Raw genomic sequence first — 90,577 nt, 5'->3', positions numbered from 1 at the left:
CCTCAACGCCCTTATCCTCGCCTACGGCGACCGGATCGCCATCTAACAATCTCGATCACACCACAGGCCCAAACACGGAAATCGACACACTCCCGCACCCGAGAACGGGTGCCGGCCTTCACGCGTCCGGGTGAAAGGTCCCGGGTAGCCGGGGTGCGGCCGGCGGCGGCAGGGGTTGGATGCGGGCATGGACGAGGTGGACGCGACCGACCTCCGGCGGGCGTACGACGAGGTGCTCGCGGAGGTCGACGCGGGCGGGTTCGGGCCGCCGCCGGACGGCGAGCTGAGCGCCGAGCAGATCGTGGCGCACCTCGCCGCCAACGACGAGTTGATGAGCGAGGCGACGGAGGCGGTGCTGGCCGGCTCGCCGTTCGCCTACTACGACGTGGACACCATCCACCGGCCGCAGCTCGACGCGTTGGTCTCCGAGTGCGGCGGGCTGGACGGTCTCGCCGCGCTGCTGCGCGGCACCAGTCAGAAGCTCTGTGCGCTCGCCGCGCGGCTCGGCCCGGCCGCCGAGACGCCCGTGGAGACCGTGCTGCGGGAGGGCTTCGACCTGGACGTGGACGAGTCGCTGCCCTGGGGGCGGGCGTTGGACCTGCACATGCGGGTGCACCTGCCGATGCACCTGACCCAGCTACGCGCCTTGCGCCGCCAACCCCACCTGGCCTGAGGGCACGGGCGCCCGGAAGGTGCGGCGGTAGGCCGTCGGGGCGACGCCCACCCGCGCCTGGAAGTGCTGGCGCAGGGCGGCGGTGGTGCCGAAGCCGGCGTCGCGGGCCACCCGGTCGACGCTGAGGTCGGTGGTCTCCAGGAGCACCCGGGCGTGTTCGGTGCGCTGCTGGAGCAGCCACTGGGCCGGGCTGAGCCCGGTCTCGGAGCGGAAGCGCCGGGTGAACGTGCGGACGCTCATCCGCGCGTGCGCGGCCAGCTCGCGCAGCGTGACCGGCTCGTGCAGCCGCTGCCGGGCCCACTCCCGGGTGGCCGCGGTGCCGGTGTCCGCGGTCCGGGGCACCGGCCGTTCGATGTACTGCGCCTGACCGCCGTCGCGCCACGGCGGCACGACGCAGCGCCGGGCCGCCCGGTTGGCCACCGCGCTGCCGTGGTCGGTGCGGATCACGTGCAGGCAGAGGTCGACGCCGGCGGCCACCCCGGCCGAGGTGAGCACCCGGCCGTCGTCGACGAACAGCACCTCCGGGTCGAGGCGTACGCCGGGGTGAAGCCTGCGGAAGCGGGACGCGTACGCCCAGTGGGTGGTGGCGGGGCGGCCGTCGAGCAGGCCGGCGGCGGCGAGCACGAACGCGCCGGTGCAGATGGACATGATCCGGGCTCCCCGGTCGTGGGCGGCGCGCAGCGCGGACGCCACCTCGGCGGGCACCGTGCCGTCATCGAGCGGCGGGCCGGCGTGAATGCCGGGGACGAGCACCGTGTCGGCGGTCTCCAGCAGGTCGAGCCCGTGGTCGGGGAGCACCTGGAAGCCGGCGGTGCTGCGGACCGGCCGGCCGCCGGTGGTGCAGGTGCTCACCGCGTACAGCGGGGTCCGGTCCTCGGTGCGGGCGGCGCCGAGGACCTGGGCGGGGGTGCCGAGGTCGAGGGCGACGACGCCGTCCAGGGCGAGCACGGCGACGCGGTGCGGTACGACGGTCATGGCCCGATTATTGCGCACAATGGCTTTCCGGCCACTCGTCCGGCACCCACCGGTGGACCGAGACTCGACGGGTGAGAAGACTGCATCCCGCCTGGCTCGTCGCGGCGGTCGCCTTCGTGGCCCTGGTCGGCGCCGCCGGCTTCCGGGCCACCCCGGGCGTGCTGCTGCACCCGCTGCACGCCGAGTTCGGCTGGCCGCTCGCCACCATCTCCGCCGCCGTCTCGGTCAACCTGCTGCTCTACGGCGTCACCGCCCCGTTCGCCGCGGCGCTGATGGACCGCTTCGGGATCCGCCGGGTGGTGGCCGGCGCGCTGGCGCTGGTGGCGGCCGGCAGCGGCCTGACCGTGGCGATGACCGAGAGCTGGCAGCTCGTCCTCTGCTGGGGCGTGCTGGTCGGGTTGGGCACCGGCTCGATGGCGCTGGCCTTCGTGGCGACGGTGACCGGACGGTGGTTCGTCAAGCGTCGGGGCCTGGTCACCGGGGTGCTCACCGCGGGCGGGGCGGCCGGTCAGCTCGTGTTCCTCCCGCTGCTCGCGGTGCTGGTGCGCGACCACGGCTGGCGCACGGCGGCACTCGTCGTCGCCGGGGCCGCGCTGGCGGTCGTACCCCTGGTGGTGTGGTTGTTGCGCGAGCATCCGGCGGACCTGAGCCGACCGCCCTACGGCGCGGCCGCTGTCGTCCCGCCGGCCCGGCCGGAGGGCGGCGCGGCGGCCCGCGCGGTGGGCGCGTTGACCGCCGCCGCCCGGACCCGGCCGTTCTGGCTGCTCGCCGGCGGCTTCGCGATCTGCGGCGCGACCACGAACGGCCTGGTCGGTACGCACTTCGTGCCGGCCGCGCACGACCACGGCATGCCGGAGACGACGGCCGCCGGCCTGCTCGCCGTGGTCGGGCTCTTCGACATCGCCGGTTCGATCGCCTCCGGCTGGCTCACCGACCGGGTCGACCCCCGGCTGCTGCTCGGCGCCTACTACGCGTTGCGCGGGGCGTCGCTGCTGGTGCTGCCGAGCCTGTTCGCCGGCTCGGCCCGGCCGAGCATGCTGGTGTTCATCGTCTTCTACGGGCTGGACTGGGTGGCGACGGTGCCGCCGACGGTGGCGTTGTGCCGGGAGTGGTTCGGCGCGTCCGGCGCGGTGGTCTTCGGCTGGGTGTTCGCCGCGCACCAGGCCGGCGCCGCGGTGGCCGCGACCGGCGCCGGGCTGGTCCGCGACCGGCTCGGCGACTACGCGGCGGCCTGGTACGCGGCCGGCGCGCTGTCGATCGGCGCGGCCGGGCTTTCCCTGCTGCTGCGCAGGCGCGGCGGGGAGCCGGCGTTCGCGCTGCCGGTGCCGGCCGGCCGGCGGGCCTGGAGCTATCGGGGCTGACCGGTCAGCCGAGCGCCCACTGCTGCTCGGCGGCGCCGGTGCACGGCGCCTGTTCGAGTTCCCGGCCGGCCTCGGTGCCGGCGTCGTCGACCTGCGCGCACTTGCCGCTGTGCACGGCGACCAGGAGCACCGGGCCGGCGCCCGTCGGGTTGAGCTTCCACTGCTGGTTGGCCTGCCCGGTGCAGGACCACTGGAGCACGTCGGCCCCGTCGTCGCCGCTGGCGCCGTTGACGTCGAGGCACTTGCCGCTGGCGGCGTTGACCAGCAGGTAGGTGTCGGCGGAGACCGGTGTGACCACCCACTGCTGCTCCGGGCCGCCGGTGCAGTCGGCGAGCGCTGCCTGCGCGCCCTCGGGGTCGTCGCCGACCACGCCGACGCAGCGCCCGGACGGCACGCCGCGAACCACCTTCGGGGTGGCCACCGGCGCGGCGGGCGTGGTCGGCGCGGCGCTCGGGGTGGGTGACGGCGCGGCCTGCGTCGCCGGCGGCGGCGCACTCGACTCGCTCTCCGCCGGGGTCGGCACGGCCGCCGCCGGCACCACCTGCCGGTCGGCCCCGCCGCCCAGCACGCCGGTGGCGAAGAAGGCCCCGAGGAGTACGCCGACCAGGGCGACGCCCAGCGCGATCCGCATCAGCGGGTCTCCGGGCAGCCGGACGCCACGGGCGCGGCGGGCGCCGTAGACGGTGCCGGACGGGTCGGTGTGCTGCTCGGCCATGGGGGCATCCTGACCCACCGGGGCGTCCCAGGGCCAGCCGACCCGGCGGCCGGGTGACTCAGTCGACGACCCGGACGTCCTTCCAGAAGGCCACCCGGTCGCGGACCATCTCCGCGTCCGGCTTCGGCTCCGGGTAGTACCAGACCGCGTCCGCGCTGGTGGCGCCCTCGTGTTCGAGCGAGTAGTAGGAGGCGGTGCCCTTCCACGGGCACACCGTGTGCGTGTCGGAGGGGCGGATCAGGTCGTCGCGCAGGGCGGACCGGGGAAAGTAGTGGTTTCCCTCGACCAGCACGGTGTCGTCGCTCTCCGCGACGACCAGGTCGTTCCAGACTGCTTTCGGCATGCCCTCCACGCTATGCCGGTGGCCGGGCGTCGGCCACCGGTCAGCGGACGGGTTCCGGGTCGGTCACGTCGGCGACCGTCGCGTCGAGCGCGGCCAGCGCGGCGTCCGCCGCGAGCGCGACGGCGATGCCGTGCTCGCCCGCGCCGAGCGTGATCTCCCGGCCGCGCAGCCGCTCGTCGGCGATCACCGGCCAGGCCGTGCTGGCCCCGAACGGCGTGATGGTGCCGCGCGCGTAGCCGGTGGCCTCCTTCGCGGCGGCGGCGTCGGGCAGGGACATCCGCTTCACCCCGAGCAGGGCGCGCAGCTTCGGCCAGGAGACCACCCGGCCGCCCGGGGTGAGCACGAACAGGTGGTCGCCCTCGCCGCGGCGGACCACGATCGTCTTCACCACGTCCGGCACCTCGACGCCGCGCGCCGCGGCGGCCTCGGCCAGGCTCGTGACCGGTCCGTGCCGGATCACGCGGTACGGCAGTCCGGCGGCGTCGAGGGCGTCGAGCGCGGGGTTGACCATGGCCGTCACGGTAACCCGCGCGTCGCCGACGGGTCGGCGGAAGGCCACCGTGGACATCCCACGAATTGTCGTGCCCGGGCGTAAAGTGATCTCATGCGAGCTGTCCGTGATCATGAACGGGCGGTGGACGCGCTCCGGCGGTCCTACGCCGCGGTGCCCGCCGGCGAGACGGTGCGGCTGGCCAAGCAGACCTCGAACCTCTTCCGCCCCCGTTCCGCGCCGCGCGCGCCGGGGCTGGACGTGAGCGGGCTGACCGGGGTGCTGGCCGTGGACGCGGCGGCCCGCACCGCCGACGTGCAGGGCATGTGCACCTACGAGGACCTGGTCGACGCCACCCTGCCGCACGGGCTGATGCCGCTCGTCGTGCCGCAGTTGCGCACCATCACGCTGGGCGGCGCGGTGACCGGGCTGGGCATCGAGTCCACCTCGTTCCGCAACGGCCTGCCGCACGAGTCGGTGGTGGAGATGGACGTGCTCACCGGGGCGGGGGAGCTGGTCACCACCCGGCCCCGGGGCGAGCACGCCGACCTGCACCGGGCGTTCCCCAACTCGCTGGGCAGCCTCGGCTACGCCACCCGGCTGCGCATCGAGCTGCAACCGGTGGGTCGGCACGTGGCGTTGCGCAACATCCGGTTCACCCGGCTGGAGGAGTTGGTCGACGCGATCGGCGAGGTGGTCGACAAGGGCGCCTTCGCCGGCGAGCCGGTCGACGCGATGGACGGCGTGATGTTCAGCCCCGGCGAGTCCTACCTGGTGCTCGCCACGTTCACCGACGAGGCCGAGGGCCACCCGTCCGACTACACCGGCCAGGAGATCTACTACCGCTCCCTGCGCCGCCGCACCCGCGACGTGCTGACCGGATACGACTACCTGTGGCGGTGGGACACCGACTGGTTCTGGTGCTCGTCCGCGTTCGGCGTGCAGCACCCGGTGGTCCGGCGGCTCTGGCCGCAGCGCTACCGGCGCAGCGACGTCTACCACCGGATCGTGCGACTGGAGCACCGGCACCAGGTGGCGGCCCGGGTCGACAGGTGGCGGGGCCGCCCGGCCCGCGAGCGGGTGGTGCAGGACGTGGAGATCCCGCTGGACCGGACACCCGAGTTCCTCCGCTGGTTCGCGGGGAACGTGAAGATGAATCCGGTGTGGCTCTGTCCGCTGCGACTGCGGGAGCCGGCCGGCCCGGGTTCGGCCCGGGCCTGGCCGTTATATCCGCTCCAACCGGGCGAGACGTATGTGAACATCGGCTTCTGGGGGAGCGTGCCGATCGCGGCGGGCGCGGCCGACGGCGACGTCAACCGGCGGATCGAGCACATGGTGTCGGAGTCGGGCGGGCACAAGTCGCTCTACTCCGACGCGTACTACGACCGGGCCGCGTTCGACCGGCTCTACGGCGGGGAGACCTGGCGCGCCGTGAAGGACCGCTACGACCCGGATCACCGACTCACCGGACTGTACGAGAAGGCGGTATCCCGAGCATGAGTCTGACCGACCGAACACCGGGGGCGGCGAGCGCCTCCGCCGGACCGCCGCCGGCGGGCGGCCGGCGCACCGGACCCACCGTGGCGGACGTGATCCGCGCGGTCACCGCCGGCGACCTGCCCGTGCGGGTCACCGGCTACGACGGCAGCGCGGTGGGCCCGGCCGACGCCGGGATCACCCTGTCGATCCGCACCGAGCGGGGCCTGTCCTACCTGCTCACCGCGCCGGGTGACCTGGGCATGGCCCGCGCCTACGTCAGCGGCGACCTGGGGCTCGACGGCGTGCACCCGGGCGACCCGTACGAGGCGTTGCGGGTGCTCAAGGACGAGATGCCGTTGCGGATGCCGCCGGTCGCCGACGCGGTGGCCCTGGTCAAGGGGCTGGGCTGGGAGCGGCTGCGGCCACCGCCGCCCCCGCCGCAGGAGGCGGCGCCGCGCTGGCGGCGGGTGATGACCGGGCTGCGGCACTCGAAGGTCCGGGACAGCAGCGCGATCTCGCACCACTACGACGTGTCGAACGCCTTCTACGAGAAGGTGCTCGGCCCGTCCATGACGTACACCTGTGCGGTCTTCCGCAGCCCCGGTGACACGCTGGAGGAGGCGCAGCGGGCCAAGTACGACCTGGTCGCCGGGAAGCTGGCGCTCAAGCCGGGGATGCGGCTGCTCGACGTGGGCTGCGGCTGGGGCGGCATGGTCCGGCACGCGGCCCGGGAGTACGGCGTGAAGGCGCTGGGCGTGACGCTGTCCCGGGCGCAGGCCGAGTGGGCGCGGGCCGCGATCGAGCGGGAGGGGCTGGGCGACCTGGCCGAGGTGCGCCACCTCGACTACCGGGACGCGCCGCGCGAGCAGTTCGACGCGATCTCCTCGATCGGGCTGACCGAGCACATCGGGGTGCGCAACTATCCGGCCTACTTCGGCGCCCTGCGGTCCCGGCTGAAGCCGGGCGGGCGGCTGCTCAACCACTGCATCACCCGCGCCGACAACCGGGCGCCGCACCGCTCCGGCGCGTTCATCGACAGGTACGTCTTCCCGGACGGCGAGCTGGCCGGCCCGGGGCGGCTGATCAGCGAGATCCACGACGCCGGGTTCGAGGTGCACCACGAGGAGAACCTGCGCCAGCACTACGCGCTGACGCTTGCCGGCTGGTGCCGCAACCTGGTCGACAACTGGGACTTCTGCGTGAACGAGGTGGGCGCGGGCACCGCCCGGGTGTGGGGCCTCTACATGGCCGGCTCCCGGATGGCGTTCGAGCGCAATGGCATCCAGTTGCACCAGGTGCTCGCCACGCACAACGGACCGCAGGGCGTCAACGGCTACCCGTTGCGTCCCGACTGGACGCCCTGACCCGTACCGACGAGAGGCCGCGCCGCCCGCGCGGCCTCTCGTCGTTCCTATTGACAAGGAAGTTTTGTACGTACAAACTGATTTTGCCATGAGAGACGTCCTGTACCTGGAAGAACGCGAGCAGGCCGAAGCCCTGCTCAAGCCGCAACGCATCGAGGTGCTGCGGCAACTCGCCGAGCCCCGCACCTGCACCGAGGTCGCGGCCCGGCTGGAGCAGACGCCGCAGCGCGTCTACTACCACGTCAAGCAACTGGTCGCGGCCGGCCTGGCCGAGCAGGTCGCCGACCGGCGGGTGCGCGGCATCACCGAAGGCATCTACCAGGCCGTCGCCCGGTCCTACTGGCTGTCCCCCCGGCTGGTCGGCCGCATCGGCGACGGGCGCCGGGTGCGCGACGAGCTGAGCCTCGGCTACCTGCTCGACCTGATGGAGGAGGTCCAGGCCGACATCGCGGCGCTCGACCGGGCCGCCCCCGAGCTGCCCTCGATCGGGGTGTCCGGCGAGATCCGGGTGCCCGCCGAGCGACGCCAGGAATTCCTGCACGACCTGCAGTCGACGCTGCGGGACCTGTTCACCCGCTACGGCGGCGCCGAGGGAGAAGCCTTCAAGCTCGCCGTGGCCTGCTACCCGAAAGGGGACAACCATGAGTGAGCCGCTGACCGTCCGCGCCCGCCTCGCCGCCGACGTGGCGACCGTCCGCCGCGCCCTGACCGACCCGGCCGAGCTGCGCGTGTGGCTCGCCGAACACGCCGAGGTCGACCTGCCCCGGCGCTACGAGTTCTGGGGCCGCTACACGCCCGAGGGCGACGCGCCGCACCAACGGCTGCTGCACGCCGACGACAAGTCGCTGCGCTTCGCGTGGACGCTCGACGGGGTGGAGACCACCACCGAGTTCGAGCTGGCCCCCGACGGCGACGCCACCGTCCTCACGCTGCGGCAGAGCCACTTCTCGTTCGAGGAGGCGATGAGCGGCAGCACCATCCGGGGCGTCCTCCAGACCTACTGGGCGCTGTGCGTCGCCAACCTCAACGCCCACCTGGAGGGGCGGCCGCTGCTGCCGCGCACCGACTTCACCTCCGCCGACCTGCGCGGCGAGCTGCTGATCGACGCCCCGGTCGACAAGGTGTGGACCTCGCTTACCGACTCGGAGCAGGCGAGCGCCTGGTTCGGCTACCCGATCGGGATCGAGCCGTGGGAAGGCGGCCGCTACGCGATGGGCGGCTTCGACACCGGCTACGCGGCCAAGGTGCTCGACGTGACGCCCGGGCGGGCCCTCTCGGTCGACTGGGGACCCACCGGCGTGACCAACTGGGAGCTGGCCGAGTCCGACGGCCGGACCAGGCTGACGTTCGTGCAGTCCGGCTTCGACGAGGGCAACCCCCCGTACGCGGCCTGGACCGGCACGGTAGCCGGCCTGGCCGAGCTGCGCCGCTTCCACGAGCTCCCCACCTGGCGCCCCATCTGGCTCTGAGGTGAAAGGAGGGGCCCCCTGTTAACGCCTCAGGTATAGGAGGGGGCCCCGCTTAACGCCTGCCGCGCACCGCCGATCCACAGGAAGGGCACAAGCACGGCCCAGATCCCCGCGACACGGTGGAGACGTCACCGACCGAGGAGGATCCCGTGCACGATCTCGCCGAGAGGCCCCGGCCCGCCGCGCTCGCCCCCGCGCCCCGCACCGTGAGCGCGTCGCCGGCCGCCGGTGCCCCACCCGCCCCGCCCACTCGGGTCACCCCGTCCGGCGGGGCAGTCGATACCGGTCCCGGCCGTCGCCGTACCCGCCGGCTCGCCGCGGCCGGCCTCGCGCTGGTACTCATGCTCGGCGGTGGCGCGAGCGGCGCACTGGTCACCGACCGGCTCCTCGACGACGGCTCGGTCGCCACCGCGATCCGGGTCGTCCCGGCCGCCACCGGCACCATCGACTCGCTCTCCACGGTGGTGAGCGGGGTGTCAGCGAGCGTCGTCACGGTCACCGCCGCCACCGCCGACGGCACCAGTCTCGGCTCCGGCATCGTCCTCGACGCCGACGGGCTGATCGTCACCAACGCGCACGTCGTCTCCGGCGGCAACCGGTTCTCCGTGCAGCTCACCGACGGACGTACCGCCTCGGCCACGCTTGTGGGCAGCGACGCGGCGGCGGACATCGCGCTGCTGCGTGCCGACGGCCTCACCGGCCTGACCCCGGCGGTGCTCGGCTCGGACGCGACGCTGCGGGTCGGTGACGCGGTGCTCGCCTTCGGCAGCCCGCTCGGCCTGGCGGGCACGGTGACCTCGGGCATCGTCTCCGCGCTCGACCGGTCGGTGGACGACATGACCGGACTGATCCAGACCGACGCGGCGATAAACCACGGCAACTCCGGTGGCGCGCTCGTCGACACCGCCGGGCGGGTGGTCGGCATCAACGTCGCGATCGCCACCACCGGTCAGGACGAGGGCAGCATCGGCCTCGGATTCGCCATCGGCGTCGACACCGTGCGTGGCGTCGTGGACCGCCTCACCCGTGACGCGGGCCCGGCTTAACACGTGTCCCGGGTGGGTAATGGCGGGCGATGTTCTTCATCTTCGGGCTGCGGACCAAGGTCGACCGGTCCGGCGTCGTCACCCAGGTCTGCCGCCACTGCGGCAACCAGGCCGCGCAGGTGATCACCCGGCGGTCCACCAAGTTCAGCCTCTTCTTCATCCCGCTGATCCCGATCCGCACCCGCTACGCGCAGCAGTGCACGTTCTGCGGCGCCCAGTACGACATCTCCCGCGCCGAGGCCGAGCGCCTCCCGGTCGGCTGACCGTGACCCGCTTCCTCTGCTGGCTGATCGGGCGGCAGCCGGTCACCCCGCCCGCCGTACCGGTGCACACCGCCGCCCGCCCGCCGTGCACGCCCGGCCGCCGGCACCGTCGCCGCAGCCGCCCGACGGCGGGCGCGCTGTCCCCCCGCTCCCCGTGGAACCGTTCCGCCGGTCGCTGAGTCGCCGGCGCAGGTGTTAACAAGGGCCCCCTCCTCTACCGGAGGCGTTAACAGGGGGCCCCTCCTTACACTTCACCGGGTGGAAGATCGGCTGGGGGAGATTCGGGGTGGGGGGCCGCCGCGGCGGCACAACGCCCGCACCATCGCGGCGCTGACCGGCAATCCCGGGTGCACCCGCCGGGCCGTGCTGGACAGCGCCGGCGCGGACAAGCCGGCGCTGGCCGAGCGGCTGGGCTTCCCGGCCCGCTTCGGCCGGTCCCGGTTCGCCATCACCCGCGGCAACGTGTTCGAGGCGCAGCTCAAGGCGGACGGCGGGGTGGAGCTGCTGCGCCTGGTGGCGGAGCGGCTCGGCGTACCGGTCCCACCCGGCGCGACCTGGACGGATCTCGGTGGTGACGACGACCGGCCGGAGCGGTCCCGCGCGGCGATGACCGCGCCCGGCGACGGCCCGGCGCTGTTCGACCATCCGCTGCTCGGGCTGGACGTGGCCGGCCGGCGGGTGCACCTGGAGCCGGACCTGGTCGCCGCCCGGCTGGCCGGCCGGTTCCACGTGGTGGAGATCAAGTCGTTCCCGGTGATCGACGGGCAGGCCGACCCGGCCAAGGTGGCCGCCGCCGCGATCCAGTCCGCGGTCTACGTGCTGGCACTGCGTGAGCTGCTCGCCGCCGAGGGCCGCGATCCGGAGCTGGTCTCGCACGAGGTGGTGCTGGTCTGCCCGCGCGACTTCGGCAACCGACCGGTGGCGAGCCTGCTCGACGTTCGCAGGCAGTTGCTGGTGCTGCGCCGCCAACTGGCCCGGATGGCCCGCGTCGACGACCTGCTGGCGACCGTGCCGGCCGACTTCACCGCCGATCCGGCCGCCGACCCGGCGGCGCTGGCCGCCGCGCTGCACCGGGTGCCGGCCCGCTACGCGCCGGACTGCCTGGCCGTCTGCGAGCTGGCCGCCTTCTGTCGGCACGAGGCGCGCGGCCAGACCGGGACGCTGGGCCGCCCGGTGCGGGAGGCGCTCGGCGGCGTGGTCGAGGTGGCGGACGTGCTGGCGCTCGCTGAGGGCGGGCGCGCCCCGGAGCCGGAGCAGGCGGAGGCCGCCGCGTTGCTGCGGGCCGCCGCGCGCCTGCGCGCCGACGCCCTCACCGGAGACCCCGCATGAGTACGCCCCGAAGCGCGCCCCCGTGTACGGGGCGCCCTCGACGCCGAGCCGGTGGTGCGCGGTGAGCACGCTACGCGCGCTGGCCCGGGCGCAGGCGGTCGCCACCGGCCGGGCCCAGCCGGTGGCCACGGTCCGGCACCTGCACCTGTCGGACCGGCCGCTGGTGCTGGTGCCGCTGGCGCTGGCCGGGGAGGCGAACGCCCCGCTGGCCGCGCTGGTCGGGTCCGCGCCGGACGACGCCCGGCTGCTGGTCGTGCCGCAGCCGCGCAACCGGGACCAGCGGTTCGCGTTCGCCGCCGAGCTGGCCGGTGTGCTGCTGCCCTGGCTGGACTCGTTCCGTCAGGTGACCGAGGCGGTGGCGGTGGACCGGGGCCGCGACGTCCGCCACCGGTACGTGGACGCGCCGCAACTGCTGGTGCCGAACCCGGCCGGGATCACGTTCCTGCGGTTGTTCGGCCGGTCCACCCGGTTCCGCCGCCCGGACGGCGACCACCCGGTGCACCCGTCGGTGCCGGTGCTGGGCCGCTGGCTGACGTTCTTCGCGGAGCGGGCCGAGCAGCCCGGCTCGTCGGCGTTGCTGGCGATGACCGACGCGTTGACGGTGCACTGGGCGACCGGGCAGAGCGCCGTGGAGGATCTGCACCTGCCGGCGGTGCTGGGCTGGCTCGATCCGCCACCGGGGTGGACCGGGGCCGAGGCGGCGGCGCGGGCCGAGGACCCTGCGGTGTGCCCGCCGGCCGGGCCGGCCACCGACCCGGACTTCGACAACCACCGGCTCGCCCCGGCGATCGAGGCGTACGCGGCGGCCGAGGACGACCCGGTCGCCCGCGCCGAGGCGTACGACGTGCTCCGTGGGCTGCTGCGCGGGCAGCTCGCGCCGACCTGGGAGCTGATGTGGCGCGGCGTCGGGTTGTTGCGGGCGGTGCCGCCGGGCGCGCGGGTGGCCGGTCGGTGGGCCGGGGACCGGGACGCCTTCACCGGGTTCGCCGAGCACGTGGACGCCGGGGGTGGGCCGCAGCCCCGGCGCGACGGTGCGGTGGCGGCGGCGGTGCGGTTGCAGCGGCTGGAGCGGGCGTCGACCGCGTGGGCGGTGCAGCGGGCGTACGACGATCCGCTGGTGATGGCGGAGCACCGGCTGGCCGGGGAGGCGTTCGTCGGCGAGGTGACGCTCGCCGACCCGAGGCGGGTGGACGACTCGGGTAGGCGGCCGGTGCTGCGGCCCCGGATCCAGGTGGTGACCACGGAGCCGGTGCCGATGCCGGTGGGCGCGACGTTGTATTCGCCGGCCCGGCCGGGGCAGAAGGCGACTGTGGTGTTCGTGACGCCGGGCGCGGACGGCAAGACCGATGTGGTGCTGGAGTTGTCCGGTGGGATGGGGCGGGGGTTGACCGCGCCGGCGGGCAGCGTGCCGGAGGTGGGGGAGCGGATCTGCCTGACCGTCCTGTCGGACGGCTTCCTGCCGGGTGGCGCGTTCCCGGCGCCGGAGGAGACGCCGTGGACGCACGGCGGCCCGCCGGCCCACCACGAGGAGTAGTGGTATCAACTCATTTACATGCTTGAAACTTAATCGGTTCAGTAGTGCACTGGGGGCACCACCGTCCCGACCCGAAAAGGTGACCCATGCGACGAAGCAGGTTCCGCCTCGCGTCGACCGCCGCCGCCACCGTCCTGGCCGCCGCCACCGCGCTCTCCGTCATCACCCCGGCCGAGGCGCACACCGTCTCCCCGGTCAACGCCAACGCCTCCACCGCCACCCGCGCCGTGCTGAACTGGCTGGCCCACCTGCCCAACCGGAGCAGCAACCGGATCGCCTCCGGCTTCTTCGGCGGCTACAGCAACAGTGGCTTCTCGCTGACTCAGACCGAGGAGCTGCGCAACGCGACCGGCCAGTACCCGGCGATCCTGAGCTGCGACTACGGCTCCGGCTGGGCGACGAACAACGACATCACCGCGCTCGTCGACTACTCCTGCAACTCGTCGCTGAAGTCGTGGTCCGCCGCCGGTGGCCTGGTCACCATCAGCGTGCACCTGCCCAGCCCGGCCAACGCCAACGGCGGCGGCCTGAACACGCCGATGGGCAACTTCGCCGACCTGCTCAACCCGTCCACCGCGGCGGGCGCCCGCTGGCGGCAGCTCCAGGACAAGATGGCCGCCGGCCTGCAGGACCTGGAGAACGCCGGGGTGCCGGTGCTGTTCCGGCCGTTCCACGAGGTCAACGGCGACTGGTTCTGGTGGGGCAACCGGGACCCGAACACGTTCAAGCAGGTCTGGCAGCAGATGTACACCTACCTCACCGGCACCAAGGGGCTGGACAACCTGCTCTGGGTCTACTCCGCCGACTTCAGCCGGGGCAACCGCACCGCCTACTACCCGGGCGGCTCCTACGTGGACGTCGTCGGGATGGACGCCTACGACGACAACCCGCAGGTCTCCGGCATCCAGTCCGCGTACAGCGAGCTGGTCGGGCTGGGCAAGCCGTTCGCGTTCGCCGAGATCGGGCCGGACAGCCAGGGCTCCTTCGACTACGGGCGCTGGGTCACCGCGTTCCAGCAGAGCTACCCGAAGACGTCCTACTTCCTGGCTTGGAACGACGGCTGGGGCCCGGCTCGTAACTCCGGTGGCAGCACGCTGTTCAACAACTCCTGGATCGCCAACCGGGGCGAGGTCGACCTGGGCAACGTGACCGAGCCGGGTGGCGGCACCACCACCCCGCCCCCGTCCGGCGGGACGCTGCTCAACGGGTTCGAGACCGGCGCCGAGGGCTGGACCGGCGCAGGAGTCACCGGCGGGCCGTGGCAGGTCACCGAGTGGGCGTCGCAGGGCACCCGCTCGCTCAAGTCCGACGTCAACCTGGCCGCCGGGGCCGCGTACCTGAAGAAGACCGCCACCACGAACCTGAGCGGGCGCGCTACGCTGCGGGCCACCGCGCGGGTCGCGCCGTGGGGCAGCTTCGGCGCCGGCAGCCAGGCCAAGCTGTACGTCAAGACGGGCGCCGGCTGGCAGTGGTTCGACGGCGGCACGGTGGCCGTGACCTCGGCCGGGGTGAACCTGTCGCTGTCGCTGTCCGGGGTGGCCAACCTCGGTGACGTGCGGGAGATCGGCGTGCAGTTCGTGCCGGCGGCCGGCGCGAGCGGCACCTCGGCGGTCTACGTGGACAACGTCACCGTGCAGTGAGGACGCCGGTCCGGCCCGGCCACGTGCCGGGCCGGGCCGGGCCTCAGGCCAGTGCGGCGAGGGCCGCCCGCACCTCGTCCGCCGCCGGCCGGTCCGGGTCCGCCGCCAGCATCGCCTCCAGGCTCCTGGCGTACGCGACGTCGCGTGCCCGGTCGGCCGCGACCTCGACGTCCGGGGCCACTCCGCAGCCCTCCCAGTTGGTGCCGCTCACCGCGTGCACCGGCCGGGCCACCGGCACGGTCAGCTCCAGGTGCCGGTGCAGCCGGTGCCCGATCCGCGGATGCGCCCCACCCCGGGTCCGCTCGCCGACCACCGTGGCGCGGCCGAGCTGTTGCAGGTCGTACGCCAGCTCCTCGCCGCCGGAGAAGGTGCGCGGGCCGGTGAGCACGTGCACCGGCTTCTCCGGCGCGTAGCGGGGGACCGGCAGCCAGGCGGCGCTCCAGAACTGGCGGGTGGCCCCGGACCGCTCGTGCATGGTGTGCAGGTGCACCGGCTCGGCGAAGAACCAGCCGCAGATCAGGGCCACGCCGTCCGGGCTGCCACCCTCGTTGCCGCGCAGGTCGAGCAGGAGCGCGTCGGTGCCGGCGAGCAGCCGCAGCGCGGCGGTCAGCGCGTCGCCGGCCAACTGCGGCGGGAACACGTACGGGGCGATCTCCAGCAGCCCGACGTTGCCGGGCAGTCGTTGCACCCGGGCCACGCCGCCCATGGTGCGCGCGGCGAGCCGGGCGAAGTGCTCGTCGGTCGGGTCGTCGGCGGCCTCGGGCAGCGGTTCGTCGTGGTGCTTGAGCCGCAGGTGCAGGTCGTCGTTGACCGATTGAAGGTCGGCGGTGACCAGCGCGCCGAGCGCGGCCGGGTCGGCTGCCCCGGCGTACGCGCCGGCGCGCAGGCGCTCGCCGAGGTGCGCGGCGATCCGGTCCGCCACGTCGGGCAGGACGTATTCGGCGGCCACCAGCGCGGCGGCCCGCTCGACGATGTCGGTGATCTCGTCCGGAAGCATGCGGTGAGTAGAGCAGCCGGTTGACAAAGCGTCAATGGAACTAGACGCTTTCGCGGTGACCACCGACCCGCTGGAGATCCGCACCCCGGTCCAGTTCAAGGCGCTGGCCCACCCGTTCCGACACCGGCTGCTGTTCGCGCTCGGCGCCGGCCCCGCCACGCTCAGCCAGCTCGCCGCCCGCCTCGGCGCGGCCAAGGGCACTGTCGCCCACCATCTCAAGGTGCTCACCGAGGCCGGCATGGTCCGCGAGGCGCACCGCCGGCAGGTGCGCGGAGGCACCGAGCGCTACCACGAACGCGCCTTCCGCCGGCTGGTCGGCGAGGCCGCCGACGCCGGCGCCACCGCCGCGCTGTTCGGCGCGTTCGCCGAGGAGGTGGCCGGCGACCCGGACCCGCTGGTCCACCTGCGCCAGCTACGGCTCACCCCGACCCAGGCGCGGCGGCTGCGGTCCACCCTGGACACGCTCGTCGGCGACGCCGAGGAGGCCCCGCCCGGTGAGGCCCGCTACGGCGTCCTGGTCTCCCTCTACCGACACCCCGCCCAGGTCAGGTGACCGACAGCGAACGACTCTGGCGGCGACCTCCGGCGCTGACTAGGCTTGCGCCGTTCGTCGTCCGCCGTCCGGTCCTCCTCGCCGAGGGCGCACGTCTGGAAGAGAGCCGGAGCGCATCGTTGTCCCCCAGCACGACGTGAGCCTCGCCGTCGCCGCGCCGGCCCGTCACCCGCTCGCCGGCCGTGTCGGACTCGTCGCGGCCGCCGTCGTCGTCCTCGGGGAGATGGTCTGGCTCGTCGTCGGCCTGCCCGGCGCGGCGCTGGTCAGCGACCTCGGCGCGATGGCGGTGTCGAGCTGGGCGGCGGTGCTCTGCGTCCGCGCGGCCCGCCGGCACCCGCTCGCGCTGCGACGGTTCTGGGGCCTGCTCGCGATCACCATGCTGCTGGCCGCGCTCGGCCGTGCGGTGTGGACCGTCGAGCGGCTCGGCGGGATCGACCTGCCGCACACCCCGTTGGTCGGCGCGCTCTTCGCCGCCGGCATCGTCACCGGCACCGCCGCGCTGCTCTGCTCCCGGGCCGGTCCGCGCAGCCTGGTCGGGCAGGCCCGCACGCTGCTCGACGGCGTGATCGTCGCGCTGGCGCTCATCCCGGTCGGCTGGGTGGTGGTGTTCCGCGACCTCGCCGACGCCGACCTGTCCGACCCGCTGCGCACGTTCGGGCTGCTCTACCCGATGTTCGACCTGATGCAGCTCACCATCCTGGTGGCGGTCGCCGGGCCGGGCCGGCAGATGTGGCGGGCGCTCACCGTGATCGGCGCCGGCCTGGCGATCCGGGCCGGCGCCGACGCGGTCTACGTCTCCCTCGTCGCGCACGGCAACTACGCCCCCGGCCACCCGGTCGACGTCTGCTGGCCGTTGAGCTACCTGCTGGTCGGCCTCGCCACCCGCTACCCGCCGCCCGGCGTCGGCGACGCCGACGACGACGCCGGCGAGTCGCCGCTGCCGCCGTGGTGGCGGGTGGCCCTGCCCTACCTGCCGGTGGGCGGCGCGATCGTCGCGGTGATGCTGTCCCGGCGGCCCACCGGGCAGACCCCGCACCTGGTCTTCGTCGGCATGATGGCGTTGCTCGGCGTGCTCGCGCTGCGGCAGGGGCTGGCCGCCAACGAGAACCTGCGCCTGGTCGCCCGGCTGCGCCGGCTCGCCTACTCCGACCAGCTCACCGGCCTGCCCAACCGGCTGACCTTCATCCGGCGGCTGCGCCGCGCGCTGCGCGAGGGCGGGCCGGTCGCCGTGGTGCTGCTCGACCTGGACGGCTTCAAGCAGGTCAACGACAGGTTCGGGCACGCCGCCGGGGACCGCCTGCTCACCACCATCGCGGAGCGCATGCGGGACGCGATCGGCCCGGACGGGATGATCGCCCGGCTGGGCGGCGACGAGTTCGCCGTGCTGGTCGCCGGCGACCGCCCGGTCGCCCCCGAGCGGCTCGCGGTCCGGCTGCTCGCCGCGCTCGAACCGCTGCCCGGCGAGGAGGAACTCGGCGTCCACCCGTCGGCGAGCATCGGCATCGCCGAGTACGGCCCGCAGCACAGCTCCCACACCGACCTGCTCCGCGACGCCGACATCGCGATGTACGCGGCCAAGGCGGCCGGCAAGTCCGCGTGGCGCACCTGCACGCCGGAGCTGCGCGAGTCGGCCGTCAGCCGGGCCGAGCTGATCGCCGACCTGCGCCGCGCGGTCGACGAGGGGCAGCTCCTGATGGAGTTCCAACCCATCGTCGACCTGTCCACCGGCACGGTACGCAGCGCCGAGGCGCTGGTCCGCTGGCGGCATCCCCGCCTCGGCGTGCTTCCCCCGGCGAGGTTCCTGCCGCTCGCCGAGGAGACCGGGCTGATCCTGGCCATCGACCGGTGGGTGATCCACGAGGCGTGCCGGTCGGCGGCGACGTGGCGCGAGCGGGCGCCCGAGGTCACCGTGGCGGTCAACATCGCCGCCGCCCACCTCTGCCGCCCCGACCTGATCGCCACGGTCACCGGCGCGATGGGCGCGGCCGGGTTGCCGCCCCGCGCGCTCACGCTCGAACTCACCGAGTCGGCGCTGATCGAGGGCAGCGAGGCGGTGCTCGACCGGTTGGCGCAGCTCCGTGACCTCGGCATCCGCATCGCCATCGACGACTTCGGCACCGGCTACTCGTCGCTGAGCTACCTGCACCGCATCCCGGCGACCGAGCTGAAGATCGACCGCTCCTTCGTGTCCCGGCTGGACGCCGGCGACGCGCGCGCGTACGCCACCGTGGAGATGGTCAACCGGTTGGCCGGCGCGTTCGACCTGACGGTGGTGGCCGAGGGGGTGGAGACCGGCGAGCAGCACGCGGCGGTCACCGCGATCGGCTGCCGGCAGGGTCAGGGCTGGCGGTACGGCCGCCCGGCCGCCCTCGCCGAGCTGCTGCCCACGCTGGCGCCCGCCGACGTCACCCGCTGACCGGCCCGGCCCGGCGCGGGTCGAAGGTCCCGGGCGGTACGGGGGCTTCGACCCTGCTCCCGGCCGCCCGACCGCCGCCACGATGGTTCTCGTCGATCCCCCTCCACCCGGGAGCCAGAGATGAAGCGACGGACGCTCGACCTGTTGTTCAGCATCGGCGGACTGGGCCTCGCGGTCCTGCTGCTCGTCGTCGGCGTGGTCCTGACGACGAACGCCAACTTCGCCAACACCTACGTGCACGACCAGCTCGCCGCCCAGCACATCAGCTTCAAGCCGGCCGCCCAGCTCACCGACGAGGAGAAGAAGTCGGACTGCCTGCGCGCGTACGCCGGCCAGCAGCTCACCAGCGGCAAGCAGGCCGAGTGCTACGCCAACGAGTTCATCGGCCTGCACCTGACGTCCATCGCCGGCGGCAAGACGTACGCCGACCTGGGCGAGCCGCAGGCCGCGCTGCGCGAGCAGGTGGCGCAGGCCGAGCAGGCCAAGGCCGCCAACCTGGCCGACCTGCAGAAGCAGCTCGCCGACGTCAGCGCCCAGCGGGACACCGTGTTCAAGGGCGAGACGCTGCGCGGCCTGCTGCTCACCTCGTACGGCTTCAGCGAGTTCGGCCGCAAGGCCGAGCAGGGCGCGCTGGCCATGTACCTCGGCGCGGCGCTGCTCCTGCTGCTGTCGGCCGCCGGCCTGGTGCACGCGGTGCGCACCCCGGCGAACGCCGCCTTCGCCGCCCCGGAGCAGGAGAGAATCACCAACTGACTTGACCCTCACGCTGCGGGAGGCGGGAGCCTTGGTCGCGGAAGGGAGGGAACCGATGGCGTACACGGTGGGACAGGTGGCGCGTGCGGCCCGGGTGACGGTCCGCACGCTCCACCACTACGACGAGATCGGGCTGTTGCGGCCGAGCGGGCGCACCGCGGCGGGCTACCGCCGCTACGACGACGCCGACCTGGACCGCCTGCAACTCGTCCGCTACTACCGCGAGCTGGGGTTCCCGCTGGACGAGATCGCCGAGATCCTGGACGACCCGGCCGCCGACCCGGTGGCGCACCTGAGCCGGCAGCGCGAGCTGCTGTCCGGGCAGATCGGCAGGCTCCAGGAGATGGTGGCGGCGATCGAACACGCGATGGAGGCGAGGAAGTTGGGGATCCAGTTGACGCCGGAGGAGCGGTTCGAGGTGTTCGGTGACGTCGACCCGGACGAGCACGCCGACGAGGTGGAGCGCCGCTGGGGCGACACCGAGGCGTACCGGCAGTCGCAGGAGCGGGCCGGTCGCTACTCGAAGGAGGACTGGCTGCGCAACAAGGAGGTGAACGAGGACTGGGGCCGGCGGTTCGCCGCGCTGATGGACTCCGGCGCGCCGGCCGACGGTCCGGAGGCGATGGCGCTGGCCGAGGAGCACCGGCAGCTCATCACCGAGTGGTGGTACGACTGTCCGCTGGAGATGCACACCGGGCTGGCCGACATGTACGTGGCGGACCCTCGGTTCACCGCGTACTTCGAGGCCATCCGGCCCGGCATGGCCGCCTACCTGAACGAGGCGATCCACGCCAACGCGATCAGCCGGGCCTGACCCCGCGACGCCGGCACTCCTGGCACGATGACCGGATGCTCATCGTCGCCGGCACCCTCTACGTCGATCCGGCCCGGCGGGACGCCTACCTGGCGTCCTGCGTGGAGGCCGTCCGCGCGGCCCGGGCCGCGCCCGGCTGCGTCGACTTCGCGGTCAGCGCCGACCTGGTCGAGCCGGGCCGGATCAACGTGTACGAGCGGTGGGAGTCCGACGCGCAACTGCTCGCGTTCCGGGGCTCCGGCCCGGACGCCGATCAGGTCGCGGAGATCCTCGGCGCCGAGGTGCACAAGTTCCGCATCGCCGGCGTCGAGGCCCCCTGACCGCCACAGCCCCGGCCCGGGCGGGCCGGGCGGCTAGACGAAGACGTCGAGCAGGAGGACGCCGAGGAAACCGACCACCGAGATGATGGTCTCCATCACCGACCAACTCTTGATGGTCTGCCCCACGGTCAGCCCGAAGTATTCCTTGACCAGCCAGAAGCCGGCGTCGTTGACGTGCGAGAAGAACAGCGACCCACAGCCGATGGCCAGCGCCAGCAGCGCCACCTCGGGGCCCTGGAGCGTGGCGGCCAGCGGCGCGACGATGCCGGCGGCGGTGATGGTGGCGACGGTGGCCGAGCCGGTGGCCACCCGGATGCCGACCGCGACCAGCCAGCCCAGCAGCAGCGGTGACAGGTTGGCGCCCTCGGCCGCGTCCGCGACCAGGTTGCCCACGCCGGCGTCCACGAGCACCTGCTTGAAACCGCCACCGGCGGCGACGATCAGCAGGATGCCGGCGATCGCCGGCAGCGAGCCGCCCAGGAAGCCGGAGACCTGGCTGCGGCTGAAGCCGTTGCGGTAGCCCAGGAAGATCATGGCGAAGATGACGCCGGCGAGCAGCGCGACGATCGGGGTGCCGATGATGTCCAGCGCCTTGCGGCCGGCGGTGTCCTCGCCCAGGGTCAGCTCGCCGATCGCCCGCAGCAGCATCAGCACCACCGGCAGCAGCACGGTGACCACGGCGGCCCAGAGCGCGGGCGCGCGGCGCGACCGCCTGTCGACCGGCTCCTCGATCGACGCGCCGGGACGGCCGGCGCCCGGGTTGACCAGGTCGTCCTCGGTGACCAGGTCGCCGTCGGCGTCGGCCCGGCCGTCGCCCGGTCGGGTCGGGCTGCGGTCCCCGGCGACCGCCACGTCACGGCGGGTGGGCAACAGCGACGCGGGCGCGGTGGCCGGCACGTAGCGGGCGATGAAGTTACCGAACACCGGGCCGGCGATGATCACCGTGGGGATCGCCACCAGCAGGCCGAAGGCGAGCGTCTGGCCGAGGTTGGCGCCGAGCGCGTCGATCGCGACCAGCGGGCCCGGGTGCGGCGGCACCAGGCCGTGCAGCACCGACAGGCCGGCCAGCGCCGGGATGCCGATCTTCATCAGCGGCACGTTCACCCGGAGCGAGACCAGCAGCACGATCGGCACCAGCAGCACCACGCCGACCTCGAAGAAGAGCGGTAGGCCGATGAGCGCGGCCACCCCGGCCATCGCCCAGGGCAGCGCGCCGCCGGAGACCCGGCCGACCACCCGTTCGACGATGCTGTCCGCGCCGCCCGACTCGGCGAGCATGCCGCCGATCATCGCGCCGAGCGCGATCAGCAGGCCGACGCCGCCGACCGTGGAGCCGACCCCGCCGCTGAACGACGTGACGATCTTGTCGGCGGGGACGCCGGCCACCACGCCCAGCACCGCCGCGCCGAGGATCAGCGACAGGAACGGGTGCACCTTGCCCCAGGCGATGAGCAGCACCACCGCGGCGATGCCCAGCAGGGCGGCGACGACGAGTTGGGTGTTGCCGGCGTTCGTGAGTGGTTCCGCCGGAGCGGCGAGCAGTGTTACCACGGCAATCACGACCTCTGGTTGGTCATCGGGGAGGAGCGGTCGGTGGTGGCTCCGGCGGCAGGCTCGGGGCCAGCCGTCGCAGCGACGCGAACGTGGGCACGAGCGCGTCGTACAGCTCGGAGAAGAGTGGGAGCAGCGCCGCGTAGGTGGCGGCGGCGGCCGGATCGGGGTGCACCGTCTCCTCGATCCGGACCAGGTCGGCGGCGACCTCCACCGACTCGATCAGGCCGAGTGCCTGCATGCCGAGCAGCGCGGCGCCGAAGCCGGAGCCCTCGTGCCCGGCCGGGAAGCGCACCGGCATGCCCAGCGCGTCGGCGAGGATCTGCCGCCACAGAGGGCTGCGCGCGAAGCCGCCGCTGGCGCGGACCTCGCGGACCTCGTTGCCGGCCGCGCGGACCGACGCCAGGACCAGCGCGAGCTGCTGGCAGACCCCCTCCAGCGCGGCCCGCACCAGGTGCGGGCGGCCGTGGCCGTGGGTCAACCCGATGTACGCGCCGCGCGGCAGCGCGCTCCAGTGCGGCGCCCGCTCGCTGAGCAGGTACGGCAGCATGATCAGCCCACCGGAGCCGACCGGCGCCTGCGCGGCCAGGCCGAGCAGTTCCTCCTCGGCGTCCTCGCCCAGCTCCGGGGCGAGCGCCTCGTGCGCCCACTGGAGCACGATCCCGCCGTTGTTGATCGCGCCGCCGACCACCCAGCGGTCCTCGGTCAGCGCATAGCAGAAGACGCCGCCCAGCGGGTCGACGCCGGGGCGTTCCACCATCACCCGCATCGCGCCGCTGGTGCCGATCGAACAGGCGACCACGCCGGGGCGTACCGCGCCGAGGCCGAGGTTGGCCAGCGGCCCGTCGCCGGCGCCGACCACCAGCGGGGTGTCCGCCGGCAGCCCGGTGGCCCGGGCCGCGTCGGCGGTCAACCCGGGCAGCACGTGCGTGGTGGGGACGAGCTGGGGGAGCTGTTCCTCGGTGATGCCGGCGACGCGCAACGCCTCGGTGTCCCAGGCCAGCCGGTGGATGTCCATCAGGCCGGTGGCGGAGGCGACCGAGTGGTCGGTGACCAGCGCCTCGGCCAGCCGCCGCAGGACGAGGTCCTTGATGCCGACCCAGTGCGCGACCCGCTCGTGCAGCTTCGGCTCCTGCTCGGCGAACCAGACCAGCTTGGGCAGCGGCGCCATCGGGTGCACCGGGGTGCCGGTGCGCCGGTGCAGGGCCAGCCCGGACGGCGCGGCGCGCAGCCGCTCGGCCTGCGCGCTGGCCCGGGAGTCGGCCCAGGTGATCGACGGGGTGAGCGGGTTGCCGTCGGCGTCCAGCCCGATCAGGCTGTGCATGGCGGTGCTGAAGGACAGGCCGGCCACCGGCCGGTCCAGCTCGTCGACGACCGCGCGGATCACGCCGAGCACGGCCTGGTAGATCACGTCCGGGTCCTGCTCGGCCCAGCCCGGGTGCGGCTCCTCCAGCGGGTAGCCGATCGAGTGGCTGGCCAACTGCCGGCCGTCGGTGTCGAACGCGACCGCCTTGCTGCTGGTGGTGCCGATGTCCACGCCCACCACGACGGCCGGGTCGCCCACCGGTGCACCTCCGCTCGCCGCCGGGGCCGCGTCGCCCCGCTCTGCGGCTGACGTTACCGACGAGCCCAGCGCCCCGCATGGCGAAGCGGAGCGCCCGGAAGCGGCCCGGCACGAAACGTGAATCGACGCACGAATTTCGGCCGATTGCTACCGTCAATCAGCCAATCGGTCTAATTAGTGACTTTCGCGTGTCTTCGTACCCCTGCCGCGCCGTTGTTCCGGGTGACACCCCGGTTGGTGGGCTCGCGCGGCGGAGGAGTCGGCGTGGCGATGACTGATTCGACGGGTTCCACATGGCGTTACCGGTGGGCGCACCGGCAGAACGAACGGCGGCAGCGCGCGTTCCGCGCGGCCGACGAGGCGTGGCGACGCCGCGACGACGAACTGCGTCGCCTGCGTACCCTCGCGGTGTCCTTCCACGGGTCGGAGCGGGCCGGCGTCGGCCTGCCGATGGAGCTGACCCCCGGCGAGGTGGTCTTCTGGACGCTGCCGGCCGCGCAACTGGTCGAGGTGCGGCACACCGCCGTGCTGCCGGCCCCCGACCTGACCGTCGACCCGGACCCGCCGGTGCTGCGCCCCCGCCGCCCCGAAGGGGTCAGGGTCGTCGACGCCGGGCTGGCCGTGCTCACCAACCGGCGGCTCGTGCTGCTCGGCGGCCGCGGCCGGCGCGACTGGACGTACGGCCGGATGACCGGCCTGTCCCACGACCCGGCCGCACCGGTCACCCTGATCCAGGTGCTCGACCGGCGGCGGACCTCCGGCCTGCTGCTGCCCACCGGCGCGGTGGCCGACTTCCGGTTCACGCTCACGTTGGCCTTCGCCGACGCGATCGAGCAGCGCGGTGCGGTCGTCGCCGAACTGGACGAACTGCTCGCCGAGCACGCGGAACTGCGCCCGGAACGCCCGGCCGTGCTCACCCCCGCCCAGGCCCGGTTCTCCGCGCGGCTGCCCGGCGGCCGGCGGACCGTGGCGGTCGGCGCGGCGCTCGCGCTGGCCGTGCCGGCGATGCTCGTCGAGTCCAATCCGCCCACCCGGGCCGGCTCGGAACGCGCCGCCGCCGCCACCCCGGCCGCCACCGCCACGCCCGCGCCGCCGTCGGTCGCCCCCGCCGTCCAGGCCCGGCCCAGCACCAGCCCGCAGCCGCACCGCAGCCGGTCCGCGCCGCGCGGGCCCGACCCGCAGCCGCCCGTCGAGCGGCGCTGCGGCGCCCCGCCGAACCCCTTCCGGTACGACTTCTGCGGCGGCAACCGGATCCGCAGGCCGGCCGCCGGGATCTGCGACTGGTTCGAGTGCGTGCCCGGGTTCTGGTCCGGTCGGGGCTGGCTGGTGCAGTGCCGCGACGGCGCCCTCAGCCGCACCGGCGGGCAACGCGACGTGTGCGCCGGTCACCAGGGGCTGCGTCGCACCCTCTGGAGCTGAGGTGTAAGGCGGGGCCCCCCGTTAACGCATTCGGTACGGGCGGGGCCCCCGCTTAACACCCGCCCGACGGCGGGCGCGGCGAACGCGAGCACGCCGACCAGGAACAGCTCAGACCGTCCGCCACCCGTCGCCAGCACATCGAGGTGCCGTCCCGCGGCGCTGCTCGGCGGAATCCGCTCGCCTCCCGTCAGGGTGCCCGGTTAGCGTCCGGTCGTGTCCCGCACCGTGACCGTGGTCCTGGTCGACGCCGACGGACGGCCGCTCGGCGTGCTGCCCGCGTTCGAGGTGCCGGATCCGTGGTGGCAGCAGGTCGCGTCGATCGTGGACGGCGTCCGCCGCCGCCACCGCGTCGACGTGGCCGTGCTGCGCCTGCTCGACGCCGACCGCCCGCACCCGCCCGGCGGTCACGTCCGCTACCTGGCCCAGCTCCTCGGTCCGCCCGCCGGCAACGGCACGTCGACACGCGATCTCACCAGGCACGGCTCGCCGGAACGCGATCCCGCCGACGGCGTACCCCGGGAACCGGCGGCCGTGGACCTCGCGCCGCATCCGTTGCGCCAGCCGTGGGCGGAGCCCGGCGGCCCGGCCCGCAGCGTCGCCTGGGCCGTCGCGGAGCTGCGCCGCCTCGGCCGCCCGGTGACCGCCGTGGCGCAGCAGCGCACCTGGAACCTCTCCGCGATCTGGCGCCTGGACACCCCGCGGGGCCCCGCCTGGCTGAAACAGCTCCCGCCCTTCGCCCGCCACGAACCCGCGGTCCTGACCTGGCTGGCCCACCCTGCCGGCCCGACCGTCCCGACGGGAGCGGGGGTGCTGGCGGTGGGCGGGGAGGGGCGGGTGCTGCTGGCGCACGTGGCCGGGGAGGACCGGTACGGGGCCGGGGAGGCGGAACGCGCGGCGATCATGGCGGACCACCACGCGCGGCAGCGGCACGCCGTGGGGGCGGTGGATCGGCTGGTGGCGGCCGGGGTGCCCGATCTGCGGGGAGCGCGGCTGGCGGAGTGGATCCGGGCGCGGCTGGCCGGGCACGACGTGTCGGTCGCGACACGGCTGCTCGACGGGCTCGACGAGCGGCTGCGGCGGCTCCGCGACTGCGGGCTGCCCGACACGCTCGTGCACGGCGACCTGCACCCCGGGAACGTACGCGGCGACGGCACCCGCCGGGTGGTCATCGACTGGGCGGACGCGTTCGTGGGCCACCCCGCGTTCGACGTCCTGCGCCTCACCGAGGGCCTCGACCCGGCCGCTGCCGGCCGGCTGGTAGACGCGTGGGCCCAGCGGTGGCGGGCCGCCGCGCCCGGCAGCGACCCGCACCGGGCGGTCGACCTGCTCCGGCCGGTCGCGCCGCTGCGGCTGGCCGCCGTGTACGCGATGTTCCTCGCCGGCATCGAGCCGAGCGAGCACCCCTACCACGCACACGACGTGCCGGCCGCGCTGGCACAGGCCGCCGCCGAGGCGCCCTAGACCCGGCGCACCGGGATCCACAGCTCCGCGTCGGCGGTGGCGCCGCCCTCGGCGATCCGCACCTGGGAGATCTCCGGCCCGGGGCGCGTCTCGTACGGGTTGGACGGGAACCACTGGGTGAACACGTCCCGCCACAGATGTTGCAACGCCTGCGGGAACGCGCCGGAACTGCGGAACACCGCCCAGTCACCGGCCTCCACGGGCAGGCCGTCCAGCCCGTCCGGCACCTGTGCGCCGGTCACCACCCCGTGCCAGTAGTCCAGCTCGGTGCCCTCCGCGCGGTCACCGGCCAGGTCGTCGCTGACGTTGACGATCCCGTGCGGCTCCTGGTCCGACAGCGCCTCGATCCGGCGTACCGTCTCCGGTTCCAGGCCCTTGAGGAACGCCACGATGTGCGGGTTCATCCCCTCGTGGACCAGCGGCACCCGCGCCTTCACCCCGACGAGCCGGAAGGCATCCTTCGTCACGATCCGATAGTCCATGCTGCTGCTCCCTTCGACGACGAGCCGGAAGGACATCCGGGGCTGGGACCGCAACACCGACCCGTCGCGCCGCGCCTGAGCCGGGCCCACCCCGTGCACGGCCCGGAACGCGCGGGCGAACGCCTCGTTCGAGCCGTACCCCCAGCGGACCGCCACGTCGAGCAGCGACTCCCGGTCGGCGAGCACGTCGGCGGCGGCCAGGGTGAGCCGGCGGCGGCGCACGTACTCCGACAGCGGCATCCCGGCCAGCGCCGAGAACAGCCGCCGGAAGTGGTGCTCCGACACGCAGGCGACCCGGGCCAGCGCGGCCACGTCGAGCGGCTGCTCGAGCCGCTGTTCGAGGTGGTCCAGGGCCTGGTTGAGTCGATCCAGCACCCGATGCTCCTTCCTGGTTACGCCTACGACGCTAGGGTGCCGCCCACCCGCCGACCCGACCTCGCCGGACCCGTTCCGGTCGGCCGACCTCGGGGTGGCGGGGGTGTCGCATCATGGCGTCGTGATCATGTGGAAGCGACGCCACCGCAAGAACAAGCGGCACCGGGACTGGTGCGACTGCGACTGCGACCTGGTCGACTGCGACGGCCCCGGCTGCTGCGACCTCGGGCTCTTCTCGACGCTGCTCACCCTCGGCTCGGTGACCGCCGGTGTCGCGCGGACACCTGTCGTGGACCGGGCCGGGCGGGCCGCGATCCTCGGCTACCGCTGCTGGCTGTCGCACCGCTGGCCGGGGACCTGCCGCTACACGCCGACGTGCAGCGCGTACGGGCTGGCGGCGGTGGAACGGCACGGGCTGGCGGTGGGCGGGCGGATGGCCGCCGAGCGGGTCCGCCGATGCCGCCCCGGGGTGCCGCGCGGCACCCACGACCCGCTGCCCTGACCGGGCTCAGGGGAGCGCGGTGGGGCCGCCGAAGACGACCGGGACGCCGGGGGAGTGGAGCACGCTCACCGGCGGCCCGTCCGGCGCGGGCAGGCCGGCGGCGGTGACCAGCTCGTCGTCCAGGTGCAGCAGCTCGGCGCGGTGCAGCGGCCACCGCGGGTGCCAGTTGGGCAGGTGCCGGGTGTGCCCGTAGGCCCGGGTGTGCAGGCCCCAGCGCGCGGTGAGGAAGTGCTCCAGCGGCGTCGGCTCGGGGATCGGCGCACCGACGCGGACGGTCATCCGGCTGGACGCGCCGGCCGGGCCGGGCCAGCGCCGCCGGCAGCGGTAGGTGAGCGTGTCGCCGGCGCGGTCCAACCGCATCGCCGACCACTTGTAGGGCAGGCGCAGGCTCAGTTGGGCGACCAGCACCGGCACCAGCCGGGACGCGTCGAGCGAGCGGAACACCACCGCCCGCCGGCCGGCGCCGTCGACCGAGTAGAGCCGCACGTTGGTCTCCCAGAACGTGCCGAAATAAGGGATGCCCGGCCCTCGGCCGAACCCCAGCCCGACCATCCGGAACCCGATCAGCCCCACGTAGGTGAGCCCGTCGATGGTGTCGGGACGGGTGCCGGCCGGCAGCAGCGGCGCGACCCGCTCCGGCGGGACCGCCCAGTGCAGGAACGTCAGGTCGTGCCACCGCTGCGCCAGCCAGGCCGGGCGGATGGCGCGCACGGGCGAGTGCTCGACCGGCTCGATCTCCACCGGTCCATCCTGCCTCCCGCCGCGCCGGCGCGTCACTCCGGCCGGTGGCAGACCGCCTCGACGTTGTTGCCGTCGGGGTCGCGGACGAACGCGCCGTAGTAGCCGGCGTGGTATTCCGGCCACACCTTCGGCGCGTGCAGCACCTCGGCGCCGGCGGCCACCGCCGCGTCGTGGAACGCCCGCACGGCCGACCGGTCGGGCGCGGTGAACGCGATGTGCAGCGGCGCCGGGGCGGAGTCGGCCGGGGCGGGCTCGACCCAGAAGTCGGGCGCGTCGACGCCGTAGCCGATCGGGCCGGGCTCCATGATCCGCCGCCCGCCCAGCGGGGCGAGCACGGCGTCGTAGAACGCGGCGCTGGCCGCCAGGTCGCGCACCGCTACGGAGAAGTGGTCGAGCACGTCGCCTCCCTGTGAACGTCGAGGAACCGGCCCAGGCTACGAGCCACCTCTGACACCCCCACGCCTAGCGGCCGGGCGACGGCGTGGTGGTCGGCGACGCGGAGGGCGGGCCGGACGGCGGGGCGGGTGTGGGCGCCGGCGGCCCGGGCGTGGACAGCAACGCGGCGACGGCGGTGCCGGCCAGCGCCGTGCCCAACGCGGTGGCGACCGCCACCACCACCGTCGTGGCGGGCGTGGCCAACGTGCGCAGGCTCCGCACGTTGCGCATGCGGTCCCAGCCGTACCCGGCGAGCCGGGCCAGCCGGCGCTCCCACGCGAGCCCGAGCACGACCGAGAAGACGATCACCTGCCCGAGGCGGATCGCGAGGCCGAGCAGCAGGCTCCCGTACGTGCCGTCGCGGTCCAGCGGCGGTGTGAAGTCGAACGCGCCCACCACGGACAGCAGTTCGGACGGCGCGATGAGCAGCGCGAGCGCGAGCGCCTTGGCGACCGGCGTGCGGCCCCGGACTATCGGGTAGAAGAAGCCGAAGATCGCTGCGTAGCCGATCCAGCGGAACGTCCGGACCAGCGTCCAGGTGAGTTCCAACCCGGAGGAGTACGCCCAGGGCTCGTCCGGACTCGACAGGAAGTTCCACAGGTCCACGCCGGCGATGGCCGCCGCGACCGGGATCGCGCAGGAGACGGCGGCGAGCGCGTTGGCCGACGGCGTCTCTCCCGCGTTCGTGGAGAGCGCCGCGGAGAGCGGGATCCCCCGCGTCCGCTTGCCCCGCAGCGTCGCCGCCTCGTCGAGCTTGCGCTGGTTGCGGTCGTACTCCTCCAGGGTGACGGTGCGTTCGCGTAGCTGGGTGCGGGCCGACCGGTAGTGGTCGTGCGCGCCGAGCTCGGCGATCCGGCGGCGGATCTCGGCGCGCATCAACCGGCCGTGGGTCGCCGGTGCGACGAGGGCCAGGGAGCGGACTTTCTCGGACCGCCGCCGTCCGGTGATCCACGGCCAGAGCGCGGCGGTGACGGCCACCCCGAGCAGGTTGAACCAGGCGCTCGGCCCGATGTCGGTGGTGAGGCTGAGCAGGCAGGCGAACGCCAGCGCCCACGGCCACGGCGCGACGGCGGCCGACCACCGTCGGCCCACCCGCGCCAGGTAGCACCAGGTGCCGGCGAGCAGCGCCAGTTGCAGCAGCCGGGCGCCGTCGACCGTCGGCCCCACCGAATCCTGGAAGTCCGTCCCGTACCAGGGATAGCGGATGTCGTACGCGCCGATGCCCCAGAACGGCACGAACAACCCGGCACCGAGCAGTGGCACGGCGACCCGCAGCAGCCGTGGCGCGCGGGGTAGCAGGGCGGCGGTCATCGGGCTCAGGAACAGCGCCACCCCGACTCCGGCGAGCACGGCCGCCGTCACGGTGCCCTCGACGTCGTCGCCGCCGCCCATCAGCGTCACCGTGGCGAGCGACCACGAGGCACAGGCGACGGCGCCGCCCGTGGGGGCCCAGCGCGGGCCACCGGCCAGCCCACCGGCGAGCGCGCCCGCGGTGACCGCGATCAGCAGGGTGACGAGGAGGTCGCTCTCTCGGTGGTCGGCCGCGACGGCGTCGCCGCTCAGCACGAGCGAGATCGCGGCCACGGCGAGCAGGGCCGCACCTCCCGCCGGTTGCCACCCGAGTGGGCGGCGCCGTGCCCTCCCGGTCAGCGCCGTGCCGGCGAGCAGGACAGCGGTCACGGCGACGACCAGGGGCAGCGAGGTGAGGGCGACGATCGCGTCGTTCACCGCGTCCCCGTCCGGGGGACGGCTGAGGAAGACCAGGACGCCGCCGGCGAGAATCGCGCCGCCGACGATGCGGCGCAGCGGCCACGCCTGTCGCAGGAGCCGGGCGGGGGCGCCGCGCCGTCGGGTCGACGCGGACAGGACCAGCCAGGGCAGCGCCAACGCGAGCGCCGAGACGAGACTGGGCCAGCCGGCGGCCGACCGGAGCAGCACATTGGGCCGGTCATCGGTGACGCGCGCCGGCGTGGACGCCTCGGGCGACGGCTCGGGGCCGCGGTAGACCGCGATCTCCACCCCGGTCGGTGGGCCGTCGAACTCGGCCTCGTGATCGTTCTGGCGGACGAGCCCGCTTCCCCGGTGGCCCACGATCGTGAGGTCCGCCGGGGCGATGACCGTCAGGTGCTGACGGGCGATCGCCGGGGCGTTCGTCCAGTCCTGGAGCGTGACGGTCCGCCGTACCCCGGCCGGCAGCATCAGCCGGGCGTGGGCGGTGAAACGCAGGGTGCAGGTGGGTTGACCGCTCGCCCACGTCACGGTGGGCGGAGTGGCGTCGACGCTCCTCGCTTCGTAGCTCAACGTCTCGTTGAACAGCAGGCGGGCGTACTCGCCGTTGACCAGCCCGGCCCGGGCCGCCTCCGCGAGCGGGTCGTCGGCCCGGGTCGTGACGGTGTGGTCGATCCGGATCACGAGGCCGTCGTCCTCGATCGACAGTCGGGCCGTCGTCGTCGCCCCGCGTCCGGGATGCGGCTGCAGCCAGTCGGGCGCCGTCGGGCTGGGGTTGTAGACGGTGGTCGCGGTCGGGGGGCGGACGACTGCCGACATGAGGAGCACGGCCAGGAGGCAGGCGCCGACCGCGGCGCCCGCGCCCACCTTCCGCGCTACCGAACCGACCGGTCCCATGAGGAGGACTCTATCGAGACCGGTCCACCGGCCATGGCCGTCCGACGGCGTGCCGTCGTGAAGACGACAAGCAGGCCGGGCAGCGCCCCGAGCAGCCAGATCACGCCCACCGGCCAGTGGATCAGCGCGCCCACCGCACCCCGGATCCGCGGCGCGTCACCCACCACGTAGGACGCCTGCGGATCCGACGAGCGACAGCTCATCGCCCACTCACCGGGCGCCGGCACCCGCACCGAGGCGATCCAGGCGAACGTGGCGGCGTCACCGCCGTAGCCGCCGGGTGGCACGGAGACCGGATCGTCCGCCCGGACCGTCGTGCCCGCGCCGGTCAGCCGGCAGTCCGCGCCCGCCGGGGCGTCACCCACCCCGAAGACGGCGTACGCCCCGGGCGCCGGCACCACGACCCGCCCGGCCGACGCGGCGTAGGGGCCGGTCCCGCCGTACTCCCGGGGGTTGTCGCCGACCGTGCTGCCCTCGGCGCCGAGCCGGACCGTGGACTGCGCCAGCAGCGCCCCGAACACGACGGCGAGCCCACCGACCAGGTAGCCACGCCGCGACGCCGGGCGGGCCCGGTGGGCGAGGCGACCGCCGGCGGCGTACCCGATCAGGGCGCCGACCACGGCGAGCGCCAGGCCGCCGAGCAGCGCCCGCCCCCAGCGGGCCCCGCCGGCCAGCGGCGCCACCCAGCGGATGAACGCCAGCGACGCGGCCAGCAGCACGGCGGTGACCAGCGTGGACACGGCCACCGCGAGCGCGACGCCGGCGGGCCCGCGACGGCGGGGCTGACCGGCCGCGACCACGGCGGCGAGCACCGGCGACGCGAGCACCGGCCACCACAGCGCGGGGGCGACCGTCGGGTCCTCCACCCAGCGGTGAGTCCACGCGAAGACCAGCAGCGGAGCCGGCACGGTCACCAGCAGCCACGCCGCCAGCAGCTCCGCGCGTGCCGTCCGAAAAGGATTGGTCACCGACGGTAGGATACGCGGTGACACAGTCGAACACACGGGGGAAACGATGTTCGAGCGACTGGGCAGGTTCGTCGTCGGCAAGGCCTGGTGGGTGATCGGCGGCTGGGTGCTCGCCGCCATCGCGATCGTGGTCACCAGCCCGTCGCTGAGCGACATCACCTCCGCCGACCAGGAGAGCTTCCTGCCGCGCTCCTACGAGTCGGTGCAGGCCACCGAGCTGGCCACCAAGGCGTTCCCGCAGGCCGCGACCGCCACCGCCACCGTCGTGGTGAAACGCGGCGACGGCAAGCCGCTCACCCCGGCCGACGAGGCGCGCGTCGGGCAGCTCGCCCAGGCGCTCAAGGGGCGGAACATCCCGCAGACCGCCGGCTACCTCACCGGGCCGCAGGCCGTCGCGCCGGACAAGTCGGTGCAGATCATCTCCGTCGGCCTGGACGCCGACACCCCGGACGACCCGAAACTGCTCGACGCGGTACGCGACCTGCGCGGCGCCCTCGGCCCGGAGCTGGCCGGCAGCGGCCTGACCGCCGGCGTGGCCGGCGACGTGGCCAGCTTCGTCGACAACGAGGACACGTTCAACTCGGCGTTCGCGGTGGTCGGCGTCGCCACCATCATCCTCATCATCGGACTGATCCTGATCATCTTCCGCAGCCCGATCGCCGCGCTGCTGCCGGTCGTGGTGATCAGCGTGGTCATGTCCGTCACCACCGGCCTGGTCGCCGCCGCCGGCAAGGCGTTCGACCTCAACGTCAGCCAGGACCTCCAGACCATCCTGCTGATCGTGCTGTTCGGCATCGGCACCGACTACATCCTGTTCCTGCTGTTCCGCTACCGCGAACGGCTGCGCGCCGGCGACGACAAGCGCACCGCCATGATCGTCACCGTGCAGCGGGTCGGCGAGGTCATCACGTCCGCCGCCGGCGCGGTCATCGTCGCGTTCCTGGTGCTGCTGCTCGCCTCGCTCGGCTTCTTCGGCTCGCTCGGCCCGGCGCTCGCCATCGCCGTCGGCGTCATGCTGGTCACCTCGCTCACCCTGATCCCGGCGATCGTGTCGCTGCTCGGGCGGTGGGTGTTCTGGCCGTCGAAGGCGTGGCAGCGCACCCCGAAGGCGAGCCTGTCCCGCCGGCTCGGCGGCGCTGTCGGCCGCAAGCCCGCCCTGGTCGCCGCGGCCTCCGGCGCGCTGCTCGTCGCGCTCGCCGCCGGGGTGCTCAGCTATCAGGCCGACTACGACTTCAGCGCCGGCTTCCCGCAGGACACCGAGTCGGCGCGCGCCGCCAAGGACCTCCAGCGCGGCTTCGCCGCCGGGGCGCTCGCGCCCACCGAGGTCTACCTGACCACCGGCAACGGCACCCCGCTCACCGACCAGCAGGTCACCGACTTCGTCGCCGCCTCCGCCGACGCGCCAGGCGTCGCCCGCGTGCAGCCGGCCGAACGCAGCACCACCGACCCGAGCGTCGCCCGGATCAACCTGCTGCTCGACGAGAACCCGGTCTCCAACGAGGCGATCACCCTGGTCCGCGACGACCTGCGCGACGCGCTGCACGCCAAGGCCCCATCGGGTACGAAGGCACTGGTCGGCGGCCCGACCGCGATCTTCGCCGACATCAACTCGGCGAACAACCGCGACCTGTCGGTGATCCTGCCGGTCGCCGCCGGCCTGATCGCGCTGATCCTCGCGCTGCTGCTGCGCAGCCTCGTCGCGCCGATCTACCTGGTGATCGCCGTGCTGCTCAACTTCGCCGCCACGCTGGGCGCGACCGTCTACCTGTTCCAGGGCCTTCAGGGCAAGCCGGGCGTCACGTTCCAGCTCCCGATCATCCTCTACCTGTTCGTGGTGGCGATCGGCACCGACTACAACATCCTGATGATCGCCCGACTACGCGAGGAGGCCCGGGAGGGACACGAACCCCACCAAGCCGCCGCGATCGGCGTGGAACACGCCGGGCCGACGGTGGCCGCGGCCGGGCTGATCCTGGCCGGCACGTTCGGGGTGCTGATGCTGGCGCCGATCTCGTTCCTCCAGCAGATGGGGTTCGCGGTGGCGATCGGGATCGTGCTGTCGGCGTTCGTGATGTCGATGTTCTTCGTGCCGGCGTTGACGGGGTTGATCGGGCACAAGGCGTGGTGGCCGGGGCATGGGGATGAGCGGCGGGACGGTGGGGCGGCGAACCCGCCACCGGAGCCGGTGGCCGCCGCTCAGGTGTGATCGCGGTCAATCACCACCATCACACGCCGCCGTGGGGTCCGGTCACGCGCGAATGACGCAACCAAGACGACGATTGGCCCCTTGTTCAACGCGGGTCGAGGAGTGATCCGCATGCGTAACATCAGGTCGAACCGTCCTCGTTGCGGAGCCCAGGATCGGTCTCGATCGTCGGGGCGGCGGTGCTGGGCGCTGCGTCGTTCGTCTTGGGCGTGTCGATTGCTGGCGGTGCGCCCCGCGAGGCGCTGGCGACCACAGCGCGGCCGCGCCGGAGCCGGCACAGCACAGATGCCACGGCTCGCTTCACGCTCACCCTCGTCCGGATGTCCTACAGGCGGCTCCAGAAGTTGGGCTGCTGCCGAGCCCGGCGAGGATCTGAGGTCAACCTTCCCGAGGCGTCGACCCTCAGACCACTGACCACCGACGTCGGCCTGATCAGAAGCTCGGCGGCTTGGGGCCGCTCCGCTCTTGCCCGGACGGGTTGCGGCGAGAGTCGAACGGATGATCGAATGATCACAGATGGGTGTCGTGGCTAGGGGCGAGCATCCTCCCCGCTATAAGCTGCGACGATGATGGGCGAGAGGGACAGCATGGAGAGCACGCCCATCCGGGCAGCAGAGTTCTTCGCTGGCATCGGCCTCGTTCGGACCGCTCTGGAGCGAGTCAAGGGCGCTCAGGTGCAAGTGGTGTGGGCTAACGACATCAAGCAGGCCAAACGTGATGCATACGTAGCTAACTACCCAGATGCTGAAGATCACTTCATTGTCCGCGATGTCCGACGAGTGGAGGCTGAAGACCTTCCGGCCGGCATCGAATTGGCTACTAGCAGCTTCCCTTGTGTTGACCTATCACTCGCTGGAAATCGGCGCGGTTTGGTCGGCGAGCAGTCAGGCATGTTTTGGGAATTTGCCAAAGTTTTGAAGGGCATGTCCCCGAGGCCGTCGGTTGTGCTCCTTGAAAACGTCCATGGTTTCGCTACGAGCCATGGTGGGAGGGACCTCGCCGACGCTCTGGCCTGTTTGGCTGATCTAAAATATTCAGTGGATGTGCTCGCCGTTGACGCACGCCATTTCGTCCCGCAGTCGCGTCCTCGCATGTTTATCGTGGGTATCCAAAAGGATAAGCTTCCTGCGCGAGCGAAGTTTGACGTTCCGCCTATCAGCGACTCGCGACCGGCTTGGGTGCAGTCCATTCACAAAATGCACCGCCAGGTGCTGGATATGCACTACCTTGACCTGCCGACATTGCCGGAGGGTCCACAGGACCTAGAGGGTTTCGTGGAGACGGACGCAAGTCCATCTCTTTGGTGGGATCGCGATCGAGTAGCAGCATTCGTTAACTCGCTCAGTGATGTGCAGCGGCTCCGCTTCAACTCCCTCCTCACCGGCGAGGCAATCACATACAGAACGGCCTACCGGCGAACGCGGCAGGGCGTGTCAATGTGGGAACTGCGGAAAGACGCTATCGCTGGGTGCCTCCGAACAACCGGTGGGGGGTCGAGTAGGCAGGCTCTAGTGCGCCTGGGCAAGGGTAGTCAGGCAATCCGATGGATGACTCCTCGTGAGTATGCCAATCTAATGGGTGCCCACGATTACAAACTCATCGCCGGTACGCCGAACCAACAGCTCTTTGGATTCGGAGATGCTGTGGTAGTAGATGTCATCGAATGGATCGGCAATCACTACCTCGCCCCAACCCTGAGACCGGACAGCCCCATTTGCGGGGCTTGATTAAACGGCTTCATTTTTAACGCGATGGTTTTACCTCCTTCTCCGCCGCCGTCATCAGCTTCTAAGGCGATGCGCTCAAATCGAAGTACCGACACGAAGCCCGAACTCGCTCTCCGGAGCCAACTCTTTCGACGAGGACTTCGCTACCGGGTAGGTTATCGAATCGAGCTCGCCCAACGCGCGGTTCGACCCGATATCGTATTCACGCGACGCAAAGTGGCGATTTTCGTCGACGGCTGCTTCTGGCATGGATGTCCGGTCCATTGCCGGATGCCGTCTGATCCTAGTGGCTATTGGCATCAGAAGATCGATCGCAACAAAGCGCGAGATGTGCTAGTTGATGATGCACTGCGGGCCGCTGGCTGGACCGTCTGCCGGGTCTGGGAGCATGATCCGCCTAACAAGTCGGCTGACTTCATCGAGGCTATCCTTACGGCTTGACAAGTCGCTGTCCAGTATCGGACACATCTGCGACCGGACGGCAACATTCAGGGGTACTGCCGCTGCTTGAGCCTGCAAGGGCACTGAATGGCAGCCTCAAGATCGGATGATTGTTCAGGCGCGGATGGACATACCGTCAATGAGATCGTCTAGGCGGTCCTTTGTGGACGCGCGCAGTGGGCCGTAGACTCGATCCCGGACTCAATGCCGGAGAGCGAGTGAGGTTATTTGAATGACGAGTCGTGGCGTTGCTTCGTACAGCCAGCCGGACCGGAAGCCCCCGCCGCGCGCCTCACTGCCGACTAGGTTCGTTCAAGACTTCAGGCTACTGCTGAAGGATGCAATGACCTCAGTGGACGCGGTGAGTGGTAAGCGGTTGGGTAAGTGCATAGGTGTCTACGCGTTCTACGACTACGACGGCGAGCCCATCTATGTTGGGCAAACGGTAGAAAGTTTCGGCTCTCGTGTTGGTCGGCACATGACTGGTCAGCGAAGCGATACCCTAGCCTATCGTATTCTGGACCCCTTTGAGGTGGCGAAGCTGCAACTGTGGCCAGCGGAGCATTTACGCGGCGATTCGGAAAAGAAGGCGAAGCTCAATGCTATCGAGTACTCAGTATACCGATGGGCAATTGATCAGTCGAAGTATCATGCGATTCTGAACGAAAAAATCCCCCCGGTCTGCGATTCGGTAGAGCTGCCGGTCTCATACCAGTTCGACTTGATCCCCCACGACATGCGCGAGGATCGCGAGCACCCTGATGTTCGAATTGCCCGCCGTGCCGAAACCCTGGCAAGGGTGTCAGCAGTCGCGCATGAGCGCGGGGAGGTTTCCGCAGGCCTAAGGCGTGTCATAGTGATTCAAGCAATCCGTCTCGCTGACTTGGCGGCGGCACGGTTGGCCTATGCTGAGGGCAGGGCGGGGCCCTCTGCTGCTGCAATCAACGTTCCGGAGCTGGTCGGTAATGTACTGCAGGAGCTGAGTGACGAAGAATTTGAAGAATAGGCCTCCAAGATTCCTCACGCGGAGGAGCTATCGATCAACATCCTGATTGGGTGGAGTAGGGATTCTTCGCTACGACTCGACCGGGTTCCGATAGTCGATCTTGCTGTTTATTTGCTCAGACCCCATTTGGGCATGAGGTTGCTGTCCATGTAAACTTATCGATCATTGTCCACTCAACCAGGCTGCTGTCAGCATCGGACATTATCGTGCTCAGAACTCCAAGAAGAGCCGTTCGATGCTTGCCTGCGGTCGGCTGCCTTAACGTACAACTCCTTGAGGTAGAGGGAGCGGGTGAGCCCAACTGCTGGCCAGAGGTAAGAGTAAGCGGAAGGCAGACAAGATCGCCGTCGTCACTTCTGGCCAGCATGTCCGCACGCCAGCGCCCGTGTCGAACACTCGGGCTGGATCTCGGCCACGGGGTCCTCGACAGCGGCGAAGTCCGTCTCCCCGTAGAAGCGGTCCGTCTCTTCGTGCAGATCAGCCATCTTGAAGGCACCAGCGGGTTCGGCGGGACAAACGGACGGCACGGAAGTCAGCCTCTTTATCCAGCGGAGGTTTGCCTGATAATGCAGTACATCTCACTGCCCTTGCCTCGTTGACGAGCCACCGTAGGAAGCGACTCACACCCAAGTCAGTGTGGCGACGAGACCGTTCCGCTGCGAAGCGCTCAGGTTGAGGAGGGCGTTTCGGCCTCTCAGCGCCGTACTGCTCGTGTCGCCCTCCCATGAGAGGCCCATGGCCTGGTCAAGACGGATCAACGCCCGGTCGAGGGAGTCGTTGACGGGATAGAGCGTCAGCGCTCTGTGTTGCGCTGTTCGTGCCACCGACCAGCTGATGCGGTACGGGAGGTACAACGTCCCACGGCAGCGTGTACCGGGTGCGGGACATCCAAGCAAACAGATCCGACACGTGCGCCAGGACCCGCCGCTGGCGAAGCCATGCGCGGCCAGCCCGTCATCCAGGGCGTCCACCAGGCGCCGTAGCCGGCCGGCGTCCAGGCGACAGCGGGACCCCCCAAGCCTTCGACGCCACCCGCCCTCACCCTCGGCGCGCCACCGTATTCGCCAGCCGTGCACCGCAGCCAGCGACACCCGCAGCGATCGGCCCACCTCGGCAAGCTGGATGTCCTGCCCGAACCCCTGGGCCCCTTGCCATCGCACCGCCTCACACTTCGCTCGCCCTCGGTCGGACAATCCACCTTCGTCGGGATATCTCATACCTCCGGGGCTCCTGCCCCCAATCGGCGAAGATCACGCCGACACGCCGTCCGCAGTGGACAAACGTAGCCTTCTCAAGATCTGTAACCAGTGGCCTTATTCGGGAACGCCTCACTCAGCACAAAACTGGCGAATTCTGCATTCTTGGCAGTGCGATCCAGAGTGAATCCTCTGGGCTCGCCGAACTTCTGGGCCAAATGCCGGAGCAAGTCCAATTCTTTGGCGATATCTTTTTCGTCAATTAAAACATCTTCGCTGGCGATCTTATTTAGTTGGGAAGTATGCCGAACATGATCGCCGAACATTCTTGCAACCAGCAGCATTGAAAGATAATATTTGAGATTCGAGCGCTCTGATGAGGTAATGTCAGAAGCTTTCAACAAGTGGGCATCTATAAGCTTTTGATTCCTTACTACCCACAGGAAGGTTGCTAGATGAACTTTCTCCGAGAAAATGCGATTGTAATCTTCATCTTTTTTCAGGAGAGAGGTAGGGCGGGCCCTGGAGTGGTTCGGTTGTGAGAGGCCCATGGCCATGACTGCTTGGGCGAGATAAGGGATGCTTACAATGCGTTCAGCCTTCTTACCGACGTTACGGTAGAAGTTTTTCCGTCGGTCGTAGTACCACTCGTTCGAAGCGAAGTAACTTTCGATCTTTCGCTGCAATTCTTCGGTTGCGCGAAGAGACGCTTCCGGAACATTGGTCTGCCGGTTAGTTGCGCGAATAACTTGATCCCGAACGGCAGGGTCGTTCGTCGCGAGGATTCTCACTAAGATCGCTTTGTTGCCCGACCGCTCTGCGACTAGCGGGTTTTGCATGGCTTTGAAGACCGTGTGAGAGGTCTGAAGGCCGTTCACTATCTGCACGTCTTCGAGAATGTATGTCTTATTGACGATACTTATGTCCGCGGAGCACAGAATCGTTACGCCGTTATTCAACCACCAGAACTCGGGAGCATTCTCATCGGTAAGAGTTCTGGAAATTTCCCGATTGACGCCGATGGCACCGCCTTGATAGTCGCGCACATTCCAGTCAAATATATGCCTACGAAGCGAGCCGTCTTCGTCAGTTAAGAACTTCACGTAGTCCGAGAGACGAACGAGCGCGACCAGGCTGCTTCCGGTATTAGCTTGTTCCTGGAAGGCCAAACGCAATGTGTAGCTTGGCGCATCGTTGTGGGCGTCCCACAGCTCCCGTGCCCCCCAGAAGTCAAACGAAACTCGGCCTCCGACAATAAGCTCTTTTACTGTCGCGACCAATTCATCGGCCTTCAGTCTTACCTTCGAATTGATTTCGTTCACGTCGCCCTTTGTGGCATATACGACGTGTACCGAAATTTTTACCTGCCTTGTAGCCAGCTTGGTCCAAGCTCGCCTGAATATGTCGACCCGGTTCAGTATATCCGAAGAGTATAAAGCCTGTAGAGAGTTTTCGTCAGGGGCGAGCGCAAGCAGTCGATTCAGCGACGACGCTAGCAGGTCGATCGCGTTCTCCGTGAAGGAGTTCGAAGTCTTTGCCTGAATGAGCCATAGGGTTAGCGTCTGCCCTTTGGCGTGGTCTGACGGCTTCGTTTCATCACTTAGGAGATCGTCATCTTCTTCTAATAGCGCCTCCCCTAAGAACGTGTAGGCACCGTCCAGTCCGGCGTCATTATTTCCCCCGATGTTTCCTGCTTCAATCTCCTCGTCGCTCAAATCGGCATGCCGAAGTACCTTTTCGGCAACAAAGCGTTCAAAGATTACATAGTCTGGGACTTCGGTCTCATGTTGCTCTCGGCGCTCTTTCAGCGCTGCATCCAATAGGACCACTTCGTTGCTAGCCAAGACCAAGCTCCTCATGCCGGAGATATGCCGAGGATGGCACGTTCGAAACTTCACACAGACGCGGCGCCGGGAAGAGGCAAGCTTCGCCCCCTGCGCCGACTGTCCAAGGGAGCAATGACCATACACGCCAAGTCCGACTGATGGGACCCCAAGTTAGCGACAGGTACCGGACTTGCTTGTCCGGATTGCTGTTTTTTAGGCTGATTTTCGATCCCGCTGAGCGCGTGAACGAGCTGGTGCATGGCGTCTGCGGCACGCATTGACTAGCAGATTGGGTCCGTGTCTCCCTGGCGATGCGCGATGGACGTCTTTCGTCAAGGCTTAGGAAGGGCGTCCGCGAACGGCCTCCATCGCCTACCTTCCGCCCCATCGCGGATCGATGTCAATCGACTGGCAAACTCTTCAGCTATCTCTGGTGAACTAGCGAGTAGGGGGACAGCGGCTGTGATCATCTTTAACTCGCGGGTTGCCCTGAGAGTGAGCCAACTGCTGTCCAAGGTGACATCATGCCCGTAGGCGCTGGCGAGTCGTCGGTAGGCGCCGCCGGTTCCGAAGCGAGCTTCGCCCACCGCAACGGCGACAAGATCCACCTGCCATGGCCCGATTGAGGTCGAATCAAAGTCGCAGAGTATAAGCCTGCCCGATGGCTCTCGCAGGAGGTTGCCCACGTGGGCATCTCCGTGTATCAGAGTTGGTCCGCTCTCCCGATTGAGCGCGGCAACCTGCTGGTCCAAGCGGTCGCACCACGCCAGGAGGTACTCGTGGTCGGTCGGACGCAACCCGTCGGCATCCTCTAGGCGCCGCCGCGCGTCGCCAATCGGGTCCCACCGCGCCAATGGGAACGGCGGTGTGCCGAGCGCATGGAATTCTCGTAACGCCGAGCCCAGGTCTCCCACGGTCGGTGCTGGTGTGTGCGAGGCAACGTAGCTCCATACCGAGGCAACCAGATCGCCGACCTCGACCGGTTGGGGGATATCCGGTGCTAGTCGGATCGTCGGCGCGTCGATCTCGGCGAACCATCGGGCGAGCTGCACCACCTTCGTGACCCGGTCTCGCAGGCGATGTGTGCGGGCGATGCGGATGACGAGGCCGGACCTCGGCAGCGCGAACACAGCATTGTTCGTCAATCGCAGGAGCTGAGCATCGTCGGACGGCACGCCAAGACCGACTGCGATCTCCCGCATGGCCCGGGTCATCGCCGCTTGCGAGAAGCGCCCGCTCATACCGCGACCGCAGCCCGCGCCTTGAGCGTGTGCTCGAACTCCGCGACCGAGGGAAGCCGCCGATGCCGTTTGAGATCACGGCGCAGATTGACGACCCGGTCGATCACGCGGCGCGACGTCAGCGCACTGGACTGCTCGACCACACGCGCACCGACGGCCACCGCTCGCTCGGGCTCGTCGGCGAGGAAGAGAGCACTGCACAATCCGGCCTCGTTGAGCACCACGCTTCGGACGTTCGCCGGACCGAAGGCGTTGATAGCCCCCTCCACGCTCCGCACGGCCTCTTCGGCATGTGTGCCGGCCTGCCGAGCGATGTCCCGGTACACCCGACCGTACTGGGCAAGAAGCTCGCCACGGTCGTAGAACGCCATCCACGCTGGTTCGCGCTCGGGTTCGATGCGCTCGAACAGGTCACTTGCCCGGCCGAGGATGGTCAACGCGCCTTGGTGGTCTCCGAGCGCGGCAGTCGAGGCGGCCTGAGCGCCGAAGAGCAACGCACTCATGGCCGGCGTTGCGCGCTGACCAAGCTGGGCTTGCGCCAGTTGCAGGGTCACCAGAGCGTCCCGGTTGTGTCGTAGGTGCTGCAACTGCTTGGCCTGCGAGTAGCGGATCAACGCGGCCAAAGGTGTGTCTTCAACCGTGATCGCCGCGCGTTCGGCAGCGACGAAATGCCGCTGTGCGTCGGAGTGCCGGCCCGCGTCCAGTGCGGTCCAGCCGGCCAACTGACGAGCTGCCGCCACGGCCGCGACGAGGCGAGGCGTCAAGTCGGTCGGGTGGGACCAGTCGAGCATGCGGTAGACCGATTCGGCGAACCGGGCGATCTCGCGGTAGAGCAGACCTCCGCCGCTCTCGCGATCCACCGATCGATACAGGTCAAGGACGGCGTTCAGCCGGGCCACATCAGCGCTGCCGAGGCGGCGCGGCTGGACGTCGCCGGTTGCTGCAACTAACCCGGCGCCCGTCGCTACGGCGGCGATGCCGGCCAGGAGGGCTCGCCTGCCTACGTCCGGCGCACCAGTTAGGGGAGCAGCCGGGGAGTGCGCGCCAGTCGCGAACCAGAGCCGTCTTGCTGGGATTCCGAGCAATGACGCCCAGTGGGCCAAGCGGTCGAGGTGCACCAGCGCCGGCCCGTTCTCGATCCGGCTCAACTGCGCCTGGGTAATCCCCAGCCATCCTGCCACCACGCTCTGCGGCAGCGGGTTCCGCCCGTGGTACGGGTGGTATCGGTACGCCCGGATGACCTGTCCAAGATGCCGCGACGCGAGCGCCTGCCGCACCGGTTCGTGTTCCCAGAACGACTCCGGTACCACCGGCGGCGCGCTCAACCGGTCGCGCTCGGCGGCCTGGCAGGGCGCGCACCGGCCGCTGTCGTTGTCGCGGGCCAGGCGTCCGCCGCAGCGGGGGCAGTTCGCGTGTGTCACCGGCAACCTCGCTCCACGCGGGTGGCTGTGTCCGAAATCGAGCCTAACCATTCAAACCGTTTCGCGGGGCGACGGTATGCGTGCCACGCATATCGACAACGATCGCCGCATCATGGTTCGCGTCGGTCGCCGTGCCGAATCTGGGAGCACCCCTGACGGAAGGAGCACGATGCTCACGATTGACCGGGTCGGCACCGGTCGGGCGCTCGTTTCGGCCGAGTTGTTCGACGCGCTGACCGCCCGCATCGCCCGCGACCATCCCGACCTCGCCGCCGACCTGCCCGCCCGCGTCATGGACCAGGCGCTCGCCTTCCTCGGCGCGTGCGCCACCGCGACCGTGCCGCTTGGCCCGAGTGAGCTGGTGGACCTCGGCTGGCACGCGTTCATCCTGCACACCCGCGACTACGCCGACTTCTGCCAGCGCGTCGCGGGCCGGTTCATCCACCACCAGCCCGACCCGCCGACCGAGGAGAGCGGGCCGGCCGCACCGGAGCCGTTGGGTGTGCCGATCTCCCGCACGGTCGACGCGATCACCGCCGCCGGCTTCGCGCTCGACCGGGAGTTGTGGGCGGTGGCGGCGGAGTGCGAGACCAAGTGCCACCAGTGCCACGCGGGGTGCCACGACAGCCCGACCGGGTGACCCGTCGCGCGGTGGTCCCGGGCATACGCTGGCCGGGACCACCGCCGGCGAAGGGCACACCGATGGCGCAACGCCACCACTGGGACGAGCTGCCCGGGGCGGTGCGGCGCGACGTCGCGCGGCAGGCCGGTGACGTCCTCCGGGTGGACTCCGTGCCGGACGGGGCCGCCAGCGAGTTCGCCGCCGTCATCGGCACCGCGCACGGTCGCGTCTTCTGCAAGGGCGGGCGGGTCGACGGTCGGCAGGGCTGGGCGTACCGCAGGGAGGCCCGGATCAATCCGGCCCTGCCCGACGTGGTGCCCCGGCTGCGGTGGACAGTCGAGCGGGATGGGTGGTTGCTGCTCGGCTTCGACCACGCGCCGGGCCGGCATCCCCGCCTGGAGCCCGGCTCGCCGGACCTGGACGCGGTCGCCGGCCTGCTGTCGACGCTCGCGCGCCGGCTGACGCCCAGTCCGACCGTGGCGGTGCAGCCGTTCGCCGAGCGGTGGCGCGGCCTCGTCGCACCCGAGTTGGTCGACGGGGACACGTTGCTGCACACCGACATGACGCCGCGCAACTTCCTCCTCGACGGCGACCGGCTGCGGCTTGTCGACTGGTCCGCGCCCAGCCGCGGGGCCGCCTGGATCGACGCCGCGTTCATGCTGGTCCGGCTGGTGCGCGCCGGGCACTCCCCGGCCGACGCCGAGCGGTGGGCGTCCCGGGTGCCCGCCTTCGCCGAGGCGCGCCCGGAAGCGGTGAGCGCCTTCGCCGTGGCCCTGGCGCGGCTCTGGGAACGCCGGCAGCGCAGCTCACCCGCCCCGCATCGCGGGCCGCTCCTGGACGCCGCCCGCCGGTGGCTCGACCACCGGGAGAGTCGCCGCCCCGCCTCAGCCTGAGCGTGACCGGTCGTATACCCGGCGTGCATGCGAGCGAAGATCGCGGGGATATACCGCCACCAGCCGCCAAGGTCGACAGTCGTCGCATGGCCCGGGGCGGGTGCTGGGCTCCGGCCGGTGTCGCGTCCCCCGATCGCGGCGACCCGCCGACCCCGCCCGCCCCGGCGCCACCCCACGACACCCGCACCCGGAGGCGCCCACCGATGTCCGCCGTACTCGCCGACTTCCCCGTCCCGACCCCGGTCACCGACGAGGACCTGGTCCTCGCCGCGCTGGCCGTGCGGGTGCACGTGCCGGAACGCTGGCCGCAGGGGCCGCTGTGCCGCAGCGAGCGCGTCCCGTACCCGTGTCGCCTGGCCCGCTGGGGGCACGCCACGTTGGGCGCGGCCGGTTTCGGCGCGGGCGACGTGCGGTGAGCGAGGAGGCGGACCGGTTCTGGGCGGCGGTGCAGGACCGCTGTCCAGGGTTGCTGCCGGAGCGGGACGCGCCGCTGCTGCACGCGTCGCTGCTGCGGTTGCTGGCGGGCGGCGACGACCGGGCGGGGCGGCTGGCGTTGCTGCGGGCGCTCGGGTGCGCGTACCGGAGCTTCGGGTTTCGGTCCTGGCACGCGGCGGTGGTCGGCGACGCGTTGCTGCCCGCGCCGGGCCTGGGCTGGTGGCGGGCGTGGCGGCTGGTGGAGCGGGCCGCCGCGCGGGTGGGGGACGGCGCGGCCTGGTGGCCGGTCGAGGTGGTCGACCACGACCGCGCCGCCGACACGATCGCCACGGTGACGGTACGTCCGTGGCGGCGGCTGCCGCACCGCGCCGGCCAGGCGGTGCCGGTGTGTACGTCGCGCCGGCCGGGGCGGTGGCGGTGGCTGTCGCCGGCGAACGTGCCGCGGGCGGACGGGACGATCGAGTTCCACGTCCGGGCCGTCGGGGCCGTCTCCCGGAGCCTGGTCCACGAGGTACGCCCCGGCGAGTTGTTGCATCTCGGCGCGCCGCTGGATTCCGGGTTGGAGTTGGTCGACGGCGGTGACGATCTGCTGCTGGTGGCCGGCGGGACCGGGTTGGCGCCGTTGCGGGCCCTGGTGGAGCAGGTCGCCGCCGCGCCTGTCGACAGGCGGGTGACGCTGATCGTGGGCGCGCGCACCTTCGCCGACCTGTACGACGCGATCGCGTTGGACAAGCTCCAGCAGGCCCACGACTGGCTGACCGTGGTGCCGGCGTTCTCCGCCGACCCGGAGGCCGCGCCGGCCGAGCGGGGCACGGCCGTCGCGTTGGCGACCTACCACCACCGGGCCGGTCAGCACGTGCACGTGTGCGGCCCGCCCGGGATGCTCGCCGCCGCCCGCCACTGGTTGAGCATCGCCGGGGTGCCCGCGCAGCGCCGGCGACTGCCGGTGATCGGGGACCGGTGATGGCCGTCTACCGCAGCGCGCACGCGCTGGTCGGGCCGCTCACGCCGGGCCGCGTCGAGGCGGTCGAGTTGCCGTTGACGTCGCGGCTGCGGCGCGGCTACCGCACCGAGGACGTGGACGCGGTCCTGCACCGCCTCGCGTACGAGCTGGCCGAGCGGTCGCGGCTGCTCGGCATGGTGAGCGCCGAGAACCGCCGGATCAAAACTGCGTTGCGCAATTGGCAGTCGGAGCGGGTCGACGTTGGAAATTCCACCGATTGAGCGGCGGTCGAATATCGGCATGGCGACAGGCTGCGCCCCGCGCTGGGACTGGTGATCAGGGAAGACGCGTTCCTATTCTGTTTGGACAGAGAAAATCATCAATGTCCGACGGGGGTGTGGAATGACTTTTTCCCGCGCGTACCGAATGGTGGTAGCCGCCGTTCTCGGCGGTGCCCTGATCGCCGTCGCCGCGCCCGCGCCGGCGGTGGCCGCCGCGCACCGCGAGCTGACCGACTACCTGGCCGCCCACCCGGGCGGGGTGCCGGTCGACGCCAACGAGATCAGCTACGGCGACGGCGCGCTCCTGGTCACGCTGCGCGCCCCGGTGGGCGTCCACGCGCTGGCCGACTGCCCGCGCGGCTGGTTCTGCTTCTACGACCGGCCCGACTTCGGCTATCCCCGGGGCAAGCTCTCCGACTGCGGCCGGCAGAACCTGGCCACCTGGCAGTGGCAGTTCCGGATCGGGTCCGCTCACTACAACATGTCCAGCGGGAAGGCCACGTTCTCCTACAACGACACCGCGCTGTTCACCGTCGGGGTGACCAACCCGGTCCGCACCGACGCCGCGCCCTGGCGGGACTGGGCGAATTTCGTCACCCGTCGATGCTGACCGTCGCCGGGTCCCCGCACGGCGCCTCCTCGATCGTGTCGGTGCGGGCGCTGTCCAGGAACAGGTAGTAGGCGAGCAGGGTGTCGTCGGCGGTCGTCTTCACGTGGCTGAGCAGGCGGCCGGTGTCCTCGTCGAAGAGGAGCGTCTCCCACTGCCCGTCGGCGTTGCGCGCGCTCACCGCGTAGCCGTACCGCTGGGCGCGGTCGCCGTAGCGGCCCCCGTCCACGATGCCGTCCTGCTCGGCGAGCCACCGCAGCAGCGCCGCGCGCTGCCCGGCGGTCAGCGGCCGGAACTGGTTGATCCAGGCGACCGTCTCCAGCATGCCCGCCGCGTTGCGCAGCACCGGCGGCTTCGCGCGCAGCAGCGCGTCCATCTGCCGACGCAGCTCGGTCAGGTCCGCCGACGGGTCCGGTGGCACGGCCCGCAACTCACCCCTGTCGTAGCGGGCGTCCTGCGCCCGGGAGCGCCGGCCGTCGTCCACGTCGTGCACGGTGCGGCGACCCGACCGCTCCCGGGTCCACCACAGCCGCTCCTCCTGGTAGCGCATCAGGTCGTCCGAGCCGAGCGCGAGGTCCTCCGGCGACCACACGCGCAGGCAGGTGAACGCGTACCGGCCCCGGCTCGGCGGCTCCGTCATCCGCTGGACCCGGTCGGCGATCTGGACGAGCTTCGCGCCCGGATCCAGCGGTTCCGAGGGCACCGGGCCCCGGTCGCCGCTGCGGCTCGACGGCGGCGTCTCGGTGCGGCTGGGCGGCGGCACCGCCACCGGCGGCCGGAGGTCCCGGTCCGACGTGCTGCCGGGCACGAGCTGCGCCACCAGGCTGCCGCCCAGCGCGGCGAGCACCGCCATCGTCAGCCGCCGCCGGCCGGACCCGCCCGCCGGCAGTCCCACCCAGCGGCGCAGCACCGCGCCGGGCCGGGACACGGCGGCGTACCGGCCGCGGTTCCGGTGTGCCACCGGCCGTCCCACCCCGTCGGAGTCCGTGCCGGCCGGGGCCGCGTTGCGCGGAAGGCCGCCGCCGGCCCGGTGCCGGCCCGGCTCGGCGGTCCCGTGCCACCGCTCCGGCGCGCGGTCGACGTGCAGGTCGAGGACCGGCGTCGGGTCGAAGCGCGTGTCGGCGTCGGTCAGCTCCGCGTGGATCGCCTCCGCCGCGTAGGCAGCCAGCCGGAAGCACCACCAGCGGCCCTCGTGGTCGAGGTTGTCGTAGGTGACCGCGGTGAGCGCCTGGGCGACGAGCGACAGGCGGTACTGCGTACCCCAGTCCTCGCGCCAGTTTCCGGACGCGGCGTAGCGCGACCCCTCCTCGTGGGTGAGCCGCACCAGCTCGGCCAGCGCGGGCGGCAGGCTGCTCGGCGCCGGCCGGTCCGGGTCGACCAGGTAGTCGAGCAGCGCGACGGCCTGCTTGCGCGGCAGGCCGTCCGGCCGGTCCCCGTCCGGGCCGGGACGGGGCGCCACCCACCGCAGGACCGTGGAGACCAGCAGTGTCACCAGGTCGCGGGTCAGCGGCGCGGCGCTCTCGTAGCGGTCCAGGTCGACAATGGTGAACGTCTGCGGGCGCACGGTGCCGTCGCGCCGGGCGGCGAAGAGCAGGTTGCCGCCGTGCAGGTCGCCGTGGCTGAAGCCGTGCACGTACTCGATCTCGACGTCCCCGACCGGCCCGCCGTCCTCGGTCAGGCGCAGCGGGTTGGGCCGCTCCCGGCCGTCGACGTCCAGCCGGTCCCGGTCCAGGTCATCAAGCCCGAGCCGGCCGGCCCGGGCGGCGACCTCGCGCAGCGCCCCGGTCGCCGCCAGCTCGCGGCGCACGTACTCCCGCACGGTGGTGGTGGCGGTCGGCGGCCCGGCGGGTGCGGTCACCCCGTTCCAGTCGTGCAGCAGGATGCCAACCACCGTTCGGTAGGCCTCGACGAGACGGTCGTCGTCCTCGACCTGGTCCAGGGTGCGGACCGCGTCGCCGCCGTTGGCGAGGTCCTGGAAGGACAGGTGCCGGCCGTCGGACACCGGGTAGCCGCCGAAGTGCGGCCTGACCATGTGCCGCTCGGCGAAGCCGGGCGCGTCCCGCTGCGCCTGCTCGTGCCGGCGGGCGCCGGACGGGCCGTCGCCGCCCGCCGGGTGCACCTTCACCAGCAGCTTGCGGCTGCCGACCCGCCCCGGGCCCGCCGGGCTGTCCAGCTTGACCACGAAGAGGTACGCCTCGGTGTAGCCGCGCATCGGTCCCTTGCGCGACAGCACCCGGACGGCGCCGCGATCGGCCGCCCATCGCCGCAGCGCGTCGCGCACGCGGTCGTCCTGCCTGAGCCACTCTGGTGTGGCGCCCGGACCATCGTCCATGGTGGTCGTCGAACCTTCGGCGAAGAGGGATGTCGGTGGTGCTGAGGGGGGTGCGACGGCTCAAGCTACCCCAACTCCCGGCGAAGCAGTTACTAATTCGCGCCTCAGGATTAACCCCTACTTATCGGTAGTTCAAAGATCACCTAGGGGTTCCGCTGGATCACCGGAAGTAACATCTAGCATGATGGATGTCGAGTCGGGAGGGTGGCATGCCGGAACCGACTGATTCCCTGCTCAGGCGCCAGACCGAACCCGAGATGATGGCGCTGCTGCGGGCCATGTCCGTCTGCCACACCCGCGCCCAACGCCTCGACGCGCTGCGCACCTCGGCCTCCGTGGCCATCGCCGGCGCCGGCGCGCTGATCGCCGTCACCGGCGTGTCGGCCACCGCCGTCACCGCGCTCGGCGCGCTCTGGGCCGTGGTCAACGCGCTCGGGCTCGCCACCTGGTCACGCGGGCAGCTCCGCCGGGCCGCCACCATCCAGGAGATGTTCGACGTCGACCTGTTCCGCCTCCCCTGGAACGAGGTGGCCGCCGGGGACCGGGTCGGCGCGCCGGAGATCAGCCGGCTCGACCGCGCGTTCCGGGGCACCGAACGCTACCTGCGCGACTACTACGAGATCCCGGACCTGCCCGCGCCCTACGACGTGCTCGCCTGCCAACAGCAGAGCCTCGGCTGGGGCGCCCGGCTGCGCCGCCGCTACGCCCACGCCGTGCTCGCCGCCGTGGCCGCCTGGGCCGCGCTCGGCGTCGTCTACGGCGTCCTCGCCGGCCTGACCGTCGGCCACCTGCTGCTCGCCTGGTTCGTGCCGTCGCTCGGCGCGCTGCTGCTCGGCGTCGAGATCTACCGTGGCCAGCGCGACGTCGCGGTCGACCGCGACCGGGCCACCGCCGCCGTCCACGACCACATCACCGCGGCAGTGCGCGACCCGGCGGCCGCCGCCGCCCTGCCCGTGGTGGCCCGCCAGGTGCAGGACCTGCTGTTCCGCACCCGCTGCACGCAGACCCGCGTGCCGAACTGGTTCTTCCGCCGGTTCCACGCCGCCGACCGGATCGACTTCCAGTCCACCATGGCCGGCCTCGGCCACCTGCTGCACCCGGGGTGAACGATCCGTCACGTCGAGTCGTGCGGGGCCGCGCGACGATCCGGACGCCGGTACCGTCCGTCGCGTGTCGCACACCGAAGACCTGCTGGCCGGGTTCACGCCGCCCCGGCCGTACACCAAGGACGTCGTCGCCGCCGCGCCCGCCGCGTCCGGCGTGCACCTGGTGCTCGACGGCGGCGTGGTCGCCTACGTCGGCTACACCGGCGACCTGCGCGCCCGACTGCGCCAGCACCTCACCGGCAACCGCGACTCGTCGGTGCTGCACGACCAGGTCGGCCAGCTCCTCGACGCGCCGGGCCGGGCCGCGACCCGCGACGACATCGCCGGGTGGCTGGGGCGGTGCGAGGTCCGCTGGCAGGAGACCGACAACCCCGAGGGTACGAAGGAAGCGCTGGTCCTGGCGCTGCGTCCCCGGTTCAACCGTCAGGTGCCCCGCTCCCGCTGACCATCGGAGATCTACTTCAGGTCGCGAAAATACGAGGGCGTCCGCGATTCGGCACTGGCTATTCTGAGTGCTCGATCCGTGACTCCGGGGAGTTGGCGATGGCTGGTCGATGGGAAGCGGAACCGGCGGCGACGTTCGCCAGACGGCTCGGACGGTCCGCCGCCGAGCTGGGCGAGAGCGGCGGCACCACCACCTGCCCCGACATCTGGGAACTCTCCAACGGCGACGTGGCGGTCATCGGCCGCGACCTCACGGACATGTATGACGGGCGCCTGCCGGAGGGGGTCAGCGTCGGCCAGGACGAGCGGCTGGTCGTGATTCCGCGCAGCATGATCCGTGCCGCCAAGCCGGACATCCCGGATGCGTGACCTCTTGCGGATGGCGTCCGTCCAACGGATGAGCCTGCCCGAGTACGAAGCGGACTTCTACGCCACGGTGGAGACCGTGGACGGAGTGATCCTCAAGACCGAGCGGCTTCAGACGTTCCGCGAGCCGGGCAGCTCGAGCTGGGAGGCGTTCGCCGCCGGCCGGTGGGACGAAGCGTTGCGGATCGCCGCCCAGCCCAATCCCGAGCTGGCACAGTTCTTCGCCCGCCTCGACGCGCTGGGCTCGGGGCTGCACCGCCTGCGGATCGTGGAGCTTCCCCTCACGCCGTACCTGATCTGGGAGCTGAACTTCCTCCGCTTCCGCGCCGAGGCGGGGGAACGGATCCGCGTGCTCGACGCCGGGGCGGTCTCGGAGATCGAGCGGACGCACGGCCGGATACCTGAGCTGATGGTGGCCGGCAGCCGCGCTGTCTACGACGTCCGCTACGACGAGACGGGCCTTCCGGTCGGCGCGGAGAAGGCCGTCGAGCCCGGAGTCGTCGAGGGCTGCCGATCCCAGATTCTGGCGTTGCTCGACGAGGCTGAGCCGTTCGAATCGTTCTTCTATCGGGAGGTCGACGGCCGGACGCCCTCCACCGCCCACCTGTAGTAGCCTGCGCGCACCAGCGACCCTGGAGGCAGGCGTGCCCGGACCGCGGATGGTCACCAGCCTGGCCCGCCGGTCGGCGACGCCGACCGCACTCCTGCTCGCCGTGCTGGCCGTCCTCGTCGCTGTGCTCCTCACGCCGCTCGGCCTGCTCTGGATCGGCGATCGGCCCGGCTACGACTGGCCCCTGCTCGGCAATGTCGGCCAGGCTTACGGCGCTGCCTCCGCCATTCTCGCCGCACTTGCGCTGATCGGTGTGGTCGTCTCCCTGATCGTGCAGGCCCGTGAGGCCAAGGCGGCTCGGGAGCAGGCCCTCCGGGCGCTGCACACCGACCTGCTCAAGATGGCCATCGACGCCCCCGATCTGTTGGAGTGCTGGGGCCCGATCGAGGAGTCGACCGATCTGGCCTGGTTCCGAAGGCATGTCTACAGCAATCTGATCGTGACCCACTGGCAGCTCATGTGGGAGGTGGACACCCTCAGCGAGGCCCACCTCGAGGTGCTGGCCGACCAGTTCTTCAAAGGTGTGTCGGGGCGCCGCTTCTGGGCGGAGGCGAGGGGCCCGCGGATGAAAGCCGAGACGTCGCGCCGGGCCCGTCGCTTCACCAGCGTGATGGACCGGCGCTATCAGAGGGCCGTCGCTGCGGGTCCGGCAGTCGATGCGGCACCCCTCCGTCCGGAGCCGGTCGACCCTCTGCCGAGTGGCCCCGCTACCCACCTTGCAAGGGGCGTCGTCATCGGCGGCGGAGTGGCTCTCGCGGGGCACTACCTGGTGCGGCGGTTCACCGCGCGTCGGAATTCTCGCCGGTAGGGCGGGCTTCGCGCAGCGCGTCGACCACCGCCGCCCACCTGCTCGGCGTCATCTCGTCCGGCGCGCGCAGCACGTCCCCGTCGTGCACCACCACCCCGGCCTCCCGCAGCAGTCGCAGGTTGGGCCGGTAGACCGGGTGCGCGGCCAGCGCGGCGTTCACCCGAGGGAACACGTGGATCGGCAGGCCGGTGCCGAGCAGTTCGTTCAGGACGCCCAGCGCCAGCGTGTCGCTCGCCCCGGCCGCCCACTTGTTCAGCGTGTTGAACGTGGCCGGTACGACCGCGGCGGCGTGGGCCGGTGGGTGCGGCTCGGGGTCGCCGGGGCGGCGCCAGTCGACGCGTACCTGATGACCGGTCTGCGCGGCGAGCGCGTCGCGGTCGAGCCAGCTCGCGGCGGTCGGGGTGGCGATCAGGCAGACCCGCCAGCCGTCGGCGGCGAGCAGTTCGACGAGGTCGCCGATCCGCTGGGCCGGGGGAGCGGCGCAGACGACCAGGTGCAGCACCGGCGCTTCACTCATGCCGCCAGTTCTACCCGCAAACGGCCCCGCCCGAGCACCGTGTGCCGGTGCTCGGGCGGGGCGGGTTGTTAACAGGGGGCCCTTCCTATACCGGAGGCGTTAAGAGGGGGCCCCGCCTTTCTGCACCACGCCGTTGACGGTGAGGGTGTACGGGGCGTACTGCTGGACCTGCTCGGTGGGCTCGTCGTAGGCGACCACGGCGACCACCTTTGGGAACAGCGAGAGCAGCGCGAGCCGCGCCCGGTCGAGCTTCAGGCTCGACTTGCCGTCGAACTCGAACTGCCAGGCCAGCGAGTGCTTCTCGTCCAGGCCGATCAGGCGCACGTTCCAGTTGTCCACGGCGATCGGCTTGATCTCGGTCGGCGAGTCGAACGGGTCGAGGCTGCTGCCGTCGCTGACCGTGGTGCCGCCGATCGTGACGTCATCGACGAGCAGGCCGCCCTCGTTGACGCCGCCGTCGCTGACGTAGCGGAAGCCGAGCAGGATGCTCTTGCCGGCGTACGCGGACAGGTCGAAGCTGTGCGGCTCGAACCCGTCGGTGGTGCCGTTCAGCGCCGGGCCGAGCGGGCCGTCGATGGTCTTGTCGCCGGCGACCGCCGTGTAGGTGGCGCCGCCGTCGGTGGAGACCACCACGTAGCCGTAGTCGAAGCCGACCTCCGCGCCGTACTTGGCGAGGAAGCGCAGCGTCGGGTCGGTGGTCGGCACGGTCACCGGGGTGACCGCGGCGGCGTCGGTGTTGTTGGCGTTGCCGGAGAACAGCACCGGGTTGCCGGGGCGGTCCGGGTCGTTGCTGACCACGGTCCAGGCCAGCGGCAGCGCCGGCAGCGTCTTCGCGCCCTGGAACGACAGCGACCGCAGGTCACGGCCGCGCAGCAGGGTCCCGTCGGCCTTCGCCAGCGGGACGTAGTCGGCGCCGTTGGGCGCCGCGCCGGGCGTGGCGTACGCGGCCGGGTTGGCCAGGTTGACGGTGGAGCGCAGGCTCGGCGTGGTCACCCGACTCTTCGGTACGCCGAGCATGATCCCCTTGCGCGACTCCCCGACGATCTTGTCGACGAGCGTCATCGTCTGGTAGTCGTGGATCACCTGGTACATGTCCTTCGCGCCCTCGGCCTTGAGCGCCGCGTCGAGGCTGGCCAGCCCCTGCAGGTCGGCGTCGTTGTGCAGGCGGTGCACGATGTCGTTGCCGTAGCGGTCGTAGAGGAACTGGATGAACGCGTACGCGTTGCCGTAGTCGGCGAGCACCGCGTTCGGGTTCGGGCTCTCGCCCCACAGGTTCAGCGAGTTCTCCGGCCCGCCGCAGTCACGCGGGTTCGCGTTGTACGGCGTCTGCACCGTGCCGAAGCCCTGCTGGCAGTAGAGGTGGCTGTCCGCGCCCCGGTCGAAGACGGTGGCCTTCGTGTCCACGTACCCGGTCAGGGTCTGCGCGAAGTCCGACAGGCCCTCGTTCATCCAGGTGGTCTCGAACGGGTCCGAGTAGTAGTGCGCCAGGTGCTGCCACTCGTGGGCGAACGTGCCCTCGTAGCTGAACGGGCGGGCCGGGCGGCTGGTGCAGAGGTCGGCGGTCGGCTCGTCCGGCGGGTTCGCGCCGGTGCGGTGCAGCCAGTCGAACGCGTCGACGGTCATCACGTTGCGGTCGAACAGCTCGTTGAGCTGCGCCGAGAAGAAGCCGGCGATGTAGGTCGGCGCGGCCGGGAAGTCGTAGTAGTTGTCGTCCCGGACGTTGTCGATCAGGGTGACCGTCTTGTTGCCGCCGCCGGAGTAGTCGCCGCCGTTGCCCTGCGCGTCCGGCGGGATCTGGGAGTTGCTGCCGTCGCGGTCCGGCGGCCGGCTGAACGCGACCGTCTCCTTCGGGTACATGTTCGTGTCGAACTCGTGCACGAAGCTCTGCACCTGCGCGTCGGTGATCTGCGTCGACGTGGGGATCTGGTTGCGGCAGTCGTCGGCCGGGAACGCGATGTCGTTGGCGACCCACACCTCGACGTTGTCGCCGACGCCGCGCAGCGTGTAGTCCTTGCGGTAGTAGCTGCCCTGGAAGTCGTCCATGCCGAGCCACTGCCGGACCGTGCCGACCGGCGGAGTGGTGGCCGCGGCGGCCCTCGACCGCGACTGGGCGCGCTTCTGGTAGCGGGCCGGGGTCTTCACCGGCTTGCCGTCGAGCGTGAAGTCCTTGCGGGTCAGCTCGCGGGTGTCGTCGGTGACCGGCTTGGCCTTCGCGGGCGCGGCCGGGGCCGGTGCGGCCGACGCGGCCGTGGCGGGCAGGACGCCGAGGAACGGTAGGACGAGTGCGATGGCTGCGGTACCGGCGATCCGGCTGCGTGCCATGTGCCCCCCTTGTCGGGTGTGCGGATCCGGCCGACGGGGTCACCGTCGTATCCACCGGAGTGATATTCACCGTCGTTCGTACGCCACACCGTTGCCTTTGGCAACCATCCGGGTGGACGTATGAGGAAGCCGTCCGGTAGCGCAGGCTCTATTCAGACCGAGGACGAGGCCATGCGGGGAAGGAGCCCCGCCGATTCCAGCCGCTCGTATGCCGTCTGCACGTGGGCGGCCGTGAAGAGGCGAGCCTTGCGTCCGCTCCAGGCGCGCACCCGCTCCACCAATTCGTCCAGATCGCGGGTCGGAGGGGTCGTCTGCGCGGCGTAGTGAACGGTGGCGAGGAGCTCCACGGTGTAGGGGCCCTCGAAGCCCTGGACGAGCTCGGCGAACCGGTCAAGGGTCTCCGTGGTGTGGTGCGCCGAGGCGAACCAGGCATCCAGGTCGTCGCCGGCCCGGTTCGTCAGCCGGATCGGACGCAGTTCCTCCACCCGTGCGGAACGGTCGCCGAAGCCGACGAGGTAGTGACCTTCGAGGCGGTCGAGCACCGCGTTCAGGCTCTCCGCGTACGGGCCGTATCTGCCCCTCGTGAAGTCGAGTCGCAACGGCTCACCCAGCGTCTGGAGGAAGTAGGCGATCTTCTGGATCTCCAGGGTCGTGACCCCGTCCCGTGGCTCGGCGGCCTGGGCCTGCCGCAGATAGCGTTCGATGGCTCGCAGCAGGACGGCGCGTCCCGCGGTGAGCGCGGGCCGGGGAGTGGCGACCGGCATCTCGGACGGGTCCGGGGCGCCCTCCGGGGGGAAGAGCAGGACGCGGACATCGGGCAGCGCGGCGAAGGCCTGCTCGATCCGGGAACGGACCACCGGCCACTCCAAGCCGCCGTTGCCGCACCCGAGTGCCGGAACCGCGACGGAGGAAATCCGACGTTCGCGGACAACCCGGACCAGGTCGACCAGGCCGGCTTCGATGTCGCCCAGCCGGGAGCGAGACCTCCAGTGGCCCTTCGTCGGAAAGTTGATGATGAGGCGGCGAGGGCCCAGCCGGCCGGAATCGAAGACGAACATGGTGCCCAACGCCACCTCGCCGGCCGCGCAGGCGGCCCGGTATGCGGTGAAGTTGGCCGGGTGGGCGCGCTTGAACTGGAGAGCGATGCCCTTGCCCATCACACCCACGGTGTTGACCGTGTTCACCAATGCCTCGGCGTCCGCCGTCAGCAGGTTGCCGTGACTGATGATGATCATTCGCGCACCTCCCCCCGTTCGTAGCCGTAGTACCAGTCAGGTCTGACACCAACGTACGCGTCGATGATGCCAGCAGCGTGCAGGACCTGCGTCAACTGTTCCCGCCGAGCAGCCGTCCGCACGGCGTACCCGGCAATCAGACGTAGCGGGAACTCCCGGTGTACAAGGAACTCCGCCAGCCGCCGACGCCTGCGGTCCGGGTCCTCCGAGGTGTCCCGCCAGATCCGCTCCCGCATCAACGACCAATCAACCAGATCGGCCAAGTCGTCAGCGACCGCGGTGAACCGGGTCACCGCGGCGGCGCAGTTGCCGTCGCTCGCCACCCATGCCAGGCCGGCGTCGTGCACCCGTGCGGTGGTGCTCACCAGATAGACCAACGGGTCGTCGCCGCCCGGGTAGCGGTCGGCCCTGCCGTCGCGGTGTTCACACGCGATTCGGTACATCATCGGTGAGCGGGGGGCGAAGTAGAACGGTACGTAGTCGGCCACCACGCCACCCGGTGGGCAGGGCACGAGTCGTTGCCGCCTGCTCGCTTTGATGTCCACGGCGCCGACGTTCGTGACCAGCCGACCGGCGACTGTCGCGTCGGACAGGAGGCGGCGCGCGGCCAGTATCGCCGGCAGGTTGTCGATGTGGGTGAAATGCATGATCAGTCGGTCTGGCGGCGGATGTCGGCTCTGCTGGCACATAGGCCCGCAAGATTATTCGTATAGCGATCGCTTCGCTGCCCTGAGTAATGAGGACGTGTCGCGTTCTCGTGGTCCTCGGCTCTCCGCCGGTAGGGTCGTGCGTCGTGCCAGGGATCGAATCGACGCGTGCGCCGGGCGTACCGTCCGCGGACGCGGCCGAGCGCGTCATCACCGCCGTACTGTCCGACCTGCGCTTCGGTGACCACCGGGGTGTCGTCGTGGACTCACCGCCAGGTGCCGGCAAATCGACCCTGGTGGTTCGGGCGGCCGACGAGATCGCCGTCACCGGTGGCCCGCTGATGATCGTGGCGCAGACCAACGAGCAGGTCGACGACCTCGTCGACCGGCTCGCCCGCAAGGCGCCCGAGCTGCGCATCGGCCGGCTCTCCGCGGCCGACTACCGGCCCACCGGACGGGTCCGGGACCACGCCACGGTCCGGGTCGCCGCGAAGGTCGCCGACCTGGGCGGGCCGGCCGTCACCATCGGTACGGCGGCCAAGTGGGCCACCGTCACCGACGGCACCTGGCCGTGGGCGATCGTGGACGAGGCGTACCAGATGCGCGCCGACGCGCTGCTGCGCGTGGCCGGGCGGTTCGAGCGGGCGCTGTTCGTCGGCGACCCCGGGCAGCTCGACCCGTTCTCCACCGTCGAGACCGCCCGCTGGACCGGCCTGACCTGGGATCCGATGCAGTCGGCGGTGGCCACGCTGCTGCGCCACAATCCGGAGCTGCCGGTGCACCGGCTGCCGGTGTCGTGGCGGTTGCCGGCCTCCGCCGCGCCCGTGGTGTCCGCCGCGTTCTACCCGTTCACCGGGTTCCGCGCCGGCACCGGGCCGGCCGACCGGGCGCTCACCTTCACCGAGGCGGGACCCGGCGACGGCTACGACGCCTCGGTCGAGCTGGCCGCCGCCACCGGCTGGGCGTTGCACGAGCTGCCCGCCCGGCACACCGTGCGTACCGACGCCGAGGCCGCGGCGGCCTGCGCGGAGCTGGCGCTGCGGGTGCTCGCGCGCGGCGCGGTCGCGGTCAGCGAGGCCGCGCCCGGCGGTGCGCCGGTCACCGCGGACCGGATCGCCGTCGGCGCCGCGCACCGCGACCAGGTCGCGGCCATCCGGTCCCGGCTGGGCGCGGCCGGCGCGGGCATCACCGTGGACACCGCCAACCGGCTCCAGGGCCGGGAGTACGACGTGACGATCGTGCTGCACCCGCTCTCCGGCCGGCGCGACGCCACCGCGTTCCACCTGGAGTCGGGGCGGCTGTGCGTGCTGGCGTCCCGGCACCGGCACGCCTGCGTGGTGGTGGCCCGGGCCGGCATCGGCGAACTGCTCGACGCCTACCCGTCGACCGAGCGGGTGCACCTGGACGTGCCGGTGAAGTTCCCGGACGGCTGGGAGGCCAACCAGACCGTGCTCACCCACCTGGACGCGCACCGGGCCTGAGTACGCGCACCCGGGTACGCGTACCGGGCGGAAGCGACGGCGGGCCGGACCGGGCGGTCCGTTCGGATCTTCCGACGGCCGCGGGTGGTGGGCAGGATGGCCGGGTGCATCCTCACGACCCTTATCAGCCGGATCCGTACCAGCAGTACTATCCGCCGCAGTACCCGCCGCCGGAGCCGGACGGGATCAACTGGACGACGGTTCTCTGGGTCACGGTGCCGGCGCTGCTGGTGATCCTGTGCTGTGCCGGGTGCGTGGTGTCCGGGATGGCGGGGGCGTTCATGGACGGCTTCCAGGAGGGGTACTCGTCGTCGTAGGAGGCGGGCCGCGCCTCGCCGCGCGTCGCTGGCGGCGGTGCGTTAGACAGGGATCATGACCATGAGCGTGCTGCCCTGGCTGGCCGGGGCCGTGGTGGCGGTGGGGGCCGGCTTCCTGGCCACAGTGCTGCCCCGGCGCCGCGCCCGCGCCGACCGCCGGAAGGTCGCCTGGTCGTCGGCGTGGGCGGCGATCCAGGACGCGGTCGTCAGCCGGGACGCGTCGACCACGCCGGTGCCGGAGGCGGAGCGGCTGCTGGCCCGCGCCGAACTGCTCGCCGCCGCGCCCGGCGGCGGCACGGACGCGGCCCGGGAGGCCGAAGCGCACGCCCGCCGCGCCGACGAGCTGTGGCGGGCCGGCGCGTGAGCGTACGCCGGGACCTGCTGCGCTGGTCGCTGCTGGCCGCCGCGGTGGCGGTGCTTGCCGTCTTCCTGCTCGCGCAGCGGCAGAGCACCTCGGTCAGCTACGGGCGGTCGCCGTCGTCGGCGTCGCTGCCCGCGGAGGGCTCCGCCGGGGAGTTGAGCGACGCGGACGTGCCCTCGGTCGAGGAGATGACCGCGCTGGTGGCCGCCGACCCGGTGGTCCGCCTGCCCGGCGCGGTCGCCCGTTGGGACGAGACGCGGGTGCGGGCCGCGGCCGGCGCCGGGGGCACCCGGATCCTGGTCGCCCCGCCCGGGCTGGACGAGGCGGAACGCCGGCGGGTCAAGGACGTCGAGAACGCCGAGATCCGGATCGTCGGCACCGAGGTCAGCGGTGGTGTCCTGGCGGCCACGCCGGACGACCTGCCCGGCTGGCGGGCGCAGTTCGCCACCCACGACGTCACCGACCAGGTGCTCACGCTGCTCGCCGCGCTGCGCAAGCAGCCGTCCCCGGCGGACCGGGACGACCTGCGGTGGCGGGACCCGACCGACGCCGAGCTGGCCCCGGTGACCGCCGCGCTGCGCGCCACCGGCCGCTGGGTCGCCCCCGGGGCCACGCTGCCCCGGCCGCCGGAGCGGTCCGCGCGGGAGGCGTTCCCGGGCGGTGCGTGGTTCGTGGTGCTCCCGGCCCAGCCGTACGGGACGCCGCTGCCGGCGTACGGGCCGGCGCTGCACCGGCTCGCCCCGGACCGGCCGCTGGTGGTGATGTACGGCGGCTGGATCGAGTACCACGGTCCCGGCGCGGCGGACTTCGCCGAGGTGGCCGGCGTCAGCTTCTACGCGCAGTACGGCAGCCGGCTCAGCCGCTACGCGTATCCGCAGGGCAACGTGCTCGGCGCGTATCTGGCCCGGGTGACCGACGTGCGCTACGCGGGGCTGTTCGACAGGCCGCTGCCGTACCGGCCGTTCGACCCGTTGCGGGTGGCGTTGCCGGCGCTGCCGTGGCTCTTCACCGGCTGCGTGGCCGGGTTCGTGGCGCTGTCGATCCGGAGCGCGCGCGGTGGACGCCGGAGCCGGCCGGGCGACCTCGGGCCGGGCGGCACGCCGGCCCGGCTGGCCGGGCTCTCCGCGCTGGCCGTGGAGCTGTCCCTGCTGACCGACGCGCGCAGCGACCCGGCGCTGGTGCGGGGCATCGGCCGGCTGCGGTCGGCCCGGTACGCGCTCGACGACGGGCTGCCCGACAAGCACGTACGCGGGCTGCTGGCCGTCGCGGAGGCCGAGCTGGACGGCGTGGCCCGGGACGTGCGGATGCCCGGCTACCGGCCGGACGTCTACCTGCGGGGGAGGCTGTCGTGAGCGTCGACGCGCGGCGCTGGCTGCGCCGGCTGGTCGGCACCGCGTTCGGCCGGGCGGTGCTGGCCTGCCTGGCGCTGGCCGGCTGGGCGCTGTGGTCCGGCGGCCTGTTCGACTCCCCGGCCGCCCGGCAGGTGCGCGCCTCGTCGGTCTACGCGGCGCCCGGCGTCGACCTGGACCGGGCGGCCGCCGAACGGGTCATCGGCAACCGGCGGCTGGTCGTGCTGATCATGCGGCCGGGCACCGACCTGGCCGGGACCTGCGACGACACCGAGCGCGCCACCCAGGGCACGCTGGTGCTGGCGATGAGCCGCGACGGCGACGACTGGGACACGTACGGCTGCTCCCGCCTCGGCGGCGACAGCCCGCGCGACATCGGCCGGTCGGTGGTCGTGGAGAGCGTGATCTCCCAGGGCGCGGACGCGTTCGTGCACCGGCCGGTCGAGGCGCTGAAGGTGATCGTGCTCAACTACGACCGGCTGGTCCGGACCGGCCTGGTGCCCGACGGCGGGCGCACCATCAGCCCGTCGCTGCCCCGTTACCTGCTGGCCGGCGGCGCGGTCGGCGGTGTGGTGGCCGGCGCGGCGGTGCTCTGGCTGGGCGGCCGGCGGGCCGGGCGGCTGGCCGACGCGCGGCGGGCCGGGCGGGACGCGCGCGCCGACGAGCGGGCCGCGCTGGGCGCCGCCACCGCCGTGCTGGCCCAGCAGATCATCGACCTGGACCGGACCGCCGGTCCGGCCTCCCGGTGGTTGGCCGCCGACTACGTCGGGCTGCTCGACGAGGTGTCCGGCGCGGACGCCGGCGCTTCGACGGACCGGCTGCGGGAGCGGGTCGAGGAGCTGAGCCGGCGCGCGGCGGAACTGGCCGCCGACGCGGCGTCGGGTCGGGGCGCCGGCGGGGCGCCCGGTCGGGGCGCCGGCGCGCGGTCGGGGCGGCGCGCCGGTGGGTCGTCGGGGCGGCCGTCCGGCGCGACGCGGGGGCAGGCGGCCGGGAAGAACCGGGCCCGGACGCGCGGACGGGGCCGGCGGTGAACCGCCGACCCCGTCCCCGGTGCGTCGTCAGCGACCGGCGCCGACCACAGTGGCGGCCGGCCAGCTACCGCTGAAGACCTGGGCGGGGGTCGCGCTGCGGGCGGCGAAGCCGAACAGCGAGTCGACCCGGGCGGCCTCGGCCGAGCTGGGGTAGGGGTTGGTGCAGCTCGTGCCGGCGCTGCCGCCGGACATCAGGATGGCGCAGTTGCCGTTGTAGTTGTCCGGCAGGCCGAGGATGTGGCCGATCTCGTGCGTCATGATGCGCAGCGGCGAGTACTGCTGGGCCTGGTAGTAGTCGATGACCACGCGGCCGTTGCCGAGGCTGGTGCGCTGGGCGTACGACCCGCCGCCGTAGGTGTAGTAGATCATCAGGTTCGACCCGCACTGGGCCATGTTGATGTTGTTCGTGTAGTTGTTCCAGATCGACGCCGCCTGCACCGCGTAGCTGGCGAACGGGCCGGCCTGGCTGGTGTTGTAGCAGACGTTGCGGACCGCGGCGGAGGCCGGTGCCGGGTTGACGGCGACCGCGCCCAGCGCCGTCAGCGTCACGGCCGCGAGGGTGGCGAGGATCCGGGACAGCTTCGGCGTACGCATGGTTCACGCTCCTTGGGGGTAGGGGGAACGCCGCCAGCCTATAGATAGCCTTCTATCGATATCAAGCCCCGGAGAGAAGGAGGGGCCCCCGCTTAACGCCTTTGGTATAGGCGGGGGCCCCTGTTAACACGTCGCCTCGGCGCGCGCTCAGGTGGCGGCGTGCGGGTCGGCCGCGTTCAACGTGGCGACCACCTCGTCGTAGTCGCCGCGCGCCTCCGCGTGCCGGAGGAACTTCACCCGCTCGACCTGGATCTCGGTGGCGTCCGGCCGGGCCTCCAGCAGCGTCACCACCTCCGCCACGAACTCGTCAAGCGGCATGGCGAACTCGCTGGTCTCCTGCCCGGGCAGCAGGCCGGTCCGCACCGCCGGCGGCACCAGCTCCACCACCCGTACGCCGGTCTCGGCGAGCTGGAGCCGGATCGACTCGCTGAGCATGTGGATCGCCGCCTTCGAGGCGTTGTAGCTCGGCGTGACCCGCAGCGGCACGAACGCCAGGCCGGACGAGACGGTGACGATGGTGGCGGCCGGTCGCTTCGTCAGGTGCTCGACGAACGCGCCGATCAGCCGGATCGGGCCGAGCACGTTCGTGGTCACCACCTCCTCGGCCGAGGCGAGGAACGTCTCCGGCGAGCGCCAGTCCTCGACCCGCATGACGCCGGCCATCGCGACCAGGACGTTGAGGTCCGGGTGCCGGGCCAGCACCGTCTCCGCCGCCGCCGTGACGCTCGCCGGGTCGGTCGTGTCGATCGGTACGGTGTCCAGGCCCGGGTGGGCCGCCGCGATCTCGTCGAGCAGCTCGGTACGCCGCCCGCCGACGATCACCGTGTTGCCCCGGTCCCGCAGGGCGAGCGCCAGCGCCAGGCCGATCCCGCTGGTGGCGCCCGGAATGAAGATCGTGTTACCGGAGATGTCCATGTCCCCAGCATGGGCCCGTGGGCGGGAGCGGTGCAGAGTTCCGGGATCGGGGGATCGCCGATCCCTGGTTCCCGCCGCCGCGCGGCGGATACTCGGATCATGGACCGTGCCGCCCTCGCCGACTTCCTCCGCCGCCGCCGGGAGGCGCTGCGCCCCGGCGACGTGGGGCTGCCGGAGGGCGCCCGCCGCCGGGCGCCCGGCCTGCGGCGGGAGGAGGTCGCCGCGCTCGCCGCCATGTCCACCGACTACTACACCCGGCTGGAGCAGCGGCGCGGCCCGCAACCCAGCCCGAACCTGCTCGCCGGGCTGGCCCGGGCGTTGCGGTTGACCGGCGACGAGCGCGACTACCTGTTCCGGGTGGCCGGGCACAGCCCGCCCGAGGCGGTCGGCACCGCCACCCACGTCGCGCCGGCGCTGCTGCGGGTGCTGGACCGGTTGGCGGACACGCCGGCGCTGATCCTGTCGAACCTGGGCGAGACGCTTGTGCAGAACCGGATGTCCGCCGCGCTGCTCGGTGACCGCTCCGGGCACACCGGGCTGGCCCGCAGCGAGGTCTACCGCTGGTTCACCCGGCCCGACGAGCGGTGGCGCTACCCGGCCGAGGACCACGACCGGCAGAGCCGCGCCCAGGTCGCCAACCTGCGCGCCGCGTACGGCTCGATGGGCCCCCGGTCGCGCGCCGGCGAGCTGGTGCGGGCGTTGCGGGCGGCCAGCGCCGAGTTCGCCGAGCTGTGGGACCGGCACGAGGTGGCGCAGCGCTTCGCCGACCACAAGACGCTGATCCACCCCGAACTCGGCCCGATCGAGCTGGACTGCCAGGTGCTGTTCACCGAGGACCAGTCGCAGGCGCTGCTGGTGCTCACCGCGCCGCCGCGCAGCGAGGGCGCGGAGAAGCTGCGGCTGCTCGCGGTGCTCGGGCACGAGCGCTTCCCGGCCTGAGCGTCCGGCACGTGAACCGAGCACAGGAACGGTCATTCACGCCGCCGGGAATCCCCGGCTTTGCTGTCAACCTCCCGTCACGCATGGTGTTCTGCTGATCCCTCTCGGTCGATAGCGTCGGTGCACTGCCGTGGACGAAGGGCCGACGATGAACCACAACGGACACCCGCTCGACCGTCGGCGACTCCTCGCCGGCGCGGCGGCGGCCTCGGCGGTCACCCTGACCGGCCTGGCCGTCGCGCCCACCACCGGCGCCGCGGCGGCGGCCCCGACCCGTACCGGAGCACCGCTCGTCACCCACGACCGGGTCGGCGCCGCCGCGCTGCGCGCACCCGACGGCGCCGCCGCCGCGGTCCGCGTCCAGGCCGACTTCCACGCCCGGCTCACCGCCTGGCTGGCGTTCTGGTCGGCGAACTCGCCACGCACGTGGAGCGCGCCGGCGCACCTGGTCGCCCGGATCGAGCCGGCCGGCGACGCGCTGGTGCTGCACGCGATCCGCTACCGCCGCGACGACGAGCTGCACGCCGGCTTCGCCGCCGCCCGGCGCGACGCCACGCACCTGGCCACCCTGGCCAGCCTGCACCACCACTTCCCGAGCGTGCGACCCCGCCCGGACGGCACGATCCGGATCGGCGACGGACCCGCCGGCTTCACCGGCGCGCCCGAGCAGGTCGCGTTCGCGGTCGCCGCCTGCCGCGAACTGTGGGCGGACCCGGCGGCCACCGCCGGACGCTGGGCCGCGCACGCCGGCCGGGCCCTCGCCCGCGCCGGACAGCCCGCCGACGCCGCCTCGCACGCCGGCTGGGCGGCCTTCACCCGGATCAGCCTGCGTCGCGGGCTGGGCACCGAATCGTACGAGTGACCGGAGGTAGCACATGGCCCGCAACGAGTTCCGCTTCGTGGTCGACGGAGTCGACCTGACCCCCGACCAGCAGACCCTGATCGCCGGCGAGATCCAGAAGGCCGGCCTGGCGGCCCTGCGTACCGCCGACGCCAAGCTCGCCAACCCGCTCACCCTCGGCCACGGCAACATCAAGCTGCGCCCCGAGTGGTACGGGCTCTGGGTGCTCGACGGCCAGCTCGCGCAGGACCTCGGCCAGAAGATCAACGACATCGGGTTCTGGATCCAGCGGTGACCGACGCCGCCCGATCCGCCGGCCCGTCGGAGCGGATGTGCCCGAGCACACCGGCGTCCAACGCCACGGTGTTCCTCGGCATGATCACTCCGGCGGGCCGGGTGGCCTACGTGACGCCCGCCGTACCGGCCGAGGTGGGTCTCGCCACGGTCGACGACTCCGCCGGGCCGATCGAGTCACAGGTCCGCCTCGCCGGCCCCTGCGTCACCTCGTCCTGCGGCTTCTGGACCGGCTCGCATTGCGGCCTGGGCGCCCGGATGGCCGCCTCCTACGCGGAGACCGCCCCGCCGGCCGAGGAGTCGCTGCCGAAGTGCGCGATCCGGCGTACCTGCCGGTGGTTCGCCGAGCAGGGCCCGGCCGCCTGCCCGGCCTGCGCGCACGTGGTCACCGACGCGCGCTGAGCGCTTGACCCCGCCGTACACCCTGGGCCTGGGACACGGAACCTGTGGAGGTGGACGTCATGCGGTGGTTCGTCATCCTCGTCGTCGTCGTGGCCATCGTGGTGGCTCTCGCGTCCTGGCGCCGCCTTCGGCGGACCGCTGACGACCCGGGCGGTCGGGTTCGCGACCTCGCGGCGTCGGCCGAGGCCCGCCGCCGGCTCGACGACGACCGCAACCCGACGGACGGCAGCAATCTGCGCAGTAGCGGAGGCGGCAGCCTCTGATCCCCGCCGCGAATATGGCGTTCCGGCCTGTCGGAGGTGTGCACTAGCGTCGGGAGGTCATGGAGCCGCGGTTCGGCGAGGGGATCATCGGTCGGGAGCACCCGGCCGGGCTGCTGCGTGCCGAGGTGACCCGCGTGGTCGACAGCCACGGCGGCCTCGTCCTGGTCACCGGCGAGCCGGGCATCGGCAAGACCACGATGGTCTCGGCCGCCGCCGACGAGGCCCGCCGGCGCGGGGCGCTGGTGCTCGGCGCCGCCTGCTGGGACTCCGACACCGCCCCCGACTACTGGCCCTGGGTGCAGGTGCTGCGCCGGCTGGCCCGAGCCGGCGGCGACCCCGCGCCCGCCCGGGAGGCCGCCGCCGGGCTGGCGGCCCTGCTCGGCGAGCACGCCGGGGGCACCCCGAGCGGTGGGCCGGCCGACGACGGCGACGCGGTGGCGTCGGGCGACGACGGCGCGCGGGCCGAGTTCGACAGGCACGACGCGGTGACCAGCGCGCTGGTCGCGGTCGCCCAGCACCGGCCGGTCGTGGTGGTCCTCGACGACCTGCACTGGGCCGACCCGGCGTCGCTGCGGCTGCTCCAGTTCGCCACCCAGCACACCTGGTTCGAGCGGCTGCTGCTGATCGGCACCTACCGCGACGCCGAGGTGGAGGCCGGCGACCACCGGCTGGGCCCGCTGCTGCTGCCGCTGACCGCCAAGGCGACCACGGTGACGCTCACCGGCCTGGGCCGCGACGAGGTGGCCGCCCTGATCAGCCGCACCACCGGCCGGGAGCCCGGCGCGGACCTCGTCGACGAGGTGCACCGCCGCACCGGCGGCAACCCGTTCTTCGTCGAGCAGACCGCCCGGCTCTGGCACACCGACGGCCTGGCCGACACGATCGCCCCCGGCGTACGGGAGGCGGTGCGCCGCCGGCTCGACCAACTGCCCGACCCGGTGGTCGAGGCGTTGACCGTGGCCGCCGTGCTGGGCCGCGAGTTCCACAGGCAGACGCTCGCCGCCTGCCTGCCCGGTCCGGCCGCGCAGGTGGACCGGCTGCTCGACCGGGCCGCCGCCGCCCGGCTGGTGCTCGCCCGCGGTGGCGGCCGCTTCACCTTCGTGCACGACCTGGTCCGCGAGACGCTCTACGACGGGCTCCCGGAGGGCGAGCGCCGCGCCCGGCACGCCGCCGTGGTGCGGGCCGTCGACCGCTCCGACGCGCTCGCCGGCCGGCTCATCCCGGCCGAGTTGGCCCGGCACGCCTGGCTCGCCGGAGCCGACCTGGATCCGGGACGCGCCGGCGACCTGCTGGTGGCCGCCGCCCGGGACGCCGGCGGGCGGCTGGCGGTGGAGGAGGCGGTACGCCACTTCCGGCGTGCGCTGTCCCGCACCGACGAGCCGGTCCGGCGGGTGCGGACGCTGCTGGAGTTCGCCGGGCTGCTGCACCACGCCGGCACGCCCGGCGACGCCGAGCAGTTGCTCGTCGACGCCGCCGCGCTCGCCCGCGAGCTGGACGAGCCGGCCGTGCTGGCCCGGGTGGCGCTCACCGCCCGCGGCCAGCACTCGGCCACCCGCCGCCGCCTCGACGCCGACGCGCTGGTGCGGGAGGCGTACGCGCGGCTGATCGGCCCGCCCGAGCCGGAGCGGTCCACGCCTGCCCTGGTCACCGACCTGATCACGGCCACCGAGACGCTGGCCCGGCACGGCCGCGACGACGAGGCGCTGACCTTCAGTCTGTGGGCCCGCCACGACACCACCTGGGGGTTGGGCACCGCGCGGGAGCGGGCCGTGGTCACCGCGGAGATCCGCGAGGTGGCGCGTCGCGGCGGCGACCGGGACACCGAGCTGTGGGCCACGTCGCTGCGGTGGGTGGCGCTGCTGGAGCTGGGCGACCCGGGTTACCGGGACGAGCTGGCGGCGTTCGTCGACGGCTGCCGGGCGGGCGACGTGGCCCGGCAGCGGATGGCGGCGTCCGTCGACAGCGGCATCATCGACGCGTTCCGGGGCGACTTCGCCGCCGCCGAGGCGAACTTCGCCGAGATGGACGGCTACGGCGAGTGGGAGCACTCCGACCACGCCTTCATGGGTCACCACCTGCGCTGGTCCGTGCTGCTGCTGCGCGGTCGCCTGACCGAGGCCGACGCCCTGCTCGGCCGGACCGGAGCGGCCCACCACCCGCACGTGGAGCTGCTGCGCGCGATCACCGCCGCCGAGCGCGGCGACACCGCGACGCTGCTGCGGCTCGTCGGCGGGATCGAGGCGGCCGGGACGACGTACCCCCGACCGGTGTCGACGCTGTGGCTGCGGCTGCGGGCCCAGGCGGCGGCCGCGTCCGGCGATCCCCGTCGTTGCGCCGAGGTGCGCGCGGACCTGGCGCCGCACCGCGGGCGGTGGCTGGTCGCGCTGTTCGGCTGTGACATCGGCGGCCCGGTCGAGCTCTGGTCGGCCGGGGTGGACGCCGCGGAGCGCAGGTGGGACGACGCGGTCGCCGGCTACGCGGCGGCCCGGGACGCGGCCGACCGGCTCGACGCCCGGCCCTGGTCGGTGCTCGCCCGGGCCGGGCTGGTGACCGCGCTGGCCGGGCGCGGCGGGCCGGGCGACGCGGCCGAGGCGGCCCGGCTGCGGGCCCGGACGGAGGCCGAGGCGCGGGAGCTGGGCATGGCGCACGTGGTGGCGCGGCTGGGCGCGGGCGGGTCGCCGGCCGCGCCCGGCACGGCGGTGGTCGACGCCCCCGCGCCGGCTCCGCCGGTCGGCGCCGTCACTGCCGGCGGGGCGGTCGACGCGGGCGCGGCCGGTCGCGCCGTCGAAGTCCGGCCCGAGTTCTGCTTCGACGGGTCGGTGTGGCGGCTCGCCTGGGCGGGCACCGTGGTGCACCTGCCCGACGCGAAGGGCCTGCACGACCTGCGGCTGCTGCTGAGCCGGCCGGGTGTCGACGTGCCCGCGGTGGAGCTGCTGGACCCGGCGGCCGGCGCGGAGCTGGTCGCCGCCCGCCGGCTCGGCGCCGACCCGGTGCTCGACGACGAGGCGAAGGCCCGCTACCGACAGCACCTGCGGCGGCTCGACGACGAGATCGACCGGGCCGCGGTACGCGGTGACGAGCGGCGGCTGGCCGCCCTGGACGCCGAACGCGCCGCCCTGCTGGACCAGTTGCGGGCCGCCGCCGGGCTGGCCGGGCGCACCCGTCGTCTCGGGGACTCCGCCGAGCGGGCCCGCAAGGCGGTGACCGGCCGGATCCGGGACACGCTCCGGCGGATCGAGCAGCGGCACCCGGCGCTCGCCGCCCACCTGCGCGACTCGATCACCACCGGCGGCACCTGCCGCTACCTCCCGCCCACCCCCGTCCGCTGGCGCCTCTGAGCCGCCCCACCCCGTGCGCGGGCACGGGGTGGGGGCGGGGTCAGCGGCGGTTGTAGCGGCGCATGGTGAGGGTGCCGAACACCACCACGAACCCGGCGCTCCACAGCAGCAGCCACATCGTGTTGGTGGCGTCCGTGGAGCCGGCCATCGCGGCCCGCACCGAGGCGACCAGGTGGGTGACCGGGTTGACCTTCACGAACGCCTGCAACCAGCCGGGCATGGTGGCCGGCTCGACGAAGACGTTGCTCAGGAACGTCAACGGGAACAGCACCATCATGCTGACGCCCATCACCGACTTCTCGCTGCGCAGCACCAGGCCGAAGAACGTCCACACCCAGGAGAACGCGAACGAGAAGACCACCAGCAGGCCGATCCCGGCGAGCACGCCGGGCAGCCCGCCGTCGGGACGGAACCCGAGCACCAGCCCCACGGCCAGGATGACCACGGCGGCCAGGATGTAGCGCAGCACGTCACCGAAGATCATTCCGACCAGCGCCGCCGGCCGCCACACCGGCAGGGTGCGGATCCTGTCGAAGACGCCCTTCTCGATGTCGTTGTTCAACCCGACCCCGGTGTACATGGTGATCATCACGACGCTGGTGACCATGATGCCGGGCAGGAAGAACTGCAGGTACGCCCGCGGGCTGTCGGCGAGCGCGCCGCCGAACAGGTAGGTGAACATCAGCACCATGATGATCGGGAAGGCGGTCACGTCGAAGAGCTGCTCCGGCACGTGCTTGATCTTCAACACGGCCCGCCAGCCGAACGTCAACGACGCCGACAGCGCGCTCGGCCGGGCCGGCCGTTCCCCGGGCGCGAGCACGGTGGCCAGCGCCTCGGTGGACGGCACGTAGACGGACGGCGCCCGTCCGGTCGTGGTGGTCGCGGTGTCGCTCATCGGGCCGCCTCCAGCTCGTCGTCCCGCTCGTCGGTCGTGACGGCCGGGTGGTCGGTCAGGGCCAGGAACACCTCGTCCAGGCTGGGCTGGCCGAGGGAGAAGTCGTCCACCACGATGCCGGCGCGGGCCAACTCGCCGAGGGCGCGGGCGGCCTGCTCGCCGGCCTCCAGGTCGGTGCCGTCCTCGCCGACCCGGGCGGTCAGCGCCACCGGGTCCGCCGCGAGCTGCACCGGCACGTTCAGCGCGGTCCGCAGCACCTCCTCGGCGCGGGGCCGCTGACCGGCGTCGCGCAGTCGCACGTGGACGGTGCCGGAGCCGACCGACGACTTCAACTCGCCCGGGGTGCCCTCCGCGATCACCCGGCCGTGGTCGACCACCGCGATCCGCCCGGCCAACTGGTCGGCCTCGTCCAGATACTGCGTGGTCAGCAGCACCGTGGTGCCGTGCGCCACCACCGCCCGGACGATCTCCCACACCTGGTTGCGGCTGCGCGGGTCCAGCCCGGTGGTGGGCTCGTCCAGGAACAGCAGGTCGGGTGTGTTCAGGATGCTCGCCGCGATGTCGATGCGCCGCCGCATCCCGCCGGAGTACTTCTTCACCTGCCGGCCGGCCGCCTCGGTCAGCCCGAACGCGGCCAGCAACGCCTCGGCCCGGTCCCGCGCCGCCGGGCGGCCCAGCCCGAGCAGGCGGCCCAGCAGGACCAGGTTCTCCGCCCCGGTCAGGTCCTCGTCCAGTGAGGCGTACTGGCCGGTCAGGCTCATCCGGGCGCGGACCGCGTCGGCCTCGGCCACCACGTCGTGGCCGAAGACCCGGGCCGTGCCGCCGTCGGGACGCAGCAGCGTCGCCAGCACCCGCACGGCGGTGGTCTTGCCGGCGCCGTTGGGCCCGAGCATCCCGTACACGGTGCCGGCGGGGACGCGCAGGTCCAGGCCGTCGAGCGCCCTCGTCGAGCCGAACGACCGGATCAGGCCGTCGGCCTCGACGGCCAGGCCGGTGTTCCGGTTACTCATGTCTGATCCCTCTCTGAAGTCTGTGGTTCTCAGCAGGCGTACGGGCGGGCCGCCCGACCCTCGCGCAACGCCAGGCCCCACCAGCACAACTCGTCGAGGAGCACCCGGACGTCCTGCCCGAGCCGTTCCTCGTCGCGCCCGGTGGGCTCGCCGTCGAGCAGGTCGACGCCGACGGTGTCCCGCACGGTCGTCGCGTGCAGCGCGGTGAAGACCGTCCGGAGCTGGTCGACCGCGTGCAGGCCGACCGACCGGCAGCCGTACGAGACGAAGCCGACCGGCTTGGCCTGCCACTCGTCGTACGCGAAGTCGATCGCCTGTTTCAACGAGGCCGGGAAGCTGTGGTTGTACTCCGGGGTGATCACGACGAACGCCTCCGCCTCCGCCACCTGCCGGACGAAGTCCCGCATGGCCGGCGTGGGCTCGGCGGGCAGCGCGATCGGGAACGCGTACCCGGCCAGGTCCAGCTCGTGCACGACGAGCCCGGCCCGGCGACGGGCCTGCGCGGCGAACCAGCGACCGATCCGGTCGCCGACCCGCCCCTCGCGGGTGCTGCCGATGATCACGGCGAGCCGTAACGGCGTCATGTCACCCTCCCTCGCTGCCGGCCTCACCCGGTAGGCGCCAGACGGCCCGCCAGAAGAGATCTGGCGGGCCGTCTGTCGGGGGTCTCTGATCGAATCGGCGGCATGACCGAGGTACGCATCGTCGGGTGGAGCGCCGACGACCTGGCGCTGCTGCGCGCGCTGAACAGCCCCGAGGTGCGGGCGCACACCGGCGGCCCGGAGACCGACGAGCAGGTCCGCGCCCGGCACGAGCGTTACCTGCGCGGCCCGGGACCGCGCAGCGGCACCATGTTCGCCGTGCTCACGCCGGACGGCACGAAGGTCGGCAGCGTCGGTTTCTGGCCGCGCGACTGGCACGGCGAGCCGGTCTACGAGATGGGCTGGGCGGTGCTCCCCGCGCACCAGGGTCGGGGGCTGGCGACGGCGGCGGTGCGCGGGGTCGTCGCGGCCGCCTCGGCTGTCGGCGACCGACGCCACGCGCACGCCTACCCGTCGGTGGACAACCCGGCGTCCAACGCGGTCTGCCGCCGGGCCGGCTTCACGCTGCTCGGCGAGACGGAGTTCGAATACCCGCCGGGCCACCTGATGCGCTCGAACGACTGGCGGATCGACCTGACCCGCTGACGGTCAGTGCGCCCCGTCCAGCGTGGCCCGCTGCCCGGCGGTCAGCTCCAGGTCGACCGCGGCCAGGGCCTCGTCCAGTTGCGCCACCGAGGAGAAGCCGACAAGCGGAATCGCCGGCACGTCGCCGCCCAGCAGCCAGGCCAGCACCACCTGGTTGACCGTCGCGCCGGTCTCGGTGGCCACCGCCCGCAGCGCCGCCAGCCGGGCCGGCGTGCCGGGCAGCGCGTACGCGTCACCCAGCCGCTCCGGCTTCGCGTAGGCGCCCCTGAGCAGCGGTGAGTACGCGACCAGGGTGAGCTGTGGCTCGGCCCGCAGATAGCTGGCCAGGTCGGGGCCGACCCAGCCGACGTCGCCGTCCCGGTCCAGCGCGTTCGGCAGGTCCACCCGTGGCGGCAGGTAGCTGCGGTGATACTGCAGCACCTCGTACCCGGGCAACCCGGCCGCCGCGGCGATCCCCCGGGCCCGCTCCACCCGCCAGGCGCGGTGGTTGCTCGCGCCCAGCAGCCCGACGGTGCCCTCGGCGACCAGTTCCGCGAAGCCCTCGACGGTCTCCCGCAGCGGGACGGTCTTGTCCTCGAGGTGGGCGTAGAGCAGGTCGATCCGGTCGACGCCGAGCCGTTCCCGGCTGCGCTCGGCGGACTCGCGGATCACCTTCGCCGACAGGCCCTCCGGGTTGTCCAGGAAGCTGGTGCCGGGGGCGAGCGGGCGGGCGCCGAGCTTGGTGGCGAACACGATCTCGTCGCCGACGCCGTGGCTGCGCCGCCACCGGCCGAGCAGTTCCTCGCTCTCCCCGCCCTGCCCGCCGTTCTCCCAAAAGGCGTAGTTGTCGGAGGTGTCGACGAACGTGCCGCCGGCTTCGACGTAGCGGTCCAGGATGGCGTAGGCGGTGGCCTCGTCGGTGGCGGTGCCGAACAGCATCGCGCCGAGGCTGAGCACGCTGACCTCGCGGCGGGTGGTCGGGTCGGTGCCGATGGTGCGGTAGCGCATGGAGTTCCTCCCCGTCGGAGCGTTGCGGCCAGCGTGCCCCTTCGAGTGCGCGCGAAGTCAACCGCGCCGACAGGGCCCCGGTCTCCCGGGACCCCGTCGGCGCGCGTCGGGTCAGCTCGGTACGTAGTCGAACGTGTCCGGGTTCGGGCCCTGCCGGCCGTTCTCGCCCTTGCCCAGCGCGGTGATCCGCTCCATCGCGGTGTCGTCGAGCGTGAAGTCGAAGATGCCGAAGTTCTCCTCGATCCGCTTCGGGGTGATCGACTTCGGGAAGACGATGTCGCCGCGCTGCACGTGCCAGCGCAGCACCACCTGGGCCGGGGTCCGCCCGACCTGCTCGGCGAGGTCGACCACGGTCGGGTCGTCGAGCACCTTGCCCTGGGCGATCGGTGACCACGCCTCGGTGAGGATGTTGTGCGACAGGTCGTACGCGCGCACCTCCTCGTTGCCGAAGTAGGGGTGCGCCTCGATCTGGTTCACCGCCGGCACCACGTCCGCCTCGCCGGCCAGCCGCTCCAGGTGCGCGACCTGGAAGTTGGACACGCCGATCGACTTCACCCTGCCGTCGCGCTGGAGTTCCTCCAGCACCTTCCAGGTGGAGACGTAGTCGCCGTCGTAGAGCGTGGGCAGCGGCCAGTGGATCAGGAACAGGTCGAGGTAGTCGAACTTCATCTCCCGCAACGACTGCTCGAACGCCTTGCGGGCGTCGTCCGGGCGGTGGAAGCCGTTGTTCAGCTTGCTGGTGACGAAGATGTCACCCCGGTCCAACCCGGAGGCGCGGACGGCCTGACCCACCTCGGCCTCGTTGCCGTACATCTGGGCGGTGTCGATGTGCCGGTAGCCGGTCTCCAGCGCCGTGCCGACCGCCTTCGCGGTGTCCCTGGGCTCGATCTGGAACACCCCGAAGCCGAGCTGTGGGATGGAGTTGCCGTCGTTGAGCGAGATGTCCGGAACGCTGTTGGCGGCCATGTCGTGTCTCATCTCCGATCGTTCGGGGGGCGCCCGGAAGCGCTTCCACGCGGCGCTCCCGGGCCGTGCCACCCGATGTTCCTACCCGCTCGACGAGCATCCTCACGTCCGGGACGAGCGTCAGCCCCAGATCGCCCGCGCCCACTCCGGGTGGTCCACGAACGGGTTGCGGTTGCCCTGCCAGCGTTCGTAGATGCGCTGATTGCGGCGCTGCTCGAAGGCGTCCGGCGGGTCCTGCTCGTGCCAGGCCAGCAGCTTCGTGAGCCGCCCGAGCCGGGGCGCGCTGCCGTTGGCCACCGAGTCGTTCGGCTCCAGGTCGGGCCAGCCGTCGTCGCCCTCGTACCGGATCGCCATGTAGAGGATCATCCGGGCGACGTCGCCCTTCACCGCGTCGCGCGGCTCGAACGAGTCGGCGTCGGTGTAGCAGCCGGGCGCCTGGGCGACCGCGCTGCCACCGGTGTCGAAGTCCTTGTTGCCGCGCGCCGAGTTGACCGACACGTCCTCCGGCCGCAGGTGGTGCACGTCGGTGCCGGGCCCGGTGGCGGTGCCGAAGTCGCCGTGGGACTTGGCCCAGACGTGTTCCCGGTTCCAGTCGTCGACGCCGCCGCCGTTGGCGGTCTTGCTCTGTGAGCGCCCGCTGTAGAGCAGGACGACGTTCGCCGGGTTGGCCGGGTCCTGGTCGGTGTCCTTCAGCGCCTCCCACACCTGGTCATAGCTGAGCTTGGTCTGCACCCTGATGATGGTGTGCAGGGCGGTTCGCAGCGCGGGACCGGTCTTGCCGGTCGCCGCCGCGTAGTAGGCGCTCGGCGAGGTGGTGCCGCTCGGCGTCGGGCTCGGGCTCGGCGTGGTGCCGCCGAGGCTCATCGCGGTCGGGTCCTTGAGGCCGCCGTGGCTGAAGTAGGCGGTCAGGGCGCCGGTGGCGGTGACCTGCCGGCCGCGCAGGGACGGGTTGGTGAGCAGCCCGAAGCCGCTCCGCCAGCCGGCGGTGACCTGCACGTAGAGCATCCGGGCGGTGCTGGTCTCGCCGGCCTGGTCGGCGATCGCGATCGCGGTGTCTCCGGTGTAGGCGGACGTGAGCACCGTGTTCGTGGCGGTGGGCTGGCCGATGACCCAGCCGGTGACGGTGGCGGCGCGGCCGTCCTGGGCGGCCAGCGCCTGCGCGACGGTCAGGGTGGCCGCGGCCGACGCCGCGTTTGTCACCACGAGTGTGCTGGCGGCGGTGACGCTCAGCACGACCGTCGCGATCAGCCGCCCGGGTCGCGAGCGGGTGACGCTCCTCATATTCATGAACGACGATGCTAGTCGCCGGCCGGTGAACTCCGGGAGATCACCGCGACAACGTTTCGTCCCGGCCGGCCTCGAACAGCACCGGCCAGGGGCGCTCCGGCGGCGTGAGGAGCGCCGGTCCGGTCGGCGTCTCCGGCGCGGCCAGCACCTCGGCGGCGAGCCGGCCGAACATCGGCGCCGCCGGGTGCGCCGCCCGGCTCGGCCAGGCCGCGGAGATCCGCCGGACCAGCGGCGCGCCGGACAGCGGCCGCCAGGCGAGGCGCGGCTCCCGACGGGCGAGCGTCGCCGGCTCGACGGCCACCGCACCGCCGGCGAGGAGCAGGCCGAACAGGAACTCCGGGTTACCCGCCGGACGGACCCGGCGCGGGACGAAGCCGTGCTGCCGGCACACGGTCAGCAGGTGCTCGTACCAGCCGGGCGCCGTGGCCGGCGGCGCGGTGACCAGGTCCAGGCCGGCGAGGTCGGCCAGCGCCACCTCGCGGTCCCGGGCCAGCGGCGACACCCGGGGCAGCAACGCGCCGACCGCCACGTCCACCGGTTCGCCGAACCGCAGCCCCGTCTCCTCGACCGGATGGTGCAGCAGGCCGACGTCCAGCCGGCCCTCCGCCAGCATCCGCCGCTGCTCGGCACTGGTCAGCTCGTGCAGATCCAGGTCGAGCCCGGGCGCACGCGCGGCCAGGCCGTCGAGCAACGCGCGCAGCGTCACGGCCGGCGTCTCCGGGGGTACGCCGGCGCGCAGCACGCCGAGCGCGCCTCGGCCTATCCGGTCGGCGAGGTGACGCAGCCGGCGTTCCCCGGCGAGCAGGTCGTCCGCCTCGCCCAGCAGCAACTGGCCGGCCGTGGTGAGGCGGACCCGCCGCTGCGACCTGTCGAACAGGGTGGTGCCCAACTCCTGCTCCAGCCGCCGGATCGACTGGCTCAGCGGTGGCTGCGCCATGCCCAGCGTTTCGGCGGCGCGGCCGAAGTGCAGCTCCCGGGCGACCACCACGAAGTGCCGCAGGTGTCGCAGCAGGTCCACCCGCGCACCCTAACCCGTGCGCTGACTACCGTGTCGGCGTGGACGCGGCGCAGCGGGTGGGGGAGATCTTCGGGCGGGCCGGGCTGACCGGCTGCCTGCACGTGGTCGACGTGGACGATCCCGCGCGCCAGGTGGCGGTGGGGGCCGACGAGCGGATCGTCATCGCGTCCGTCTTCAAGATCCTGCTGGTGCTGGAGTTCGCCCGGCAGGTCGCCGCCGGCCAGCTCGACCCGACCGAGCGGGTGCTTGTCGGCGCCGCGGACCGGCTCGGCGGCTGGGGGGTGGCCGGCTGCGCCGACGACGTCGAGATGTCGCTGCGCGACCTCGCCTACCTCGCCATGTCGTTAAGCGACAACACGGCCGCCGACCTGCTGCTGCGCCGGGTCGGCCCGGACGTGCCGTCGATGCTCGCCGCGGAGCTGGGGCTGCCGCGTACCCGGATCGTCGGCGGCCCCCGGCACCTGGTCGAGACGATGCTCGCCGACGTCGGCGCGCGGACCGAGGCGGACTTCGCGCGGATCTTCCCCACCCTGCCGCCGGAGCGGGTCCGGGCCATGCGGGTCTTCGACCCGGAGCGCACCTCCTCCAGCACGGCCCGGGAGCTGACCCGGTTGCTGTGCCTGGTGTGGCGCGACGAGGCCGGCCCGGCGGCGGCCTGCGCGACGGTCCGGGACCTGATGGCCCGGCAGCTCTTCTGGACCCGGCTCGCGGCCGGCTTCCCGCCGGGCGTCCGGGTCGCCGGCAAGACGGGCACCCTGCCCGGCCTGCACCTGGAGGCCGGGGTCGCGGAGTATCCCGGCGGCGGCCGGTACGCCGTCGCGGTCCTGGCGCGCACCGACCGGCTCGACACCCGCCGGATCGACGTGGACCTGGCGATCGGGGAGGCCGCCCGAGCGGCGGTCGAGTCACTGCGCTGACCTGCGGTGATATCGGTTCGGATATCGAACCTGACGGCTTTCGATCTTGGACACGGTCGACGGTCCGGTGGTGGAGTGGGTCGACCGATCCAGTGATCCCGAACGGGGAGGACGACAGATGTCCGAGAACCGACCGACCGGCTACGACCGCCGCCGGCTCCTGCGCGACGCCGCCGTCGGCGCCGCCGCCGTCACCACCGCCGGGCTCGTCGCCGGCGCCCCGGCCCGGGCCGCCACCACCACTGCCGCCCCGGCCGGCCGGTCCGCCGGCCGGAAACCCGGCGCGGTGAGCTTCCGCTGGTGGGGTACGGCCGGCTGGCGCATCGACATCGGCGACCGGACCGTGCTCGTCGACCCGTACCTGAGCCGCTACGACACCGGCCTGTTCACCGGCGCGTTCCGCCCGGACACCAAGCTGACGGTGGCCGCCGACGTGGTCGACCGGTTCGCCGACCGGGCCGAGAACATCCTGGTCACCCACACCCACTGGGACCACTTCAACGACGTGCCGCACATCGCCGCCCGGACCGGCGCCCGCGTCCTCGGCACGCTCACCGCCTACCACCTCGGGTTGGCGTACGGGCTGCCGACCGGGCAGCTCGCCCCGGTCAAGGGCGGGGAGGTGCTCGACTTCGACGGCTACACGGTCGAGGTGGTCGGCTCGCTGCACAGCCGCAACCCGTCCTGGTCGATGGCCTTCCCGGGGGTGCGGGTCAGCAAGCCGCCCCAGCCGGCGACGATCGCCGACCTGCCCGAGGGGGACACGCTGGCCTACCAGATCCGGGTCGACGGCGGCCCGTCGGTGTTCTTCATGGGCGCCAGCGACCTCGACGAGCGCCGGCTGACCGGGCTCGCGCCGGACGTCGCGATGATCGCCTCCGCCGCCACCGGGTCCGTCGCCGACTACGTGCCCCGGCTGATGGCCGCGCTCGACCGCCCGAAGGTCGTGGTGCCGGTGCACTGGGACAACTTCGAGACCGAGCTGGTCAACCCGCCGACGGTCGCCGACACCGACCGCGCCCGACTGGACGCCCTGATCGCCGAGGTGCGTCGGGTGTCACCGCGCAGCCGGGTGCTGGTGCCCGAATACCACACCGCCTATCGGTTCTGACCCGTCAACCGGCGGTCAGGTCACGCAACGCCAGCACCGACTTCCAGTTGCGCACCGTCACCACCACGCCCAACGTCTTCTCCAGGTACGCGGTGGTGAACTTCGTCCGTCCGTAGTTGCCGGCCGGGTAGTGCAGGTGCACCTCCCGGCCGGCCACCGCGTACTCCATCTCCTCGCCGGACGGCACGGCCAGGTCGCGGACCCGCGCCGGCTTCGGCGCGGCGTACAGGAACGCCACCAGGACACGGGTCGGGTCGTCCTGGCGACCGGCGTACGGGCTGGCGTCGGCCACCGCGGCCAGCTCGCCGGCGTCCCGCACCAGGACCGGCACGCGCAGGCCCAGCTCGTCGGCGAGCCGCTTCGCGATGCCCTCGGCCAGCACCTCGTCGCGGGTGGGCGGGCTGCTGAACACCACGTTGCCGCTCTGCAGGTAGGTCCTGACGTCGTCGTGCCCGAGGTCGGTGACGACGCGGCGCAGGTCCGCCATCGCCAGCCGGGTGGTGCCGACGTTGACGCCCCGCAGCAGGGCGGCGTAGCGGGTCATGGCCGCCAGCCTAGGTCAGGCGGACGCCAGCCGGGCGTAGACGTCGCCGGAGCGGCCGGCCGGCCGGTACGTCTCCAGCAGCCGCACCAGGCCCGCCGCGTCCAGCCACTCGTCGGCGGCGAACCGCATGGTCTCCACCGGCGAGTAGTTGTAGCGGTAGCCGCCCGCTCCCGCGCCCAGCCGTTCCACCAGGTCGAGCGCGGTGAGCGCCGCGTCGTGCGCCGGTGGGAGATATTCGAAGGAGAGCGCGCGCACCGGCCGGCTCAGCCCGGCCAGCACGTCGACCTCGAAGCCCTCGACGTCGACCTTGCAGAACGCCGGTACGCCGTGCTTGGCGACCAGGTCGTCGAGCGTCACCACCGGCACCTCGACCGACCGGTCCCACCGCACCCCGGCGAAGCTCGGGTCGGCGGTGACCGAGTCGATCCAGGTCGACGACATGGTGGACACCGTCGGCGTCGCCGACGACAGCTCCAGCCGTGCCCGCCCGGCCCGGGCGCCGACCGCGGTGGGCTCGATCGCCACGCCGTCGTCGCGCCCGAAGGCCAGGCGCAGCACCCGCAGGCAGTCCGGCTGCGGCTCGACCGCGATCACCCGCGCGCCCAACCGCCGCCAGGTGCGCACCCGGCCGCCGACGTGGGCGCCGATGTCGAAGCCGAGGTCGCCGGGGGAGAGGAACTGGCCGTACAGCTCCCGGGCGCGTCGGTGCTTGGCCGGTTGACCGTGGTAGATGGCCAGGGACCGGGTGATCCCCCAGGCCCGTGCGAGCATCGTCACGACGTTCCTAACTGTGAGTCCTGGACTGCGGTCCGAACGCCCGCAGGAACCGGTCGCGGAACGACTCCATCGGCCAGACCGGGGCGTCGGGGGCGGGGTTGAGGCCGTCCTGCCAGCCCCAGCCGGAGATCTGGTCGAGCACGGCCGGGTCCTTGGCCACGACGGTGATCGGCACGTCCCTGCCGGCCCCCTCGCCGGTGATCGCCCGGGCCGGCTGGTGGTCGCCGAGGAAGACCAGCACGAGGTTGTCGTCACCGTAGCGCTGGACGTAGGAGACGAGCGTCCGCAGCGAGTAGACGATCGACTTCCGGTAGGCCTTCCGGGTGCCCTCGTCCGTTCGGTCCGCGCGGTTGGTGCCGGTGAAGACCGACCCGTCGCCGAGGTCGTCCCAGTCGACCAGGCTCGGCACCGGCGACCACGGGATGTGGCTGGACAACAGCGGGATCTCCGCCATCACCGGGGCGTGCCCGGGCGTCCGCTCCGCGCGCTGGAACGCCTCCAGCGTGAACTGGTCCGGCGGCGAGGAGAAGCTGAACGTCGGCCCCCGGTAGCCGAGGTCGCCGGCGCCGTAGACCCGGTCGGGGGCGAAGAAGTCCGCCTCCGGCCAGGCCCGGGTCAGCGCCGGCATGACCAGCGAGGTGCGCCACCCGGCGCGCTTGAACGCGCCGTTGAGGGTCAGCCGGTCGCTGCGCACCAGGTTGGTGTAGCGCAACTGGTTGTCCGCCCGGATGCCGCTCATCAGCGTGGCGTGCGCGAGCCAACTGCCGCCGCCGGTGGTGGACGAGGTGAGGAACGCGCTGCGGCTGCCGTAGCCGGCCGCGGTCAACTGCCGGGTCCCCTCGTCCAGAGCGGCGTCCACCTCACCGGCCAGCTCCGGGTCCTCCACCGCCACCCGGCCGTAGCTCTCCACGAACGCCACCAGGACGTCCTTGCCGCGCAGCCCGGTCAGCAACTGGTCGCCGGGGGTGTCGTGGAACGGGTCGCCGGCGAGCTGGTCGGCGAGCCGTTCCTGGTCGTGCAGGCCGGCGTTCACCTGCCGGGTGCGGTCCCAGACGCCGGTGGCGACCGTGTCGGCGGCCACCGGCAGGCCGGGCACGATCTGCGCGCCGAGCACCGCGCAGACGACCCAGGCGGCGCCGAACGCGGCGGCGGTGCGGGCGCCGACCTGTCGGTGGTCGCCCAGCAGCCGGGCCAGCCGCCGCGTCGACAGCGTCACCAGCACCGGTACGGCGACGACCGCGGCCACGGCGAGCGTCACCGCGCCCACCTGGGCGGCCCGCCCGTACGACTCGGACAGGAACTCCGCGCCGGCGGCGAGGAACGCCCAGTCCGCGATCAGGTCGAACGGTCGGTCGAGGACTGTCGAGAAGCCGAGGTCGGCGAGCGTGAGCACGAGGACCAGGCCGAGCAGCGCGCCGAGCACCGTGGCGACGGTCCGGCGCGGCCTCGGCGGCAGCGCCACGAGCAGGGCGACCGCGAGCAGCCCCTCCACCGGGATCCGCAGGAACGCGGCCGGGGTGAGGTCGTTGACGTCGGCCGGCGCGATCAGCGCGACAAGCACGAGCGCGGCGGCCAGCACGGTGGCGACCATCGAGCGGACGCGTCGGCCACGACCGCCCCCAGGCGGCGTCGCGGTGGCCCCGCCGGCCGGCGGGGCGGCCGGGGACGCAATCCGGTCGTCGTCGCTCACGAGCGCCGACCGCCGACCTCGGCTCGGCCGACCAGAACCGGGGTGCCGGGCTTCCAGCGGTTGCGGCGGGCCGTCGTCGCGGGTACGCGTCCCGCCGGGCGGGCGCCCTCCGGACGGACCGTCGCCGGTGCGGCGGCGGCCGGGACGGCGACCGGCGGAGCGACGGCGGGCACGGCGACCGGCCGAGTGACGGTGACCGGCGCAGTGCCGGTGACCGCCGGAGTGACGACCGGCGGCGGGGCGACCGCCGGGACGGCGACCTGCGGGCGGTCGGCGCCGGCGCGGTGCCGCCACCGCCAGAGCACGTCGCGGCCGAACGACTCGACGAGCAGCGCGAGCGCGCCCGCCAGCACCACGACGGCGAGCGCGACGGGCAGCACGTCGGCGGCCACCGCCGCGAGCGCGATGCCCTGGACGGCGGCGACCGTCTTGCGCCAGTAGCGCGGCGGCAGCGGGCCGTTCAGCCAGGGCAGCACCCAGCCGGCCGCGACGAAGAGGTAGCGCATCGCGCCGATCACCAGCACCCAGGGACCCACCTGGCCGGTCACGTGCACGCAGAGCACCAGGACGAGGAAGGAGTCGACCTCCATGTCGAAGCGGGCCCCGAGCGCGCTGACCGTGCCGGTGCGCCGGGCCACCTGGCCGTCCACCCAGTCCAGGGAGAGCGCTACCGCGGTGAGCACCACCAACACCGGCACCGCGACCGGCCGGCTGAACGAGTCCGCCACCAGCGCGGTCACGCCACCGGCCAGCGTGGCCCGGCCCAGCGTCACCCAGTCGGCCGGCCCGAGCCGCTCCGCGCCGGAACGGCGCAGGCCGCGCCCGAGCACGGCGAGCGTCACCACCCCGTAGACGAGGCCGGCCGACCAGCCGGCCGGCCCCAGGCCGACCGTGCCGGCGAGACCCGCCAGCACCCCGACCTGGAGAATCGCCCCCGCGAATGGATCAGTCCGAACCGCTGTCACTGTGCCTCCGAATTGCGCGCCACGACCCACCGGTGTGTACGCAGTACATGCCCGAACGGTTCGCTCTGATGCGGAAAACTCACGATCACGAGTGGCTTCGCGCCGAAGACCCGCAGCGGATGCGCCGGTCGTGGTTCATTCGATGCCGTGTCCCGTCCCGCTGACCGCGCCCGCAAGGTGCTGGCCGTCGCCGAACTGCTCGACCTCGCCGGACATCCGTGCGAGGCGCGCGAGCTGCTCGCCGCCGAGGTCGCCGCGGACCGCACCGGCGCGGCCGACCGCGCCCGCCTGCTGGGGCGGCTCGGCGCGGGCCACGGCCACGACCGGCCGTCGACCGCGATGGCGCAGGTGCGGCTGGCCCGCGCCGGCGCCGAGCCGGCGGACCGGGGGTGGCTGCTCGCCACCGAGGCGTCGGTCGCCGCCCGGGTCGGCCACCCGGACACCGACGGCCTGCTGCGCTCCGCCGGCCGGGCCCGCGCGGCACACCCGACCCCGGTGGCCGCCGTGCGGCTCGCGCTGGCCCGGGCCGCCCGCGCGTTCTCCGCCGGGGCGGTGCCCACCGCCCGGGACCTGCTCGCCGCCGTCGACCCCGACCACCCGGCGGTACGCGGTGAGGCGGTGGCGGTCCGCACCGACCGGATCGAGGCGCAGCTCGCGCTCGGCGGGTACGACGACGCGGCGGTGGCGCTGGACGCCGCGTACGCCGATCTGCCGGTCGGGGCCGGGCCGGCGCTGACCGCCCTCTCCTGCCGGCGGCTGCTCGCGGTCGGCGCGCTGCCCGAGGCGGACGCCCGGGCCGGGCTGGCGCTCGACGAGCCGGCCGGCGCGCTCGGTGGCGAGGCGCGCTCCGCCCTGGTGGCGGTCCGTGTCGAGGTGGCGTACCGGAGTGGACGGCCGGACCGGGCGCGGACGCTGCTGGCCGCCGCCGGGCCGGAGTCGACGTGGCCGGACCGGGTGCCGCACGCGGCGCTGGGCTGCGCGGCGGCCGGCGACCCGGAACCGGCGCGGCACCGGGACCGGCTGCGCGCCGTCGCCGACGACCTGGCCCGCACGGTCCGGCCGGTGCTGCTGGTCGCCCAGTACGGTCCCCGGCTGGTCCGGGCGTTGCTGCTGCTCGGCGACGCGCGGCGGGCCGGCGTGGTCGCCGGTCGCCTCGCCGAGGTGGCCGCCCGCACCCGCGTACCCCTCTGGTCCGGGCTGGCCGGGCACGCGGACGGCCTGATCCGGCGCGACCCGGCGGCGCTGCGGGCGGCGGTCGGCGCGCTGCGCGGCACGGCCGCCCGACCGGCGCTCGCCGACGCCCTGCTCGACCTGGCCCGCTCACCGCGGGTGCGGCTGCCCGAGGCCCGCGCCGCCGCGCGGGAGGCGGCGGCGCTGCACGGACGGGCCGGCGCGACAGGCGACCAGGACACCGCGCAGCGGTGGGACGCGCGGCTCGACGCGACCCGCCGCCGCCCCGCGCCCCGGCCGCCGGGGCACGGCCTGGCGGCGCTGACCGCCCGGGAGGCGGGCATCGCCGAGCTGCTCGCCGCCGGCGCGACCAAGCAGCAGGTGGCCGGCCGCCTGCACCTGTCGTTCCACACCGTCGACACGCACGTGCGCGCGGTCTACGCCAAGCTCGGCGTGCGCAGCCGGCTCCAACTGGCCCGGCTCTGGGACGCCCGCCCGGTCAGCGCACCACCGGCCGCTTCTCCCTCGGCAACGCCTCGATCATCTCGCGGGGCAGGTTGAGCGTGGCGGCACTGATCTCCGGCGGCAGGTTCGCCATCCACTGGGCCAGCGAGATGTCGGCGAACCGGGGCTTGCGGAACATCTCCAGGAACACCAGCGGCTCGTCGCCGAGGTTCTCGATGTAGTGCCCGTAGGCGAACGGCACGTAGCCGACGTCGCCGGCCCGGAAGTCGAACGTGCGGGCCACCCCGCTGCTGGCGAAGACGCCCATCCGGCCGTACCCGGAGAGCCAGTACTGCCACTCGTCGTCGGTCGGGTGCCAGTGCAGCTCCCGCAGCCCGCCCGGCTCGATCTCCACCAGCGCCGCGCAGATCGCGGTGGACGCGGCGAAGTTGGCCGCGTCGGCGATCCGGACCGTGCCGCCGGGGAAGCGCTCCGGCGCCTGGGCGAGCAGCCGGTGCTTGAACGAGCGCGGCACGTCGCCGGTCGGGCTGACCACCCGGTCCCGGTCCAGCGGCGGCGGCACCTCGCCGGCGAAGATGTACTTCTCCCGCTCCGGCAGCGTCGCCATCTGCGCCTCGGTCCAGCCGAAGTTCTTGGCCAGCACGCTTGGCGGCGTGTGCGCGAAGAAGTCGCTGATCAGGAACGTGCTGTTCTCCGAGAACGACCCGTCGTCGAAGACCAGCAGGAACTCCACCCCCTCGTCGAGGGCCTGGATGTGGTGCGGGATGCCGTGCGGGAAGAACCACAGGTCGCCCTGGCGCACGTCGTCGAGGAAGTTGCGGCCCTCCTGGTCGACCGCGCCGATGCGGCAGCTCCCCGAGATCACGTACGCCCACTCGGCCTGCTTGTGCCAGTGCAACTCCCGGTAGGCGCCGGGTTCCAGCGACATGTCCACGCCGGCCAGCTCGGTGGCGATCGGCAGCTCCCGCCGGGTGATCTCGCGGGTCCAGCCGCCGCGCTCGACCCGCGTGTGCGCGTCGGAGAAGGAGAACTTCAGGTTGGGCACGGTGCCGGCGTCGGTGGCCGGCGGGGCGAGCAGGTCCGGGTTCTCCCGGTCCCGGGTCACGTCGCGCGGACCGACGTCAGGCCCGCCGGCCGCGCCGCGTACCGGCTGCGGGAAGTCGTCAGAGGTCATGTGCCGAGCGTCGGCCGGTTGGCCGGCGGGCACATCACGCGTTCGCGGGACCGGCGTTCCGGTCGGGTCAGGCGGCGCGACGGGGTGGCAGGCCCAGCGCGGCGCGTACCGCGGCCGCCTGCCGGACGCCGTCGTGCGCGGCGGCGGCCCGGATCTCCCGGCGCAGCTCGGCGGCGCTGCCCGCCCCGGCGGCGAGTTTCCAGTGCCGCAGCGCCACCTCGTGCTCGGCGAGCAGCGCCGCGATCGGCGCCCGCACGGCGGTCGGCCAGCGGACGGCGCGCAACTCCTCGGCGCAGGCCGTGTCGGCGGCGGCGACCGCGGCGGCCCGCTCCCGCACCGACCGCCAGGGCCGGCCCGCCTCCTCCGCCTCCGCCAGTTCGTCCCGGGCGATGTCGTACGCCGCCACCACGGACAGGTAGCGCCCCCGCGCCTCCTTGACGGTCAGCGGCGCGACGGTGCTCGGCGTGGCGCTCGCCGGCGGCGGGAGGGCGACCTGTTCGGTCTCGCCGCCGCAACCGGCGAGCAGCAGGACCAGGACCAGGGCCGGGGGCGCGAGCCGAGGACGCAACGGGAACTCCCATCGGGCGGCGGGGGCCCCGAGTCTAGGACGGCCCCCGCCGACCCGTCACCGGTCCACCAGCCGCCAGTACTGCCGCTTCCCCTCGTCGCGCACCACGACGCCGAGCCCGGCCAGCTCCCCGTGCAGCTCCCGGACCTCGGCGCCGCGGCCGTCCCGCAGCGCCCGCTCCCGGGCGCGCAGCAGGGCATCCGCGCCGGCCGGCAGCCCGGGCAGGCCGGGCACCCACCGCCGGTACGCGTCCCGATGCGGGTCCCGGTCGACCCACGGCCAGCCCTGCCCGGTGAACGCCTCCCGCAGCCGGCCGGCGTCCAGGTCGGACTTCTCCCGGGCCAGCTCGCCGCCGGCGGCGTCCAGCAGCACCAGCGTCTTGCCGTCGACGAACACGCCGGACACCTCGGCCCGAGCCACGTCCCGGCCGTGCCCGTCCCGGTGCAGCTCCACCGACCGGCGCCCGACCGTGACCCGCAGGCGCTCCCGCGTGCCCACCACGGCCAGCGCCACGCCGGCCAGCGCCACCACCCCCGCGCCGAGCGGGTACGACCGCTCGGCCGGCCACCTGTCGAGCAGTTCGAAGACGTCCTGGAAGGGGAACCAGGCGAGCCCGGCGACCCAGCCGGACAGCGCGGTCAGCCCGGCGCCCAGGCCCGCCCCGAGCAGCGGGAACCCGGCCCACATCACCACCAGCTCGCCGGCCCCGCCGTCGACCACGACGTCGCCGGGCTCCCGCGCCGGCACGGTCAGGACACCTCCCGCCGCATCGTCCGGACCAGGCCGGCGACCAGCGGCAGCAGCACCCAGACGGCCAACGACACCCCGAGGCGGCCCCACTGCCCGGCCGTCACGTCCGGCCCCAGCAGCGCCCCCATCGTGTACGAGGTGTCCAGCCAACGGGCCAGCCCCCGCAGCCCTTCGATCATCGCGGCCAGCACGCTCCACACGGTCGGCAGCAGCAGGTAGGTGACGATCGCCAGCGGCGTGTTCAGCAGCAGCAGGCCGAACCCGGCGCCCATCAGTACGCTCGCCACCTGGAACACCGCCGCGTGCGGCAGCATCTGCCAGTCGAACGTCCAGGTGCCCGCCCCGCCGGTGGCCTTGGCCGCCAGCGTGCCGGCGGCGGCGACGACCAGACTGACCAGCACCGAGCCGAGCGCGGCCAGCACCACCGCGACGAGCTTGGCGACGATCACCCGCTCCCGGCGCGGCACCAGCGCGAACGTGGTCAACGCGGTGCGCTGGGACCACTCGCCGGTGATGGAGAGGATGCCCAGCACCGGCAGCAGCAGCCCGACCGGCAGCAGCGACGGGGTGAAGAACGCGGTGAACGTCTGCTCCGGCCCGTCGGTGACGAAGAGCTGCACCACCACGATCGCGACCGCGATCAGCGCGATGCTGATCAGCAGCCACCGCCCGGCCCGGGTGTCGGCGAGCTTGCGCAGCTCCACGCCGGTCAGCCGGACCAGCGACGGGCCGGCGACCGGCTGGCGCCGCGTCGGCGTGGCGGGGGGAGCTTCAGCGGTGGCGGTGGTCATCGGACAGCCTCCTTGGTCGACGCGCCGGCGGTGAGGGTGAGGAAGAGCTGCTCCAGGCCGCCGGTGCCGGCCGGACGCAGCTCGGTGAGGACCAGCCCGGCGTCGGCCGCGGCCTGGCCGACGGCCCCCGGCTCGGCCCGGACGACGAAGCCGCCGTCGGTGCCGGCGGTGGCCGGGAGCGCGGCCCGGTCCAGGGTGAGGCGCAGGGCGTGCTGGTCCCGGGCGCGGACCAGGGTGCCGGCGCCGGCCAGCAGCTCGTCCTTGCCGCCCTGGGCGACCACCCGGCCGCCGCCGATCACCACCAGCCGGTCGGCCACCGCCTCCACCTCGCGCAGCAGGTGCGAGGAGAGCAGCACGGTGCCGCCCCGGTCGGCGTAGTCGCGCAGCAGGCCGCGCATCCAGTAGATGCCCTCCGGGTCCAGGCCGTTGGCCGGCTCGTCGAGGATCAGCACCCGGGGGTCGCCCAGCAGCGCCAGCGCAAGACCGAGCCGCTGCCGCATCCCCAGGGAGTACGCGCCGACCCGGCGCCGGGCGGCGGTGTCGTTCAGCCCGACCAGGTCCAGCTTCGCGGCCACCTGCCCCCGGTCCACGCCCATGGTGCGGGCGGCCAGGGTGAGCGTCTCCCGCCCGGTGCGCCCGGCGTGCTGCGCCGAGGCGTCGAGCAGGACGCCGATCTCCCGCCCCGGGTTGGGGAGCTGCCGGTAGGGCCGGCCGGCCACCGTGGCCCCGCCCGAACTGGGCGGCGTCATCCCGCAGATCATCCGCATCGTGGTGGACTTGCCGGCGCCGTTCGGACCGAGGAATCCGGTCACCGTGCCCGGTTCACACCGGAACGTGACGTCCTCGACGGCGGTGTGCGGGCCGTACCGCTTGGTCAGGTGGTCGACTTCGATCATGCCGAGAAGCGTGCCGGGGCCACCCGGTCATCCGCTGCGGCCGGCGGTCGCTGCCGGCACCGACCTCGGTTCACCGCAGGCGTCGACTTTGGTAGCTGGTAGCCGGTCCGGACGGCTCCCTACCATTGGCGGGTGAGCAGCGCCGTCGTCCCCGACCACCCCTGGCTCCTGCCGGGCCACCTGGTGCCCGCCCGGGCGCCCCGCCGGACCCCGCGGGACTGGTTCGTCGACGGCGTGCTGTTCCTGATCGCGTTGCTCTGGGTGGCGGTCGCGCACGACGACGCGGTCAGCCGGGACCCGGAGTTCGCGCTCAACATCGGGCCGGACTGGCTGATCGGTGTCGACCTGATCGTCGGCCTGCTGGCGACCGGCGCGCTCTGGCTGCGCCGCCGCTGGCCGGTCGGGCTGGCCGTGGCCACCGCGCCGCTGACGTTCTTCTCGGTCACCGCCGGGGCGGCGCTGCTGATCGTGCTGTTCACCGTGCTGGTGCACCGGCCGCTGCGGGTCGGGCTGACGCTTGTCGCCTGGAACGTGGTCACCTCGCTGCCCTTCATCGCGCTTCGCCCCGACCCGGCCATGCCGCTCTGGGCCGCCACGGCCTGGACCGTGCTCTTCCTCGGCATCGTGGTGGCGTGGGCGCTGTTCGTCCGGGCCCGCCGCCAGCTCGTGCTGTCGCTGCGCGACCGCGCCGAGCGGGTCGAGGCCGAGCAGCAGCTCCGGCTCGACCAGGCCCGGCACCTCGAACGCGGCCGGATCGCCCGCGAGATGCACGACGTGCTCGCCCACCGGATCTCCCTGCTCAGTCTGCACGCCGGGGCGCTGGAGTTCCGCCCGGACGCGCCGCCGGAGGAGGTCGCCCGGGCCGCCGGCGTGATCCGGGCCAGCGCGCACGCCGCGCTGCAGGACCTGCGCGAGGTGATCGGCGTGCTGCGGGCCGAGGTGGGCACGGAGGCCACCCCGGAACGGCCGCAGCCGACGCTCGGCGACGTGCCGGGGCTGGTCGACGAGAGCCGGGCGGCCGGGGTACGCGTCAGCGTGGTCGACGAGGTGACCGGGTCGACCGAGGTGCCGGTGGCGATCGGGCGCAGCGCCTACCGGATCGTGCAGGAGGGGCTCACCAACGCCCGCAAGCACGCGCCCGGCGCGGTGGTGACGGTCCGGCTGGCCGGCGGTCCCGGCGACGGGCTGGCGGTCGAGATCAGCAATCCGTGGCCGGTCGGCGGCCCGGTGACCGGCATCCCCGGCGCCGGCACCGGGCTGGTCGGCGTCGCCGAGCGGGTCTCGCTGGCCGGCGGGCGCCTGGACCACGGGCGCGACGCCGCCGGCGACTTCCGGCTGACCGCCTGGCTCCCCTGGGCGGTGTCCGCATGAGCGAACGCACCGAGCGGAGCG

Annotated in this window: 90 protein-coding genes; 51 read left to right on the top strand and 39 right to left on the bottom strand. The window is 72.8% G+C overall.

The window, feature by feature from the left end:
- Positions 1-187: 187 nt before the first annotated feature.
- Positions 188-673: a hypothetical protein gene (locus ACIA5A_RS15455; protein ID WP_396761762.1), complete on the top strand. Its 486-nt coding sequence runs from the start codon at positions 188-190 to the stop codon at positions 671-673.
- Here the strand turns inward: ACIA5A_RS15455 and ACIA5A_RS15450 are convergent.
- The gene (locus tag ACIA5A_RS15450; protein WP_396761759.1) at positions 638-1,648 is read right to left on the bottom strand and encodes a GlxA family transcriptional regulator; all 1,011 of its coding nucleotides are present in this window, start codon (positions 1,646-1,648) and stop codon (positions 638-640) included. The genes ACIA5A_RS15455 and ACIA5A_RS15450 overlap by 36 nt on opposite strands.
- A gap of 71 nt (positions 1,649-1,719) precedes the next feature.
- Here ACIA5A_RS15450 and ACIA5A_RS15445 point away from each other — a divergent pair, with 71 nt between their 5' ends.
- On the top strand, positions 1,720-3,009 hold the full coding sequence (locus ACIA5A_RS15445) for an MFS transporter (protein ID WP_396761756.1): 1,290 nt from the start codon (positions 1,720-1,722) through the stop codon (positions 3,007-3,009).
- A 4-nt stretch (positions 3,010-3,013) separates the two neighbouring features.
- On the opposite strand, the gene ACIA5A_RS15440 is transcribed toward ACIA5A_RS15445, so the two are convergent.
- The 3 genes from ACIA5A_RS15440 to ACIA5A_RS15430 are packed head-to-tail and all read right to left on the bottom strand — an operon-like array spanning position 3,014 to position 4,635.
- On the bottom strand, positions 3,014-3,724 hold the full coding sequence (locus tag ACIA5A_RS15440; protein ID WP_396761753.1) for an RICIN domain-containing protein: 711 nt from the start codon (positions 3,722-3,724) through the stop codon (positions 3,014-3,016).
- A 58-nt stretch (positions 3,725-3,782) separates the two neighbouring features.
- Complete coding sequence (locus ACIA5A_RS15435) at positions 3,783-4,067, bottom strand: DUF427 domain-containing protein (protein ID WP_396761750.1); 285 nt, start codon at positions 4,065-4,067, stop codon at positions 3,783-3,785.
- A 40-nt stretch (positions 4,068-4,107) separates the two neighbouring features.
- The gene (locus ACIA5A_RS15430) at positions 4,108-4,635 is read right to left on the bottom strand and encodes an aminoacyl-tRNA deacylase (protein WP_396761747.1); all 528 of its coding nucleotides are present in this window, start codon (positions 4,633-4,635) and stop codon (positions 4,108-4,110) included.
- Between the two features lie 36 nt (positions 4,636-4,671).
- On the opposite strand from ACIA5A_RS15430, the gene ACIA5A_RS15425 reads away from it, so the two are divergent.
- From ACIA5A_RS15425 to ACIA5A_RS15380, 10 genes are all read left to right on the top strand, one after another.
- On the top strand, positions 4,672-6,057 hold the full coding sequence (locus tag ACIA5A_RS15425) for an FAD-binding oxidoreductase (RefSeq protein WP_396761744.1): 1,386 nt from the start codon (positions 4,672-4,674) through the stop codon (positions 6,055-6,057).
- Positions 6,054-7,400 carry a class I SAM-dependent methyltransferase gene (locus ACIA5A_RS15420; protein ID WP_396761741.1) on the top strand — a complete coding sequence of 449 codons (1,347 nt, stop codon included), beginning with the start codon at positions 6,054-6,056 and terminating at the stop codon, positions 7,398-7,400. The genes ACIA5A_RS15425 and ACIA5A_RS15420 overlap by 4 nt, the downstream gene beginning before the upstream one ends.
- A gap of 88 nt (positions 7,401-7,488) precedes the next feature.
- The gene (locus tag ACIA5A_RS15415) at positions 7,489-8,049 is read left to right on the top strand and encodes a helix-turn-helix domain-containing protein (protein ID WP_396761738.1); all 561 of its coding nucleotides are present in this window, start codon (positions 7,489-7,491) and stop codon (positions 8,047-8,049) included.
- The gene (locus tag ACIA5A_RS15410; protein WP_396761735.1) at positions 8,042-8,869 is read left to right on the top strand and encodes an SRPBCC family protein; all 828 of its coding nucleotides are present in this window, start codon (positions 8,042-8,044) and stop codon (positions 8,867-8,869) included. Before ACIA5A_RS15415 ends, ACIA5A_RS15410 begins: the two co-directional genes overlap by 8 nt.
- Positions 8,870-9,018: 149 nt before the next feature.
- Positions 9,019-9,915 carry a S1C family serine protease gene (locus ACIA5A_RS15405; protein WP_396761732.1) on the top strand — a complete coding sequence of 299 codons (897 nt, stop codon included), beginning with the start codon at positions 9,019-9,021 and terminating at the stop codon, positions 9,913-9,915.
- Positions 9,916-9,944: 29 nt separating this feature from the next.
- Positions 9,945-10,178: a zinc-ribbon domain-containing protein gene (locus tag ACIA5A_RS15400; RefSeq protein ID WP_396761729.1), complete on the top strand. Its 234-nt coding sequence runs from the start codon at positions 9,945-9,947 to the stop codon at positions 10,176-10,178.
- 2 nt (positions 10,179-10,180) lie between these two features.
- Entirely contained in the window at positions 10,181-10,357 is a 177-nt protein-coding gene (locus tag ACIA5A_RS15395) for a hypothetical protein (protein ID WP_396761727.1), read from the top strand.
- A gap of 79 nt (positions 10,358-10,436) precedes the next feature.
- Complete coding sequence (locus ACIA5A_RS15390) at positions 10,437-11,507, top strand: hypothetical protein (protein ID WP_396761724.1); 1,071 nt, start codon at positions 10,437-10,439, stop codon at positions 11,505-11,507.
- A gap of 61 nt (positions 11,508-11,568) precedes the next feature.
- Positions 11,569-13,041 carry a hypothetical protein gene (locus ACIA5A_RS15385; protein ID WP_396761721.1) on the top strand — a complete coding sequence of 491 codons (1,473 nt, stop codon included), beginning with the start codon at positions 11,569-11,571 and terminating at the stop codon, positions 13,039-13,041.
- 86 nt (positions 13,042-13,127) lie between these two features.
- Positions 13,128-14,681 (top strand): glycosyl hydrolase, encoded by a 1,554-nt coding sequence (locus tag ACIA5A_RS15380; RefSeq protein ID WP_396761718.1) that lies wholly within the window; start codon positions 13,128-13,130, stop codon positions 14,679-14,681.
- A 43-nt stretch (positions 14,682-14,724) separates the two neighbouring features.
- Here the strand turns inward: ACIA5A_RS15380 and ACIA5A_RS15375 are convergent, their stop codons facing one another.
- A complete protein-coding gene (locus ACIA5A_RS15375) occupies positions 14,725-15,678 on the bottom strand; it encodes a S41 family peptidase (protein WP_396761715.1) in 954 nt (317 codons plus the stop codon).
- A gap of 34 nt (positions 15,679-15,712) precedes the next feature.
- On the opposite strand from ACIA5A_RS15375, the gene ACIA5A_RS15370 reads away from it, so the two are divergent.
- From ACIA5A_RS15370 to ACIA5A_RS15350, 5 genes are all read left to right on the top strand, one after another.
- Positions 15,713-16,231, top strand: coding sequence for an ArsR/SmtB family transcription factor (locus tag ACIA5A_RS15370; RefSeq protein ID WP_396761712.1), 519 nt, complete (start codon positions 15,713-15,715; stop codon positions 16,229-16,231).
- Between the two features lie 136 nt (positions 16,232-16,367).
- Positions 16,368-18,647, top strand: a complete 2,280-nt coding sequence (locus tag ACIA5A_RS15365; protein ID WP_396761709.1) for a putative bifunctional diguanylate cyclase/phosphodiesterase — start codon at positions 16,368-16,370, stop codon at positions 18,645-18,647.
- 120 nt (positions 18,648-18,767) lie between these two features.
- On the top strand, positions 18,768-19,400 hold the full coding sequence (locus tag ACIA5A_RS15360; protein WP_396761706.1) for a hypothetical protein: 633 nt from the start codon (positions 18,768-18,770) through the stop codon (positions 19,398-19,400).
- 55 nt (positions 19,401-19,455) lie between these two features.
- Complete coding sequence (locus ACIA5A_RS15355; RefSeq protein ID WP_396761704.1) at positions 19,456-20,214, top strand: MerR family transcriptional regulator; 759 nt, start codon at positions 19,456-19,458, stop codon at positions 20,212-20,214.
- A gap of 35 nt (positions 20,215-20,249) precedes the next feature.
- Entirely contained in the window at positions 20,250-20,534 is a 285-nt protein-coding gene (locus ACIA5A_RS15350; RefSeq protein WP_396761701.1) for a putative quinol monooxygenase, read from the top strand.
- 33 nt (positions 20,535-20,567) lie between these two features.
- Here the strand turns inward: ACIA5A_RS15350 and ACIA5A_RS15345 are convergent, their stop codons facing one another.
- Both ACIA5A_RS15345 and ACIA5A_RS15340 read right to left on the bottom strand, forming a co-directional pair.
- A complete protein-coding gene (locus tag ACIA5A_RS15345) occupies positions 20,568-22,085 on the bottom strand; it encodes a GntP family permease (protein WP_396761793.1) in 1,518 nt (505 codons plus the stop codon).
- A 22-nt stretch (positions 22,086-22,107) separates the two neighbouring features.
- Positions 22,108-23,649 carry a gluconokinase gene (locus tag ACIA5A_RS15340; protein ID WP_396761698.1) on the bottom strand — a complete coding sequence of 514 codons (1,542 nt, stop codon included), beginning with the start codon at positions 23,647-23,649 and terminating at the stop codon, positions 22,108-22,110.
- A 264-nt stretch (positions 23,650-23,913) separates the two neighbouring features.
- On the opposite strand from ACIA5A_RS15340, the gene ACIA5A_RS15335 reads away from it, so the two are divergent.
- Together ACIA5A_RS15335 and ACIA5A_RS15330 are read left to right on the top strand one after the other, a co-directional pair.
- On the top strand, positions 23,914-25,068 hold the full coding sequence (locus ACIA5A_RS15335) for a hypothetical protein (RefSeq protein ID WP_396761695.1): 1,155 nt from the start codon (positions 23,914-23,916) through the stop codon (positions 25,066-25,068).
- A 213-nt stretch (positions 25,069-25,281) separates the two neighbouring features.
- A complete protein-coding gene (locus ACIA5A_RS15330; protein WP_396761692.1) occupies positions 25,282-26,529 on the top strand; it encodes a phosphotransferase family protein in 1,248 nt (415 codons plus the stop codon).
- Here the strand turns inward: ACIA5A_RS15330 and ACIA5A_RS15325 are convergent.
- Entirely contained in the window at positions 26,526-27,386 is an 861-nt protein-coding gene (locus tag ACIA5A_RS15325; RefSeq protein WP_396761690.1) for a GyrI-like domain-containing protein, read from the bottom strand. The genes ACIA5A_RS15330 and ACIA5A_RS15325 overlap by 4 nt on opposite strands.
- A 127-nt stretch (positions 27,387-27,513) precedes the next feature.
- On the opposite strand from ACIA5A_RS15325, the gene yidD reads away from it, so the two are divergent.
- Positions 27,514-27,888, top strand: a complete 375-nt coding sequence (gene yidD, locus ACIA5A_RS15320) for a membrane protein insertion efficiency factor YidD (RefSeq protein WP_396761790.1) — start codon at positions 27,514-27,516, stop codon at positions 27,886-27,888.
- Positions 27,889-27,894: 6 nt separating this feature from the next.
- Here the strand turns inward: yidD and ACIA5A_RS15315 are convergent, their stop codons facing one another.
- From ACIA5A_RS15315 to ACIA5A_RS15300, 4 genes are all read right to left on the bottom strand, one after another.
- Positions 27,895-28,629, bottom strand: coding sequence for a YqjF family protein (locus ACIA5A_RS15315; RefSeq protein ID WP_396761687.1), 735 nt, complete (start codon positions 28,627-28,629; stop codon positions 27,895-27,897).
- Between the two features lie 32 nt (positions 28,630-28,661).
- Positions 28,662-29,027 carry a VOC family protein gene (locus ACIA5A_RS15310; RefSeq protein ID WP_396761684.1) on the bottom strand — a complete coding sequence of 122 codons (366 nt, stop codon included), beginning with the start codon at positions 29,025-29,027 and terminating at the stop codon, positions 28,662-28,664.
- Between the two features lie 64 nt (positions 29,028-29,091).
- Positions 29,092-31,689, bottom strand: coding sequence for a hypothetical protein (locus ACIA5A_RS15305; protein WP_396761681.1), 2,598 nt, complete (start codon positions 31,687-31,689; stop codon positions 29,092-29,094).
- Positions 31,668-32,657, bottom strand: coding sequence for a hypothetical protein (locus ACIA5A_RS15300; RefSeq protein WP_396761679.1), 990 nt, complete (start codon positions 32,655-32,657; stop codon positions 31,668-31,670). The genes ACIA5A_RS15305 and ACIA5A_RS15300 overlap by 22 nt, the downstream gene beginning before the upstream one ends.
- Positions 32,658-32,703: 46 nt before the next feature.
- Here ACIA5A_RS15300 and ACIA5A_RS15295 point away from each other — a divergent pair, with 46 nt between their 5' ends.
- From ACIA5A_RS15295 to ACIA5A_RS15280, 4 genes are all read left to right on the top strand, one after another.
- Entirely contained in the window at positions 32,704-34,863 is a 2,160-nt protein-coding gene (locus ACIA5A_RS15295) for an MMPL family transporter (RefSeq protein WP_396761676.1), read from the top strand.
- Between the two features lie 566 nt (positions 34,864-35,429).
- On the top strand, positions 35,430-36,590 hold the full coding sequence (locus tag ACIA5A_RS15290; RefSeq protein WP_396761673.1) for a DNA cytosine methyltransferase: 1,161 nt from the start codon (positions 35,430-35,432) through the stop codon (positions 36,588-36,590).
- Positions 36,591-36,614: 24 nt separating this feature from the next.
- Positions 36,615-37,031 carry a very short patch repair endonuclease gene (locus ACIA5A_RS15285; protein ID WP_396761670.1) on the top strand — a complete coding sequence of 139 codons (417 nt, stop codon included), beginning with the start codon at positions 36,615-36,617 and terminating at the stop codon, positions 37,029-37,031.
- Positions 37,032-37,374: 343 nt separating this feature from the next.
- Positions 37,375-38,037, top strand: coding sequence for a GIY-YIG nuclease family protein (locus tag ACIA5A_RS15280; RefSeq protein ID WP_396761667.1), 663 nt, complete (start codon positions 37,375-37,377; stop codon positions 38,035-38,037).
- 350 nt (positions 38,038-38,387) lie between these two features.
- Here the strand turns inward: ACIA5A_RS15280 and ACIA5A_RS15275 are convergent, their stop codons facing one another.
- The 4 genes from ACIA5A_RS15275 to ACIA5A_RS15260 all read right to left on the bottom strand — a co-directional run bounded on the left by ACIA5A_RS15275 (position 38,388) and on the right by ACIA5A_RS15260 (position 43,721).
- Positions 38,388-38,522, bottom strand: coding sequence for a hypothetical protein (locus tag ACIA5A_RS15275; RefSeq protein WP_396761664.1), 135 nt, complete (start codon positions 38,520-38,522; stop codon positions 38,388-38,390).
- Positions 38,523-39,328: 806 nt separating this feature from the next.
- The gene (locus ACIA5A_RS15270) at positions 39,329-41,077 is read right to left on the bottom strand and encodes an AIPR family protein (RefSeq protein ID WP_396761661.1); all 1,749 of its coding nucleotides are present in this window, start codon (positions 41,075-41,077) and stop codon (positions 39,329-39,331) included.
- A gap of 314 nt (positions 41,078-41,391) precedes the next feature.
- Positions 41,392-42,300 carry a phosphotransferase family protein gene (locus ACIA5A_RS15265; RefSeq protein WP_396761658.1) on the bottom strand — a complete coding sequence of 303 codons (909 nt, stop codon included), beginning with the start codon at positions 42,298-42,300 and terminating at the stop codon, positions 41,392-41,394.
- The gene (locus ACIA5A_RS15260) at positions 42,297-43,721 is read right to left on the bottom strand and encodes a helix-turn-helix domain-containing protein (protein ID WP_396761655.1); all 1,425 of its coding nucleotides are present in this window, start codon (positions 43,719-43,721) and stop codon (positions 42,297-42,299) included. Before ACIA5A_RS15260 ends, ACIA5A_RS15265 begins: the two co-directional genes overlap by 4 nt.
- A gap of 169 nt (positions 43,722-43,890) precedes the next feature.
- On the opposite strand from ACIA5A_RS15260, the gene ACIA5A_RS15255 reads away from it, so the two are divergent.
- The 6 genes from ACIA5A_RS15255 (at position 43,891) to ACIA5A_RS15230 (ending at position 47,505) form a co-directional block, all read left to right on the top strand.
- Complete coding sequence (locus tag ACIA5A_RS15255) at positions 43,891-44,361, top strand: glycine-rich domain-containing protein (protein WP_396761652.1); 471 nt, start codon at positions 43,891-43,893, stop codon at positions 44,359-44,361.
- A gap of 62 nt (positions 44,362-44,423) precedes the next feature.
- On the top strand, positions 44,424-45,236 hold the full coding sequence (locus ACIA5A_RS15250) for a hypothetical protein (protein ID WP_396761649.1): 813 nt from the start codon (positions 44,424-44,426) through the stop codon (positions 45,234-45,236).
- 203 nt (positions 45,237-45,439) lie between these two features.
- Positions 45,440-45,652 (top strand): hypothetical protein, encoded by a 213-nt coding sequence (locus ACIA5A_RS15245; protein WP_396761646.1) that lies wholly within the window; start codon positions 45,440-45,442, stop codon positions 45,650-45,652.
- Positions 45,649-46,635 (top strand): oxidoreductase, encoded by a 987-nt coding sequence (locus tag ACIA5A_RS15240; RefSeq protein WP_396761644.1) that lies wholly within the window; start codon positions 45,649-45,651, stop codon positions 46,633-46,635. Before ACIA5A_RS15245 ends, ACIA5A_RS15240 begins: the two co-directional genes overlap by 4 nt.
- Positions 46,635-46,895: a DivIVA domain-containing protein gene (locus ACIA5A_RS15235; RefSeq protein ID WP_396761642.1), complete on the top strand. Its 261-nt coding sequence runs from the start codon at positions 46,635-46,637 to the stop codon at positions 46,893-46,895. Before ACIA5A_RS15240 ends, ACIA5A_RS15235 begins: the two co-directional genes overlap by 1 nt.
- A 121-nt stretch (positions 46,896-47,016) precedes the next feature.
- Positions 47,017-47,505, top strand: a complete 489-nt coding sequence (locus ACIA5A_RS15230; protein WP_396761639.1) for a hypothetical protein — start codon at positions 47,017-47,019, stop codon at positions 47,503-47,505.
- Here the strand turns inward: ACIA5A_RS15230 and ACIA5A_RS15225 are convergent.
- On the bottom strand, positions 47,489-49,783 hold the full coding sequence (locus ACIA5A_RS15225) for a hypothetical protein (RefSeq protein ID WP_396761636.1): 2,295 nt from the start codon (positions 49,781-49,783) through the stop codon (positions 47,489-47,491). The two genes, ACIA5A_RS15230 and ACIA5A_RS15225, sit on opposite strands and share 17 nt — an antisense overlap.
- Positions 49,784-50,043: 260 nt before the next feature.
- On the opposite strand from ACIA5A_RS15225, the gene ACIA5A_RS15220 reads away from it, so the two are divergent.
- The 5 genes from ACIA5A_RS15220 (at position 50,044) to ACIA5A_RS15200 (ending at position 53,168) form a co-directional block, all read left to right on the top strand.
- On the top strand, positions 50,044-50,940 hold the full coding sequence (locus ACIA5A_RS15220; protein ID WP_396761633.1) for an S-4TM family putative pore-forming effector: 897 nt from the start codon (positions 50,044-50,046) through the stop codon (positions 50,938-50,940).
- A 64-nt stretch (positions 50,941-51,004) separates the two neighbouring features.
- The gene (locus tag ACIA5A_RS15215) at positions 51,005-51,385 is read left to right on the top strand and encodes a hypothetical protein (protein ID WP_396761630.1); all 381 of its coding nucleotides are present in this window, start codon (positions 51,005-51,007) and stop codon (positions 51,383-51,385) included.
- A 98-nt stretch (positions 51,386-51,483) separates the two neighbouring features.
- Entirely contained in the window at positions 51,484-51,753 is a 270-nt protein-coding gene (locus ACIA5A_RS15210; RefSeq protein WP_396761627.1) for a hypothetical protein, read from the top strand.
- 10 nt (positions 51,754-51,763) lie between these two features.
- Positions 51,764-52,360, top strand: a complete 597-nt coding sequence (locus ACIA5A_RS15205) for a DUF6879 family protein (protein ID WP_396761624.1) — start codon at positions 51,764-51,766, stop codon at positions 52,358-52,360.
- Between the two features lie 49 nt (positions 52,361-52,409).
- Positions 52,410-53,168, top strand: coding sequence for a DUF6082 family protein (locus ACIA5A_RS15200; RefSeq protein WP_396761621.1), 759 nt, complete (start codon positions 52,410-52,412; stop codon positions 53,166-53,168).
- Here ACIA5A_RS15200 and ACIA5A_RS15195 read toward each other — a convergent pair.
- The 4 genes from ACIA5A_RS15195 to ACIA5A_RS15180 form a co-directional block, all read right to left on the bottom strand.
- A complete protein-coding gene (locus ACIA5A_RS15195; RefSeq protein ID WP_396761618.1) occupies positions 53,140-53,685 on the bottom strand; it encodes a flavoprotein in 546 nt (181 codons plus the stop codon). The two genes, ACIA5A_RS15200 and ACIA5A_RS15195, sit on opposite strands and share 29 nt — an antisense overlap.
- A 99-nt stretch (positions 53,686-53,784) precedes the next feature.
- Complete coding sequence (locus ACIA5A_RS15190) at positions 53,785-56,007, bottom strand: choice-of-anchor J domain-containing protein (protein WP_396761615.1); 2,223 nt, start codon at positions 56,005-56,007, stop codon at positions 53,785-53,787.
- Positions 56,008-56,159: 152 nt separating this feature from the next.
- Positions 56,160-57,242, bottom strand: coding sequence for a macro domain-containing protein (locus ACIA5A_RS15185; RefSeq protein WP_396761612.1), 1,083 nt, complete (start codon positions 57,240-57,242; stop codon positions 56,160-56,162).
- Entirely contained in the window at positions 57,239-57,889 is a 651-nt protein-coding gene (locus ACIA5A_RS15180) for a DUF4433 domain-containing protein (protein ID WP_396761609.1), read from the bottom strand. Before ACIA5A_RS15180 ends, ACIA5A_RS15185 begins: the two co-directional genes overlap by 4 nt.
- A 155-nt stretch (positions 57,890-58,044) precedes the next feature.
- On the opposite strand from ACIA5A_RS15180, the gene ACIA5A_RS15175 reads away from it, so the two are divergent.
- The 5 genes from ACIA5A_RS15175 to ACIA5A_RS15155 all read left to right on the top strand — a co-directional run bounded on the left by ACIA5A_RS15175 (position 58,045) and on the right by ACIA5A_RS15155 (position 62,428).
- Positions 58,045-59,370, top strand: coding sequence for an AAA family ATPase (locus ACIA5A_RS15175; RefSeq protein ID WP_396761787.1), 1,326 nt, complete (start codon positions 58,045-58,047; stop codon positions 59,368-59,370).
- Between the two features lie 104 nt (positions 59,371-59,474).
- The gene (locus ACIA5A_RS15170) at positions 59,475-59,687 is read left to right on the top strand and encodes a hypothetical protein (protein WP_396761606.1); all 213 of its coding nucleotides are present in this window, start codon (positions 59,475-59,477) and stop codon (positions 59,685-59,687) included.
- 55 nt (positions 59,688-59,742) lie between these two features.
- The gene (locus ACIA5A_RS15165; protein ID WP_396761603.1) at positions 59,743-60,051 is read left to right on the top strand and encodes a DUF6403 family protein; all 309 of its coding nucleotides are present in this window, start codon (positions 59,743-59,745) and stop codon (positions 60,049-60,051) included.
- Positions 60,048-61,400, top strand: a complete 1,353-nt coding sequence (locus ACIA5A_RS15160) for a hypothetical protein (protein WP_396761600.1) — start codon at positions 60,048-60,050, stop codon at positions 61,398-61,400. Before ACIA5A_RS15165 ends, ACIA5A_RS15160 begins: the two co-directional genes overlap by 4 nt.
- Positions 61,397-62,428 carry a hypothetical protein gene (locus ACIA5A_RS15155; protein ID WP_396761598.1) on the top strand — a complete coding sequence of 344 codons (1,032 nt, stop codon included), beginning with the start codon at positions 61,397-61,399 and terminating at the stop codon, positions 62,426-62,428. Before ACIA5A_RS15160 ends, ACIA5A_RS15155 begins: the two co-directional genes overlap by 4 nt.
- 27 nt (positions 62,429-62,455) lie before the next feature.
- Here ACIA5A_RS15155 and ACIA5A_RS15150 read toward each other — a convergent pair whose 3' ends face one another.
- Positions 62,456-63,022, bottom strand: a complete 567-nt coding sequence (locus ACIA5A_RS15150; RefSeq protein ID WP_396761595.1) for a snapalysin family zinc-dependent metalloprotease — start codon at positions 63,020-63,022, stop codon at positions 62,456-62,458.
- 147 nt (positions 63,023-63,169) lie between these two features.
- A complete protein-coding gene (locus tag ACIA5A_RS15145) occupies positions 63,170-63,937 on the bottom strand; it encodes an SDR family oxidoreductase (RefSeq protein WP_396761592.1) in 768 nt (255 codons plus the stop codon).
- Positions 63,938-64,036: 99 nt separating this feature from the next.
- Here ACIA5A_RS15145 and ACIA5A_RS15140 point away from each other — a divergent pair, with 99 nt between their 5' ends.
- The 6 genes from ACIA5A_RS15140 (at position 64,037) to ACIA5A_RS15115 (ending at position 70,014) form a co-directional block, all read left to right on the top strand.
- Complete coding sequence (locus tag ACIA5A_RS15140; RefSeq protein WP_396761589.1) at positions 64,037-64,876, top strand: helix-turn-helix transcriptional regulator; 840 nt, start codon at positions 64,037-64,039, stop codon at positions 64,874-64,876.
- 148 nt (positions 64,877-65,024) lie between these two features.
- Positions 65,025-65,738, top strand: coding sequence for a hypothetical protein (locus ACIA5A_RS15135; RefSeq protein WP_396761586.1), 714 nt, complete (start codon positions 65,025-65,027; stop codon positions 65,736-65,738).
- A 13-nt stretch (positions 65,739-65,751) separates the two neighbouring features.
- A complete protein-coding gene (locus ACIA5A_RS15130) occupies positions 65,752-66,012 on the top strand; it encodes a hypothetical protein (RefSeq protein WP_181571903.1) in 261 nt (86 codons plus the stop codon).
- Positions 66,009-66,413, top strand: coding sequence for a hypothetical protein (locus ACIA5A_RS15125; protein ID WP_396761582.1), 405 nt, complete (start codon positions 66,009-66,011; stop codon positions 66,411-66,413). The genes ACIA5A_RS15130 and ACIA5A_RS15125 overlap by 4 nt, the downstream gene beginning before the upstream one ends.
- A 59-nt stretch (positions 66,414-66,472) precedes the next feature.
- A complete protein-coding gene (locus ACIA5A_RS15120; RefSeq protein ID WP_396761579.1) occupies positions 66,473-66,676 on the top strand; it encodes a hypothetical protein in 204 nt (67 codons plus the stop codon).
- Between the two features lie 59 nt (positions 66,677-66,735).
- Positions 66,736-70,014, top strand: coding sequence for an ATP-binding protein (locus tag ACIA5A_RS15115; protein ID WP_396761576.1), 3,279 nt, complete (start codon positions 66,736-66,738; stop codon positions 70,012-70,014).
- A gap of 40 nt (positions 70,015-70,054) precedes the next feature.
- Here ACIA5A_RS15115 and ACIA5A_RS15110 read toward each other — a convergent pair whose 3' ends face one another.
- Genes ACIA5A_RS15110 through ACIA5A_RS15100 form a run of 3 tightly spaced genes read right to left on the bottom strand, consistent with a single transcriptional unit; the run spans position 70,055 to position 72,506 of the window.
- The gene (locus ACIA5A_RS15110; protein ID WP_396761573.1) at positions 70,055-70,912 is read right to left on the bottom strand and encodes an ABC transporter permease; all 858 of its coding nucleotides are present in this window, start codon (positions 70,910-70,912) and stop codon (positions 70,055-70,057) included.
- A complete protein-coding gene (locus ACIA5A_RS15105; RefSeq protein WP_396761570.1) occupies positions 70,909-71,922 on the bottom strand; it encodes an ATP-binding cassette domain-containing protein in 1,014 nt (337 codons plus the stop codon). The genes ACIA5A_RS15110 and ACIA5A_RS15105 overlap by 4 nt, the downstream gene beginning before the upstream one ends.
- 29 nt (positions 71,923-71,951) lie before the next feature.
- Positions 71,952-72,506, bottom strand: coding sequence for an NADPH-dependent FMN reductase (locus tag ACIA5A_RS15100; protein ID WP_396761567.1), 555 nt, complete (start codon positions 72,504-72,506; stop codon positions 71,952-71,954).
- Between the two features lie 102 nt (positions 72,507-72,608).
- On the opposite strand from ACIA5A_RS15100, the gene ACIA5A_RS15095 reads away from it, so the two are divergent.
- On the top strand, positions 72,609-73,109 hold the full coding sequence (locus ACIA5A_RS15095) for a GNAT family N-acetyltransferase (RefSeq protein WP_396761564.1): 501 nt from the start codon (positions 72,609-72,611) through the stop codon (positions 73,107-73,109).
- A 3-nt stretch (positions 73,110-73,112) separates the two neighbouring features.
- Here the strand turns inward: ACIA5A_RS15095 and ACIA5A_RS15090 are convergent, their stop codons facing one another.
- The 4 genes from ACIA5A_RS15090 to ACIA5A_RS15075 all read right to left on the bottom strand — a co-directional run bounded on the left by ACIA5A_RS15090 (position 73,113) and on the right by ACIA5A_RS15075 (position 77,367).
- A complete protein-coding gene (locus tag ACIA5A_RS15090) occupies positions 73,113-74,096 on the bottom strand; it encodes an aldo/keto reductase (protein WP_396761561.1) in 984 nt (327 codons plus the stop codon).
- Between the two features lie 111 nt (positions 74,097-74,207).
- Entirely contained in the window at positions 74,208-75,062 is an 855-nt protein-coding gene (locus ACIA5A_RS15085; protein WP_396761784.1) for an aldo/keto reductase, read from the bottom strand.
- A 120-nt stretch (positions 75,063-75,182) separates the two neighbouring features.
- Positions 75,183-76,349 (bottom strand): endonuclease, encoded by a 1,167-nt coding sequence (locus ACIA5A_RS15080; RefSeq protein WP_396761559.1) that lies wholly within the window; start codon positions 76,347-76,349, stop codon positions 75,183-75,185.
- Between the two features lie 40 nt (positions 76,350-76,389).
- Entirely contained in the window at positions 76,390-77,367 is a 978-nt protein-coding gene (locus tag ACIA5A_RS15075) for a LysR family transcriptional regulator (RefSeq protein ID WP_396761556.1), read from the bottom strand.
- Positions 77,368-77,405: 38 nt separating this feature from the next.
- On the opposite strand from ACIA5A_RS15075, the gene ACIA5A_RS15070 reads away from it, so the two are divergent.
- Positions 77,406-78,284: a serine hydrolase gene (locus ACIA5A_RS15070; RefSeq protein ID WP_396761553.1), complete on the top strand. Its 879-nt coding sequence runs from the start codon at positions 77,406-77,408 to the stop codon at positions 78,282-78,284.
- Between the two features lie 118 nt (positions 78,285-78,402).
- Positions 78,403-79,395: an MBL fold metallo-hydrolase gene (locus ACIA5A_RS15065; protein ID WP_396761551.1), complete on the top strand. Its 993-nt coding sequence runs from the start codon at positions 78,403-78,405 to the stop codon at positions 79,393-79,395.
- 4 nt (positions 79,396-79,399) lie between these two features.
- Here the strand turns inward: ACIA5A_RS15065 and ACIA5A_RS15060 are convergent, their stop codons facing one another.
- From ACIA5A_RS15060 to ACIA5A_RS15045, 4 genes are read right to left on the bottom strand one after another with little or no spacing between them, the layout of a single operon-like run.
- Positions 79,400-79,939 (bottom strand): DUF1697 domain-containing protein, encoded by a 540-nt coding sequence (locus ACIA5A_RS15060; protein ID WP_396761548.1) that lies wholly within the window; start codon positions 79,937-79,939, stop codon positions 79,400-79,402.
- Between the two features lie 15 nt (positions 79,940-79,954).
- Positions 79,955-80,710, bottom strand: a complete 756-nt coding sequence (locus ACIA5A_RS15055) for an FkbM family methyltransferase (protein WP_396761781.1) — start codon at positions 80,708-80,710, stop codon at positions 79,955-79,957.
- 13 nt (positions 80,711-80,723) lie between these two features.
- Positions 80,724-82,406: a sulfatase gene (locus tag ACIA5A_RS15050; protein WP_396761545.1), complete on the bottom strand. Its 1,683-nt coding sequence runs from the start codon at positions 82,404-82,406 to the stop codon at positions 80,724-80,726.
- Entirely contained in the window at positions 82,403-83,371 is a 969-nt protein-coding gene (locus ACIA5A_RS15045; RefSeq protein WP_396761542.1) for a CDP-alcohol phosphatidyltransferase family protein, read from the bottom strand. The genes ACIA5A_RS15050 and ACIA5A_RS15045 overlap by 4 nt, the downstream gene beginning before the upstream one ends.
- 147 nt (positions 83,372-83,518) lie before the next feature.
- On the opposite strand from ACIA5A_RS15045, the gene ACIA5A_RS15040 reads away from it, so the two are divergent.
- Positions 83,519-85,102: a LuxR C-terminal-related transcriptional regulator gene (locus ACIA5A_RS15040; protein ID WP_396761539.1), complete on the top strand. Its 1,584-nt coding sequence runs from the start codon at positions 83,519-83,521 to the stop codon at positions 85,100-85,102.
- Here ACIA5A_RS15040 and ACIA5A_RS15035 read toward each other — a convergent pair.
- The 5 genes from ACIA5A_RS15035 to ACIA5A_RS15015 all read right to left on the bottom strand — a co-directional run bounded on the left by ACIA5A_RS15035 (position 85,041) and on the right by ACIA5A_RS15015 (position 89,185).
- Entirely contained in the window at positions 85,041-86,180 is a 1,140-nt protein-coding gene (locus ACIA5A_RS15035) for an oxalate decarboxylase family bicupin (RefSeq protein WP_396761536.1), read from the bottom strand. The genes ACIA5A_RS15040 and ACIA5A_RS15035 overlap by 62 nt on opposite strands.
- 67 nt (positions 86,181-86,247) lie before the next feature.
- Positions 86,248-86,748 (bottom strand): hypothetical protein, encoded by a 501-nt coding sequence (locus tag ACIA5A_RS15030; RefSeq protein ID WP_396761533.1) that lies wholly within the window; start codon positions 86,746-86,748, stop codon positions 86,248-86,250.
- Between the two features lie 57 nt (positions 86,749-86,805).
- Positions 86,806-87,495 (bottom strand): hypothetical protein, encoded by a 690-nt coding sequence (locus ACIA5A_RS15025; protein ID WP_396761530.1) that lies wholly within the window; start codon positions 87,493-87,495, stop codon positions 86,806-86,808.
- Between the two features lie 2 nt (positions 87,496-87,497).
- Positions 87,498-88,289, bottom strand: coding sequence for an ABC transporter permease (locus ACIA5A_RS15020; RefSeq protein WP_396761527.1), 792 nt, complete (start codon positions 88,287-88,289; stop codon positions 87,498-87,500).
- Positions 88,286-89,185 (bottom strand): ABC transporter ATP-binding protein, encoded by a 900-nt coding sequence (locus ACIA5A_RS15015; protein ID WP_396761524.1) that lies wholly within the window; start codon positions 89,183-89,185, stop codon positions 88,286-88,288. Before ACIA5A_RS15015 ends, ACIA5A_RS15020 begins: the two co-directional genes overlap by 4 nt.
- Before the next feature lie 132 nt (positions 89,186-89,317).
- Between ACIA5A_RS15015 and ACIA5A_RS15010 the strand changes: the two genes are divergently transcribed.
- Positions 89,318-90,556 carry a sensor histidine kinase gene (locus ACIA5A_RS15010; RefSeq protein WP_396761521.1) on the top strand — a complete coding sequence of 413 codons (1,239 nt, stop codon included), beginning with the start codon at positions 89,318-89,320 and terminating at the stop codon, positions 90,554-90,556.
- The last annotated feature ends 21 nt before the right edge of the window (positions 90,557-90,577 follow it).

Origin of the sequence: Micromonospora sp. NPDC051300, assembly GCF_044455315.1 — a bacterium.
GTDB classification, from domain to species: domain Bacteria; phylum Actinomycetota; class Actinomycetes; order Mycobacteriales; family Micromonosporaceae; genus Micromonospora; species Micromonospora robiginosa.
Note: the sequence above shows the minus strand (reverse complement) of the source record. Positions and strands in the feature narration are given on the sequence as shown.

Coding starts and splice junctions, on each gene's coding strand:
- ACIA5A_RS15305 (WP_396761681.1), bottom strand. CDS start 31,689: ATGGGACCGGTCGGTTCGGTAGCGCGGAAGGTGGGCGCGGGCGCCGCG.
- ACIA5A_RS15370 (WP_396761712.1), top strand. CDS start 15,713: ATGGAACTAGACGCTTTCGCGGTGACCACCGACCCGCTGGAGATCCGC.
- ACIA5A_RS15360 (WP_396761706.1), top strand. CDS start 18,768: ATGAAGCGACGGACGCTCGACCTGTTGTTCAGCATCGGCGGACTGGGC.
- ACIA5A_RS15190 (WP_396761615.1), bottom strand. CDS start 56,007: ATGGCACGCAGCCGGATCGCCGGTACCGCAGCCATCGCACTCGTCCTA.
- ACIA5A_RS15220 (WP_396761633.1), top strand. CDS start 50,044: ATGCCGGAACCGACTGATTCCCTGCTCAGGCGCCAGACCGAACCCGAG.
- ACIA5A_RS15440 (WP_396761753.1), bottom strand. CDS start 3,724: ATGGCCGAGCAGCACACCGACCCGTCCGGCACCGTCTACGGCGCCCGC.
- ACIA5A_RS15140 (WP_396761589.1), top strand. CDS start 64,037: ATGGACCGTGCCGCCCTCGCCGACTTCCTCCGCCGCCGCCGGGAGGCG.
- ACIA5A_RS15035 (WP_396761536.1), bottom strand. CDS start 86,180: ATGACCTCTGACGACTTCCCGCAGCCGGTACGCGGCGCGGCCGGCGGG.
- ACIA5A_RS15280 (WP_396761667.1), top strand. CDS start 37,375: ATGACCTCAGTGGACGCGGTGAGTGGTAAGCGGTTGGGTAAGTGCATA.
- ACIA5A_RS15060 (WP_396761548.1), bottom strand. CDS start 79,939: ATGACCCGCTACGCCGCCCTGCTGCGGGGCGTCAACGTCGGCACCACC.
- ACIA5A_RS15095 (WP_396761564.1), top strand. CDS start 72,609: ATGACCGAGGTACGCATCGTCGGGTGGAGCGCCGACGACCTGGCGCTG.
- ACIA5A_RS15380 (WP_396761718.1), top strand. CDS start 13,128: ATGCGACGAAGCAGGTTCCGCCTCGCGTCGACCGCCGCCGCCACCGTC.
- ACIA5A_RS15375 (WP_396761715.1), bottom strand. CDS start 15,678: ATGCTTCCGGACGAGATCACCGACATCGTCGAGCGGGCCGCCGCGCTG.
- ACIA5A_RS15130 (WP_181571903.1), top strand. CDS start 65,752: ATGGCCCGCAACGAGTTCCGCTTCGTGGTCGACGGAGTCGACCTGACC.
- ACIA5A_RS15435 (WP_396761750.1), bottom strand. CDS start 4,067: ATGCCGAAAGCAGTCTGGAACGACCTGGTCGTCGCGGAGAGCGACGAC.
- ACIA5A_RS15055 (WP_396761781.1), bottom strand. CDS start 80,710: ATGCTCGCACGGGCCTGGGGGATCACCCGGTCCCTGGCCATCTACCAC.
- ACIA5A_RS15210 (WP_396761627.1), top strand. CDS start 51,484: ATGGCTGGTCGATGGGAAGCGGAACCGGCGGCGACGTTCGCCAGACGG.
- ACIA5A_RS15420 (WP_396761741.1), top strand. CDS start 6,054: ATGAGTCTGACCGACCGAACACCGGGGGCGGCGAGCGCCTCCGCCGGA.
- ACIA5A_RS15015 (WP_396761524.1), bottom strand. CDS start 89,185: ATGATCGAAGTCGACCACCTGACCAAGCGGTACGGCCCGCACACCGCC.
- ACIA5A_RS15275 (WP_396761664.1), bottom strand. CDS start 38,522: ATGGCTGATCTGCACGAAGAGACGGACCGCTTCTACGGGGAGACGGAC.
- ACIA5A_RS15080 (WP_396761559.1), bottom strand. CDS start 76,349: ATGAATATGAGGAGCGTCACCCGCTCGCGACCCGGGCGGCTGATCGCG.
- ACIA5A_RS15100 (WP_396761567.1), bottom strand. CDS start 72,506: ATGACGCCGTTACGGCTCGCCGTGATCATCGGCAGCACCCGCGAGGGG.
- ACIA5A_RS15425 (WP_396761744.1), top strand. CDS start 4,672: ATGCGAGCTGTCCGTGATCATGAACGGGCGGTGGACGCGCTCCGGCGG.
- yidD (WP_396761790.1), top strand. CDS start 27,514: ATGTGGAAGCGACGCCACCGCAAGAACAAGCGGCACCGGGACTGGTGC.
- ACIA5A_RS15450 (WP_396761759.1), bottom strand. CDS start 1,648: ATGACCGTCGTACCGCACCGCGTCGCCGTGCTCGCCCTGGACGGCGTC.
- ACIA5A_RS15195 (WP_396761618.1), bottom strand. CDS start 53,685: ATGAGTGAAGCGCCGGTGCTGCACCTGGTCGTCTGCGCCGCTCCCCCG.
- ACIA5A_RS15020 (WP_396761527.1), bottom strand. CDS start 88,289: ATGACCACCGCCACCGCTGAAGCTCCCCCCGCCACGCCGACGCGGCGC.
- ACIA5A_RS15250 (WP_396761649.1), top strand. CDS start 44,424: ATGGCGCAACGCCACCACTGGGACGAGCTGCCCGGGGCGGTGCGGCGC.
- ACIA5A_RS15455 (WP_396761762.1), top strand. CDS start 188: ATGGACGAGGTGGACGCGACCGACCTCCGGCGGGCGTACGACGAGGTG.
- ACIA5A_RS15105 (WP_396761570.1), bottom strand. CDS start 71,922: ATGAGTAACCGGAACACCGGCCTGGCCGTCGAGGCCGACGGCCTGATC.
- ACIA5A_RS15350 (WP_396761701.1), top strand. CDS start 20,250: ATGCTCATCGTCGCCGGCACCCTCTACGTCGATCCGGCCCGGCGGGAC.
- ACIA5A_RS15255 (WP_396761652.1), top strand. CDS start 43,891: ATGCTCACGATTGACCGGGTCGGCACCGGTCGGGCGCTCGTTTCGGCC.
- ACIA5A_RS15355 (WP_396761704.1), top strand. CDS start 19,456: ATGGCGTACACGGTGGGACAGGTGGCGCGTGCGGCCCGGGTGACGGTC.
- ACIA5A_RS15085 (WP_396761784.1), bottom strand. CDS start 75,062: ATGGCCGCCAACAGCGTTCCGGACATCTCGCTCAACGACGGCAACTCC.
- ACIA5A_RS15185 (WP_396761612.1), bottom strand. CDS start 57,242: ATGATCATCATCAGTCACGGCAACCTGCTGACGGCGGACGCCGAGGCA.
- ACIA5A_RS15200 (WP_396761621.1), top strand. CDS start 52,410: ATGGTCACCAGCCTGGCCCGCCGGTCGGCGACGCCGACCGCACTCCTG.
- ACIA5A_RS15400 (WP_396761729.1), top strand. CDS start 9,945: ATGTTCTTCATCTTCGGGCTGCGGACCAAGGTCGACCGGTCCGGCGTC.
- ACIA5A_RS15205 (WP_396761624.1), top strand. CDS start 51,764: ATGGCGTCCGTCCAACGGATGAGCCTGCCCGAGTACGAAGCGGACTTC.
- ACIA5A_RS15230 (WP_396761639.1), top strand. CDS start 47,017: ATGACTTTTTCCCGCGCGTACCGAATGGTGGTAGCCGCCGTTCTCGGC.
- ACIA5A_RS15290 (WP_396761673.1), top strand. CDS start 35,430: ATGATGGGCGAGAGGGACAGCATGGAGAGCACGCCCATCCGGGCAGCA.
- ACIA5A_RS15110 (WP_396761573.1), bottom strand. CDS start 70,912: ATGAGCGACACCGCGACCACCACGACCGGACGGGCGCCGTCCGTCTAC.
- ACIA5A_RS15415 (WP_396761738.1), top strand. CDS start 7,489: ATGAGAGACGTCCTGTACCTGGAAGAACGCGAGCAGGCCGAAGCCCTG.
- ACIA5A_RS15295 (WP_396761676.1), top strand. CDS start 32,704: ATGTTCGAGCGACTGGGCAGGTTCGTCGTCGGCAAGGCCTGGTGGGTG.
- ACIA5A_RS15265 (WP_396761658.1), bottom strand. CDS start 42,300: ATGAGCGGGCGCTTCTCGCAAGCGGCGATGACCCGGGCCATGCGGGAG.
- ACIA5A_RS15090 (WP_396761561.1), bottom strand. CDS start 74,096: ATGCGCTACCGCACCATCGGCACCGACCCGACCACCCGCCGCGAGGTC.
- ACIA5A_RS15065 (WP_396761551.1), top strand. CDS start 78,403: ATGTCCGAGAACCGACCGACCGGCTACGACCGCCGCCGGCTCCTGCGC.
- ACIA5A_RS15410 (WP_396761735.1), top strand. CDS start 8,042: ATGAGTGAGCCGCTGACCGTCCGCGCCCGCCTCGCCGCCGACGTGGCG.
- ACIA5A_RS15145 (WP_396761592.1), bottom strand. CDS start 63,937: ATGGACATCTCCGGTAACACGATCTTCATTCCGGGCGCCACCAGCGGG.
- ACIA5A_RS15430 (WP_396761747.1), bottom strand. CDS start 4,635: ATGTCCACGGTGGCCTTCCGCCGACCCGTCGGCGACGCGCGGGTTACC.
- ACIA5A_RS15115 (WP_396761576.1), top strand. CDS start 66,736: ATGGAGCCGCGGTTCGGCGAGGGGATCATCGGTCGGGAGCACCCGGCC.
- ACIA5A_RS15165 (WP_396761603.1), top strand. CDS start 59,743: ATGACCATGAGCGTGCTGCCCTGGCTGGCCGGGGCCGTGGTGGCGGTG.
- ACIA5A_RS15285 (WP_396761670.1), top strand. CDS start 36,615: ATGGTTTTACCTCCTTCTCCGCCGCCGTCATCAGCTTCTAAGGCGATG.
- ACIA5A_RS15150 (WP_396761595.1), bottom strand. CDS start 63,022: ATGCGTACGCCGAAGCTGTCCCGGATCCTCGCCACCCTCGCGGCCGTG.
- ACIA5A_RS15245 (WP_396761646.1), top strand. CDS start 45,440: ATGTCCGCCGTACTCGCCGACTTCCCCGTCCCGACCCCGGTCACCGAC.
- ACIA5A_RS15235 (WP_396761642.1), top strand. CDS start 46,635: ATGGCCGTCTACCGCAGCGCGCACGCGCTGGTCGGGCCGCTCACGCCG.
- ACIA5A_RS15135 (WP_396761586.1), top strand. CDS start 65,025: ATGAACCACAACGGACACCCGCTCGACCGTCGGCGACTCCTCGCCGGC.
- ACIA5A_RS15120 (WP_396761579.1), top strand. CDS start 66,473: ATGCGGTGGTTCGTCATCCTCGTCGTCGTCGTGGCCATCGTGGTGGCT.
- ACIA5A_RS15180 (WP_396761609.1), bottom strand. CDS start 57,889: ATGCATTTCACCCACATCGACAACCTGCCGGCGATACTGGCCGCGCGC.